This window comes from Acidipila rosea (assembly GCF_004339725.1).
Lineage (GTDB): Bacteria > Acidobacteriota > Terriglobia > Terriglobales > Acidobacteriaceae > Acidipila > Acidipila rosea.
Genome location: NZ_SMGK01000001.1, coordinates 804,177 through 919,519, shown reverse-complemented (window position 1 = coordinate 919,519; position 115,343 = coordinate 804,177). Strand labels below are relative to the sequence as shown.

At 61.0% G+C, this 115,343-nt stretch carries 86 protein-coding genes, 1 pseudogene and 1 riboswitch (1 of these 88 only partly in view); of the genes and pseudogenes, 47 read left to right on the top strand and 40 right to left on the bottom strand.

All coding sequences use genetic code 11. The features are described from left to right. The first annotated feature begins 397 nt into the window (after positions 1–397). Genes C7378_RS03820 through C7378_RS03810 form a run of 3 tightly spaced genes read left to right on the top strand, consistent with a single transcriptional unit; the run spans position 398 to position 3,470 of the window. Complete coding sequence (locus C7378_RS03820) at positions 398–676, top strand: hypothetical protein (protein ID WP_131991904.1); 279 nt, start codon at positions 398–400, stop codon at positions 674–676. Then, a complete protein-coding gene (locus C7378_RS03815; RefSeq protein ID WP_131991901.1) occupies positions 673–2,037 on the top strand; it encodes a KGGVGR-motif variant AAA ATPase in 1,365 nt (454 codons plus the stop codon). The genes C7378_RS03820 and C7378_RS03815 overlap by 4 nt, the downstream gene beginning before the upstream one ends. Continuing rightward, positions 2,034–3,470, top strand: a complete 1,437-nt coding sequence (locus C7378_RS03810; protein ID WP_131991898.1) for a hypothetical protein — start codon at positions 2,034–2,036, stop codon at positions 3,468–3,470. Before C7378_RS03815 ends, C7378_RS03810 begins: the two co-directional genes overlap by 4 nt. A 676-nt stretch (positions 3,471–4,146) precedes the next feature. On the opposite strand, the gene C7378_RS03805 is transcribed toward C7378_RS03810, so the two are convergent. Beyond that, on the bottom strand, positions 4,147–5,523 hold the full coding sequence (locus C7378_RS03805) for a VWA domain-containing protein (RefSeq protein WP_165876630.1): 1,377 nt from the start codon (positions 5,521–5,523) through the stop codon (positions 4,147–4,149). Between the two features lie 78 nt (positions 5,524–5,601). On the opposite strand from C7378_RS03805, the gene C7378_RS03800 reads away from it, so the two are divergent. Beyond that, positions 5,602–7,356 carry a SpoIVB peptidase S55 domain-containing protein gene (locus C7378_RS03800; protein ID WP_131991892.1) on the top strand — a complete coding sequence of 585 codons (1,755 nt, stop codon included), beginning with the start codon at positions 5,602–5,604 and terminating at the stop codon, positions 7,354–7,356. A gap of 55 nt (positions 7,357–7,411) precedes the next feature. Here C7378_RS03800 and murQ read toward each other — a convergent pair whose 3' ends face one another. Together murQ and C7378_RS03790 are read right to left on the bottom strand one after the other, a co-directional pair. Then, entirely contained in the window at positions 7,412–8,398 is a 987-nt protein-coding gene (gene murQ, locus C7378_RS03795; RefSeq protein WP_131991889.1) for an N-acetylmuramic acid 6-phosphate etherase, read from the bottom strand. Positions 8,399–8,518: 120 nt separating this feature from the next. Beyond that, positions 8,519–9,622: a serine hydrolase domain-containing protein gene (locus tag C7378_RS03790; RefSeq protein ID WP_131991886.1), complete on the bottom strand. Its 1,104-nt coding sequence runs from the start codon at positions 9,620–9,622 to the stop codon at positions 8,519–8,521. Positions 9,623–9,710: 88 nt separating this feature from the next. Here C7378_RS03790 and C7378_RS03785 point away from each other — a divergent pair, with 88 nt between their 5' ends. Beyond that, on the top strand, positions 9,711–10,649 hold the full coding sequence (locus C7378_RS03785; protein WP_243648047.1) for a serine hydrolase: 939 nt from the start codon (positions 9,711–9,713) through the stop codon (positions 10,647–10,649). 4 nt (positions 10,650–10,653) lie between these two features. Here C7378_RS03785 and C7378_RS03780 read toward each other — a convergent pair whose 3' ends face one another. Next, the gene (locus C7378_RS03780) at positions 10,654–12,555 is read right to left on the bottom strand and encodes a glycoside hydrolase family 127 protein (RefSeq protein ID WP_131991883.1); all 1,902 of its coding nucleotides are present in this window, start codon (positions 12,553–12,555) and stop codon (positions 10,654–10,656) included. A 173-nt stretch (positions 12,556–12,728) separates the two neighbouring features. Here C7378_RS03780 and C7378_RS03775 point away from each other — a divergent pair, with 173 nt between their 5' ends. Both C7378_RS03775 and C7378_RS03770 read left to right on the top strand, forming a co-directional pair. After that, positions 12,729–14,513, top strand: a complete 1,785-nt coding sequence (locus C7378_RS03775; protein WP_131991880.1) for a DUF885 domain-containing protein — start codon at positions 12,729–12,731, stop codon at positions 14,511–14,513. Positions 14,514–14,608: 95 nt separating this feature from the next. Then, positions 14,609–16,192 carry a rhamnogalacturonidase gene (locus C7378_RS03770; protein WP_243648046.1) on the top strand — a complete coding sequence of 528 codons (1,584 nt, stop codon included), beginning with the start codon at positions 14,609–14,611 and terminating at the stop codon, positions 16,190–16,192. A gap of 174 nt (positions 16,193–16,366) precedes the next feature. On the opposite strand, the gene C7378_RS03765 is transcribed toward C7378_RS03770, so the two are convergent. Then, complete coding sequence (locus C7378_RS03765) at positions 16,367–20,026, bottom strand: TonB-dependent receptor (protein ID WP_165876629.1); 3,660 nt, start codon at positions 20,024–20,026, stop codon at positions 16,367–16,369. A gap of 597 nt (positions 20,027–20,623) precedes the next feature. Between C7378_RS03765 and C7378_RS03760 the strand changes: the two genes are divergently transcribed. Next, the gene (locus C7378_RS03760) at positions 20,624–21,811 is read left to right on the top strand and encodes a tetratricopeptide repeat protein (RefSeq protein WP_131991871.1); all 1,188 of its coding nucleotides are present in this window, start codon (positions 20,624–20,626) and stop codon (positions 21,809–21,811) included. A 136-nt stretch (positions 21,812–21,947) separates the two neighbouring features. Here C7378_RS03760 and C7378_RS03755 read toward each other — a convergent pair whose 3' ends face one another. Then, complete coding sequence (locus C7378_RS03755) at positions 21,948–23,285, bottom strand: O-antigen ligase family protein (protein ID WP_131991868.1); 1,338 nt, start codon at positions 23,283–23,285, stop codon at positions 21,948–21,950. 460 nt (positions 23,286–23,745) lie between these two features. Here C7378_RS03755 and C7378_RS03750 point away from each other — a divergent pair, with 460 nt between their 5' ends. Continuing rightward, positions 23,746–24,798 carry a glycosyltransferase family 2 protein gene (locus tag C7378_RS03750; protein ID WP_131991865.1) on the top strand — a complete coding sequence of 351 codons (1,053 nt, stop codon included), beginning with the start codon at positions 23,746–23,748 and terminating at the stop codon, positions 24,796–24,798. A 49-nt stretch (positions 24,799–24,847) separates the two neighbouring features. Here C7378_RS03750 and C7378_RS03745 read toward each other — a convergent pair whose 3' ends face one another. Next, on the bottom strand, positions 24,848–25,813 hold the full coding sequence (locus C7378_RS03745; RefSeq protein WP_131991862.1) for a glycosyltransferase family 2 protein: 966 nt from the start codon (positions 25,811–25,813) through the stop codon (positions 24,848–24,850). Positions 25,814–25,861: 48 nt separating this feature from the next. Here C7378_RS03745 and C7378_RS03740 point away from each other — a divergent pair, with 48 nt between their 5' ends. Both C7378_RS03740 and C7378_RS03735 read left to right on the top strand, forming a co-directional pair. Continuing rightward, positions 25,862–27,433 (top strand): lipase maturation factor family protein, encoded by a 1,572-nt coding sequence (locus C7378_RS03740; protein ID WP_131991859.1) that lies wholly within the window; start codon positions 25,862–25,864, stop codon positions 27,431–27,433. Beyond that, entirely contained in the window at positions 27,426–28,850 is a 1,425-nt protein-coding gene (locus tag C7378_RS03735; protein ID WP_131991856.1) for a phytoene desaturase family protein, read from the top strand. The genes C7378_RS03740 and C7378_RS03735 overlap by 8 nt, the downstream gene beginning before the upstream one ends. A 9-nt stretch (positions 28,851–28,859) precedes the next feature. Here the strand turns inward: C7378_RS03735 and ligD are convergent, their stop codons facing one another. The 9 genes from ligD to C7378_RS03690 form a co-directional block, all read right to left on the bottom strand. Continuing rightward, positions 28,860–31,613, bottom strand: coding sequence for a DNA ligase D (gene ligD, locus C7378_RS03730; RefSeq protein WP_131991853.1), 2,754 nt, complete (start codon positions 31,611–31,613; stop codon positions 28,860–28,862). Between the two features lie 53 nt (positions 31,614–31,666). Next, positions 31,667–32,374: a mechanosensitive ion channel family protein gene (locus C7378_RS03725; RefSeq protein ID WP_131991850.1), complete on the bottom strand. Its 708-nt coding sequence runs from the start codon at positions 32,372–32,374 to the stop codon at positions 31,667–31,669. A gap of 27 nt (positions 32,375–32,401) precedes the next feature. Further along, positions 32,402–33,649 (bottom strand): hypothetical protein, encoded by a 1,248-nt coding sequence (locus tag C7378_RS03720; protein ID WP_131991847.1) that lies wholly within the window; start codon positions 33,647–33,649, stop codon positions 32,402–32,404. Positions 33,650–33,673: 24 nt separating this feature from the next. Next, entirely contained in the window at positions 33,674–36,952 is a 3,279-nt protein-coding gene (gene treS / locus C7378_RS03715) for a maltose alpha-D-glucosyltransferase (RefSeq protein ID WP_131991844.1), read from the bottom strand. Positions 36,953–36,969: 17 nt separating this feature from the next. Then, entirely contained in the window at positions 36,970–38,982 is a 2,013-nt protein-coding gene (locus C7378_RS03710; RefSeq protein WP_243648045.1) for an alpha-1,4-glucan--maltose-1-phosphate maltosyltransferase, read from the bottom strand. A 57-nt stretch (positions 38,983–39,039) separates the two neighbouring features. After that, positions 39,040–40,440 (bottom strand): mercuric reductase, encoded by a 1,401-nt coding sequence (locus tag C7378_RS03705; RefSeq protein ID WP_207901318.1) that lies wholly within the window; start codon positions 40,438–40,440, stop codon positions 39,040–39,042. A gap of 6 nt (positions 40,441–40,446) precedes the next feature. After that, the gene (locus C7378_RS03700) at positions 40,447–40,911 is read right to left on the bottom strand and encodes a DUF4126 family protein (RefSeq protein ID WP_131991838.1); all 465 of its coding nucleotides are present in this window, start codon (positions 40,909–40,911) and stop codon (positions 40,447–40,449) included. A 45-nt stretch (positions 40,912–40,956) separates the two neighbouring features. Beyond that, entirely contained in the window at positions 40,957–42,216 is a 1,260-nt protein-coding gene (locus tag C7378_RS03695) for an NRAMP family divalent metal transporter (protein WP_131991835.1), read from the bottom strand. 115 nt (positions 42,217–42,331) lie between these two features. Continuing rightward, entirely contained in the window at positions 42,332–43,591 is a 1,260-nt protein-coding gene (locus tag C7378_RS03690) for a magnesium transporter MgtE N-terminal domain-containing protein (protein WP_131991832.1), read from the bottom strand. A gap of 197 nt (positions 43,592–43,788) precedes the next feature. Here C7378_RS03690 and C7378_RS17920 point away from each other — a divergent pair. Both C7378_RS17920 and C7378_RS03680 read left to right on the top strand, forming a co-directional pair. After that, a pseudogene (locus C7378_RS17920) lies at positions 43,789–44,382 on the top strand (ABC transporter permease); the annotation flags it as partial. A 250-nt stretch (positions 44,383–44,632) separates the two neighbouring features. After that, entirely contained in the window at positions 44,633–46,279 is a 1,647-nt protein-coding gene (locus C7378_RS03680) for an FtsX-like permease family protein (protein WP_131991829.1), read from the top strand. A gap of 21 nt (positions 46,280–46,300) precedes the next feature. Here C7378_RS03680 and rlmN read toward each other — a convergent pair whose 3' ends face one another. Next, on the bottom strand, positions 46,301–47,440 hold the full coding sequence (rlmN, locus tag C7378_RS03675; RefSeq protein WP_131991826.1) for a dual-specificity RNA methyltransferase RlmN: 1,140 nt from the start codon (positions 47,438–47,440) through the stop codon (positions 46,301–46,303). A gap of 89 nt (positions 47,441–47,529) precedes the next feature. Here rlmN and C7378_RS03670 point away from each other — a divergent pair, with 89 nt between their 5' ends. Beyond that, positions 47,530–48,804, top strand: coding sequence for a M16 family metallopeptidase (locus C7378_RS03670; RefSeq protein ID WP_131991823.1), 1,275 nt, complete (start codon positions 47,530–47,532; stop codon positions 48,802–48,804). Positions 48,805–48,827: 23 nt separating this feature from the next. Here C7378_RS03670 and thiD read toward each other — a convergent pair whose 3' ends face one another. After that, complete coding sequence (thiD, locus tag C7378_RS03665; RefSeq protein WP_131991820.1) at positions 48,828–49,652, bottom strand: bifunctional hydroxymethylpyrimidine kinase/phosphomethylpyrimidine kinase; 825 nt, start codon at positions 49,650–49,652, stop codon at positions 48,828–48,830. Between the two features lie 135 nt (positions 49,653–49,787). On the opposite strand from thiD, the gene C7378_RS18035 reads away from it, so the two are divergent. Both C7378_RS18035 and pyrF read left to right on the top strand, forming a co-directional pair. After that, entirely contained in the window at positions 49,788–50,291 is a 504-nt protein-coding gene (locus C7378_RS18035; protein WP_131991817.1) for a septal ring lytic transglycosylase RlpA family protein, read from the top strand. Positions 50,292–50,299: 8 nt separating this feature from the next. Continuing rightward, positions 50,300–51,016, top strand: coding sequence for an orotidine-5'-phosphate decarboxylase (pyrF, locus tag C7378_RS03655; RefSeq protein ID WP_207901316.1), 717 nt, complete (start codon positions 50,300–50,302; stop codon positions 51,014–51,016). A 199-nt stretch (positions 51,017–51,215) separates the two neighbouring features. Here the strand turns inward: pyrF and C7378_RS03650 are convergent, their stop codons facing one another. Next, positions 51,216–51,395, bottom strand: a complete 180-nt coding sequence (locus tag C7378_RS03650; protein ID WP_131991811.1) for an Rcat domain-containing protein — start codon at positions 51,393–51,395, stop codon at positions 51,216–51,218. A 150-nt stretch (positions 51,396–51,545) separates the two neighbouring features. Next, complete coding sequence (locus C7378_RS03645) at positions 51,546–52,670, bottom strand: hypothetical protein (protein ID WP_131991808.1); 1,125 nt, start codon at positions 52,668–52,670, stop codon at positions 51,546–51,548. Positions 52,671–52,815: 145 nt separating this feature from the next. Between C7378_RS03645 and C7378_RS03640 the strand changes: the two genes are divergently transcribed. After that, positions 52,816–54,855: an alpha-L-arabinofuranosidase C-terminal domain-containing protein gene (locus C7378_RS03640; protein ID WP_131991805.1), complete on the top strand. Its 2,040-nt coding sequence runs from the start codon at positions 52,816–52,818 to the stop codon at positions 54,853–54,855. Positions 54,856–54,858: 3 nt separating this feature from the next. Here the strand turns inward: C7378_RS03640 and C7378_RS03635 are convergent, their stop codons facing one another. Then, the gene (locus C7378_RS03635) at positions 54,859–56,304 is read right to left on the bottom strand and encodes a carbohydrate porin (protein ID WP_131991802.1); all 1,446 of its coding nucleotides are present in this window, start codon (positions 56,302–56,304) and stop codon (positions 54,859–54,861) included. 222 nt (positions 56,305–56,526) lie between these two features. Between C7378_RS03635 and glpK the strand changes: the two genes are divergently transcribed. The 3 genes from glpK to C7378_RS03620 are packed head-to-tail and all read left to right on the top strand — an operon-like array spanning position 56,527 to position 60,421. Further along, positions 56,527–58,050 (top strand): glycerol kinase GlpK, encoded by a 1,524-nt coding sequence (gene glpK, locus C7378_RS03630; protein ID WP_131991799.1) that lies wholly within the window; start codon positions 56,527–56,529, stop codon positions 58,048–58,050. Next, positions 58,047–59,612, top strand: a complete 1,566-nt coding sequence (locus tag C7378_RS03625) for a glycerol-3-phosphate dehydrogenase/oxidase (protein ID WP_131991796.1) — start codon at positions 58,047–58,049, stop codon at positions 59,610–59,612. Before glpK ends, C7378_RS03625 begins: the two co-directional genes overlap by 4 nt. Beyond that, positions 59,609–60,421 carry an MIP/aquaporin family protein gene (locus C7378_RS03620; RefSeq protein WP_131991793.1) on the top strand — a complete coding sequence of 271 codons (813 nt, stop codon included), beginning with the start codon at positions 59,609–59,611 and terminating at the stop codon, positions 60,419–60,421. The genes C7378_RS03625 and C7378_RS03620 overlap by 4 nt, the downstream gene beginning before the upstream one ends. Positions 60,422–60,542: 121 nt before the next feature. On the opposite strand, the gene C7378_RS03615 is transcribed toward C7378_RS03620, so the two are convergent. Beyond that, positions 60,543–60,860, bottom strand: coding sequence for a hypothetical protein (locus C7378_RS03615; protein ID WP_131991790.1), 318 nt, complete (start codon positions 60,858–60,860; stop codon positions 60,543–60,545). A 322-nt stretch (positions 60,861–61,182) separates the two neighbouring features. On the opposite strand from C7378_RS03615, the gene C7378_RS03610 reads away from it, so the two are divergent. The 5 genes from C7378_RS03610 to hppD all read left to right on the top strand — a co-directional run bounded on the left by C7378_RS03610 (position 61,183) and on the right by hppD (position 68,834). After that, positions 61,183–62,244 carry a LacI family DNA-binding transcriptional regulator gene (locus tag C7378_RS03610; RefSeq protein WP_131991787.1) on the top strand — a complete coding sequence of 354 codons (1,062 nt, stop codon included), beginning with the start codon at positions 61,183–61,185 and terminating at the stop codon, positions 62,242–62,244. A 191-nt stretch (positions 62,245–62,435) separates the two neighbouring features. Continuing rightward, positions 62,436–63,455 carry an ROK family protein gene (locus C7378_RS03605; RefSeq protein WP_131991784.1) on the top strand — a complete coding sequence of 340 codons (1,020 nt, stop codon included), beginning with the start codon at positions 62,436–62,438 and terminating at the stop codon, positions 63,453–63,455. A 118-nt stretch (positions 63,456–63,573) separates the two neighbouring features. Then, positions 63,574–64,902: a sugar porter family MFS transporter gene (locus tag C7378_RS03600; protein ID WP_131991781.1), complete on the top strand. Its 1,329-nt coding sequence runs from the start codon at positions 63,574–63,576 to the stop codon at positions 64,900–64,902. A gap of 97 nt (positions 64,903–64,999) precedes the next feature. Next, on the top strand, positions 65,000–67,639 hold the full coding sequence (locus C7378_RS03595; RefSeq protein WP_165876626.1) for a response regulator: 2,640 nt from the start codon (positions 65,000–65,002) through the stop codon (positions 67,637–67,639). 70 nt (positions 67,640–67,709) lie between these two features. Further along, positions 67,710–68,834, top strand: a complete 1,125-nt coding sequence (gene hppD / locus C7378_RS03590) for a 4-hydroxyphenylpyruvate dioxygenase (protein ID WP_131991775.1) — start codon at positions 67,710–67,712, stop codon at positions 68,832–68,834. A 62-nt stretch (positions 68,835–68,896) separates the two neighbouring features. Here hppD and C7378_RS03585 read toward each other — a convergent pair whose 3' ends face one another. After that, entirely contained in the window at positions 68,897–69,724 is an 828-nt protein-coding gene (locus tag C7378_RS03585; protein ID WP_131991772.1) for a hypothetical protein, read from the bottom strand. A 101-nt stretch (positions 69,725–69,825) separates the two neighbouring features. Between C7378_RS03585 and yihA the strand changes: the two genes are divergently transcribed. The 3 genes from yihA to C7378_RS03570 all read left to right on the top strand — a co-directional run bounded on the left by yihA (position 69,826) and on the right by C7378_RS03570 (position 72,379). Further along, positions 69,826–70,422, top strand: a complete 597-nt coding sequence (gene yihA / locus C7378_RS03580) for a ribosome biogenesis GTP-binding protein YihA/YsxC (protein ID WP_131991769.1) — start codon at positions 69,826–69,828, stop codon at positions 70,420–70,422. Positions 70,423–70,526: 104 nt separating this feature from the next. After that, positions 70,527–71,006, top strand: coding sequence for a MarR family winged helix-turn-helix transcriptional regulator (locus C7378_RS03575; protein ID WP_243648044.1), 480 nt, complete (start codon positions 70,527–70,529; stop codon positions 71,004–71,006). Next, positions 71,003–72,379, top strand: a complete 1,377-nt coding sequence (locus C7378_RS03570; RefSeq protein ID WP_131991766.1) for a chloride channel protein — start codon at positions 71,003–71,005, stop codon at positions 72,377–72,379. The genes C7378_RS03575 and C7378_RS03570 overlap by 4 nt, the downstream gene beginning before the upstream one ends. Before the next feature lie 13 nt (positions 72,380–72,392). Here C7378_RS03570 and C7378_RS03565 read toward each other — a convergent pair whose 3' ends face one another. Then, positions 72,393–73,577 carry a VWA domain-containing protein gene (locus C7378_RS03565; RefSeq protein WP_243648043.1) on the bottom strand — a complete coding sequence of 395 codons (1,185 nt, stop codon included), beginning with the start codon at positions 73,575–73,577 and terminating at the stop codon, positions 72,393–72,395. 156 nt (positions 73,578–73,733) lie between these two features. Between C7378_RS03565 and C7378_RS03560 the strand changes: the two genes are divergently transcribed. Beyond that, positions 73,734–74,159: a BrxA/BrxB family bacilliredoxin gene (locus tag C7378_RS03560; RefSeq protein WP_131991763.1), complete on the top strand. Its 426-nt coding sequence runs from the start codon at positions 73,734–73,736 to the stop codon at positions 74,157–74,159. A gap of 63 nt (positions 74,160–74,222) precedes the next feature. Here C7378_RS03560 and C7378_RS03555 read toward each other — a convergent pair whose 3' ends face one another. Both C7378_RS03555 and C7378_RS03550 read right to left on the bottom strand, forming a co-directional pair. After that, complete coding sequence (locus C7378_RS03555) at positions 74,223–75,113, bottom strand: dihydrodipicolinate synthase family protein (RefSeq protein WP_165876625.1); 891 nt, start codon at positions 75,111–75,113, stop codon at positions 74,223–74,225. A 29-nt stretch (positions 75,114–75,142) separates the two neighbouring features. Further along, positions 75,143–76,288, bottom strand: a complete 1,146-nt coding sequence (locus C7378_RS03550) for a sialidase family protein (protein WP_243648042.1) — start codon at positions 76,286–76,288, stop codon at positions 75,143–75,145. A 77-nt stretch (positions 76,289–76,365) separates the two neighbouring features. On the opposite strand from C7378_RS03550, the gene C7378_RS03545 reads away from it, so the two are divergent. Next, a complete protein-coding gene (locus C7378_RS03545) occupies positions 76,366–77,619 on the top strand; it encodes an MFS transporter (RefSeq protein ID WP_131991757.1) in 1,254 nt (417 codons plus the stop codon). Between the two features lie 26 nt (positions 77,620–77,645). Continuing rightward, positions 77,646–78,485, top strand: coding sequence for a GntR family transcriptional regulator (locus C7378_RS03540; protein WP_243648041.1), 840 nt, complete (start codon positions 77,646–77,648; stop codon positions 78,483–78,485). 127 nt (positions 78,486–78,612) lie between these two features. On the opposite strand, the gene C7378_RS03535 is transcribed toward C7378_RS03540, so the two are convergent. The 6 genes from C7378_RS03535 to C7378_RS03510 form a co-directional block, all read right to left on the bottom strand. After that, entirely contained in the window at positions 78,613–78,888 is a 276-nt protein-coding gene (locus C7378_RS03535; protein ID WP_131991754.1) for a hypothetical protein, read from the bottom strand. Between the two features lie 182 nt (positions 78,889–79,070). After that, the gene (ku, locus tag C7378_RS03530; RefSeq protein ID WP_131991751.1) at positions 79,071–79,910 is read right to left on the bottom strand and encodes a non-homologous end joining protein Ku; all 840 of its coding nucleotides are present in this window, start codon (positions 79,908–79,910) and stop codon (positions 79,071–79,073) included. A gap of 39 nt (positions 79,911–79,949) precedes the next feature. Beyond that, complete coding sequence (gene larB / locus C7378_RS03525; protein ID WP_131991748.1) at positions 79,950–80,744, bottom strand: nickel pincer cofactor biosynthesis protein LarB; 795 nt, start codon at positions 80,742–80,744, stop codon at positions 79,950–79,952. Further along, complete coding sequence (gene larC, locus C7378_RS03520; protein ID WP_243648040.1) at positions 80,741–82,105, bottom strand: nickel pincer cofactor biosynthesis protein LarC; 1,365 nt, start codon at positions 82,103–82,105, stop codon at positions 80,741–80,743. Before larC ends, larB begins: the two co-directional genes overlap by 4 nt. A gap of 7 nt (positions 82,106–82,112) precedes the next feature. Further along, positions 82,113–82,949: an ATP-dependent sacrificial sulfur transferase LarE gene (larE, locus tag C7378_RS03515; RefSeq protein WP_131991745.1), complete on the bottom strand. Its 837-nt coding sequence runs from the start codon at positions 82,947–82,949 to the stop codon at positions 82,113–82,115. Between the two features lie 7 nt (positions 82,950–82,956). After that, on the bottom strand, positions 82,957–83,949 hold the full coding sequence (locus C7378_RS03510) for an aldo/keto reductase (RefSeq protein WP_131991742.1): 993 nt from the start codon (positions 83,947–83,949) through the stop codon (positions 82,957–82,959). A gap of 157 nt (positions 83,950–84,106) precedes the next feature. Between C7378_RS03510 and C7378_RS03505 the strand changes: the two genes are divergently transcribed. From C7378_RS03505 to C7378_RS03485, 5 genes are all read left to right on the top strand, one after another. After that, positions 84,107–85,318: a tetratricopeptide repeat protein gene (locus tag C7378_RS03505; protein ID WP_131991739.1), complete on the top strand. Its 1,212-nt coding sequence runs from the start codon at positions 84,107–84,109 to the stop codon at positions 85,316–85,318. Then, the gene (locus tag C7378_RS03500) at positions 85,315–87,057 is read left to right on the top strand and encodes a chloride channel protein (RefSeq protein ID WP_131991736.1); all 1,743 of its coding nucleotides are present in this window, start codon (positions 85,315–85,317) and stop codon (positions 87,055–87,057) included. Before C7378_RS03505 ends, C7378_RS03500 begins: the two co-directional genes overlap by 4 nt. Positions 87,058–87,263: 206 nt before the next feature. Next, the gene (locus tag C7378_RS03495) at positions 87,264–88,781 is read left to right on the top strand and encodes a DUF6798 domain-containing protein (RefSeq protein WP_131991733.1); all 1,518 of its coding nucleotides are present in this window, start codon (positions 87,264–87,266) and stop codon (positions 88,779–88,781) included. A 162-nt stretch (positions 88,782–88,943) separates the two neighbouring features. Continuing rightward, positions 88,944–90,674, top strand: coding sequence for a sensor histidine kinase (locus C7378_RS03490; RefSeq protein ID WP_243648039.1), 1,731 nt, complete (start codon positions 88,944–88,946; stop codon positions 90,672–90,674). Between the two features lie 7 nt (positions 90,675–90,681). Then, positions 90,682–91,809, top strand: coding sequence for a universal stress protein (locus C7378_RS03485; protein WP_131991727.1), 1,128 nt, complete (start codon positions 90,682–90,684; stop codon positions 91,807–91,809). A gap of 47 nt (positions 91,810–91,856) precedes the next feature. On the opposite strand, the gene C7378_RS03480 is transcribed toward C7378_RS03485, so the two are convergent. After that, the gene (locus tag C7378_RS03480) at positions 91,857–92,549 is read right to left on the bottom strand and encodes a DUF4396 domain-containing protein (protein ID WP_131991724.1); all 693 of its coding nucleotides are present in this window, start codon (positions 92,547–92,549) and stop codon (positions 91,857–91,859) included. Here C7378_RS03480 and C7378_RS03475 point away from each other — a divergent pair. The 5 genes from C7378_RS03475 (at position 92,542) to C7378_RS03455 (ending at position 101,810) form a co-directional block, all read left to right on the top strand. Beyond that, complete coding sequence (locus tag C7378_RS03475; protein WP_165876624.1) at positions 92,542–93,231, top strand: ferric reductase-like transmembrane domain-containing protein; 690 nt, start codon at positions 92,542–92,544, stop codon at positions 93,229–93,231. The genes C7378_RS03480 and C7378_RS03475 overlap by 8 nt on opposite strands. 101 nt (positions 93,232–93,332) lie before the next feature. Next, positions 93,333–95,159, top strand: coding sequence for an ABC transporter ATP-binding protein (locus tag C7378_RS03470; protein ID WP_243648038.1), 1,827 nt, complete (start codon positions 93,333–93,335; stop codon positions 95,157–95,159). A gap of 17 nt (positions 95,160–95,176) precedes the next feature. Then, on the top strand, positions 95,177–99,664 hold the full coding sequence (locus tag C7378_RS03465) for a glucoamylase family protein (protein WP_131991718.1): 4,488 nt from the start codon (positions 95,177–95,179) through the stop codon (positions 99,662–99,664). A 50-nt stretch (positions 99,665–99,714) separates the two neighbouring features. Further along, a complete protein-coding gene (ffh, locus tag C7378_RS03460; RefSeq protein WP_131991715.1) occupies positions 99,715–101,094 on the top strand; it encodes a signal recognition particle protein in 1,380 nt (459 codons plus the stop codon). A 71-nt stretch (positions 101,095–101,165) separates the two neighbouring features. After that, entirely contained in the window at positions 101,166–101,810 is a 645-nt protein-coding gene (locus C7378_RS03455; RefSeq protein WP_131991712.1) for a peroxiredoxin-like family protein, read from the top strand. 5 nt (positions 101,811–101,815) lie between these two features. On the opposite strand, the gene C7378_RS03450 is transcribed toward C7378_RS03455, so the two are convergent. The 3 genes from C7378_RS03450 to C7378_RS03440 form a co-directional block, all read right to left on the bottom strand. Beyond that, positions 101,816–102,835 carry a ribonucleotide-diphosphate reductase subunit beta gene (locus tag C7378_RS03450; RefSeq protein ID WP_131991709.1) on the bottom strand — a complete coding sequence of 340 codons (1,020 nt, stop codon included), beginning with the start codon at positions 102,833–102,835 and terminating at the stop codon, positions 101,816–101,818. Between the two features lie 21 nt (positions 102,836–102,856). Next, complete coding sequence (locus C7378_RS03445) at positions 102,857–105,241, bottom strand: ribonucleoside-diphosphate reductase subunit alpha (protein ID WP_131991706.1); 2,385 nt, start codon at positions 105,239–105,241, stop codon at positions 102,857–102,859. A gap of 86 nt (positions 105,242–105,327) precedes the next feature. Next, positions 105,328–105,535: riboswitch (cobalamin riboswitch) on the bottom strand. An 80-nt stretch (positions 105,536–105,615) separates the two neighbouring features. Continuing rightward, a complete protein-coding gene (locus tag C7378_RS03440) occupies positions 105,616–106,413 on the bottom strand; it encodes a TIGR00282 family metallophosphoesterase (RefSeq protein ID WP_131991703.1) in 798 nt (265 codons plus the stop codon). 102 nt (positions 106,414–106,515) lie between these two features. Here C7378_RS03440 and C7378_RS03435 point away from each other — a divergent pair, with 102 nt between their 5' ends. The 4 genes from C7378_RS03435 (at position 106,516) to C7378_RS03420 (ending at position 110,517) form a co-directional block, all read left to right on the top strand. Further along, complete coding sequence (locus tag C7378_RS03435) at positions 106,516–106,941, top strand: Rrf2 family transcriptional regulator (protein ID WP_131991701.1); 426 nt, start codon at positions 106,516–106,518, stop codon at positions 106,939–106,941. Between the two features lie 51 nt (positions 106,942–106,992). After that, a complete protein-coding gene (locus tag C7378_RS03430; protein ID WP_243648037.1) occupies positions 106,993–107,991 on the top strand; it encodes an SDR family oxidoreductase in 999 nt (332 codons plus the stop codon). After that, a complete protein-coding gene (locus tag C7378_RS03425) occupies positions 107,988–108,410 on the top strand; it encodes a vitamin K epoxide reductase family protein (RefSeq protein WP_131991698.1) in 423 nt (140 codons plus the stop codon). Before C7378_RS03430 ends, C7378_RS03425 begins: the two co-directional genes overlap by 4 nt. 73 nt (positions 108,411–108,483) lie before the next feature. Then, a complete protein-coding gene (locus C7378_RS03420) occupies positions 108,484–110,517 on the top strand; it encodes a spermidine synthase (protein ID WP_131991695.1) in 2,034 nt (677 codons plus the stop codon). Positions 110,518–110,743: 226 nt separating this feature from the next. Here the strand turns inward: C7378_RS03420 and C7378_RS03415 are convergent, their stop codons facing one another. The 3 genes from C7378_RS03415 to C7378_RS03405 all read right to left on the bottom strand — a co-directional run bounded on the left by C7378_RS03415 (position 110,744) and on the right by C7378_RS03405 (position 113,684). Next, positions 110,744–111,355 (bottom strand): TRADD-N-associated membrane domain-containing protein, encoded by a 612-nt coding sequence (locus C7378_RS03415; protein ID WP_131991692.1) that lies wholly within the window; start codon positions 111,353–111,355, stop codon positions 110,744–110,746. An 81-nt stretch (positions 111,356–111,436) separates the two neighbouring features. Continuing rightward, entirely contained in the window at positions 111,437–112,276 is an 840-nt protein-coding gene (locus tag C7378_RS03410; protein WP_131991689.1) for a hypothetical protein, read from the bottom strand. Positions 112,277–112,358: 82 nt separating this feature from the next. Then, on the bottom strand, positions 112,359–113,684 hold the full coding sequence (locus tag C7378_RS03405) for a tetratricopeptide repeat protein (RefSeq protein WP_131991686.1): 1,326 nt from the start codon (positions 113,682–113,684) through the stop codon (positions 112,359–112,361). Between the two features lie 232 nt (positions 113,685–113,916). On the opposite strand from C7378_RS03405, the gene C7378_RS03400 reads away from it, so the two are divergent. Further along, positions 113,917–114,633 carry an SDR family oxidoreductase gene (locus C7378_RS03400; RefSeq protein ID WP_131991683.1) on the top strand — a complete coding sequence of 239 codons (717 nt, stop codon included), beginning with the start codon at positions 113,917–113,919 and terminating at the stop codon, positions 114,631–114,633. Positions 114,634–114,848: 215 nt separating this feature from the next. On the opposite strand, the gene C7378_RS03395 is transcribed toward C7378_RS03400, so the two are convergent. Further along, the gene (locus C7378_RS03395) at positions 114,849–115,061 is read right to left on the bottom strand and encodes a hypothetical protein (protein WP_131991680.1); all 213 of its coding nucleotides are present in this window, start codon (positions 115,059–115,061) and stop codon (positions 114,849–114,851) included. A 101-nt stretch (positions 115,062–115,162) separates the two neighbouring features. On the opposite strand from C7378_RS03395, the gene C7378_RS03390 reads away from it, so the two are divergent. Then, positions 115,163–115,343, top strand: partial view of a cytochrome c biogenesis protein gene (locus tag C7378_RS03390; RefSeq protein ID WP_131991677.1) — the 5' end (the start) only. 524 nt of this gene lie beyond the right edge of the window; only the first 181 of its 705 coding nucleotides appear in the window; the start codon lies at positions 115,163–115,165; its stop codon lies beyond the right edge, outside the window.

Below are 115,343 nucleotides of genomic sequence, written 5' to 3'. Positions count from 1 at the left end.
GCACCCGGCTGCTTTTCTGATTCGGCCGGTTCGATGCTGAATTCTCAATGAGTGCATTGGCCTGATATCACCAACCGAAGACCATGCGGAGAGGGATCGGCGGATCCGGCTGACTTGAAAGGCTTCAATGGTTTCCGAATCAGCGTTCCTGACCCTTCGCAACGCAGAGGGACCTTGGTTCGTTCTTGCTTGCAAGCCCATATATGGCGTTTCGAGCTGCTACTCTAAATCTGGAAGGTTCACAACGGTCAACATGGCGTACTCCACAGATATGAGAGTAGCGGCGCACCGGCACTTCAAGTCGGCACAGGTTCTCTGCGCTGAGAAGGGCGCAGGTCTCCAACCTGGATGTCGGGCTGTAGCGGGTTATCTTTTCGGCCTTTCTGGAGAACTGGCGGTGAAGAAGATCATGAAGGACAGCGGTATGCCGCCATTACCTCCCGAGAGGCGTCGAGATGATCCGTACTTTGCCCATTTCCCAGCGCTAAAGAAGATGCTCTCCATTGCCAGTGGGCGGCGATCAGAAGAATTGCGGAGAATCGCTGAGAATTCTTCGCTTTTTCAGAACTGGGACACGAACATGCGCTACGCCCCCACAAAAGATATCCAGAAGAATGACATTGACGCGTGGGAAGCGTCTGCTAAGGCGTTGGTTGAGAGCATGGAGGCTGAATGAGCGCAGCGATCAGGATTACATTCGATGCGTCGCTGCAAATCTTCGCGTCCGCGATTGCGGCCCACTTGGGCGGTGAAGACCTGAAGCGTGGTCTGATCGTGCGGGACACCAGCGGACGGCTACGTTTCTTAAGCGATACAGTTGCTCCAACAGTGGACAAGCGCGACAAGCTTGAGAAGGACCTCAGCGATGCCTTAGGTCCCTATGCCCGAAGAGATGGAGTGGTGAGCTTCGGCGATGAAGCTGGCACAAGAACTTTATTGGATGATCCTGCTGTTCTTCCAATCACTATCGAATCCTTAGAGTTTCGGCTTCTGGACCGCCGGATCGTTGGATCAGCATGGCTCGATTCGCCGCGTGAAGAAACAGGCAGACCACCGCGTATTGTCTTTGGCAGCCTCAAAGGTGGCGTAGGAAGATCTACAGCCCTCGCTGTTACGGCCGCCGACCTTGCCCGCCGGGGTAAAAATGTGCTTATCGTCGATCTCGACCTTGAGGCTCCAGGTATAGGCGACATGCTGCTTCCTGAGGACCGGCTGCCGGACTTTGGTTCCGTGGATTATCTGGTCGAAAACGGTATAGTCGGAATTTCGGAGGAGTCTCTTCAAACATTCGTAGGTACTAGTCCGTTGACCAGCGCAAGTGGCGGACGTGTCAATGTGCTTCCTGCCTTTGGAAAACAAGCACTGTTATACCCCTACAACACGCTCGCGAAAATCTCTCGGGCGATTCTTGAGGACGTGGCACAGGATGGCTCCTCTACGTCCGTCACCGATCAGATCAACTCTATGATTTCTCGACTATCTCACAAAGAGTCATATGACGTGATCCTCATTGATACGCGGGCTGGACTGTCCGAGATCACCGCTCCTGCGATTCTCGGCCTTGGCGCAACGGTTCTTTTATTTGGAACTGCGCAAACTCAGACCATTCACGGCTATAGCGCTCTGTTCGCGGGTCTGAGACTCCTTGCCCAGCGCGATACGTACGCTGGAAAGCGAGCGGAGTGGCGCCTTCTTTTCAAGGCGGTCTATGCCAAAGCCGGGGGGGACAGACGCGTTGGAACTCGGCATCGTGAAGCTCTATATGATCTTTTTGCAGAGAATCTTTACGATGAAGATAGACCGGAACAAGTCAACTTGGATGCCATAAACTTCGACATCGATGATGAAAATTCTCCTCACTGGCCGCTTATCATCCCGTTTTCCCAGGATTTTGTCGACTTTGATCCAGTCCTCGAGCCTGATCAACTGACAAAGGACTTCTATGAGGCAGCCTACCGGCCCTTCCTCCAGGGGATAGATCGCATATTGGCGATCGAGACGCCCGCTTCTCGCGAGGCTGAAAGCCCGTCATTATGACTCTACCAATCGATCAGCGCTCTATTCGGCAGGCGCTCGGGGATCTTGAGATCGCACCCCAAGTCGCACCCAATGAAACGATCGACATTGATCGTGTCTATTTCCCAAATGGGCATCGCGGCGTGCTCGACACAAAGCGGCAACTCGTGGTTGGCAATCGCGGGATGGGAAAGAGTTTTTGGACTCACGCACTCTTCAACCCAAACGTGCTGAAACATGTTGCAGATGCTTACTCCTTCCCAACGTTATCTCGAACGAAAGTCGTTCTCGGCTTCAATGGATCTGCGAAGCTCAGTCCATCGACGCCATCTATTCATGAGATCCAGCAGGCCTTCGAAAGCGGTGAAAACCCTGAAGTCATTTGGCGAGCGGTTCTGCTTCGCGCGATCAAGTCAGTGCAAACGAGCACTGGAGAGGCGCATCTAGCCGAGGATATTCAACGCCTTAAACTCAACCCCCTCGCTTATGCTAAAGAATTGACAGACGCCGATGAGGCCAACGGTGATTCCTATGTCCTTATCCTTTTCGACGCACTCGATCGACTTTCACAGGATTGGCCCACAATTAGAGCCCTCACTAGGGGCTTGTTGATCACGATCTTGGGTCTGCAATCTTTCCGCTCCGTTCGTGCGAAAGTCTTTATGCGAGTGGATCAGTTTTCCGATAGCGAGTTGTTCCATTTCCCGGATAGTTCAAAGTTGCGGAACGATCACGTCAATCTTGGATGGGAGGCACATGAGCTATACGGCTTATTGCTTTTCGAAATTTCACGTCGAGAGGCTGCTGAACAGACCCTCAAAGATCTTGCAACTCAGTTAGGTGCGTCCTCCGCTCTGCCGATTGCCGGCAAGACTACCGTCGATCCAGGGCAACAGCAAGCGCTCATCTCAGGCATTGCGGGTGAGTTTATGGGAACGAACGCTAAACGTGGTCGCGTCTATTCCTGGGTTCCTTTGCATTTGAGTGATGCCAAGAACAACTGCTCGCCACGGACGTTTCTCACAGCTTGGAAAACGGCTGCTGAACATAATCCCGCTCCACAAACACAAGCCGTGGATCGCCTCGGCTTGAGCGAAGGTGTTCGCCGCGCCTCCAAGGTACGCATGACTGAACTGAGCGAGGATTTTCCTTGGATACCGCTTGCTCTGCGGCCTCTTCGCGGAGAGTTTGTCCCCATGGAACAGTCGCACCTCATCCAACTCTGGAAGCAAGACGAAGTAGTGAAGCAGATTCTCGATAAATCGCAGCAAGATAGATTTTTAGCTCCGATCGGGATGGACCTGAATGGAACGCCAGAAGCGTTACTCAAAACCATGACGAGTGTCGCCGTTATGGAAGAGCGGGCAAATGGGAAGATCAACGTGCCCGACATCTTCCGAGTTGATGCAGGTGTCTTGCGCAAGGGCGGCGTCGCCGTTCCTCGCAAAAACTGATGCGGTAAAAGGGAGTGAATGGCTTCCGCCGTGTTCGGACCCTTCCGGCTGACCCTGAGCTGGGTGGGAGTGGCTTTAGATTCTATGTAGTAAGCCAAATTGTTGATCGTTTAGAGGCAAATGCTCGAGGATGTGTGGCTGGTGAGGTCTAAACGCGCATCTCGTCACTCTTAACTCATCTTCGTATTTGGCAGATCGGTAATTCTTCGCTCGGCTTGCTCGGTGAGTGCATTATCGCCAATGCGCGTTTCAAGAGCGTTAGGGCGCTGGAAACGTGCATTGGCCTGGTGGGCACAACTGGCACTCATCGCCCGTTCCATTGAGCCTCGTTCGATCTACGACGCGCGCCTAAGCGACGAGCTAATCGAGTCAAGACAGAAAATGCGCGAACAGGAACCAAACGAAATCGGCATTCCTCAATAGCCGTTTGTGGGGAACGAGGCGCGAACGAGGGCGACTTCACTGGACGAATGGCATTTCCGATACTCGCTTCCCTCTCACGCACATCTCGAAGAGTCCGTTATCGCCGAGGCACATATTGAGCGTAGATTACTATTCGGAGGTTGGGTGATAGTTGGCACTGCTTATTCAGGTGGCGATGCTTTCTTCGACCAATGGCTAAAGATATTTCGTGGTAGGTGGGGACTACCCTTTTTCCTATCTCAACAAGCTATAGCTACTCTACTTCCTGTTTGGCTTTGTAGCCGTCGCGGGCAATTACGTCGTACTTGAGTGGTTTGTGTTTTTCGTCCTGCATGCGGAGGGGGTGGCCCTCCTGGTCTACCAGTTCTACGCGGATCTTGCGGTAGGTGCCGTCCTGGCGTGAGTTGGTGGGGCGGTAGCTGAGCACGTACTGGTTGCGGATGGACTCGTTGATCTGGTGGAAGATGTCCGGCATCTCGCCCTCAAAGCGGGGGAAGAAGGCCATGCCGCCGGTCATGCGGGCGAAGGTGGACATCTGGTTATCAGCCTGGAGGAAGTCGATCTCGTGGATGGGGCCCATGCGCCCGGCTCCGTCGGCGAGGATGCGCGCGGTCTGGCCGGTGCCGATGGAGAAGATGGTCACGTTGGGAGTGGCCTTGATCTTCTGCAGCACCTTGTCGAGGGTGATCTTGGAAAAAGTATCGCGGCCGGAGGAGATGAGCACCAGATACTTGCGGCCATCGATGCGGGTGAGCCGGTCAAGGGACTGGTAGAGCGCGTCGAAGAGATTGGTCTCCTGCCAGGAGGGGATCTGGAGCGAGTTGAGAGAGTCGTAGACGAGGCGCTTGTCCTGGGTGAAGTCGGTGAGGATCTGCGTGTGCATGTCATAGGTCATGACAGCCACGTAGTCGTCGGGCTTGAGCTGCTGGGCGAAGCTGTAGGCGGCCATCTGCATGTCATTGATGAACCACCAGCTGTTGGCCGCGAACTCCACCAGAAGGAGCGCGGTGATGGGCGCCTGGATGCGGTGGAAGCTGGTGATCTGCTGAGGGATGCCGTCTTCGTAGACGCGGAAGTTTTCCTGCTGCAGGTTGGGGACGAACTGGTGCGTCTTCTCAAGAATGACGCCTACGTCGACGTTGACGACGGGCACGTCAACACGCAGGGAGTAGTTCTGGAGGCCGGGAGGGTTCTTGACCTGGGGCTCGGAGGGCGGCGGCGGGGGCGGCGGAACGTTCTGCTGCTTTTGGGCCTTGCGGGGGATGGCGATGGCGCCATTGTCTCCGGTGGGGCCTCCGTCGGCGGGGCCGCTCTGGTCCTGAGGGTTGGGCGGCGGCGCGGTCTGCTGCTGCTGATCGGGCTTTTGAGCCGGCTTCTGGTCAGGTTTCTGGTCGGGTGGCGGGGCCTGCGGATAGGGCGCCGTCTGAGGATAAGGGGCGGTTTGCGGGTAAGGCGGCGCGGTCTGCGGGTCGGGCTTGGTTTGGGGCTGGGTTTGGGGATAGGGCGCGGTCTGCTGAGCGGCGGCCGAGATGGGCTGGAAGCTGAGAACGGCAGCGCAGGCGAACACGGCGGTGGTCCTGCGAAGGATGGCCGGGAGGGTAGAAACGTGATCGCCTGAAGCTGATTTCATAAATGAGATCATTTTCGGACGCCGGGATGCTTTGCCGCAAGCCCGGGTACGTCTACTCTTATAGACGTAGATGTCCGTATGAAAGCCATATCAAAAATCGCCGCCTGTTTTTCCCTTGCTGTAACGATTCCTGCCACAATGCCGGCGCAGACGCAAATGGCGGCTACGCCGCCGCCTTCGACGGCCGGAGTGTTTCCCGTGTCGGCGATCCATCGCGGGATGCATGGAGTGGCTTACACGGTTTTTGAAGGCACACAGCCGGAGCCGATGGATGTAGAGATCCTGGGGCTGCTGCACAATGCGCTGGGGCCGGGGCAGGACATGATCCTGGCGAGGCTGCATGGTGCGAAGCCGGAGTATACGGGCGTGGTGGCGGGGATGAGCGGCAGCCCGGTGTATATCGACGGGAAGCTGGCGGGCGCGCTGGCGTACCGCATCGGCGAGTTCAGCAAGGAGCCGATCGCGGGGATTACGCCAATCGAGCAGATGCTGCAGGTGCGGGACATGCAGAAGACCGTGCCGATGGAGATGGCGGCGACGAGCACGGGAGCGGAGACGGGGCCGATCCGGCCGATTGAGACGCCGCTGGTCTTTGACGGATTCAGCGCGGCGGCGGTGGAGCTGTGGAACAAGCACACGCCCGGGCTGGGGCTGACGGCGGTGGCAGGGTTGGGCGGAGGCGGCGGAAGCCAACACCAGCCGGAGCCGATCATTCCCGGCTCGGCGGTGAGCGCTCTGCTGGTGCGGGGCGACCTGGAGATTTCAGCAACGTGCACGGCGACCTATGTGGACGCGAAGAAGCTGCTCGCCTGCGGACACCCGATCACGCAGTTTGGGCCGGTTTCGCTGCCTATGACCAAGGCAGAGGTGCTGGCGACGCTTCCCTCCCCTTATAACGCCTTCAAAATCGTGAACACGACGGACACGGTTGGCTCGTTTACCGAAGATCGCCAGACGGCGATTGCGGGACGCTTTGGAGTGGCGGCGCGGATGATTCCGGTGACGCTGCACATCACGGGCGCAGGCACGCCGCGGGAGCTGCACCTGGAGGTGGTGGACCAGCCGCAGATTACACCGTCGGCGGTGATGGTTTCCGTCTTTCAAGGACTGATGGAGAGCAACAACTACACGGCGGAGACCAGCTACCGGGTGCGGAGCACGATCAGCATGGAAGGCTACCAGCCGGTGGCGCTGGACGAGATGGTGGCTCCGACGGAGCTGGGGCCGGCGAATATGATTGCCGCGCTGATGGTGGGGAGCGACTTCTCACGACTGTATGACAATGCCGCGCGGCGGACGCCGATCCGGAGCGTGGATGTGACCATCGAAGCGGTGCCGAAGCGGCTGACGGCGGAGCTTGAAAGCGCGGTGAGCACGACGACGACAATGCATGCGGGCGATACGGTGACGATTGAAGCGACGCTGCGGCCCTATCACGGGGAGGTGCGCAATGTGCGCATCCCGGTGAAGCTGCCGGCAACGCTGCCGGATGGGCCGGTGCGGCTGCTGATCAGCAATGGAGCGGCGCTGGACCGGCTGCTGCAGCCACCGCAGGCAGGAGGACAGCAGCTGGATGTTTCGCAGACGATTGCGCAGCTGAACAGCCAGCATCCGAACGACCGGCTGTATGTGACGCTGCTGGCGCCATCCGCGCAGGCTACGGTGGAGGGACGCACGCTGCCTACGTTGCCGATCTCCATGGCAAATGCACTGGAGCCGCTGAAGCAGAACCATAAGCTGACCCTGAGCGGCGAGTCGGCAGTGCCGCTGGCCTCAGTGGGCGTGGATGCGATGCTGTCAGGGGAACAGGTGCTGAACCTGATGGTGGAGTAGGGCTACTCGCTCCTGACCCCTGCGCAGGGGTCAGGAGCGAGCTTTCCAGGTCTGTCTATAGTTCCAGAGTGGTGTCTTCAATGGCGCGGCGGACATTGCCGTCAGACTTGGCGAGGCGGCGTACAGCCTCAGGCTTGTCGACGTTTGCCTTGAGCATGACCAGTGCGACAGGAACGCTGCGGCCAGCAGACTTGATGGTGCGGACAGCGGTCTCACGATCGACGTCGCAGGCACGCATGAGGATGCCGATGCCGCGCTCGATGAGCTTGGAGTTCTGCATGTGGACGTTGACCATCAGGTTTCCGTACACGTAACCGAGGCGCGTCATGGCGCCGGTGGTGATCATGTTGGTGATGGTCTTCTGTGCGGTTGCAGCCTTCATGCGGGTGGAGCCGGAGATGACCTCGGGACCGACCTCGGCCACGATGGCGATATCAGAGGCGGCGGAGAGCGCCGTGTTCGGATTGCAGGTGATGCAGGCGGTCTTGGCGCCGCGCGCGCGAGCATAGGCCACGGCGGAGACGACATAAGGGGTGCGGCCGCTGGCGGAGAGGCCTATGACCACATCCTTGCGGGTGGGGCGACGGCGCGCGATGTCGCGCTGGCCCAGCTCCTCAGAGTCTTCGTTGACCTCGACAGGCGAGGCGAGAGCCTTGGGGCCGCCAGCCATAATGTACTGAATCTGCTGCGGGGAGTTGGAGAAATAGGGTGGGCACTCGCAGGAGTCAAGAGCTGCGATGCGGCCGCTGGAGCCGGCGCCGATGTAGATGAGGCGTCCGCCATCACGCAGGCTGCGGGCCACGGCATCGATGACCTGAGCAATCTCAGGAAGTGCCTTCTTGACCGCGGTCGCCACCTTGGCGTCTTCATGGTTGATGATGCGTGCGATTTCGAGAGCGGACTTCGTGTCGAAACCTAAGGATGCTTCATTTCCGCTCTCCGTGAGGAGGTCATGAAGGTTTGTGAGTGGCTGCTGGACGGGGCCCGTGTGTCCATTTGTTGAGCGCTGGGCATCGGCTTGCGGAGGTGTCATGGTTGCCATTGTCTTTTTACTCGTCGCGCTGTCTACCACTAGCGATTGTATCGCTTCTGTCAATGGGGCGCATGGCCAATCTTAAGAGGAGTTCATTCACGACAACCCAGACTGTCCAGAAATGAAATGCTACGCGAGGAGCGCGGAGAGAACAGCGTCGTGGAAGCGCGGGCGAAGCTGCTGGATAGCCTTGTTTTCACGCGTGGGCCAGGTGCGATTGGTGAGCAGCACGACGGCAAGATCGCGGTCGCGATCGATCCAGAGGGACGTGCCGGTGTAGCCGAGATGCCCGATGGAGCGCTGACTGAAATGGCTGCCGGAAGAGGAAGGATCGGATGGCGTGTCCCAGCCGAGCGCGCGCGAAGAGCCGGAGGGCGCGGGCTGGCGAGTGGCGAAGTGATCGATGGTCGAGGGCTTGAAGAGCTGGCGGCCGTCAGGCAGCGCACCGTTGCTGAGGATGCAGCGGGCGAAGGTGAGTACATCCTGCACGTTGGAGAAAACTCCGGCGTGACCCGCGCAGCCGCCGAGGGCCCAGCAGTTTTCATCATGAACCTCGCCCTGGATGACTTTTTTACGGAAGACGCGATCGTCTTCTGTAGGCGGGATGAGCGGATGCAGCGCCTCAGTGGGACAGTAGCCGGTGGCGTCGAGGCCGAGGGGCGCGAAGAGCTGGCGGGCGCAGAGGCGCGAGAGAAAGTCGCCGGAAAGCACCTCGATGGCTTTGCCAAGGAGGATGAAGCCGATGTCAGAGTACTCGGCACGCTCGCCGGGCACCGCGGTGAGCGGGAGCTGCAGCGCATCGCGGAGCAGCTCATTGGGCGCATGAGCACGCTCGTAGAGCGGCGCGTAGCCGGGCAGGCCGGAAGAGTGCGCGAGCAGCATGCCGAGGGTCACATCCTTTTTGCCGGTGCCGCCACTGCCGATGACGAAGCCGGGGAGAATATCGCCGAGGCGCGTCTGCAGCTTGAGGATGCCGCGGTCGTAGAGAAGCATGGCGGCGGCGGTGGTGGCGAGCACCTTGGTTACGCTGGCGAGATCGAAGACAGTGTCAGGCTGAACGGGGCGCGAGTCGTCCTGATAGGTGAAGCGGCCGACGGCGCGCTGCAGCACCACCTCCCCACGGTGAAGGACTCCGCAGGCGGCGCCGGGAAAGACGCGCTCCCGAACGGAAGTCTCCAGCAATGCGATGGCGTCGCTGAAGCGGTCCTGTGAATTGGTGGTGATCTCCGTCATGCTCGCTCCTGAAGCAAAGTGTGCTTATATTAGCGAAACAAGTTCTTCAGGGCCAATGGTTCGCGTCCAGTGTGGAGATAATGTTTCGATGAGATTGAGATCGATGGTGGTTGCCTTGCTGCTCTGCACCGGCTGGGGCCGATGCGCGATGGGACAGAATGACGCGGCGCTCGAAGCACAGCTGCAAACGATGACGGCGGGATACCACGGCAAGGTCGCCCTCTTTGCCAAAGATCTCACGACGGGACAGACGGTGGCGCTCAACGCGGATACGCCGGTGCAGACGGCCTCGGTCATCAAGCTGACGGTGCTCTACGATGCGTTGCAGCAGGTGCGGGCGGGACGGGTGCACTTCGACGACAAGATCACACTCACGAAGCAGGACCAGGTGCAGGGGTCGGGAGTGCTGATGTTCTTCGACACTCCCCTGACGCTGACGCTCAAGGATGTGCTGACGATGATGGTGATCGTGAGCGACAACACGGCGACGAACCTTGCGATCGGCCACCTGGGGCTGAAGAATATCGACGATGAGATTGTGGCGCTGGGGCTGAAGAATACGTGGCTCTACAAGAAAGTCTTTGCACCGGCGGAGGGATCAATGCCGGCGGACCAGACGCAGTTCGGGCTGGGCAAGACGACGCCGCGGGAGATGGCGAGCGTGATGCAGCGGTATGTAGACTGCAACCTGAATCCGCCAGGGAGCACGGCGGCGAAGACGGCGGAGGATGAGCAGCTGTGCGGGGCAGCGCTGCACATGTTGAAGAATCAGTTCTATCGCGACAGCATTCCGCGCTACCTGGAGACGATCGACAGCTCAGAGAAAGACTCTGCAATCGCGAACAAGACGGGCGCGCTCGATGCGGTGCGCAACGATGTGGGCGTGGTGTATGCGAAGAGCGGGCCCATCGTGCTTTCGCTCTTCACCTACGACAACAAGGACCAGAGCTGGACCGTGGACAACGAAGGCGAGGTGCTGATGGCGCACCTCGCGAAGACCATTGTCGATAAGTGGGCGGCCAAGTAAACGGTCAGGCGTTCTCGACTTTCCAATAGACGCTGTAGCGCTCGTCCATGATGGTGTAGAGAGGAACGGCGCGGGTATTGTCGGCGCTGACGAATTCAAGGTGAGGCGAAGAGGTTCGCTTGAGCCACGGGGACCGGCCGGCGGCCCTCGCCGTGGGCGGCTCGTAGTCCTTCTGCCCCTTGGCGAAGGGACCTAAGTCTCCGTAGATCATTTCGCGGGTGAGGCCGTCTCGGCCCATCTGCGCGGCAAGCACGAGCGGACCATACATGGCAGCCTGCAAGGCGGGATTATCCGGCAGAGGCGCGGTGTGCAGGGACATGGGCATGGCGATCTCTACCTTGTCGCCATCGTGCCAGGTGCGGTCGAGCGTGAGATAGGTGCCGGGCTCGGCAGCGATGTGCTGGAGCTTGCCATTGATCTTAACCGTGGCGCCCTGGGTGGCCCAGTAAGGTACACGAATGTGCAGCGGGAATGCGGATGGGGAGGTAGTTCGCAAGGTGAGAGTAGTTCCCTCTTCAACAGGAAAGGCGGTCTGCTGCATGACGCGGAGATTCTTCTGCGGCCAGTTCAGTTCAGAAGGAATGAAGAGATTGACGTAGAGGGCGTGGTCGTCATGCCAGTAGATCGAATCGTTGAGCTTGGAGTACTCTTCGACGCCGGTGCCGGTGCAGCACCAGAAAGATTTATCGGGCGTGCCGAAGGTCTTCCAGTAGCCGGGCTTGAGGGAGACATAGTACATGAGCATGCCGCTGGGGTCCTGTGTGCCGAGGCGTACGTTGTAGAGCAGTCGCTCGTAGTAATCCATGACATGCGGATCGGCAGTCCAGCCGTAGATGTGACGGGAGAGCTTGAGCATGTTGTAGCTGCAGCAGCACTCCTCGGCAGACTTGCCTAACTCGGTAGAGAGCTTGCCGGGCGCCTGCCAGAACTCATGGTTGCTGGTGCCGCCGGTGGCGTAGGCGTGCTGCGAAGTGACTCGCTGCCAGAAGTAGGTGGCGATGGTGTGGTCGCGGTCCTCGGCGGTGAGTTCATAGCCGCGGGCTACGCCGATGATCTTGGGGATATTGGTGTTGGCGTGGTTGCCGGCGAGATCGTCCTGCTGCTGTGCGAGCGGGTCGAGGATCTTCTTGTGTTCAAAGCGGCGCGCGAGGGCGAGATATTTCGGGTTGCCGGTGAGCGCGTAGAGATTGAAGAGAGACTCGCACATGCCGCCCTGCTCGACCAGCTTGATGCGTTCGAACTGCTCATCGGTGAGAGGCGCGACCCAGCTGGCTGCCCAGTCGGACATCTTCTCCGCGGTGGCGAGGGCCTGCCGGTTGCCGCAGTGCACATACATATCGAGATGGCCGGCGAGGATCTTGTGGTAGGTGTAAAAGGGCGCCCAGACCTTCTGATAGTTGCGCAGGCGATCGTAAAAGTTTTCAGGATAGGCGCCGAGGTAGCCGTTGGCCTTCTGACACTTCGCGAGCTCGGCTACGAGTTCATTGCCCTTGGCGCGGATGGCTTCATCGCCGGCGCTGGCATACATGAGAGCGCAGGCAGAGAGATAATGGCCGCCGGCGAAGTGGCCGCGCAGCTCGCCATCGGGCGCCTCCCATCCGCCGAGCGGCGCTGCCGTGGAGGGCAGGCCTGCGGTGAGGCGAAACATGTGCAGCAGGCGGTCGTTGGGGAGCTGGTTGAGGTAGGCGAGGTTGATCTGTTGGGCGCGCAACATGAGTCCGTCGCGGAGGCGCACCTGCTGCATGGGAAAGGGCTGGACGCGCCAGGAAACCTTTTCACGACCACCCGCGATGTTGCTTGCGGGGCTGTCTACGACTGCATCCTGCGCGACGAGAAGCGGACGAGGAAGCAGGGCTACGGAGGCGGCGGCCAGCGAGGAAGAAAGGAAGTGACGGCGGTTGAGCATGGCTTTCTTTTTACTCCTGTCGGGGAGAGCGTGGCGAATGGCGGCCGCGCTGCAGATGTACGATCTTAAAACTTTGACGTAGACATTTTTAAAACTTTCCGTTGAACTTAGCTATTCCAATTTTTCCTGATTTTACTGCTCTTCGATGGGTTCGCGGAGCCGGATGGAGGAGCATGCTCGCAAGGAATTTATCCAAGGTGACCTGTGGCGGGGTTGTGCTGCTGTTCGCGAGTCTGCCGATGCAAGGGCAGACGCAGCAGACACGCAAGGCGAAGCTGGATGCGGCAATCAACGCGGAGTGGCAATACGAGCTGCGCACGTATCCCGAGATGGCGACGTATGTTGGGGATACGCGCTACAACGATCGGCTGAGCGACTACTCGCCCGAGGCTTACGCGAGAGAAGAACGGCATGCGGAGCACGCGCTGCAGCTCTTCAAAGCTCTCGACGTGACGGGATTGAGCGAGCAGGAGCAGCTGAACAAGGCGCTGATGGTGCGGCAGCTCAGCGAAGAGGTGGAAGAGGCGAGGTTCAAGGACTGGGAGATGCCGGTGAACCAGATGAACGGCGTCCACCTGGATTACGCAGCCCTTGCATCGCAGATGCCGTTCAGGACGGTGAAGGACTACGAGAACTACCTTGCGCGGCTGCAGCAGTTGCCGCGCGCCTTTGACCAGGTGACGGCGGACATGAGGCTGGGCATGCGGGACGGACTGATGCCGCCGAAGTACCTGCTGGAAAAGGTGGCGGCCGAGGCGCAGGAGATCGCGCAAAAGAAGGGCGTGGAAAGCCCCTTCGCAGCGCCGGTGGTGAAGTTCCCGGCAGGGATCTCCGCAACGGAGCAGGCGCGACTCAAGGGCGCGATCGTGAAGGCGGTGGAGGAAGATGCCGCGCCCGCGTATGCGAAATTTGCCGCCTTTGTACGCACGGAGTATGCGCCGCACGGGCGCACGGAATATGGCGTGTGGTCGCTGCCGGACGGGGCGGCGCGGTATCGCTTCGACGTACGGCAGATGACGACGACGGAGCTCGCCCCGGATGAGATCCACCGGATGGGACTGGCGCAGGTGACGGAGATCGAAGCGCAGATGGTGGCGCTGGCGCGGAGCCAGGGGTACAGCGATCTGAAGTCGTTCAACGAACACATCCGCAAGGACCCGGCGCTCTATGGGAAGTCCGGGGCGCAGGTGCTGGGGCTCTACCAACACTACGTGGATCAGATGAGCGGCAAACTGCCGCAGCTCTTTGGGCGGCTGCCGAAGAACAAGCTGGAAGTGGTGCCGATGGATGCGTTTCGCGCGCCGGATGCGGTGCCCGCGGACTACTCGCCGGGCGCGGGAAACAGGCCGGGGCGAGTCAATGTGAATGAGTATGATCCGACGCATCGGCTGCTGCTGAATGTGGAGGCGATTGCGTATCACGAGGGGATTCCGGGGCATCACCTGCAGTTCTCGATTGCGCAGGAGATACCGGGGCTGCCGCCGTTTCGGCGCTTCGGGAACTACAACGCCTACTCGGAGGGATGGGCGTTCTATGCGGAAAGACTGGGCAAGGAAGTGGGCTTCTACCAGGACCCCTACAGCGAATATGGGCGGCTCGAAAACGAGATGTGGCGCTCGGTGAGGCTGGTAGTGGACACGGGGGTGCACTACGATCACTGGTCCCGGGCGCAGATGATCCAGTTCTTCCGCGACCATACGGCGATGGATGAACAGAATATCGAGACAGAAGTCGACCGATACATTGCGTGGCCGGGGCAGGCGCTGGCCTACAAACTGGGACAGATGAAGATACTGGAGCTGCGGGAACGGGCACGGCAGCAACTGGGGGCGCGCTTTGACCTGCGAAGCTTCCATGACGCGGTGCTGGCGCAGGGGCCGCTGCCGCTCGATGTGCTGGAGAAGACGATCGACCAGTGGATCGCCGAGCAGAAGGCGGCGGGAGGAGCGACGAGGTAAGACCACTGCGCGACAAACAGCGCAAATTCCTTTAGAGTTCTCGGTGGAAAATTTTTCCTGGAGATGGCCACATGGGAACACCTCGCAGAGAGTTTATGAAGCTGGCCGGAATGGGCCTGACGGCTACGGCTGCTACGGGCGCCACCGGCGTTGCCTTTGCCAAAGCACCGGCGAGGGCCGCGAAGACTGCGGGCGGCATCTATGACGTGCGGGATTTCGGAGCGACGGGCGATGGTACGACCATTGACTCGCCGGCGATCAACAAGGCCATTGACGCGGCAGCAGCAGCAGGCGGCGGGACGGTGCGCTTCCCTGCCGGGACCTATGCGAGCTTCTCCTTGCGGCTGAAGAGCAAGGTGGCGCTCTACCTGGACCAGGGGGCGACGCTGCTGGCGGCAGAGGTGCCGACGAGCGGCACAGAGGGCTATGATGCGGCTGAGTCGAATGCGCCATGGGAAAACTACCAGGACTATGGGCACAACCACTGGCACAACAGCCTGATCTGGGGCGAGGGGCTGCATGATGTTTCGATCATGGGGCCGGGGCTGATCTGGGGCAAGGGGCTGAGCCGCGGATGGGCTACGGAGCAGCCGCTGGCGGAGACGCCGCGCAACGGCAACAAGTCAATTGCGCTGAAGAACTGCCGCAACGTGATCCTGCGGGATTTCTCGATACTGAAGGGCGGCCACTTCGGGATTCTGGCGACGGGCGTGGATAATCTAACGATCGACAACCTGAAGATCGATACCAACCGGGATGGCATGGACATTGACTGCTGCCGGAATGTGCGCGTCTCAAACTGCAGCGTGAACTCGCCGTGGGACGACGGCATCTGCCCGAAGAGCTCCTATGCGCTGGGGTATGCGCGGGCCACGGAAAACGTGACGATCACGAACTGCTATGTGACGGGGACGTATGAGCTGGGCACAATGCTGGATGGAACCTGGAAGAAGTTTGCGGCGGACGCGCGGGTGCCGCATACGGGACGAATCAAGTTCGGAACGGAGTCGAATGGCGGCTTCAAGAACATTACGGTTTCAAACTGCGTCTTCGACGGTTGCAACGGCATTGCGCTCGAGAGCGAAGATGGGGCGCTGCTGGAAGATGTGACCTTCATCGGAATCACGATGCGCGATGTGACGACGGCGCCGATCTTTCTGCGGCTGGGGACGCGGATGCGCGGGCCTGCGGGCGCGGCGGTGGGGACGCTGCAGCGTGTGGTGCTGAGCGATATCGTGAGCTACAACTGCGCGTCAAAGGATTGCGCGATCATCAGCGGAGTGCCGGGGCACGAGATTGCGAGCATCAAGCTGAACAACATCTACCTGCACCACCAGGGCGGCGGCACGGAAGAGATGGCGGCGCTGCACCCGCCGGAGAACGAGACGAAGTATCCGGACCCGGGGATGTTTGGAGCGATGCCGGCGCAGGGATTCTATGTTCGGCATGTGAAGGACATCGAGTTCACGAACGTCGAGATCGCGAATGAAAAGGCAGATGCGCGGCCGGGGTTTGTGCTGGAAGATGTGCAGGGCGCTGACTTCTTTCGCATCAAACTGCCGCGGAATGACACGGGCGCGGCATTTGTGCTGAAGGACGTGACGGATTTTCGCGTATCGGGCAGCAGAGGCATCAAGGATGCCGCGATCGAAAAGGCTAACGAGACGATCAGGCGCTAGATCGGAGCGCTAGATCGGGGCCTGCTGCTGTTCCTCTTCCTTCCCTGCGGCGCGTCCGCGCCAGAGCAAACACGTAAATCTTCCCACCAAAAAAGTGCCGCTTTGAGACGAGCTCAAAGCGGCATGGGAGGTTGTTGCTTTTTGTACTGCTATTTCCAGTGACTCATTGGCCAACTAGAAGCTGATACGTCCGGTGATCTGGACATTCCTTGGATTCGTTATCGTTCCTGTGGGAACGCCGAAGAGGAAGTCGTTGGGGTTGCCGTCAGGCGTGGAGAAGGCATGACGGTTCAAGGCGTTGAGAAGTTCGAACTTCAACTGGAACACAATATTCTGGTGAATCGGAGTGTTCTTGATGATACTGATGTCTTCGTTGAAGTAGCCGGGGATCCTGACCTGACTGATACGCGGGGTGTCGCCGAGCTTGTAAGCGCCGGTGCCACGGTAGGACGTCAGGTTGTGATCGATGAAGGCCGGCGTAGCCAGACCGTGGGTGTAGGCATACGCCCCGTTGTCAACAGCGCCGTTGAAGAGGCTGTTCACATTAGGATCGGTGCCATTGGCGATGTTGAAGGGGTTGAGTTTCTTCCAGCCCTGCCGGTAAACCGCGCTCTTGACGTGCGTATTCGGAACACTGTCATACCGGATTGCCTGCTGCCAACCGGGGATGCCGCTGGCGCAGCAGAAGGCCATCGGTTCGCCGGACTGGTAACGCTGGACTGCGCCGATTTCCCAGCCGCCCACAGCATACTTGCCGACGAAGCCGTGATTGAGGAAGGGCTTGCCTTCTCCAAAGGGCAGATCGTAGGTGTAACTGAGGACGAGCGTCTGGGGTATGTCCTGAACGCTGATGGACTTCTCCTGGTGCAGATTGTCAGGATTCTGTACCTGGGGACCGCCGGGGTTGGTGTTGGGGAGAGCGCTTTCCGCATCGGTGAGGGTCTTAGCCCAGGTGTAAGAGACCTGGAGGCTGAGGCCCTGCGAGAAGCGGCGCTGCAGGCTGGCGGTAAGCGCGTCGAAGGACGAGTGACCGGGATTCTGCAGGCAGCAGCCAGAGTCGATGAAGTCATACTGCGGGAAAGGACGGAGGGCCTGCTGGACCTGAACGCCATTGCCCCACAGGTTGAAGTAGCCGGGGAACGGAGTGGCTACGCCATCCGAGTTGCCCTGGAGCTGATCGGTGAGCTTGTTGCCCAGTGCGATGTCCTGCAGCGGGATGTTGTTGATGTTCTGCACATTGGCCTGCAGGTTCTGGGCACGGTTGCCAATGTAGCCGATGGTCATGATGAGGTCGCTGGCCAGTTGCTGCTGCACCTGCGCCGTCCAGTCATACACGGCGGCAGGGCGGCCTGCGCGACGCTCGATGTAAGAACCGGGCACATACGATCCGTTGTAGTAGCCGGGGTCGAGGTTGGGCGGCTGCGCAAAGGCAGGGTAGCCGCTGTCGATGGAGAAGGACGGGTCGAAGCCGTTCTTGGAGGGGAAGTTCGGATTCGCCTTGTAACCGGTGTTCATGGAGCCGCCGAAGTCGTCATACTGCAGCGGACCATAGAAGATGCCGGCGCCACCGCGGAATACGGTCTTGCCCTGAAGGCTGGACGGGGCATAGGCAAAGCCGACGCGAGGAGCTACGTCCTTGTACCAGGTGTCAGCCCATGCGGTGTTGCAGTGCTGGCAGGTGGTGCCGAAGACGAGGGCTCCGGGAACGCCGTACTCGGGATCGATTGCGGTGCGGCTGAAGTTGGAGGTGAAGTTGTTGGCCTCGTGCCGGGGCATATCAAGGCTGTAGTTGATACCCAGGTTGAGGGTCAGGTCCTTGGTGACCTTCCAGTCATCCTGAGCGAAGCCGGACCAGTACCAGGAGATCCAGCGGGACTGATGCGGGATGATGTTCTGGCTGCCGTTGGTGGCAAGGCCGAGAAGTTCGCTGGCCAGACCGTTACCGGTCTGCGAGGCAAGAGTCGGATCCGCAGCCGTCTGGCCGCCGCCGAAGTTGATTGACGGAGAGTTGTTGTTGATCGGCGAGTACTGCTGGTAGCGCAGGTCAAGACCGAACATGAAGCTGTGAGCGCCCTTTTCCCAGGCAACACTTTCATTCAACCGCAGGCCGTTGTCGATGTTGTCACCGTTGTTCGGCATGCCTTCCTGAGCAGTGAATCCATTGGTGACGACAGGAAAGTTGTTGCTGACAGCATTCGCGACGCCAAGCTTCTGGAACCAGTTGGTGCCGGTAAGCGCGGCCTGAGCGAAGTTGATGCTGTTGCTGCGGTTGCTGCCGAAGATGAAGTGATTGAGGACGTGAGGGGTGAGCGAGTAATCCCAGCCGACACGGAAGAAGTGGGTCTCGAAGTCCTGCTTCCAGGTGTTGGGATCGATGGGATCGGGAAGGATCGGCGTGCCGCTGATGCGGTTGTTGTCACGCGTATTGTAAGAACCCCAGATGGAGTTCCGGTCGCTCAGATGAGCGTCGATGCGGACCGTGTAGGTCGTGTTGGTGATGGGAATGGTGCTGTTGAAGTTGAAGTTGTTGAAGACCTGATCGTTGGTCGGCTTGGGGAAATAGTTCAGGATCGCCTGCGAGACGGGAGAAAATCCGCCGGGGATCTTGTTGCCGGGATAGGCCGTGCGGCAGGGTACGCCGTTGACGACACGGGTGCTCGAAGGATCGAAGATCTGGCCCTGGTAGACGGTGGAGCCATCGCAGGGATTGGTTCCAACCGGCTTGTTGGTCTGGAAAATGGCCGGGTTGGAGAAGTCGCCGCTCAGCTCCTGCGGAGTGGGGACAGTGGTGACGGTGGAGGCGCCGAGATGATAGGCGAGCTGCTCCCAGGCGAAGAAGAAGAAGAGCTTGTCACGGCCGTCATAGACCTTGGGAATCCAGACCGGACCACCGAAGCTCCCGCCGAAGTCATTCTTCTGGTCAACCGGGGTTGCATAGGTGGACCGGCAGGATGGGGTATTGTTAGCGCCGGTGCAGAACTCTGCGCGGTAGCCGTTGTTGAACCAGGTGTTGGCGTCGAGGTCCTGGTTGCGGAAGATGTCGTACGCGGTGCCGTGGAAGTTGTTAGTGCCGCTCTTAGTGACGAAGTTCTCGATGCCGCCGGTGGTGCGGTTGTACTCGGCGGTGGGCAGGGCGGTGGTGACTTTGAACTCCTGCAGGGCTTCAACGGAGGGTGCTTCTTCGTCGAAGGAGGAGCCGTTTTCACTGCGCTGCTGGCTGACGCCGTCGATGAGGACTTCATTGCCGAAGGTCTGGCCACCGGCGATCCTGGAGAAGAAGATGCCGTTGTTGCTGTTGGCCGTTCCGGGACCGGTCGCGCCGGGCAGCAGGAAGACGAAGGCCTCAGGCGAACGGAGCGCGCCTACGCCGCCGAGGGCGAGAGGCAGCTCGGTGATCTGCTTGTCGGAGATAACGCCGCCCATGTCAGAGGATTCCGTCTGCAGGGTAGGAGCGTCCGCATTGACGTTGACAGTGGTGGTTTCGCCGCCAGCCTGGAGAGTGACGTTCTGACCGGTGGTGCTCTGAATCTGAACGGTAACTCCCGTAAGCTGCGCTGTGCTGAAGCCGGGCGCGGTTACGGTGAGGTCATAGGAGCCGAGAGGCAGCTCAGGAAAGCGGTAGGAGCCTGCCGAGGTGGAGGTTGTCTTGTTGACAGAGCCGGTCTTCTCGTTCTTGACCTGAACGGAAGCGTTGGGAATGACTGCGCCGGAGCTGTCGGTAACAGTGCCGGTCATCGAGCCGTAAACGGACTGGGCTCGACTGGGACTGGTTATGAGGAGCAGAAACAGGCATGCCGACAACGCACGCCATCCCACTCTCCTGATTGCACTCATGTTGCCTCCTGAAGAAATACGTTGAAACAAGGAACCGCTCCATTCCGGGCTTCCGGATCTGGGTCCGGAAGCATTCCGTCTGCAGTTCCCAAGGACAATACCTGCAGCGGACCGCTTGTAAAGCAGAGCCATCGGTAAACGTATCACCAATGATTAACCCCTAGCAATGCCTTACGATATGAGAGCTATCCGCTGCGCGCAGTTAAAGCACTTTCAAGCAAGTAAACGTAACCTGAAGCCAGAGGGAAATCCATGAGCTACCCTGCGGCTCGAATTTGTGACAGACAGCATCTGGCTCATGTTTTTGCAAACGATTACAGACTTTTCCCGACCTAAAAAAGCTTGGGAGAATCACCCCGAAAGAGGCAGCTACAGCTGGACGGAGACGGGAAAAGCTTCCTCATTCCAGCGGGCTCATTCCAACGGGCTAATTCCAACGGCCTAATTGATATCAGCCGGAAAGCACAACTAGAAATCGACCGTTCGGCTCATTACTTTCGTAATAAGCCTGTCGGAGCTCAGCTGAGGAACGAAATCGCGGCACGGGGAGAAGCGGCGCATGCGGCCGGGACGGTCCGGCGTGTACAATCCGATGGCATGTTTACCCTAAAAACAGGAATATTGCTCAGCGGCGCGGCGCTGCTGGGCTGCTGCGGGACCGCGCTGGGCTACCAGGTGCAGGCGTCGCAGGCGCAGCTGCAATCGCTCTTTGCGCAGGCAGGAGCGGCGATGCAGAGCGGCCATCCGGAGCTGGCGGAGAAGTATCTGAAGCAGGCGACGGTGGTGGCTCCCGACCTGCCGCAGGCGTTCCTCGACCTGGGGATGACGCAGCTCAAAGAGGGGAAGCTGGCGGAGGCGAAGGCCTCGATCGAGAAGTCGCTGCAGATCGATCCGACGCTGGCGGGCGCTCACCTGTTCATGGGCATTGCGAACTACCAGACCAACCATATTCCGGAGGCGATTCACGACCTGGAACTGGAGGCGACGGCGAACCCGGACAACGCCGAGGCGGAGATGTGGCTGGGGATTGTGGAGCTGAAGTCCGGCCATCCGGAGAAGGCGACGGGGCCGCTGGATCGCGCGGCGGAGCTGGCTCCGAAGGATGTGAATGTGCTGGATTATCGTGGGCAGGCGCATATGCAGGTGGCGAAAGACAGCTATGCGCAGATGTATCACCTGGACCCTGGCTCGTGGCGAGTGCACCGGCTGAATGCGCAGATTGCGGCGCAGGCGGAGCAGCACAAGAACGCGATTGACGAGTACCTGGCGGCGATCAAGATCGCGCCGGGCGAGGCCGATCTCTACGAGGGGCTGGGCGAGGAATATCGCAAGACGGGAGCGGTGGACCTGGCGGAGAATGCGTTTGCCGAGCAACTGAAGCTGACGCCGGGCAATCCGGTGGCGATGTATGACCTGGGCAGCGTACGCGTGGATCGCGGCGAAGAGGAGAAGGGCGTGCCGCTGCTGGAGCAGGTGGTGAAGCTCTATGGAGCGCCGACGGTGGCCGATTACTACCTGGCGCGGGGACTGGCGTCGGAGGGTAAGAATGCCGAGGCGATTGCCGAGTTCAAGCGCGCGTGCGAGGTGCAGGGCGAGGTGCAGAGGCGTGCGTGGTATGAGCTGGCGCAGATCTACCGAAAGGCAGGTCAGACGGCAGAGGCGCACCAGGCGCTGCTGAAGTATCAGCAACTGCGGCAGGAAGCGGATAAGGCAAGCGCGAAACAGGTGGCGGACTGGCGCAAGCTGAATGAGGCGAATTCGCATGCCGGGGTGGCGCCGGAATAGGGCGTAGATCTAAGGCAGAGTGGAGCGCTTCCCTTCCCGGAAGATGCCTGGGGCGCGGCGGCTGAGAGGCCAGCGGCGCCGATCTGTCCGGCGTTGACGGGGAAGGTCTTGTCGATGCCGCCAATGAGGGCGAGCGCTAGCCTAACGAGCTGCGCCGCGCCGCTGCGGTCCCGTAGTAGACGGGAGAACGCGCGGCTCCGGGAAAGGCGAGGACATTCTCAGGGCGCTCGGGGGCGAGCAGTTCGATGTCGGCAAGGACTGCTACATAGAGCACCCAGAAGATGCCGTTGGAGGTGAGGAAGGTATTCTCGCCGATGTTGTAGACGGCGATGAGAAAGAGGAACAGGCCCATCCAAAGGGCGCTGCGGCTGTCGCGGCCGAGCAGGTGGGGGAGAACCTTCCTGCAGGCGCGAAGGTAGCTGAAGATGAAGAGCAGCAGGCCGAGGGCGCCGAGCTCCAGCCAGATTTCAAGAAAGCCGTTGTGCGCGTGGAAGAGGACGAAGTGGAGCGCGACGATGACGGAATACGACGCTGCCTGAAGGCCTTGCCAGAAGGCCGACAGACCATAGCCGAGCAAGGGATGGCGGAGGATCGCCCTCCAGACGTGATGCCAGATGGCGATGCGGCCTGAGAGGGTGGGATCGCGGCCCAGCAGCAGCGCGAGCTCGGGGAGAACGCACACGACAAGAAAGGCGCAGAGGACCAGAGCTACGGCGACTGCGGCGAAGACGAAGACCCGCTCCTGTTTCCTGAGCCGGGCGGCGATGAGGAACCCCAGCCAGAGCGCGAAGAGAGAGAGCTCAATGACCCAGGCGCCGCGCGAGCCGCTCATGAGGAGCACGCCTGTAAAAAGCAGCAGTGAGAAGGCACGGAGACCGCGGTGCGCGCGGATGGAGAAGACGACGACGGAGGCGAGCACCATGACGCGGCCACAGGCATTTTTCTGGGTGAAGACGCCCTGCCAGTCGTGGGTGTGGCCGGTGGAGGCGTCAAGGCCCACAGAGGGAAAGGCCAGCGCCGCAACCGCGCTGGCGATGGCCAGCAGTACGAAGGTGAACCACAGAATCTGCAGCTGGCGGCGCGGGACAAATCGGACGGCGAAGTAGAGGCCGAAGAGAGCTGCCAAGGCAAAGGGAATGGCCCGGCGCAGGGTGAGGAGCGGGTCCGCCGACCAGGCAACAGAGGAGAGCGCGGCGAGGATGATGGCGAGGTTCCACTGGAGGGCGCGGTTCCACAGCAGCATCTTGCGGGCGTTGAAGAGGAGCAGACCGAGGATGATGGCGTTGACGACGAGCTGCGAGAGGATGCCGGGGGCCATGAAGCCGGTGGCCGGGGCGTTCGTCATCCCGGAGGCCTGGTTGGGCGCGATGCCGGAGATGGAGCCGGCCACGGCAAAAAAGGCAAGGAGCAGGACACAGAGGACATCCTCCACCCCGAAGGCGCTGAGAATCTGATTGAGCCGGGAGCTCTTCATGGGCGCCCCACGTAGAAGCAGCCGTGTTGATTGGCCCAGACTGCGATGAGCTGGTCCATCGGCGGCCGGCGACGGCGCAGGACTGCTGCGAGATCAGCGAACGTGAGTTCGCCGCCCGGACACGCGCGGGTTCCCGCGATCTCAACGGCTTGCAACCCTGCGGGCAAAAAAATCCACCTCATTGCAGCCTTGGCGTTACTACTAAGGCAGCTCAAAAGAAATCAATCTGAGATATAGCTATCCAGTAATTGAGTTACCTTAACATTTGCATAGAGCAGGTTAAACGTTACTTTGGTTCGATAACTTAAAGTAGTTTTAACTTGACCGCGATAATTTTAAGCTGCAGTAATGTTTGCTAACTTAAACATTTAGTTAAGTTAGAAAATTTTCAGCCAGGGATGGAGCCAGGGGCGGAGGGTAACGTAATTGCGCCCTTGGCACGCGGCAGAGGGCGGGACTATTGCGACAAGCCAGATTCACTATCGGTCTTCCCGTTTACAACGCCCTGCCCTATCTGCAGGAGGCGGTGGGGAGCCTGCTGGGGCAGTCGTTCGGCGACTTCGAGATACTGGCGATCGTGGACGGAGCCACGGACGGCAGCCTCGACTACCTGCACTCGGTGCGGGATGAGCGGCTGCGCATCCTGACGCAGGCGAATGCGGGGGTGGCGGCGACGCTGAACCGCATGTTGAAGGAGACGCGGACCCCGTGGCTGGTGCGGCAGGATGCGGACGACCTGTCGTATCCGGACCGCCTGGCGAAGATGGACGAGGCGATCGCAGCCCATCCTAAAGCGGGCATGATCTATTCGCTGGCGGAGTACCAGGGCGGCAGCGTGGGGCTTTTCCGGTCGACGCGGGGCAGCAGCAGCGAGCGCAGGAAGCTGGTCGAGCGGGGCTATCTGCCGGCGATCTGCCACTCGACGGTGGCGCTGCGGGTGCAGGCGGTGAGGGCGCTGGGCGGCTATCGCACGGGGCTGCATGCGGAGGACCCAGACCTGTGGTGGCGGATGGTGCTGATGTATGAGACGCACCTCATTCCCGAGGTGCTGGTCGGCTTTCGGCAGAACGAGGGGAGCGTGAGCACGCGCCACTTCAAAATGCAGGAGCTGCACGGGATCTATGTCCAGTACCTGTTGTTGTCGCACCTGCACGGGTGGAGGGCCTCGTCGTGGGAGGAAGCGGCGCCAAGGCTGGCGGAGCTGCTGTCACCGCGTTGGCTGCGAGCCAAGGAGCATCTTCGCTGCTGCAATATGCGGCTGGGCGAAGGGCTGTGGGGCGCGGCTGCGGACAGGCTGGTGCGGTCGATGATCGCGTCGCCCAGCTACCTTGCCAGGCGGCTGCGCGATGAGTTTGCGCCCGGCAGCAGGATTGCGAACGGGCTGCCGCCAGGAATGTTTCTGGAGCGAAAGGAATGGCTATGGCCGCTACAGTTCGGGACGGCGCCGCAGCTGACGGCGCTGCAGACGGCAGACAGCGTTGTCTGCTTTCCGGGGTCCCGGTCGACCGGCTGACGAGAAGCCCAAGAACGGGCGACGAAGATATCGCCGGGTAACAGCTACTTCATTGATCTGATCGGGAAGCAGTTGTTTCTGCGGCAGAGAAAGCCTTCGCCTTCCGCGCAGTTTTGCGAGCGCGAATGAAAAAGGCTGTCGCCAGCACCATGACGCGCGGCGAGAACCATGCGTGGCGAAGGCACTCCCGGAGGAGAGCGCGCTGCCTTCTGCGGGAAGCGCCCACCTTGGCGGCGCGCGGCATGCACTCCGTGGCAAGGAAGGCGGCATAGGCGCGGCGGCCGAGGCGGCGGCGGCGCTCGCGGGCCCAATCAAGGGAAAACTCCCAGTCGGGGCTGGTGCTGACGCTGGTGCGCTGCTCCTGCATCTGCACGCGGGCGAGCGGCTGGGGCAACATTTCAATACCGACGCCGGGGAGAGTGACGAGACGGAGAATCAGGTCCCAGTCCTGATGGCGGCGGAGACCTCCCAGAAACGGGCAGGACAACATCAGCGTGCGGGGGAGCAGAAGCGTGGAAGTGTGGAGAAGACCGTCGCCATAGCGAAAGGATCGGCGCAGGAAGAGGTAGCGCGCAGGATCGCCGCGACGGTAAAGGCGGCGGGGCAGGATCTGCTCTCCGCTATCAAGAACGGCGATGAATCGCGAGCTGACCACCGGAAGTGGATAGCGGGAGGCGTGTGCGCGGCGCAACTGCTGCTCAATGCGATCGGGCATGGCTTGATCGTCGTCGTCGAGCAGAGCGATCCACTGACCGGAGGCGTACCGGATGCCGATGTTGCGGGCCTCTGCCCCGCCGACCGGCTGGGGCACGGGGACGATGTGAAGCGCGGGCGAGGAAATATCGTCGAGCAGGGCGAGCACAAGATCGTCCGGGCCATCCACAACGACAATGACCTCAACCTGAGGGTATGTCTGCGCGAGAGCACTTTGAACGGCGCGGATCAACTGGATTGGACGATCACGTGTTGGGATGACAAAACTCACCAGCGGGTTCGTCATATTTCTGAACAGCATACGCCAGCCTGCGGTCAGATTCCCGTTAATCTATGATGGCGGACGAAGGTGAATGGTAGCTCACAGTCGCGGCTGAACTGGATCTTTGGCACGCCACCGGGCGCACCCGGCAGACTTGCGCCCCGATGGCTGTTTCTGCGGGCGCTGGGGCTGATCTACTTCTCTGCCTTCTTCTCGCTGGTCTTTCAGATACGCGGCCTGATCGGGCCGAACGGCATCCTGCCGGCCGGTGAGTTCCTGGCGCACGTGGCCAACAGCGTAAGCGGGCTGGAGCGGTTCTGGTTTGCGCCGTCGCTGCTGTGGGTAGCGAGCTCAAACCATGCGCTGATGGCGCTGTGCTGGGTGGGAATGGCGGCATCCCTGCTCGTGGTGGCGAATGTGTGGCCTCGGCTGACGCTGGCGGTGTGCTTCGTCTGCTTTCTCTCGTTTGTGAGCACGGCTAGCGAGTTCTCAGGCTACCAGTCGGATGGGATGCTGCTGGAGGCTGGATTTCTGGCGCTGTTCCTTGCGCCGCGAGGCCTGCTGCCGGGGTGGGGCGCGGATGATCCGCCGTCGCGGGCAGCGCTCTTCCTGCTGCTGTGGGAGTGGTTCAGGATCTACTTCGAGTCAGGACTGGTGAAGCTGCTGAGCGGCGACGAACAGTGGCGACACCTGACGGCGATGGTGGACTACTACCAGAACGGGCCGCTGCCGACGTGGGTGGGATGGTATGCGGCGCACCTGCCGCACTGGTTCCATGTGGCGACGGCCTTTCTGACGCTCGCGCTCGAACTGGTGCTGGTCTTCATGATGTTTATGCCGAGGCCGGTGCGGCTGGCGTGCTTTGTGCTGGTGACGGCGTGGCAGGCGGGCGTGATTGTGACGGCAAACTACAAGTTTCTGAACTACCTGGTGTTGGCGCTGGGGTTTCTGCTGCTCGATGACCGCGCGGTTGAGCGGCTGACGCCGCAGCGCTTTCGCAGCAGGCTGGCAGAGAGTTCGCCGGCACCTCGCTCCACGCATGCTGCGGCGCTGCGCACTGCGATCGCGGCGGTGATGCTTACCTTCGTCGGCTATGTAACGACGGCGGAGCTGCTGCGACTTCCCTTCCGCGATCTGCCGCTGCCGACGGCGCCGATTACGGCGCTGGAGCCATTTCGGATTGCGAACCAGTATGGACTGTTTGCCGTGATGACGCGCGGGCGCTACGAGATCGAGTTTCAAGGCTCGAATGATGGAGTCAGGTGGACGGCGTACCCCTTCCGCTACAAGCCGCAGGCGCTGCATGAGAGGCCGCACATCTATGCGCCTTATCAACCACGCTTTGACTGGAACCTTTGGTTTGCCTCGCTGGGAGACTGGCGGCAGAATGCGATTGTGCCCATCACGGAAGAAAAGCTGTTGATGAATGACCGCGATGTGCTGGGGCTTTTCGCAGGCAACCCGTTTGCGCAGACGCCGCCGAAATATGTGCGGGCGGTGCTGTGGCAGTACTGGTTCACGAGCGCGGCCGAGAAGCGCGCCAACGGCGACTGGTGGCGCAGGCAACTGCTGGGGCTGTATGCACCAGAGGTGACGCGCACGGCAAATGGAACTTTCACGGTTACAAATTGGCCGGAGCCACTTCCCCCCCATGACTGAGCCTGTGCGCGCGAGTGTGATCGGCTCCGGCCCGAACGGGCTGGCGGCAGCGATTGTGCTGGCGCAGGCGGGCATGGAGGTGGATGTCTTCGAGGCAGAAGCGGTGCCGGGCGGCGCGGCACGGACGCTGCCGTTGACGCTGCCGGGCTTCCGGCACGACTTCGGTTCGGCGGTGCATCCGATGGGCGCGGGCTCGCCATTTTTTCGTTCGCTGCCACTGGCCGCGCATGGACTGGAATGGATCCAGCCGGATGCGCCGCTGGCGCACCCGCTCAACGATGGCAGCGCGGTGCTGCTGGAACGCGATCTCGATGAAGCTGCGGCGGTGCTGGGGCGCGATGGGCGCGCGTGGAACGGCATGATGCGTCCGCTGGTGGAGAACTGGGCGGACTTCGCCGGGGATACACTGGGGCCGCTGCTGCGGGCGCCGCGCCATCCTTTTCTGCTGGCGAAGTTCGGGATGCGAGCGGTGCAGCCGGCGCGCTTCCTGGCGAAACACACTTTCACGGAGGAGCGGACGCGCGCGCTGTTTGCAGGGATTGCGGCGCACTCCTTCATGAGCCTCGATGCGCCGCTCAGCGCGGCGGTGGGCATCATGCTGGGAGCGGCGGCGCATGCGGCAGGATGGCCGGTGCCGCGCGGAGGGGCGCAGTCGATTACGGACGCGCTGCTCTCACTGCTGACCAGCCTTGGCGGGCGCGTGCACACCTCAACGCGGGTGGGCTCGCTCGATGAGCTGCCGAAGAACTCCCTGGTGATGTGCGATGTGAGTCCGCGGGCGCTGCTGGCAATGGCGGGAGAACGGCTGAGGGGCGCATATCGAGCGGCGCTCGGCGACTTCAAGTACGGGCCGGGATCGTTCAAGGTGGACTACGCGTTGTCTGCGCCAGCGCCATGGCGAGCGCGCGAGTGTCTGCGCTCGGCGACGGTGCATCTTGGCGGCTCAATGGCGGAGATTGCTGCATCAGAAGAGGCCGCGGTGCGCGGGCAGGTGAGCGATGCGCCTTTTGTGCTGGTGGCGCAACCGACGCTCTTTGACGCGACGCGCGCGCCGGAAGGACGGCATATTCTGTGGGCCTACTGCCATGTGCCGAACGGCTCAACCGTGGACATGGCAGAGGCAATCGAGAGGCAGATCGAGCGCTTTGCGCCGGGCTTTCGCGAGTGCATCCTGGCGAAGCATGTTTCCTCTCCTTCGACGCTGGAGGCGATGGATGCAAACCTGGTGGGCGGGGACATCAGCGGCGGCGCGATGAACCTGCGCCAGATGGTGCTGCGGCCGACGGCGAGCGGCTACGCTACGCCCGATCCGCGCCTCTATCTATGCTCCTCTTCAACGCCGCCGGGTGCGGGCGTGCACGGCATGTGCGGGTATCATGCGGCCAAGCTGGCGCTGAAGCGGCTGGGGCGCGGATAGCGCGCCCAGCTATTTGCGCGTGGCCTGCGCGGCGATGACATCACGCATGATCTGCGGGTCGAGACGCTGCCGGACCTGGTTCATCTTTGCCCAGGGGTCGCGGCGGAGGCGCTGCTTCCACTCGGCGAAAGCGGAGACGCTGCAGGGGCGGTTGTTCCATGCTGCGAGCTCGCTCCAACTGAGAGGAATGGCGACCTGCGCGCCGGTGCGGGCGCGCGGCGACCAGGGAGCCACGGCGGTGGCTCCGCGATCGTTGCGAAGGTAGTCGATGTAGATGCGATCCTTGCGCGCGGACTTGGTCATCTTCGAGAGGAAGAGCTTCGGGTTTGCGTCTTCCATGGCGAGCGCGATGCCGCGTGCGAAGGCCTTGAGGTCTGCCCAGGTGTGCTCGGGCTGCATGGGCGCGACGACGTGCAGGCCTTTGCCTCCGGTTGATTTGACGAAGGTTTCGAGGCCGAGCTTCTTGAGCAGCTCACGAACATTTTTCGCGCTGGCGACGAGCGTCTTCCAGTCGATGGAGAGGTCGGGGTCGAAGTCGAAGATGAGGCGGTCGGGATGTTCCAGATCGTCGTTGCGCGAGCCCCAGGGATGGACCTCGAGAACGCCCATCTGCGCAAGCCCGGCGAGGCCCTCCGCAGTCGAGATGGTGATGTAGTCCTCGGGCTTGCCGGTCTTCTTGTCCGGCACGGCGATGCTGTCAACGCCGGCGGGCAGACCTGCGCCGACGTGCTTCTGAAAGAAGCAGGGTTTGGTGCTTCCCTCAGGACAGCGGACGATGCTGAGCGGACGGCCCGCAATGTGCGGGAGCATGTGTTCGGCGACGGCGAGGTAGTAGTCGGCGAGCTGCTGCTTGGTGAGGCCGGTTTCCTGATCGAGCACTTTGTCGGGGTGAGTGATGCGGAGGCCGGGGGCCGGATCACTCTTAGCGGAACTCCTGCTGCGGGCGTGGCTGACCGCATGTTTCGCCGGGCTGCTCTTTGCGGCGACGCTTTTGGCGGCTGTGCTCAGGACTGCGGCCGGCTTGTGCTTCGCGGCCTTGCGTTGGCGAGGGACGGGCGCTGCATCCTCGCGAGTGACCTCGCGGGGAGACTTGTCTTCGCGGAGGCCCTGGAAGGAAGCCTGGCGCACGATGCCCTCACTGGTCCAGGTGGCGAAGTGAACCTCGGCGACCATCTCGGGCTTGACCCAGATGCCGTCGCGCTTCGCATCCTTTGGAACAGCGGCGAAGGCGGGTTTGGGTTGGCGGAGGGCGTCGAGCTGTTTGCGAAGCGAGGCCCGGCTCTTCCGCGTCAAGCCTGTGCCGGTGCGTCCGGCGTAGCGGAGCTTGCCGTCTTCGTAGTAGCCGAGGAGCAGAGCGCCGATGCCGGAGCCTTTGTCAGAAGGCAGGGTGAAGCCGCCGATGACGAACTCCTGCTGACGGATGCACTTGAGCTTGCGCCAGTTCTGGCTGCGGGTGGAGCTGTAGGTGGAGGAGCCGAGCTTCGACACGATGCCTTCCGCGCCGAGTTTGCAGGCATTGTGAAAGGTCTCGCTGCCGTTGTCGGTGACGTGTTCGCTGTAGCGGATTACATCCTGCGAGGGCAGCTCGCTGAGCAGACCTTCAAGAATGGTCTTGCGCTCGATGAGCGGAAGAGCGCGTAGATTGTGTCCGTCGAGATGAAGCAGGTCAAAGGCGAAGTAGGTGAGGTGGTGCTTCGCGCCTTGTTCAAAGGCTGCCTGCAGATCGGCGAAGCTGGTGCCGCCGGAGGAATCGAGCACGACTACTTCCCCGTCGAGGAGCGCGGCCTGCACGGGCAGCTGAGCCGCAGTGGAGGCCAGGTCAGGCATGCGGTGGGTCCAGTCAAGACCGTTGCGGGTGAAGAGCGCGGCCTTGCCTGCCTGGACCTGGACCTGAATGCGATAGCCGTCAAGCTTTAACTCGTGGAGCCAGTCTGAGCCGGTGGGAGCCTCGGTGGATTGTATGGCGAGCTGCGGCTTGAGGAAGCCGGGAAACTTTTCGCGCGGAGCATGCTTGAGGGCGGCCTCACGGTCAGGCGCGGCTTCACTTCTCTGCTGAAGCAGTTTGCGCGTGAGGCGGGAGCGGTTCTGCGTGCGGGCTGCAGGCTTGGAGTTCCAGACATGATCCTCAGCAGCGGCGATCTGCTCAAGGCTGCGACCGGTGATGACGCTGTCAGGGGCTGCGTCGGTGATGGGCGGGTCGCTCTCGCTGCGCTCGAACTCATCGTGCTCCTTGATGAGCAGCCAGTTGGGCTTCGACTCGCGGGCAGCGTGGCCGCCCATGCGTATGAGGGTCCAGTTGCCTTTGAGCTTTTCACCGTGGAGCGCGAATTTGAGGCGGCCGGAGCGCAGGCCTTCCTCCGCATCGCCATGCGGCTCCCATGTGCCCTGGTCCCAGACCATGACTGTGCCGCCGCCATACTGGCCCTGCGGGATGGCGCCTTCAAAGCCGCCGTAGTCGATGGGATGATCCTCAACCTGAACGGCGAGGCGCTTGTCTCCGGTGTAGTAGCTGGGGCCCTTGGTGACGGCCCAGCTCTTGAGGACGCCGTGCCAGCCGAGGCGAAAGTCATAGTGCAGGCGGGTGGCTGCGTGCTTCTGAACGACAAAGGGCAGGGCGGCAGGCTGGGACTTTGCCTTTGTCGACGCGCCGCTGGGCTCGGCGGTCATGGAGAAGTCCCGCATGGCGTGATAGCGGCTGAGCTGCTCGTCAACGGCCTCTGCGGCCTCAGCGGGAGTAGTGCGCTTCTGCTTTCGGGCGGCCATGGGTACCTAGATTCATCCATGGAAGAGATGGCTGCCCAAGAGCGCAGAAGAGCTTAGAAGTGGTGGATCTTGCGCTCCTCCGTGGGCACCTCAACGGGACGGCTGGCCTCGCGCTCAAGCGAGCGAGTGACCAGCTCGCGCGAGCCCAGCCCGACGGAGAGCGAGAGCGCGAGCACGATGCCGCCGAAGAGGATTCCGAAGGCGAGATCGACGATCTGGCCGCCGATGGCGAGATGGTCAAGCACCATCGCCGCGGTGAGCACGAGCACCAGCCACTTGACTCCGAGGCTAAGCAGGCGCGCGTACTGCAGGTTCATGTTGACACCGCTGATGAGGACGGTGCGGGAGAGGAAGCGCGCGATGATGTTGCCGGCGAAGAGCAGGATGGCCGCGCCAACAACGCGGGGGACGTAGCCGAAGATGTAGGCCGAGATGCCCGCCTCCGCCGAGGCGGCCTCAAAGGCGGAGACACCGACCAGCACGCCAATGATGATGCCGCACCAGAAGACGGTGCGCACGACGAGGACGGTGGGGGTGCTGCCGGGCGACCACTCGGCAAGGGAGCTGCGCTCCTGGCTGAGGCGCTCGTCAAAGCGGATGGCGATGAGCAGGCGCCGGATGGCCATGGCGAAGACCCACGAAATGGCCGCAAAGATGATGAGCGCGAGCACAAAGGCGACGATGCCGGGAAGCAGGGTTACGATCTTGGTGATGACCCGCTCGATCGATTGCACCAGCGACTGCTGAATCTGTTGCCACATAATTCTTCTCCTTGCGGTGAGCGCCTGTTACGGGTTGAAGCGGTCCGGCCATCTCCAGCGCGAGACGAGATAAGGCTTGCCGCTCTCGTAAGCGCGGGCCAGCTGCTCGAGTCTCTGCTCCACGGCCATCGCGGGCATGGTTCCTACCTCCTGCGCGTAGGACGCGACCCACGCGAGATAAAGCGGGGTGAGCGCACCCAGCAAATGGACGCGGCTGAGCGTGCGCAAACGATGCGCGAGGGCGAAGTCGTAGATGATGCGCACCCAGAGCTCGTCGGGCATGCGGAACTGCGCGGCCGGGAGACGGGCGAGATGCTTGAGCTCAAGCATGGTCACCGGCGGAAGGACGAGTCCCCATACCTCCTGCAGGTTGCGCGAGGCGAGCATGAAGGAATCGATCATGGGACTCACGTCGATGGGGCCACCGTTTTCTTTGCCCACGGTGGGCGGGTCCCAGGACTGCAGCGGCTGCGAGCCGCGCACGCGCTGCCAGTGCGGAGCGAGCTGCTCCATCTGAAGAAAGGCAGAGCCGGCGAGCTGCGCGAGGACGGTGCTCAGATCGAGGCCATCGGTCTGCGCCTCATGCTGAAGGGCGAGGTGCGTCTGGCTGATCTGGCTGCCGGTGATCGCGGCGGTGGTTGCCGGGTAGAGCATCTGCTGCTGCGAGGACGCGGCGTGGGCCGATTCCTGCTGCGAAAGCAGACCGGCCATGCGCAAGGAGCAGCTGAACTCAAGCGGCAACGGGTAACGCACGCGCAGGCCGTAGAGAGCGCGGTTGAGCGGGGCGAGGATGGCGCTGTTGATGAGCCCCTCGAAACGCGCCGCGGGATAGACGGGCATGACGAGGTCGGACTGCTTCTCAAGGATGGGGAAGCTGAGACGCTCGATGGTGAGGACGTCGAGCCCGAGGAGGTCGCTGCCGAGCACGATGCTGACGCGCGCATTGACCTGGCGCGCGAGCGAGAGCAGCGCGCGGCTGGACTGCGAGGCGATGACCCAGGGGTTGGCAGAGGGGTCGGCTGCCGGCATCTGCAGGTCTACGAGATGGATGGGAATGCCGCGTGGATCGACGTTCTCGTCGAGGCCACCTGCGCCAAGGCAAGCGAAGACGATCTTCAGCCGGGTAACGCTGGAAACCATTTCCAGCCGTATCTGGTCGAGCTTCGCCTTCACCTCCGCCATGTTCGCGGGGCCCGCTACACCGATCAGAAGATCGGCGTTGTCGATCTTTTCTGCCTGAGCCTGCGGTTCTTCTACTATTTCTGCTTTGGCCATCGCCACTCTTTCCTGGAGTTAACCTTACAACGTCAGCGCAAGAATCCCACTCAGCGGAATTCTTACCCATGCAGGCCGGTTGTTCAATTCATAGACCAGCTCATAGAGTGCCTTGTCGAGCACATAGGCCTTGAGAAGATGCTGGAAGCCCTGCTCGTCCTGCGGAATGATGGAGGAGCCTGCCGCAGTTTCGCGATAGGCCCTGAGATATTCAGAGGCAACGGCCGTCTCCCAGTAGCGCGCCCAGGGTTCAAGCTGGTTGAAATGCTCCGGCCGGCGCGTGGTGTACTGGGTGAGCGCGCTGAAGGCTGCATAGCTGAAGGAACGGAGCATACCGGCGACATCCTTGAGCGGAGACTGCATGGCCCGGCGTTCGCGCAGAGGCCTTGCGGGTTCGCCCTCAAAGTCGAGGATGACGAAGTCGCCCTTGACGCGCAGCACCTGCCCCAGATGATAGTCGCCATGGACGCGGGTGCGGAGAGAGTCGACAGGCCCGGATGCAAGAGCTTCATAGCTGCTCAGAATGGCGCGGCGACGGCTGAGGGCAAGACCGGCGAGCTCGACCGTGCTGTCGGGCAGGAGGGAGAGGCTCTCCTTAAGCACATCGAAGCCGGCCTGCGCGTGGAGAGTGAGATCGTCGCGCAGCGCATCCAGGGCAGCCCGGTCCAGAGGCTGGGGCGCGAAGGCGGGATCGTGCGGAGAAGAGGCAAGGGCGAGATGCATCTCCGCAGTACGCCTGCCAAGCGTAGACGCAGCGTCAAGATAGATGCCTGCGTGCTCGCGAACCAGTTCGGCAGCGCGCAATGGATCGGGAGTGCCGAAACCGGACTCCGCGGCGCAGCTCTCGTAGTAACGGTCGAGTTCCTCGAGCGTCCATTGCCATCCGTCGCCTTCGTTGAGAACGAGGCCCTGCAGCATGGCGAAGGTCCAGGGCTGGCTGTCTCCAGCGGTGTACTCGAGCGAGCCGCCGAAGGGAGCGATGTTGCGGAAGCTGGTCGATTCAGTGAAGAAGCGGCCTATCTCCGTATCAGGATTCTGACCGGGCTGCTGGCGACGGAAGAGCTTGAGAATGAGCTGGTCGCCGAAGAGGATCGACGTGTTGCTCTGCTCGGCCGAGCCGCGGCGCGGCACAAGCGGCGACTCCCCACGGAGCGCTGCGAAGGCGCTGCTGGGGATGCCGCGCATCTTTCCATTTTTGAAGGAGACGTCAGAGGCGTCGGCGATCAGCGCGAGGAGAGCGTTGTTCGAGTCGCTGTCGAAGGTCGCGTCATAGAGCACGCCCTCGCCCTCGTCAGACATGACTGTGGCGAGGATGGCAACGGGCGATTCGGCGCGAAGCGTGGATGCCTGCTCACCGAAGGCCATTCGTAACAGCAGCAGATACATTTCCTCTTCGCCGATAGCGTAGGTGACTTTGAGCAGTAGAAACGCGGTCTTCGATTCATCGACTGTTCCCCAGTCGACGATGGTGGTTCCCTTGATCTGACGTGACTTTGCGCCGAACCAGCGCTGACGCGGCAGGAACTCGGGCAACATGGCGGAGGTAAGCCTATCGCCGGTGCCGCCCTCAAGCAACTGCTCCCATGCTGTTTCATTGGAGACGTAGATGCCTGAGTCTTCCCCGTCTTCGGAGTTGAAGCTGCGCTCCTCGACGCCAGGCTGCAGTTCGAGCCAGAGGAAGCCGTAGGGGCCGAGGGTGAGCGGGTACGACTGCTTCGTAATAGGCGGGAACTCGACGTAGCCGAGCATCTCGACGGGCACCATGCCTTCATAGCCGGAGAGATCGAGCTGCACTGGCTGCGCGAAACGCGAGAGATTGGCGACGCAGAGGACGCGCTCATTCTCCACTTCGCGGATGTAGGCTAGCACTTTGCGATTGGAGGGCCCAAGAAAGGTAAGGGTGCCACGGCCGAAGACGCGGAAGAGCTTGCGCAGCGCGATCATGTTGCGCATCCAGTTGAGCAGCGACGACTGGTCGCTCTGCTGCGCTTCTACATTGATGGCTTCATAACCATAGACGGGGTCCATGATGACGGGGCTGAAGAGCCTGGCGGGATTAGCGCGGGAGAAGCCTGCGTTGCGGTCGGCGCTCCACTGCATGGGCGTGCGCACGCCGTTGCGGTCGCCGAGATAGATGTTGTCGCCCATGCCGATTTCATCGCCGTAGTAGAGGATGGGCGTGCCAGGAAAGGAGAAAAGCAGGCTGTTGAGCAGTTCGATGCGGCGGCGGTTGTTATCGAGCAGTGGCGCGAGACGGCGGCGGATGCCGATGTTGACGCGCATGCGCGGGTCCGCGCTGTAGGCGAGATACATATAGTCGCGCTCTTCATCGGTGACCATTTCGAGAGTGAGCTCGTCGTGGTTGCGCAGGAAGATGCCCCACTGACAGTTGCCGGGAATGTCCGGCGTCTGCGCCATGATGTCGGTGATGGGGAGCCGATCCTCCTGGCGAATCGCCATGTAGATGCGCGGCATGAGGGGAAAGTGAAAGGCCATGTGGCATTCGTCGCCGTCGCCGAAGTAAGGGCGCACGTCGGTGGGCCATTGGTTGGCCTCGGCGAGAATCATGCGGCCTTCGTACTCCTCATCCATGGCGCTGCGCAGGCTCTTGATGATGTCGTGAGTCTCGGGCAGGTTTTCGCAGTTGGTGCCATCGCGCTCGACGAGATACGGAATCGCGTCCATGCGGAGGCCATCTACGCCCATGTCGAGCCAGTGGCGCATGACCTTGATTACCTCTTCAACGACCTGCGGGTTGTCGTAGTTGAGATCAGGCTGATGAGAGAAGAAGCGATGCCAGAAGTAGGCCTTGGCGACGGGGTCCCATGTCCAGTTGGACTTCTCAGTATCGGTAAAGATGATGCGGACGCCGTCATACTTGTCGTCGGTATCGCTCCAGACGTAGAAGTCACGCTCGGGCGAGCCGGGAGGGGCGTGGCGGGCGCGCTGGAACCAGGGATGCTCGTCCGATGTGTGGTTGATGACGAGCTCAACCATGACCTGCAGGCCGCGCTCGTGGGCCGCATCGAGGAAACGCTTGAAGTCTTCAACGGTGCCGTAGTTGGGATGCACCGTCATGTAGTCGGCGATGTCGTAGCCATCGTCCTTGAGGGGCGATGGGAAAAAGGGCAAAAGCCAGAGGCAGGTTACGCCGAGGTCCTGCAGATAATCGAGCCGGGTGAGAAGGCCGGGAAAATCGCCGATGCCGTCGTTGTTGCTGTCCGCGAAGGCGCGCACGTGCAGTTCATAGATGATGGCGTCCTTGTACCACAGCGGATCGTATATGCTTCCCGGCTTCTTCACCGTGCCCCCTTGCCTGCTTATAAGTAGTAGTCGAAATCTTTCTCAGTGCGCACGCGCCTGAGGATACGGAAGATGTGCGCCGGCAACTCGTCCGGGATGAGCTCTATGTAGTTGCTGGAGCCCTGCCAGAGGTAGCGCCTGTCGGCGAGCTGGTCATACACCTGAAAGGGTTCCCGATCGGTGAGGTTCAAGGATGCGAGATCGAGCGCAACCCAGCCGGCCTGGGTGTGAACCGGATCCAGATTGACTACGGTGAGGACGACGTTGCTTCCATCGGGGCTGGCCTTGGAGTAGCAGAGCAGACTCGGATTGTCAGTGGGATGGAAGGTGAGGCTCTCCATGAACTGCAGGGCTGGATTTGCCCGCCGGGCCTGATTGACCTGCGCAATGACGTCGCGCAGACTTTCAGGCGCATTCAGATCCCAGTGGCGGATTTCATACTTCTCAGAGTTGAGATATTCTTCGCCTCCCTGCTTCATGGGCAGGTTTTCCTGCATTTCATACGCCGGGCCGTAGATGCCGTAGTTGCTGCTGAGCGTAGCCGCGAGCACCAGCCGGGTGATGAACGCGGGGCGGCCGCCGATCTGCAGCGACTCCGGAAGAATATCCGGAGTGTTGGGCCAGAAATTGGGCCGGAAGTATTCACGGAGCGGCGTCTGCGTGAGCTCGGTGAGGTACTCGACTATCTCCTGGCCGGTATTTCTCCAGGTGAAGTAGGTGTAAGACTGCGAGAAGCCAAGCTTGGCGAGCCGCTGCATGACGCGCGGGCGTGTGAAGGCTTCGGCGAGAAAGAGCACGTCGGGGTGTTCACGCTTGATGGCGGTGATGGCCCACTCCCAGAAGGGGAAGGCCTTGGTGTGAGGATTATCGACGCGAAAGATTTTTACGCCCTGCTCGATCCAGAAGAGGAAGACACCCTTCAGGGCCTCCCAGAGGCCCTCCCAGTCAGGGCTTTCGAAGTCGAGGGGGTAGATGTCCTGATATTTCTTGGGCGGATTCTCGGCGTACTGGATGGAGCCGTCGGCGCGCTTGCGGAACCAGTCAGGATGCTCGGTGACCCAGGGGTGGTCGGGCGCGCACTGGAAGGCGATGTCGAGGGCAAGCTCGATACCGAGCTTCGCAGCCTTGGCGCGGAGTGCCTGAAAGTCCTTGAAAGTGCCGAGCGAGGAGTGAATGGCTGTGTGGCCGCCGTCAACGTTGCCGATGGCCCAGGGGCTGCCCTCCTCGCCGTGCTCGGCGGTGACGGAGTTGTTCTTACCCTTGCGGAAGCTGGTTCCGATGGGATGAATGGGCGGCATGTAGAGGACGTTGAAGCCCAGCTCGGCTACGTAATCCAGACGAGCGGCACAGTCGGCGAAGGTGCCATGCCTGCCGGGCACGTCCGATGCGGAGCGGGGAAACATCTCGTACCAGGAGGAAAAGCGAGCGCGCTCACGATCCACGATGACTTCAAGCTGGCGTTCGTAGCGGGTCTCCATCGCCTCATCGGGGTAGCGCTCGACGAGGGCGAGGATGGTGGGATCGAGGGCGAGCACTTTTGTATCTTCTTCGTCGGAGCGGGAGCGCAGCGCCTGAGCGGCCTCATTGAGGCGGACGGCGTCCTGGCGGGCGGCAAGGCGGGCGGAGTGCTCAAGCAGGAGGCCGCCGTTCTGCAGGTCCACGTGAACATCCTGGCCGGCCTCAAGGCGCTTGATGAGGTCGCTGCGCCAGGTGTCGAAATGATCTACAGCGCCGGCGATGGTGTAGATGTAGCGGCCCAGCCGCTCAAGTGGAAAGGACGCGCGCCAGCGGTCGTTGCCCAGAGGCTTCATCCTGACGGAGCGCCAGGCGGTTTCGCTGTGATGCCGGTAAAGCAGGCGGGCGGTGACGTGGTCATGGCCATCGCCGAAGACATCCGCCTCAACCGTGAGGGTGTCGCCCACGATGCGCTTGACCGCGAAGCGCCCGGCGTCAAGCTGCGGGGTTACTCCTTCAATGACAACTCTCTTCTTTCCGTCCTTCGGTTTGGAGACGATTTCCGGTTCGATCACAATCCCTCGCACATCTTGGAGATGCTGTTTTGCAGCAATATGTTTTGTTTGCCTAGGTTAGGCGGATTCGTCGGCCCATGCAAAGAAGATATTATTCAACGACTCGGCCCAGGTGGGGTGAGCGAAGATTGCATCGCGTAAGGCGGTGAAACCAAGGCCGCCCATCATTGCGATCTGGACCATGGCGGCCATTTCGCCGCCTTCAGAGCCGAGCATGGCTGCGCCCAGAATTTTTTCGGTTGTGGAGTCGACGAGGATTTTCATGACGCCGCGGATTTCGGCGATTTCGCGGGCACGGGCGACAGAGGTCATGGGCATCTTTGCGATGCGGAAGCTGTTGCCGGCCTCGCGGGCCTCGGCTTCCGTGAGGCCGATGCGGCCCAGCTGCGGGTCCATGTAAACGGTGTAAGGCACCATGCGGCCGGTGGTGGTGCGGCTGCCGCCATCGAGTAGGTTGGCCTTGACGATGCGGTAATCGTCGTAGGAGATGTGGGTGAAGGCGGGGCCTCCCTTTACGTCGCCGAGGGCGTAGACGCCGGGCGCGGAGGTTTCGAGGCGGTCGTTGACCTCGATGTAGCCGCGGCTGTCGGTGGCGACTCCTGCGGCGGTGAGGTTGAGCCGGTCAGTATTGGGGACGCGGCCGGTGGCGACGAGCAGGTGGCTGCCCTGAATGGTACGCGGGCCGGAGGGCGTCTTGACGTCAGCAGTGAGGCCGCCGGAGGTGGGCCGCACCCGGCTGGCCATGGAACTGAGCAGGATCTCGATGCCGTCCTGGGTGAGAATCTGCTGGACCTCTTCGGCGATGTCGGGATCTTCACGCTCAAGGAGCTGGCGGCCGGACTGAACGATGGTTACGCGGCTGCCGAAGCGGCGGAACATCTGGCCGAACTCGACGGCGATGTAGCCGCCGCCAAGGATGATGAGGTGTTCGGGCAGGCGGTCCAGCTCCATGATGGAGTTGTTGTCGAGGAAGGGCGTCTCATCGAGGCCGTTGAGGGGTGGAATGGCGCTGCGGCAGCCGGTGTTGATGAAAACATGCTCCGCGGAGATGACCTGCTGGCTGCCGTCGTTGAGCTCGACGCGCAGCTGACGGGGCGCAGCGAAGGAGCCGAGGCCCATGAGGACGGTGAGGTTCTCCATGGAGCTGAAGGCTTTCTCATGGTGCTCGCGGGAGCTGTCGACGATCTGCCGCTTGCGGGCGCGCACCTGCTCCATGTTGACGGCTGCCTCGCAGGCGGAGAAGCCATAATCCGCGCCACGGCGGGCGAGCCATGCGGCCCGGGCAGAGGCAACCATGGTCTTGGTGGGCGTGCAGCCCTCATTGATGCAGGTGCCGCCGAGGTGTTTGCTCTCAATGATGGCGGTGCGCCTGCCGGATTTGGCCAGGGCGGAAGCGAGCGGATTGCCCGCCTGCCCCGAGCCCAGAATGATCGCGTCGAAATGGTCAGTGGCTTTCACGCTCACTTAGAAGCGCGAAACGATCAGAAAGCCGCCACCGACTGCAATTACATCTTCAAGCAAGGCGGCGAGCAGCGCAGGGACGGAACCTGCAGAGAGCCGACGCCAGGTGTAGCCGAGAAATGCGCCCGTGACTCCACCGGCTGCACCGGCGAGGAGGCCGGTGGCCAGAGGCTGGCCGGCAGTGATGGTAAGCGCAGCACCGGAGGCTGCCCCGAAGATGATGCGGACGACGAGGGGGCCGATCTGGGTACGGCTGGGGATGGAGGGCAGCTTGTCGGCGATGAGCTCGCCGATGGCAAAGAGGGTGAAGACGATGAGGGAGATCTTGTTGTGAAGGAAGGCGAGCGGCGAGTGGTCAAGCTGCAGCCAGCCCAGTTGAGCACCCCAGCAGACGACCGCAGGGGCGGTCATCGATCGCAGTCCACAGATGAATCCAATGCCGAGCGCAAGCAGCAGTACAGGAACCATGGTTGTCTCCGTCACATATCAGTTAATGGTGAGCAGATGCGCGGCTCAGGCGCTGCGATGCAGGAAGTGTAGCTGCTGCACCATGAGAACCACGGAGAGGACGATGACGATGACGGCAACCGTCCAGGCAGCGATGTTGAACCAGAGGCTGTTGACATGGTCGCCCATGAGATCGCGGCGGTTGATGAGCAGCAGCATGAAGATGATGACCAGGGGCAGGAGCAGACCGTTGAGGACCTGGGAGAAGATCGAAAAGCTGACCAGAGGAAAGTTGGGGATGAGGACGACAGCGACTCCCCCGGCGATGAGAAGCGTGTAGAGCCAGTAGAAGACGGGCGCTTCATTAAAGCGCTTGTCTATGCCGGACTCGAGGCCGAGGCCCTCGCAGACCGTGTAGGCGGTGGACAGCGGGAGGATGGACGCCGCGAAGATCGAGGCATTGAAGAGCCCGAAGGCGAAGAGCAGAAAGGCGTACTGCCCGGCGAGGGGCTTCATGGCTTCGGCGGCATCGGCGGGCACGTCGATGGAGCCCATGCCGTGGACCCAGAGGGTGGCCGCGCAGGCGACGATGATGAACCAGGCGACTACGTCGGTGGTGATGGAGCCGATGATGACGTCAAGGCGGGAGGCGGCGTAGTTCTTGACGTTGATTCCCTTCTCAACGATGGAGGACTGCAGGTAGAACTGCATCCACGGGGCAATGGTGGTGCCGATGGTGCCGATGACGAGGAAGAGGTAATCCTGATCGCGCCAGACTTTGCGCGGCGGCAGCTTGACGGTAGCAACGATGGCCGTGTGCCAGCTGGGCTGGGAGAGCACGCCGGCAATGATGTAGGCAATGTAAAAGACCGAGGCGGCGAGGAAGATCTTTTCGACGCTCTTGTAGTCGCCCTTGACGGCGAGAAGCCAGACGAGGATGCCGCAGATCGGGACGGAAATATATTTGGTGAGATGAAAAAGTTCGAGGCTGCCTGCGATGCCGGCAAATTCGCCAACGACGTTGCCGAAGTTCACGATGACGAGCAGCACCATCATGATGAAGGTCAGGCGCAGACCGAACTCTTCACGGATGAGATCGCTGAGGCCTTTGCCGGTGACGACCCCCATGCGCGCGCACATCTCCTGAACAAGGATGAGCGCGAGGGTGATGGGGATCATGGTCCAGAGCAGCGAGTAGCCGAACTTCGCGCCCGCCTGAGAGTAGGTGAGGATGCCGTTGGGGTCGTTATCGACGTTGGCGGTGATGAAGCCTGGCCCGAGCACAGCGAGAGTGAGCAGTATCCGGGTTCTCCAGCGTTTCAGCATTTATCAGGATCTCAGAGGCTTGGCTTGGTTTTTGTTGGTTTGAGAGCGAGGCTCCAGATTGGAACATACCAGAGTTGCAGGGGCAGAATCTAACCGGCGGAAAAATCAATTTCTATTATCGGCCCTGACGCAGAAATGCGATGACGTGGTCGGCCTCAACAGCGCCCAGCAGACGACCGTCCCGGTCGAGCACGGGCAGGGCGCGGAGATTGTATTTGTCGAAGAGCTCGGCGACTTCCTGCTGACGCTCCTCGGCACGGCAGGAGATGAAGCGAGGCTCGGCGAGCACCTCCATACGGGACTCGGGCAGCGCGAGCACGACCCGCGCCAGGGGGACGACGGCCTTGAGCACGCGGCGCTCATCGACGAGGTAAATTTCTGTGACGGTCTCGGGATCACCGTCAAAGCTGCGCAGGGCCTGGACGGCTTCGGCGACAGTGGCGGCGACCGGGACGATGACGACATCGGTGGTCATGCGCCCGGCGGCGGTGTCTTCGCGGAACTCAAGCAGCTCCTCGACCTCCTGCCGCTCCTCGGGGTTCATCTCTTCGAGAATCGCTTCGGAGCGGGCGTCGGAGAGATCGGCGAGCAGGTCGGCGGCCGCCTCGGGATGCATCTCTTCCATGATGCCGGCGGCGGTCTCCGAGTCGAGCGATTCGACGAGCGCCTTCTGCAGCTTCGGGTCAACCTCTTCGAGGGTCTCGGCGGCGACCTCCTCATCAAGGGTGGTGAAGATGGCCTCACGCTCGGCGGGGGCCAGATCTTCAAGAATGTCGGCGAGATCGGAGGGATGCATCAGCGCGAGGCGCGCGTGTTCGATCTTGAGCTTGACGCGGCGGGCCGGGTCAACCTCGATCATGTCTACAAACTCCCAGGGGATGACCCGGGCGGAGATGTGGGAGGCGACCTGATCAAGCGTTTTGCGAGGCATGGTGCCCTGGAGCAGGCGGCGCACGGCTCCGCGGAGGCCCACCTCCACTTCACGAACGCGCAGGTCGGCCAGAGTGTCGCGGGCGAACCATTGCAGATCGACATCATTGACGCGCACGACTTTGCGGCCATGGACGTCGATGATCTGGCGGTCGAGCAGGTCCTGGGCGAGGAAGATGAAGTTTTCATCGCCACGGATGGGTTCGAGTGCGGACTCGCTGCGGAGTTCGAGCGCGCCGCTGGGAGTGATGATGACCTCAGTCGCCTTGACGAGGCGGCGGCCGCTTTCGCGGCTCTTGATGACGAGGCCTGCGACCAGTCCCGCGTCGGCGCCGGTGCCGACAGCAACGTCTTTGACCTTGCCGCAGAGGCGGCCGTCAGGGTGAACGACGGGGGTGCCCAGCAGGGAGGTGAGGCTCGTGTTGGAGGTCTGCCGCTCGTGCATCACTGTCGCAGTCTACCGGCAATGCGCGAGAGAAGCTATTGGATCGTGCGTCCATTCGTGGACAGTGGGTGTCCGTTTCCGGACACTCTGTTGTTGCACCGGGAATCAGCTGCCGCGTGGAATGAGGAACTTGGAGGAAGATTGAATCGGCAGCCTGCGTGCGATGAAGGTAAAGAGCAGGACGGAGGCCAACCGCAATGACCACATTCTTTCGGGATCTGCAATATGGGCTGCGCCAGCTGCGCAAGTCGCCGGGCTTTACGCTGGTGTGCGTGCTGACCATTGCGCTGGGGATCGGCGCAAATACCGCAGTTTTCAGCGTGATGAATGCGGTGTTGCTGCGGATGTTGCCAGTGGCCCACCCGGAGCAGGTGGTTTACCTGAACACGGCAGGGCTTCCGTATCGAGCGACCAGCAGCGGAAACTTCTCGACTTCCTTCAGCTTCAATGTCTATGACACGCTTCGCCGTGATCATCCCGGGTTGAGCGAGGTGATTGCCTATGTACCGCTGAGCTTCGGCAACACCATCGGGGTGCGGTACGGGGCTTCGCCGGAGGTCGCAGAGGGCGACATGGTAAGCGGAAATTTCTTCTCAGGGCTGGGAGTTCCAATGGCAAGAGGCCGCGGCTTTACACGCCGGGATGAGGAAGCGCACACCCAGAGCGCGGTGCTCAGCTATGACTACTGGAGGCGACGGTTTTTGCGTGACCCGGAGATAGTGGGCCGGACGATCCATATCAAGGGGGTTCCCTTCACCATTGTCGGTATCGCAGGCGAAGGCTTTGAAGGTGTCGAGGAGGGCAGCACGACAGATCTGTGGATTCCGCTGCAAACGGGTCGTGAGTTCAACGCGTGGGGAGTTCTACCGGAACCTGATGGCAAGAACTACCTGAACCGGCCGGAGTGGTGGTGCCTGCGTCTGATGGCGCGGCTCGCGCCCGGGCACCACGAGGCAGCAGGCCCTTGCCAGGCTGCAACCGCTGTTTCAGCAGGCTGCCTACCTGGGAATAGGTGCGCCGGGACCTGGCGAAAAGCCTCCTGTGCTGAGCCTGCGCGAGGCGAAGAATTTTCCGGGTGCGGAGCAGCAGTTCGGCGAACCGCTCCACATAATGATGGGGATGGTGGCGCTGGTGCTGTTGATCGCGCTGAGCAACGTGGCCATGTTGCTGATGGCGCGCAATACGGCTCGGGCGCGGGAGTTCTCGCTGCGGATCTCTGTCGGCGCGGGACGCGAAAGGCTGTTTCGCCAGCTGCTGACCGAGGGGCTGCTGCTGACTGTCGCCGGGGGCCTGCTGGCGTGGTCGCTGGCGTTCGCGGCGACCCATGTGCTGGCGGCCTGGTCACAGATAGAGACGAGCCTGGCTCCGGACAAAACGGTGCTGCTGTTTACGGGCGCGTTGCTGACGCTCACGGCGATTGTGTTTGGAGTGGCTCCGCTGCGAACCGCCACGGCAAGCGGACCCGGACTGGTGCTAAAGACCTCCAATGCTACGGCGGGTACAGGAAAAGGCGCTGTGCGTTTTGGAAGGATGATCATAGCGGCGCAGATCGCCCTGTGCGTGACGCTGCTGGTCGGCGCCGGGCTGCTGGTGCGAACGCTACGCAACCTGGAAGACACCCCGCTGGGTCTTGAGGCCGATAACCTGCTCCTCTTCGGCATTAACCCGGAACAGGCGCATTCGGCGGCGGAAAGCATTGCCTTCTACCAGGAACTGTTGCGCAGACTGCGAACATTGCCGGGGGTGGCGGACGCCTCAGCGGTGAGGTTCCGGCCCGGCTCCGGATGGTCGAATAACTTTGCGCTCCTGGTGGATGGCAAGGTTCCCCCTAACGCTATCGACGGCAGAGGTGAGATTCGCAACAATGTTGCGGCTTCTAATTTCTTCCACACACTAGGGGTTCCCGTGGTGGCGGGGCGTGACTTCAGCGATGCGGACCTGGGGAGTGCCCCCAAAGTGGCGATCATCAATGAGACCTTTGCGAAGCGCTATCTTCCGGGCGAAGATCCCATTGGGCACCGCGTCGGTGGAAAGGACGCCCAAAACCAGCTGACGATCGTGGGCGTGGTCAAGGACCACAAATATACGACAATCCAGGAACAACCTGTACCGATGGAGTGGGACGATGCGTTGCAGCGAGACACATTGGGAGCCATGAATATCGCCCTGCGCACTTATGGCGACCCGCTTGCCATGCTGCCCGCGGTCCGGAAAGTGGTCCAACAGATTGACCCAAACCTGCCGCTGGAGCAGCCGATGACCCAGCGCGCGCAGTTTGAGACGACGATTGCCGGACCGATGCTGTTTGCGAGGCTTGCAGGCTGCTTCGGGCTGCTGGCGGCGCTGCTGGTGGCGACCGGCCTCTATGGGACGCTGGCGTTTCGGGTGGCCAACCGCACGGTCGAGATCGGCGTACGCATGGCGTTGGGAGCGCGGCGGGAGGAGATTGTCAAAATGGTGGTGCAGGACAGCCTGCTGGTGGCCGCTGCAGGGGTAGCGGCCGGACTGCCCATTGCAGCGCTGCTGGCGCATGCGCTCGCCTCAGAGCTCTATGGGGTAAAGCCTTGGGACGGGATGACGTATGCGGCAGCGATTGCGGGAGTGGCCCTGGTGGCATTGGCCGCCAGTCTCGTGCCGGCGCAGCGGGCGGCAGGCGTGGACCCGATGCATGCGCTGCGCTCGGAGTGAAAGATGGTTGCTGTCGCTGGGCTACTCGACGGTTCGCTTGAGCTGGCCGCAGGCGGCGTAGATGTCGCGGCCGCGGGGACGACGCAGGAAGGCGGGGACATCCCGGGCGATGAGGCGCTGCTGGAAGGCTTCGACGTCGCGGGGCTCGGGCATGGTGTAGGGGACGCCGGGGCCGGGATTCCAGACGATGAGGTTGACCTTGGCGGCGAGGCCGGCGCGACGGACCAGACGGACGACTTCGTCGGCATGCTCGGGGCGATCATTGACGCCGCCGAGCAGCACATATTCAAAGGTGACGCGCTCGCCGCGACGGAGCGGAACGGTCTTGACGGCGTCGACGACCTGCTCGATGGGCCACTTGCGAGTGATGGGCATGATCGCCTCGCGAACAGTGTCGTTTGAGGCGTTGAGGGAGATGGCCAGCTTGGGGCGCACGGTCTCGGCTGCAAACCGGAGGATGCCGGGAACGATTCCGGAGGTTGAGACGGTCATCCGCGACTCGGGAAGACCGACCTGCTGCACCAGCAGGCGGACCGCCGCCATGAACTCATCGTAGTTGAGAAAGGGCTCGCCCATGCCCATGAAGACGAGGTTGATCCGCTGACGATCGACCTGGACCTGGTGGCGCTTGAGGACGGCGACGACCTGCCCGGCGATTTCACCAGCGGTGAGGTTGCGCTGGAGGCCGAGCCGGGCGGTGAGGCAGAACTGGCAGTTGACGGCGCAGCCAATCTGGCTGGATACGCAGATGGTGGCGCGGCGGTATCCCGGGGCGGCAATCTCTTCTTCGCCGGCTTCGGTGCCGTCGCCTGCTTCTCCATCGTCCCCCTCGGGCATCCAGACAGTCTCTACGGTCTGGCCGTCTGCCCCGGCGATGAGGTAGCGTTCGGTGCCGTCGACGGAGCGGAAGGTTTCGACGATCCGGGGCAGGCCAACGCGGTAGCCGCCCTCGACCAGCTGCTTACGAAGGGCTGCGGGAAGGGTTGAGATGTCGTCGAGCTGGCTGGCCCAGCCGCGATAAAGAGCGTCGGAAAGTTGACGTCCGCGGTAAGCCGGTTGGCCCAGTTTGAGCATCAGAGAGCTAAGTGCCTCATTATCAAGGCCGAAAAGCAGCTGCTCCCTGGCAGGCTCTGACGCGTCTAAAATAGTGGGTAGTTGCATTGCTTTCAACACCGGCTTCCAATATTTCAGGATATCTCATCCCTTCACCCGGAAGCCCAGGCCTCGCGATACCTCGAAACAGGAATGGAATGGATAACGAACGCAATATAAGGCGGACAGTCCTGCCGAATGGACTGACGATTCTCACGGAAAAGATGGACCATCTGCGCTCGGTCGCGATGGGAATGTGGATACGCGCGGGCTCGCGGCACGAGTCTGCGGAGATGAACGGCATCTCGCACTTCGTCGAGCACATGGTGTTCAAGGGGACGACTTCCCGCTCGGCGCAGCGCATCGCCCGCGAAGTAGACGCCATTGGAGGCAACCTCGATGCCTTTACCGGGAAGGAAACTGTCTGCTTCAACATTAAGGTTTTGGACGAACATGCTCCAGTAGCACTTGAAGTTTTGTCTGACCTGGTGCTGAACCCGGTCTTCGCCGCGGATGAGATCGTTCGCGAGCGCGGAGTGATTCTCGAAGAGATCAAGATAGACGAGGACAACCCCGATTACCTGGTGCACGAGATCTTTACCCAGAATTTCTGGAAGGGGCACGCACTGGGCAAACCGATCCTGGGAACGCGGGAGACGGTGAAGAGGTTTGAGCGGGAGAACCTGACGGACTACTACGGAGAGCGCTTCCTGGGCGGGAACATGATCTTCTCGGCCGCAGGCAATATTGACCACGATAGCTTTGTCGCACAGGTGACGCGGCGGTTTGAGGGTCTGCCTTCGGGTGAGAGCCTGACCGTGGATGCGCCACCGAAGACGGCGGCTCGCATCATCCTGAAGAACAAGAACTCGCTCGAACAGGTACAGCTGTGCCTCGGGGTGCCTTCCCCACCGATCCAGGACTCATCGCGCTATGTGACGCTGGTGCTGAATACGATTCTCGGAGGAGGCATGAGTTCGCGGCTCTTCCAGACAATCCGCGAGGAGCGCGGGCTGGCGTATTCGATCTACAGCGACCTGAATCCCTACCGCGACACGGGCTCGCTGTGCGTCTACGCAGGCACCTCGTCGGACAAGGCGCTGCAGATGATCGAGCTGGTGATGGAGCAGTTCAAGCGGCTGAAGAACGAGACGCTGCCGGCAGACGAGCTGCGCCGGGCGAAGGACCAGCTGCGGGGCAACCTGCTGCTGTCGCTCGAAAGCTCAACCTCACGCATGTCGAACCTGGCGCGCCAGCAGATGTACTTCCAGTACTTCTTCGGGATGCAGGAGATTCTCGACAAGGTAGAGGAAGTGACGGCCGACCAGGTGATGGCGATGGCCAACAAGCTCTTCCAGCAGGAAGCTGTGGCGGTGACGCTGCTGGGACGGCTGGACGGGCTGAAGCTGGAGCGCGAACACCTGGCCTGCTAACCTTGGCCTGCTAACAGTACCTGTTAAGGCTTCATCCAGAAGTGATTCATAGGGCCATGGCCGCGACCGATCTGAGGCGCGGCCCGCAGGGCTCCAATAACGTAATTCTTTGCGGCGGCAGCGGCCTCTAACGGCGCGTCTCCCAGCAGCAGGCGGGAGAGCAGCGCACTCGAATAGGCGCAGCCGGTGCCATGCGTGGCCCGGGTGTGGACGCGCTCACCGGGCAGCCAATGCTCCTCTCCAGAAGCCAGACGCAGGAAGTCGTGCGGCGGCTCAAGATGCCCACCGGTCACAATGATGTTGAGGCGGCGGTTGCCCAGCCGGGCAGCGTGCGCGGCCAGCTTGCCTGCCACCTCCGGCACAGACTCCCGGGAGGCATACTCCACGCCTGCAAGGATGGCCAGCTCTTCAATGTTGGGAGTGATCCAGCCGAGGTGCTTGAGCAGGGTGTCGCGCATGGCGGTGACTCCTGCGGGGTCAAGCAACGGGCGCCCAGAACTCGAACGGATGACCGGATCGAGAACGACGTGGTCCCGCGGCGGTCCTTTCATGAGGAAGGCGACCGTCTCCCTGACATTGGCTGCATTGGCCAGCATGCCGATCTTGACGCCAGCGAAGGTGACGTCTTCGCTGAGCCAGTCGAGGGTCTCGCGCATGATCTCCGCCGAGGATGGCTCGACACGCCTGACGCCGCGCGTGGACTGGACGGTGAGGCCGGTGATGCAGGCCATGCCGTAGACACCGTGCGCGGCGAAGACCTTGAGATCGGCGGCGATGCCTGCCCCGGCCGAGGGGTCAAAACCGGCGATTGCGAGCGCAATTTTCGTTGCTGCAGTTGTCGCAGACATGAAGGAAATGCTACAACGTGTTGCGCCCGAGGGCGGCGCGGCCTAGCACAGCTGCGCCGGCAAGGCAACCCCAAAAGGGGATTAAGTATCTGATTAAAACTGACTTAGCTAAGTTAAAATATTGACAGGAGGAAGATGAGCTACCGTCACCGTATCAAGCGATTCTCGACGTATGCCAGCCTGATGGCTGCGGCAGCCGTTCTCTTCACGGCGAATGAAACCTCACGGCTGGTGCTGAAACCCGCGGCGCAGAACACGCAGACCGCAGCGGCGCAACAGCCGACTCACCACTGGTACCAGGTTGGCCGCGCGTCATGGTATGGCAAGTTTTTCCAGGGGCAACCGACGGCCAGCGGGGAGAGCTACGACTTTCACCAGCTGACCTGCGCGCACCGGACGCTGCCGCTTGGCTCACTGGTCCGGGTTACGAATCTGCGGAACCACAAATCAGTGGTGGTGCGCGTGAACGACCGGGGACCGGTTCCTGAAACCCGGGTGGTCGATCTATCGTTCGCGGCGGCGCATTTTCTCGGCTTCACCGGACGAGGCACCGCGAAGGTGAAACTGGAGCTGCTCCAGAGCGGCCCGGAAGTGGCCCACCTGCAATATCCCCAAACCAGTCCCCAGACTGGCCAATGAGCCCGGCCATGACTGCGCCCCGCGACCGCCTGATTGCCGCGCTGGATTTTCCTGATGCTCAAGCAGCACTTGAAGAAGTGCTGCGGCTGGAAGGGCTCATCCAGTGGTTTAAGGTTGGGCTGGAACTTTATCTTTCGGCAGGAGCTTCCCTGGTGGAGAAGCTGAAGGATCAGGGATACAGCGTTTTTCTCGATCTAAAATTCCATGACATTCCGAATACGGTTGCGGCGGCGGTTCGATCCGTCTCGAAACTGGAGCCGGAGATGCTGACACTGCACGCGAGCGGTGGCCCGGCGATGATGAGGGCAGCGGCTGAAGCGGCGGCTTCCCTGCCTCGCACCCCACGGCTGCTGGCCGTGACGGTGCTGACCAGTATGGACCAGGCGCAGCTGACGTCGGTCGGGGTTGCCGATGCCCCTGCCGGGCAGGCGTTGAAGCTTGCGAGACTGGCGGCTGAGTGCGGCATCGGGGGCCTGGTCTGCAGCCCGGAAGAGGCGCAAGAGATGAAGCATGCGCTGCCCTCCAGCTGCATCGTGACACCTGGAATTCGGCCAGCGGAGGCTGCGGTCGGGGACCAGAAGCGCATTGCCACTCCCGCGGCAGCGATCCATGCCGGGGCAGACTACCTGGTGGTGGGGCGGCCGATCTTCCGTGCGAACGATCCGGCGCGGGCGGCGCAGGCAATTCTTGAAGAGATAGCCGGAGCTATGGGCTCGACCAAGTAGGGGTTGTCGCGTGATTTTCTCCGGCAAGCTGCGGCTAAGTTGAGCTGCCGCACCGGATGCCGGAAATGCGGACAGTTCCGCCTTCGTTGCCGCCTGTCGGCGGCAACTTCAGTTCGGAAGAGAAAGCTATTCCCGTTAAAGGGCAGGTTGGGCGAAAAGCTAAACCTGCGATAAAAACCAGCGATAAGTTAATTGATTTCTACAGCTTCTCGTAGAAATCGCATGCCGAGCATGAGATGTAAACGCCGCCGGGGACGCCGCGCTCGCGGTCCTTGACACGCTTGACGATGCGGGTGGGCTTGCTGCACTTGGGACAGTCGGTGCTCTTCGACGTGTCCATTACCTTCTTACGGTCAGCTGTTTTGGCGATCTTGGCCATGGAAAAAGTGTCTCCTCACGAATCTTGCCGCGCGCGCCACTCAGTGGCGGCGCCCGGTAAAAGCAGGCGTCCAGACTTCGGTTCCTTTTCGTGCAGGGACGATACAGAAGAACGTCGGACTCGCTCTTAGTAGAGTACAACAAAATGCGTCTAGGGCTGCGACGGCGTTGAGGGCTGCCTGGGCAACTGGACGGGCTGCATGGAGGGGCGGTTCTTATCGCTGTCCTGCGGCAGATTCTCGCCGGGGTTGCGCAGGGTGGGCGGCGCAGCGGGGGCCTTGTCCTGCTCGTCGGACGGGGTGGCGTTCCGATCGCCGAGGGCGACGATGCGCTCCTTCGGATCGGGCTGGGTGGACCAGTAGTCGCCCATTTCATTTTCTACGTGGACGACGAGGGTCTGCCCGGTGCGGGCGTATTCGACACGGATGACCCGGTTGCCGTTGATGCGGACGAAGGTCACGTCCTGGGGCGGCTCGCCATAGATCCACTCCTCGAAGGGCATCTGGCCATCCATCTCGCGCACCTTTTCCCGCGGCTGACCGAGAGCGTAGATAACCATATCGGTGCTCATGCCGACGAGGACGTGGTGCTCGAGGATGGTCTTTCTGAGGGACGGCGGAAGGGTGTCGGTGTAGGCGTGTAGGGGCGACTCGACCTTGAAGCCGATCAGCGGAGCGAGCAGGTCTTTGACCTGATCCGGCTTCATGTCAGGGATGTACCCGGGAAAGACGAGAGTGATCCGCGAGCCGGAGGGCTCGAAGGCATCGTCCTGCACGACGGGGGTGGTGTAGTAGGGATCGGTGCCGATGGAGAGGTGGCGCAGGAAGCGGTGGCGGAAGTCGGGGCCTCCGTTGATTTCAAAGTCGATGCTGTTCCCGTGGAACTTGATATCCGAGATCTGGACGCGGTCGCCGGGCTTGCAGGAGATGCCCTTCGTGGCCAGCTCCGTAGCGTAGGCTTGGCCGCCGGGCTGCATGTTGCCGTTGGCGCGGAGGGTGAGGCCGTGATGGCCGAGCGGGAGGGGCCGCATCGCAAATCCGTGCTCCGCATCGAGCGCGCGGAGGATGGCCTGCCGGGATTTCGTGGTCAGGGGCTCGCTGCTGAGGGGGACATTCGTGGGGTGGAAGTCGAGGAAATGGCCGTCGATCTTCTCCTTGGTGACGGTGAAGACCTGAGAGCGGGCGAGGGGCGGTGGGAACACAGAAAGAACGAGAGCCAGCCCGAGCCAGACACCCGGAGCCGACCGAAGAGCGCCGCTTGCAGTGAGCCTTTGCATTGGGCCCTCCAGTGGAGAGGACAACAGCATGACTCCGTTTGCGGAAATTTGCAAGGGGCCGGATGAGGTATAGCCGGAGTGACTGGAAATCTGTTTTGATTCGGCTGATCGGAATAAAGCAGGACTCCAAACAAGGAAGAGAAGAATGACGACCCTTAGACTTTTTGCGGGAGCGGTGTGCGCTGCCTGCCTGACGGCTGCGGCATGCGCGCAGATCAACGTCACCCAACCCGTGCCGGAGAAGGCGACGATCACTGTCGATGCAGCGAAGGTGGCGAACTACAGGATTCCGCGGACGATCTTCGGGACGTTTCTGGAGCCGATCGGCAACTCGACCTACAACGGGCTGTGGGCAGAGATCCTGGTGAATCCGAGCCTGGAAGAGAACCTGTGGGACACCAACCACATTGAGGGCATGGTGCGGGACGAGCCGGGACTGGCGGAAGCGTCGCGGCTGGGGCTGCCGCTGCCCTGGGAGCCGGTGAACGCCGGGCAGGGCAATCGCTATGAGCCGCACTGGGGCGACGCGGCCAACAGCTGGCGTTCGCTGGAGGTGATCGGAGTGCCGGGGCAGACGACGGGCATCCGGCAGCGAGTGTACCTGCCAGTGCAGCGGGTGCTGACCTACAAGGGCAGCCTCTACGCCAAGCATGTCGAGGGGCCGACAGGCCTGACGATCCAGATTCGGAGGCACAATTCAGACGAGGTGCTGGCGACGGCGCATGTGGACGCGAGCGCGGCGGACTGGACGAAGTACAGTTATGAGCTGAGCGTGCCGGCGGGCAAGCTGGCGCGGCTGGAGCCGGCCGACTTTGCGGTGATTGTGGATGGCGATGAGCGCGTGGACCTGGATGAGCTGTCGCTGAACCCCTCGGACGCGATCGATGGAATGGACCCGGATGTGATCCGCATGGCGAAGGAGATGCACACGCCGCTGCTGCGCTTCGGCGGCAACTTCACCTCGGGCTACCACTGGAAGGATGGCGTCGGACCGCTCGACAAGCGGGTGAGCATGCTGAATATTGCGTGGGGGATTCCTGAGTACAACACCTTTGGCACGGATGAATTTCTGGAGTTCTGCAAGCTGATCGGGGCCGAGCCGCAGATCGCGCTGAACCTGGGCAGCGGAACGCCGCAGGAGGCCGCTGCATGGGTCCGCTATGTAGATGAGCACTGGGACAACAAGAAAGGCGGGCTGCACTGGGAGCTGGGCAATGAGCTATGGGGCAGCTGGAACCTGGGCTGGCCGACGCTGGAGCAACTGCCGGGACGCACGCGGGCTTTCAGCGAAGCAGTACGCGCGGTGGACCCGACGGCGAAACTGATTGCAACGGGGGCGGACCCGGACCACTACGAGCAGTGGAATGCAGCACAATTGACGAACCCGGCGGGGACCTTCAACTATCTCTCGACGCACTTTGTAGTGACCGTAGACCAGACGCAACAGCGGCGGCCCAGCCCGGACTTCGTGTCAGCGGCTACCTTTGCGCTGCCGGTGGAGCTGGGGCGCAAACTGCAGGCGATGCAGCAGCAGATCAACCAGCATCCCGCATTTGCCGACAAGGCGCACGTGGCATTTACGGAGTGGCTCTACGTTTCGCACGGCCCGGTGACGCCTAACTTCACAAACATGGGCGGGGCGATCGGCGCGGCAGGCTTTCTGAATATGCTGATGCGGAACGCGCAGGTAGTTCCGGTATCGGACATGACGGGGATTATGGAGTTTGGCGGCATATGGAAGAAGCGGAGCCAGGTCTACGCGACGCCCGCCTACTATGCCTTCAGAATGTTCGCGGGCGCAGACGCGACGAAGCCGGTGGGGGTGACAGTTGATGGCGGCTCCTACTCAGTGAGCAAAGGAGTGACGCGGCTGTCGGAGATCGCCGATGTGCCCTACCTGGACGTGGTGGCCGCGCTGGACGACAGCGGAAAGAAGCTGACACTGTTTGTGGTCAACAAGCACCTGACCCGCGATATCGAGACGGAGATCAACCTGCAGGGCTTTGCTGCGGGCGCCGTAGCGAAAGTGGAGACGCTGGCCTCGGGCAGCCTCTATGACGTGAACGACGCGGCGGAGCCGGAGCACGTAGTTCCGACGGAGGGCTCGGCGAAGGTGAGCGGGCACAGCGTGCGCTATGCGTTTCCGCATGAAAGCGTGACGGTGATGACCCTGACGGCGAAATAGCCGTCAGAAAGTGACCTTTGTCCGGAAACCTATCACCAGCCCGCTGCTACCCCGCTGCGGGCTGGCTCCAAGCCTTGCATAGTACTGCAGGTCAGGCTGCAGGATGAGCCACGGAGTTATCTGGCCGAGGTAGCTCAACTCGACGACATGCTCGGCGGTGAGCGGACCGCGGCCAGAGGCTATGCTGGCTCGGCTGAAGTGGCTGCCGATGGTGCTGCGTGTGTAGCCCAGCGCGAGGACGTCTTTGCTGCGCTTATACGTCGGGCCAAGGAAGCGGGCTCCGGTGGTGAGCTGGGTGTTCACCTTGTTCACGTCGCCCGCTGCCCAGTCGTAAGAGAAATGCAGATCGAGGCCACGGGTCGCATCGACGCCGTTGGCGCCTACTCGATAGATTGCCTGATTAGCCATCAAGTAAAGCACGTAGTTGCCCGGGGTTGTTATATGAGTGAGTGGGTCGGTGAAGTTATGCGGGTTGTAGCTTGAACCGAACTTGTAAGTCGCCGGATAGAGTCCGCTCTTCTTAACCCATGGTTCAGGGCCGAGGGTCTTGGTCGACTCTGGCGGCGCGGGTGCATCGTGGATGTAGCCAACCTCAGAGTTCAACATGGGCCCGGCGAACTTCGGCGTGAATCCAGTCGGGTTGTCACGATAGGGATGATGATCCTGCGACTCCACCATCGCCTTGACATACCAGTGCCTGACGGGAAGGGCTCGCAGCTCAAAGGCCGGCGTTGCAGCGGGGTCAAAGGATTCGTAGGTATCGAGGTTGAGGTTGCCGAAGGCGTAGTCCTGCGGCAGGGACAGATACGAAGCGCCGTACTCCTGGACACCGTAGAAATCCATGCCTGCGAACTGGCCGATACGCAGAAACAGTCTGTGCCTCAGCAGTGAGTGATCGAACCATAACGAGTCAAGGCGAGTGGTGTGTTCGCTGACAAGACCGGAAGGATTGTCGATGCTGTGAAGATATTGCGTGCCTAAATCTACGCCGTATTGATTTACGGCGGTGGCATGAAAGGTGAGACCGTTCCAGTTGCGGAGCTTGCCGAAGTCCACATCGACGGTCGCACGAAAGCGACCCCACGTGCTCATCACCTGGTCGTAGCCGCCGGCGGGATTGCCCAGCGAGTCAGCGACGTAGTAGAGGTCGAAGAGAATGCCCCGCTGGGCGAGGCGAGTGCGCGCACCACCCCAGTCCCCGGCGAGATAGGCGCGGGGGCTGGGGGTGTAGTGCTGACGGGATGCGGGGCCGTGGGACTGGGCGGACGCTGGTGGCTGCTGCGCGGAAAGATGGGCGGCGATGATGGCGGCCTGCGGCGATGGCGCGTCTGGCAGTGATGACGCGGCGGGGGCGAATCCCGAAGCGAACGCCTGTGTAACGGAACTCAAAGCTGCGACGATGAGCGCTCGCACAACTATGCCGGAGGCTTTCCTGATGGGGAGATCCATAGTCCTGCCGTGTGTTTTCTCCGCGGCCTGTTCCGGCAGGAGCTCGTGCCTGTTCCTACACGCGAACCGATCAGGCCTTCTTTTTTTCAAGATGCTTCAAAGGCCGATCAACGTTGTTCAAACGCAAGGCCGAAGTTGTACTATGCTCGGGCATACAGAAAGCAGAACAGGACCGGAGGATAGTGGAATCCGCTTCCACCAGCGAAGCATCCCAGCAAAGGTATGTCTTACATTCTTTCTCTCGATCAGGGCACGACCAGTTCACGCGCCATTCTCTTTGATGACCAAGGCAAAATCACTGCGCAGTCGCAGCACGAGTTCAAGCAGATCTATCCCAAGGCGGGATGGGTGGAGCATGATCCATCAGACATTCTGACCTCGCAGCTCAGCTCCGCAGTGGAGGTGATGGGGCGGGCCGGGGTGCGGCCGCGCGATGTGGCGGCGCTCGGGATCACGAACCAGCGTGAGACAACGCTGGTGTGGGATCGTGAGAGCGGCAAGCCGGTGTACAACGCGATTGTCTGGCAGGACCGGCGCACAGCAGCTGCGTGCAAGCGGCTGACCGACGATGGCGCGGAGCAGATGGTGCGCGAGAAGACGGGGCTGCTGATCGATCCTTATTTTTCGGCGACCAAGATTGCATGGATCCTCGACAACGTGACGGGCGCACGAGAGAGAGCCGAGGCCGGCAAGCTGGCCTTTGGGACCGTGGACAGCTGGCTGGTGTGGAACCTGACCAGCGGCCACAAGCACGTATGCGACTACACGAATGCGTCGCGCACGATGCTGTTGAACATTGTCGAAGGCAAATGGGATGCGGAACTGCTGAAGCTGCTGCGCATCCCTGAAAGCATGATGCCGGAGGTGGTCTGGTCGAGCGAGAGGATTGCCGACGTGACTACAACGCTGGGGCTGGGCGCGGTGTCGATTGCAGGCATTGCGGGGGATCAGCAGGCGGCGCTCTTTGGGCAGCTCTGCCTGAATGCAGGCGATGCGAAGAACACTTACGGCACTGGCTGCTTCCTGCTGCAGCATATCGGCGATAAGTTTGTCTGCTCAAAGAACCGGCTGGTGACGACGCTGGCGTGCAGCCTGGAGAAGAAGCTGGAGTATGCGCTGGAGGGCAGCATCTTCATCGGGGGCGCGGTGGTGCAGTGGCTGCGCGATAACCTGAAGCTGGTGCGTTCCTCTGACGAGATCGAGCAGCTTGCGCAATCCGTTCCAGACAATGGTGGAGTGGTGCTCGTGCCTGCCTTTGTAGGGCTGGGTGCGCCGCACTGGGACCCCTACGCAAGCGGCCTGATCATCGGCATCAATCGGGATACGCAAGCGGGGCACATTGCCCGCGCGGCGCTTGAGAGCATTACGTTCCAGGTGGCCGATGTGGTGGATGCGATGAATGCCGACTCGCGCAATCCTTTCAAGGAACTGCGCGTGGACGGCGGCGCGGCAGTGAACGATCTGATGATGCAGTTCCAGTCGGACCTGCTTCGGATTCCCGTGGTGCGACCGGCGATTACCGAAACGACGGCCATCGGCGCGGCCTACCTGGCAGGGCTTGCTGTGGGCTTCTGGCAGAACCCGCAGGAGATCTGGTCGAAGCGCGGCGAAGATACGCGCTTCGAACCGCAGAACAACGCAGCCGAGATGCAGAAAGCGCGGACGCGCTGGCAGGATGCAGTCAAGCGCTCCATGCACTGGAACAAAGAAACCGAACGAGAAGAAGGGCAGGAACAGAACGGATGAATCGCAGTGAGATGCTGAATCGGATTGCAGAGCGGACAACGCCGTGGGACATGGTGATCATCGGCGGTGGAGCTACGGGCGTCGGCATTGCCGTGGACGCGGCCTCGCGCGGCTTTGATGTGGTGCTGCTGGAGCGCGAAGACTTTGGCTCGGCCACCTCGAGCCGCAGCACGAAGCTGGTGCATGGCGGCGTGCGGTACCTGGAACAGGGCAATATTTCGCTGGTGATGGAGGCCCTGAAGGAGCGCGGCATCCTGCGCCAGAACGCGCCGCACCTGGTTCACGATCTCGCCTTCGTGGTGCCGAACTATTCGTGGTGGGAGGCGCCCTTCTACGGTATCGGCATGAAGGTCTACGACCTGCTCGCGGGCAAGTACGGCTTTGGCAAATCACGACTACTGTCAAAGGAAGAGACGCTGGAGCGGCTGCCGACGATCGAAACCGAAGGGCTGCGTGGCGGGGTGGTGTACTACGACGGCCAGTTTGACGACACGCGGCTGCTGGTGGACCTGGCGGCTACGGCGGCTGACCACGGAGCGTTGCTGCTGAACTATGCTCCGGCGCTCGAACTTGTTAAAGACTCCGAGGGCTTTATCAGCGGAGTGATCGCGCGAGACAGCGAGAGCGGCAAGAGCTTTACCCTGCCGGCGCAGGTGGTCATCAATGCTGCAGGCATCTTCGCAGACGAGATTCGCCGGATGGACGAACCGGCAGCACCGACGATGATTGCGCCGAGCCAGGGGATTCACCTGGTCTTCGACCGCAGCTTCCTGCATGGGGAGACGGCCATCATGGTGCCGCACACGAGCGACGGACGAGTGATGTTCGCGATTCCGTGGCATGAACACACCGTGGTGGGCACCACGGATACGCCTATCGACGGCCCCTCGTATAATCCGCCGCCGCTGGAGGAGGAGATCCAGTTCATCCTCGACACGGCGTCGCAGTACCTGAGCCGCAAGCCGACGCGCAAGGATGTGTTGAGCGTCTATGTCGGCATTCGTCCGCTGGTGAAGGCGGACAGCACGGCTGGCAAGACTTCAGCGCTCTCCCGCGATCACACGATCCATATCGACAACTCAGGGCTGCTGACGATTGTAGGAGGAAAGTGGACGACCTATCGCCACATGGCGGAGGACTGCGTCGACCACGCGATTACGCTGGGCAAGCTGCGCGATGAGCCTTGCCGCACGCGGAACCTGCCGATTCACGGCTATCGCGAAGAGGTGGAGAGCCTGGGCAGCCTGTGGGTGTATGGGTCCGAGGCGGAGAAGATTCGGGAGCTTGCGGCCACGGACCCGGCGCTGGCGAAGCAGCTTCATCCGGCGCTGCCGTATATCGGCGCCGAAGTGATCTGGGGAGTGCGCCATGAAATGGCGCGGACACTCGACGACATGCTCTCACGGCGCACGCGGGCGCTGTTTCTGAATGCGCAGGCGGCGATCGACATGGCGCCTGCAACGGCGCGGCTGATGGCGCGCGAGCTGGGGGAGAGCGAAGAGTGGATCACGCAGCAGGTCGCGGCCTTCACAAAACTTGCAGGGGGGTACAGGATCGCGTGAAAAACAGATTGTTCGGCGAGCTGCTGGCGGAGGCCGTTGCAGTCTTCCTCATCATTGCGTTTGGCGATTCGGTGGCCGGCATGTACACGCTCTACTCGCCCAGCCCTTACCAGCAGGCCTACTGGGGCGTGTGTATTGCCTGGGGCCTTGCGGTGACGATGGCGATCTACGTAACTGGGTCGATCTCCGGCACGCATGCGAATCCGGCTGTCACGATTGCGCTGGCGCTCTACCGGAAATTTTCATGGGCCAAGGTGCTGCCCTACATGATCGCCCAGACGGTAGGCGCCTTTGCCGGAGCGGCCGTGGTGCTCTGGCTTTATGCGCCGGTGATTGACCACTTCAACGCGGTGAGCCACCTGACCCGCGCGGGCGGAGGCGCTGCCGGGGTCTTCTTCACGCATCCGGGGCTAGCGGTGACGCCCATGCACGCCTTCGGGGATGAGATCATCCTGACCGCGCTGCTGATCTTCGGAATCTTTGCAATCACCGAGCAGTACAACGAGATGGCTCCCAGTGCGAACTCCGGCGCGGTGATCATCGGTTTGCTGGTGGCGCTGATCGGAGCGTCGATGGGCTACCTGGAAGCGTTCGCGATTAACCCGGCGCGTGACCTGGGGCCGAGACTCTTCTGCTTCCTGGCTGGGTGGGGCAGCTCTGCCCTTCCCTCTCCGGAAAACTACTGGTGGGTGCCGGTGGCCGGGCCGCTGCTGGGCGGGGTTGCCGGCGGCGCAGCGTACCAGTTTCTGATCCGGCCCTACCTGCCGGCGAGGATGCGAGCGCTGGATAAAGCGGAAGTTGCATCGTGAGGCGCGGGAGATGAAGCAAATTTAATCCAGCGTTCTGATGTACGATCTGGAAAACTAAAAAGCGGGCGGCCTGTGCTCTGGAACAGAAGACAGGCCGCCCGCTTTTGCTGGTTAGACGGGTTTACTTTGCGGCTTTGATGGAGGTGACGTTGATGGTGTCGCCGTCAGCAGTGCCCATGACCTTAACGTCTTTGCCGGCATAGGCCATCATCTTGTCCTTGTTGCCCTTCAGCGTGTAGACCTTGCCGTTGGAAACGAGCGCGAGGTCAGAGCCGCCCATGGCGCACTTCTTCACGCACTTGGCTGCATCTGCGCTGGCAGTGGAGTGCTTGGCTCCGCACATACTGTCGGATACAACACCGGTGTAGGACATATCGGCCGCGAACAGCGCGGGGGAGGCCATCAACAGGATGGCCAGGGTGGTTGTCAGCTTCTTCATGGTAAGTTGCTCCTTCAATTTGTAATACGCAGGTCCAGCAAAACTGGATTGGCTTCCAGGAAGACGCCTTTGCAGGGTCGCTCCCAAACCAATCAGAATCATACCCCCAGCAGGATTGCTGGAAAAGCCCTCCCTGTAAACAGACGATAAAACGAGGCTGACTTATTTTGATGCCATAAGAAGCGGACGAGTATGGCATCAGCCGCGCAAATTCCTGTTAGAAATGGAACCAATCTGGCGGAACAATCGTCAAAGACATAGACTGGTTTGCAATCTGCTGTTCATACGAAATCCTTTTTTTTGAGGCAAAAAACTCATTACAGTGAAGAGAGCGAACGACTCACCTCCCACACTCGCAGACGTAGCCCACAAGGCGGGCGTCGGCACCACTACAGTCTCGCGCGTGATCAACGGCGGCGAGCGTGTAAGCCAGAAAACTCTTGACCGGGTGCAGGCGGTCATCGCGCAGCTTGGCTACATGCCCAACCAGGCGGCCCGCATCCTCAAGGGCGAGCGGGCCAAGACCATCGGGATGGTCATCCCCAGCATCGCCGACTCCTTTTTCTCAAGCTGCGCCGAGGCTGCGCAGGAGATTGCACGATCGCACGATTCCCTGCTGATCGTGACGGTGACGAATAACGACCCGCACATCGAACTTGAAAACCTGAATGTGCTGATGCGGCATCGCACGGACGGTCTACTGATCGCACCGGCCAACTACCAGAGTGAGACTCTGGCCGCGTTCCTGGGCCGCAGCCATGTTCCGGCGGTGAGCTTCGATCGCCCGGTGGAAAAAGGGACGATTGCCAGCGTCCTCACGGACAACTATCGCGGCGCGCTGGAGGCTACCCATCACCTGGTGGAGCACGGATACAAGCGCATCCTGTGCCTGGGAGGCGAGACCACCCTCTACACCATCCGGGAACGGCTGCGAGGGTTTCGCGAGGCAATGCAGCAGGCGAAGCAGACTCACGGCGCAACAGCCCTGATCGATATGTCGGTAAAGGATTACCGCTCGGCTGAGTATGCCGTGCAGAGCCACCTGTCAGGCCCCACACCGCCGGACGCCATTTTCACGGTAAAGAACAGCACCACCATATTTGCTTTCGAGAGCCTGCAAAAGCTGCGCATCTCCGTGCCGAAGACAGTGGCGCTGCTGGGGTTCGATGATTTCGAACTGGCATCGACGCTGCGGCCCTCGATCAGCGTGGTGCAGCAGCCGATCGAAGACCTGGGGCGGATTGCGGCGGAGCTGCTCTTCGCACAGTTATTGATGACGGAAAAAGGGCGGCCGGCCCCCAGCCGCAAACGCCCTGAGCATGTGAAGCTGGAGACGCGTCTAGTGTTACGAAATTCCTGCGGTTGTACTCCGGGCACAGCCTAAAGCTGCGCCCGGGATGGAATCGTTTCCACTTCGTCCCTTTTCCTGTATAGTTTCGGAAGTTTCCAAAGTTTCCGTCTGCCGGCGAAGGATCTAAATGCTATCGATACCATACAATCGTCTGGCCGTCCCTGGTTGCAAATTTCTGGCTGCCTGCCCTGATGCGCAGGCACTGCTTCGGTGAAAAGATACCTATGACCCCTTTCAGTATCGGAGTAGACCTCGGCGGCACGAATCTACGTATTGCCGCGTATTCACAAGATCTGGGCCTGCTTGAAACCATCCTGCTGCCGACGCGTCTCGCTGCCGGACGCAATGCAGTGGTGGACGATATGTGCGATGCCATCCTCCGCCTGCTGAAGACACACGGCGCGGGCCGCGAACTGATGGGCATCGGCATTGGAACGCCGGGGCCACTGGAGCTGCCGGAGGGAAAGCTGCATAGCCCGCCGAACCTGCCCGGATGGGACGGCTTCGAGTTGCGCAGGAGGATCGAAGGCATTCTCGGCCAGCAGGTGACTCTCGAAAGCGACGCCAACCTGGCTGCGCTTGCAGAGTGCATGCTGGGACGCGGGCGCTCGCTGGGCATCGACTCGCTCTGCATGCTGACGCTGGGGACCGGGATTGGCAATGGGATCATCCTGGGCGGGCGGGTCTGGCATGGCACGACCGGCATGGCGGGCGAAGCCGGCCACATGACCATCTGGCCGGAAGGGCCGGCGTGTGGCTGCGGCAGCAACGGCTGCCTGGAGATGTATGCGTCGGCGACGGCGGTGAACCGGCTGGCGCGCGAAGCGATCGTTGCCGATGCCAAGGGGATTGCGGCGTTGGCCGATATGCCCGGAGGAATCACTGCGCGAGAGCTGGCGAAGCTCGCCGAGAGCGGCGACCAGGATGCGAAGGGCGTCTTCGACCTGGCGGGAAGAGCGCTCGGCATTGGGCTGGCGGGGCTGGTGAATACGCTGAACCTGCCGCTGTATGTCGTGGGCGGCGGACTGGCGAATGCGTGGGATCTGCTCTCGCCATCGCTCTTCGCGGAGGTGCACCGGCGCAGCTATGTTTACAGGCTGACACAGCCGGGAGGCGCGGCTGCCAACGGCACGCGTATTATGCCAGCGGAACTCGGCGCGGACTCAGGACTGCTCGGTGCGTGCATTCTGCCATTTACGCTGGCGGATCGCTCGCCGATCCGCAGTACTGCTGTCAACGTCTGAGCGGGCCATCCGTAGCACTCCGGAAACGATGCGCACGAAGGAAGCCGAAGGGTCCTGGACGCGCCTTGCAACTTAGCTGTTGTCTCAACAAGATGTACAGGCTCCCGGAATTCAAACGATGAAACTGAACCGTTACCTTTTCAAGAGCACGATTGTAGGAGCGCTGGGCGGGCTGCTCTTCGGCTTCGACACGGCGGTCATCGCCGGCACGACCCACCAACTCACCCAGATCTTTCATCTCACGCCGGGGGCGCTTGGCTTCACCGTCTCCATAGCGCTGTGGGGTACTGTCATCGGAGCCATGTCGGCAGGAGCCATCGGCCAGAAGATCGGCGGGCGTGAGGCTCTGCGCATCATGGCGGTGCTCTATGTCATCTCCGCCATCGGCTCTGCGTTTTCGTGGAACTGGACTGCGCTGGTCGTCTTCCGCTTCATCGGCGGCCTGGGCATTGGCGGGTCGTCGGTGCTGGGCCCGGTGTATATCGCGGAGCTGGCGCCGGCCAAGTGGCGCGGGAGACTGGTGGGACTCTTCCAGATCAATATCGTCGTCGGCATCCTGCTCGCCTATGCATCCAACTTCATCATCTCGCAGATGCACCTGGGCCTGAGCGAATGGCGCTGGGAGCTGGGCATCGCAGGACTGCCGGCCGTGCTGTTCCTGGTGATGCTGTTCGGTATCCCGCGCAGCTCGCGCTGGCTGGTCACGCAGAACCGCATCGATGAGGCGCGCGAAGTGCTGCAACTGATGGGCACACCCAACTCCGAAGAAGAGTTGCGCGAGATTGTCGACTCGATTCACCTCGAACGCTCTGCCCGCTCGGAGCCGCTCTTCCGGTGGAAATACAGGCTGCCCATCTTTCTGGCAGTGACTATCGGGATGTTCAATCAGCTCTCGGGCATCAATGCGATCCTCTACTACCTGAACGATATTTTCCGCGCAGGAGGCTTCAGCGCAGTGTCAGGCAATCTGCAGGCGGTGCTGGTGGGCGCGATGAACCTGGTCGCCACCCTGCTCGCAATGACGGTGATCGACAAGCTGGGACGCAAGACGCTGCTGCTGACGGGCGCTATCGGAACGGCGGTATCCCTGGCCGGAGTCGCAGCTATCTTCTTTATGCAGCGGGACCAGAAGTATCTCGTGTGGCTGCTGGTGGCCTACATTTTCTTCTTTGCCATCTCGCAGGGCTCGGTGATCTGGGTTTATATCAGTGAAGTCTTCCCGACGCGGGTTCGATCCAAGGGACAGAGTGTAGGAAGCTCGGCGCACTGGATCATGAATGCGCTGATCTCCGGCACCTTTCCTCTGCTTGCGAAGCGCTCCGCCGGGTCACCCTTTGTCTTCTTCTCCGTAATGATGGTTCTACAGTTTTTCGTCGTACTTTTCATCTACCCGGAAACGAAGGGCATTACGCTTGAAGACATGCAACATCGGTTAGGCATCGAATAAGTAAAGGTATTGATCGGAGTGCATCGAAGATGGTGGCACTAGCTCGTTTTTCGATACACAAATGGCGAGCGTTTTCGGTACACTCAAACCTTTACTTATGCCCCGAACTCTTCGAATCCTGCATATAGAGGACAGCGCGCTCGACGCTGAACTTGTAGAAGCTGCAATAAGAGCGGCCGGCATTTCAGCCTCAATCGATAAGGCCGGCACAAGGGCATGCCTGGTCGAGAAGCTGATGAACCATCAGTACGATCTCGCCCTCTCCGATAATTCCATGCCCGACCTTTCCGGGGTAGATGCGCTGCAGATCTGCCGGGACCTGCAGCCGGAGATGGACTTCATCTTCGCCAGCGGCACGCTGACCGAAGAAGCATCGCAGGCAGGCCTCAGCTCGGGAGCCTTCTACCATGTCGCCAAGGAGCAGCTTGGCAGTCTTGGCCCGGTTATTCGCAATCTGATGCGTATGCGCGAAGAGCGCCAGCAGAGCAACAATCTGATGAGGGCGCTGCGAGCCACTGAAAACAAGCTGGACATTGCGCTGGAGGCAGCCAGACTGGGCCTGTGGTCGCTGGACATCAAGACACTCAAACTGGAGTGCAGTGCTCAATGCAAGCGGAATAACGGCAGGCTGCCGACGGACCCCTTCACCTTTGAAGAGCTGGCGGCAGCGGTTCACGCTGATGACCAGCCGGCGTTCAGATCAGCAGTCGAAGCTTCGATCAAGGAGCTGAGCGATTTCAAGGTAGAACACAGGAGCTACTGGCCGGACGGGAGCCTGCACTGGATTGCAGCCAGCGGGCGAGTGGTGATGGATGCCGAGGGCAGGCCTTCCCACCTGACGGGCGTGAGCATCGATATCACCGAACAGAAACGCGCAGAGGAGGAGGTGCGCCAGGCGGAGGCGTTGCAGCGCGACATTCTCAACGATCTTCCCTGTGCTGTAGCGCTATTCTCTTCAGACCAGCACTATCTCTATACCAACCCGGCCTACCAAAGCATGTTTGAAGGACGCTCCACGCAGGTGGGCATAACGCTGGCGGAGGTGGTGGGCAGCGAAGCTCACAAAAAGCTGAGTCCTCGGATCGAGAAAGTCCTTGCCGGCGAGCCGATCGACTTCGAGGACTGGATTACCTACGCATCCGGGGAACGCAGGTTTGTAAAAGTATCCCTAGTTCCGCTTCTCAAGAAAAATTCAGGCCACTCCGGCTTCCTCGCGATGATTACAGACGCGACCCGAGAGCGGCTGACTGAGGAAGCGCTGAGGATCAACGAGGAGCGCTTCAGAGGCTTCTTTCTGGAAGCGGGAGTGGCTATGGTGATCACGACTGCAAGCGGAGAGTTCCGCAATGCAAACGATGCTTACTGCGCGCTGACCGGGTACTCCCGCGAGGAACTCCTGAATAGAAATTTCGCCGATCTGACCCACCCGGATGATCTGGCAAAGAATAAAGTGCTCTACGAGGAGACGGTGACAGGCGCAAGACCCGGCTTCGTCATCGAAAAACGGTATCTCCGCAAGGACGGCGAAACGATCTGGGTGGTTGTGCATGGATCGCCGCTGCGGGGCACCTCCGGAGCCGAGACCGAAATCATCGGAATATGCGAAGACATTACGGCTCGCCACAATGCCGAGGAAGCGCTGCGCAACAGCGAGTTTCTTTACCGTGCGACCTTTGAGCATACGTCGGTCGGCATCTGCCATGTCGATAGCGATGGACACTTCCTGCGAGTGAATGACAGGATGTGCGAGATCACCGGCTACGATCGCGAGGAACTTCTGAGGAAGACATTTCCCGAAATCACGCACCCGCAGGATGCGGGCTACGATCTACTCAGTTATCGAGAACTGGTCGCCGGTAGAATTCCGCGCTACTCCTACGAGAAGCGCTACATCCACAAGCAGGGACATTCCGTCTGGGTATATCTCACCGTCTCTTTTCTTCGCGACGGCGACGGAAAGCCGCTCCACTCCATCTCCATTATCGAAGACATCACTGCCCGCAAACATGCCGAGGAGGCGCTTCGGCATTCGGAAAAGCTGGCTGTGGTGGGAAGGCTGGCGTCGAGCATTGCGCACGAGATCAACAATCCGCTGGAGTCGGTGACGAACCTGCTCTACCTGCTGAACCTGCAGCCGAGCCTCTCCGCCGAGTCCCGCACCTATCTGAAACAGGCGGAGGAGGAACTGGCGCGTGTCTCGGCCATCGCTTCGCAGACACTCAGCTTTCATCGCCAGCCTGCACAGGCCGCCTCGGCTGAGATCAACGTGCTGCTGGACTCCGTATTGACGCTCTACCAGGGGCGCTTCGCCTCCGCCGGCATCGAGCTGCAGCGGCGCTATCGCACGACTCCCCCGCTGTTGTGCCGGGCCAACGAGCTGCGCCAGCTATTTGCGAACCTGATTGGAAATGCTTTTGATGCGACCCGGAAGGGTGGGCGCATTCTCGTCAGACTGCGCCCTTATCATGACAGAACTGCGCAGAGAACAGGGGTGCTCGTCACGATTGCCGACACGGGACATGGCATGTCTCCGCAGGTGCAACGGCACATCTTCGAACCCTTCTTCTCTACTAAGGAGGCGCATGGAACCGGGCTGGGGCTTTCGATCAGCCGTGACATTGTGGAGAAGCACAATGGCCGCATCCGCGTACGCTCCTCTGAGGGTCCGGAACGGAGCGGTACGGTTATCTCAGTTTTTCTCCCTGAGCCAGTCTCCCCTAAGCCTCACTCGATCTAGTCAATCGTTCCTCTGCGGGTATATGGTGAAAAGTCGCTTTCCAGCGTCAAGCAAAACCGGGAGTTGAACCATGTCTACGATGCTGCATCCTGAAATTCACACTGCCAAGGATTTTCTTCCCCTCAACGGTACCGACTTTGTCGAGTTTTATGTAGGAAATGCGCGACAGGCAGCCTACTTTTACCGCGTTGCGTTCGGCATGTCGCTGGTCGCCTATGCAGGCCCTGAAACAGGCGCCCGCGATCGAGCCTCCTACGTGGTGCAGCAGGGGAAAGTCCGCTTTGTACTGACGACCCCGCTGCGACCCGATGGCGAAATTGCAGACCATGTTCATCGGCACGGAGATGGCGTGCGCGATGTTGCCCTGTGGGTAGACGACGCGCGCCTCGCCTGGAAGGAAACGACGAAGCGCGGTGCGCGGAGCGTGCGCGAGCCGTTCGAGGTGAGAGACGAACACGGCACGGTACGGCTGGCCTCCATCGCAACGTACGGCGAGACGATCCATACCTTTGTCGAGCGGACGAACTACAAGGGCCCGTTCCTGCCGGGCTTCCGCGCGGTGGCGCAGGACCCGCTGGCGCGGCCCACAGGACTGCTGCACATCGATCACATGGTGGGCAATGTGGGCTGGAACGAGATGAATCGCTGGGTCGATTTCTATGCGGACGTGATGGGCTTCTCGCTCTATCAACACTTCGACGATAAGGACATCTCCACGGAGTATTCCGCCCTGATGTCGAAGGTGATGGCCAACGGCAACGGGCGGGTCAAGTTTCCGATCAACGAGCCGGCGGAGGGCCGCAGAAAGTCGCAGATCGAGGAGTATCTGGAGTACTACCACGGCCCGGGCATCCAGCACATTGCACTGGCTACGAATGACATTGTCGCCACAGTCTCAAAGCTGGAACAGCAGGGCATCGAGTTTCTCAAGGTGCCCCACAGCTACTATTCCGAGCTGGAAGCGCGCGTGGGCAAGATCGACGAGCCAGTCGATGAACTGGAGAAGCTGGGCATCCTGGTGGATCGCGATGACGAGGGCTACATGCTGCAGATCTTTACGCGGCCGGTAGAGGATCGCCCCACGCTTTTCTACGAAATCATCCAGCGCAAGGGCAGCCGCAGCTTCGGCAAAGGCAATTTCAAGGCGCTCTTCGAAGCAATTGAGCGGGAGCAGGCCTCGCGCGGCAACCTGTAAGAACCGGAAGGAAGGCCCCTCAAAGTGTGGCGCTTTGAGGGGCCTTTGGCGTTGGCGCGAGTTTACTTTGCGAGCTTTGCCTGCCCAACCTGGGTGGCGTCCGTGGTGTAGAGATGGCAGTCGCCAGTCGTCTCCTTGAAGCGGAAGTAGGGATGGAAGAAGAGCGCGGCGCGGGCATCGCCTGAACCCTCCGTGAGATCGGTGAGCCAGACACCATCGGGCTGCGGATGATCGTGGATGTGCATCCAAAAGCCCTTGTGAAGATTGCCTACGAGGCCGCCGGCTATCTTGATGTCACGAACCGATCTGATATTGAAGTCGATAAGCTCGCCGGTTTTTTCATCGACGGACATGGTTCCCTGCATCGCCTGTGCGAAGCGCTGATTCATGTTCTTCGCATCGAACTTCGGATTGGGTACGATGTCGTAGAGCAGGACGCTGCGACCATCCTGCATTTGACGGCGGCCATTCGTGAGCTGCATGGCCTCCATCGCATCTTCAATCTGCTGATTCTGATGGTCGGTCTCTTTGGTCGCCTTTGCCTGGTCACTGTACTTGACCGTCTGCTTCATGACGCGCTCGTCTTCCTTTTTGAGTTCGGAGGGCGAGAGGTCCTTGCCGTTTTTTGAGAGGGTGCGTTCGATCTCAACGCCGTTGACGTAGAACTGCTCCATGGTCCGGCTGTCGGTGTGCTTCACGTTGCCCTTGCTGTCAGTCTGGACTGTCTCGTCGGTTACGCGGCACTCATAGCGCTCCTGCTCGGCCGCCATCTTCTTTTCATTGGCGAGGGCGCGCTGCATGAGCTGGTGCGCATCGGGCAGCGGAGCGTTCTGCTGCGGCAGATCGGAGGGCTGCAAGAGAAGGATGGCAGCAAAGGCAACAGCGAGCATAAAGGTATCTCCAGCCAGAATTTTCAGCTTATCTACTGCTACGGAAGACGCAGCGAAAGCGTTCCCGTGAGCAGGCAATTTATACTTAAGGTAATCCCACCATGCGCGTTTATCCGAAATTCATTCTCTCGGCAACCGATGCCGCCCACTTCCCTGCTCCCTCTGCGCCGGAGATTGCCTTTCTTGGCCGCTCCAACGTGGGCAAATCGAGCCTGATCAATGCCCTGCTGGGGTCGAAGCAGGCGCATGTCTCCTCCACCCCCGGCCGGACCCGCGCAATTAACTTTTTCTCCATCACCGACAAGCCGGAGCGGCAGCAGGCGCAGATGATCTTCGCCGACCTGCCCGGCTATGGCTATGCGAAAATTTCAAAATCCATCTCCGCGGAGTGGCCCAAGTTTATCAACCCGTATCTCGCCGAGCGGCCTACGCTGGCGCTCTGCATCTGCCTGGTCGACAGCACGATTCCGCCGCAACCAAGCGATATTCAACTGATTGAATATCTGCAGAGCCGCGAGCGGTCCCTGCTGGTGATCGGAACCAAGGCGGATCGGCTCTCGGGCAACGAGCGCGTCAAAGCGATGAACCTGCTCCGCAAGGGGCTGAATGTCGATGGGCTGCTCTTCTGCTCCGCAAAGACGGGAGCCGGGATGAGCGAGCTATGGCAGACGATCCAGAGCGCAGCCAGCGAAAAGTAGGCCCCTGAGGCGATTCTGAACCGCCTCAACCACACGAGAGCCTGCTGCGGCGATATATATCGCATTACGATGCAATATATATCGCTCTGCGATATACTTTCCTCATGAAGCAAAAGGCCGCCATGAAGCAGGAAGACTCCTCAATGGACGAGGTGCTTCGCGATCTTGCATCGTTTCGCTACACGCTGCGGAAGTTTCTCCGCTTCAGCGAAAAGGCGGCGCGGCAGTGCGGCGTCACTCCGCAGCAGCACCAGCTGATGCTGGGCGTTGCGGGACACACGGGGCGCGGCTCGGCCACGATCTCAGAGCTGGCGGAGTTCCTGCAGGAGCGGCACAACTCGGTTGCCGGGCTTGTGGAGCGGGCGGTGCAGAACGGGCTGGTGCATCGAGAGCAGTCCGACCTTGACCGGCGGTTTGTGGATGTCTCCCTGACGAGTCGCGGCGCAAAGATACTGGCGAAGCTCGCGAAGCTGCACGAACAGGAGGTCGGGCGAGTGCGTGCCGGATTCCTGGAAGCCGCACACCCGGAGAAGAAGCAGTCGGCAGCAGCGAAACGCCTCGCTAAAAGAAAGCAAAACGCATGAAGCAGACCAAGGCACTCGACACAGCTCCCCAGCAGCGCCGCGCGACCAGGCACCAGATGCTGCGCCGCTACCTGCCCCACGTTCATGAAGACCTGGCAGCGACCTATTCACGCGATCTGCATAAATGGCTTTTTATTGCGCCGATCATCGGCGTCACGACCGGCCTGGTCATTACTGCGATTGCTGTGATCATTCTCGGCAGGCTGTGGCCTGCTGTGCTGGGCTACTACCTGCACCACCACTGGGCAATCGTTCCCGGACTGGTGGCAGCCTTCGCGATTACCGGGCTTATCATGCAGTACTTCACACCGGACCCGGACGAGCACTCAACCGAAGAGGTGATCCGCTCCTACCACGAGCATGAGGGCAACATCGACATGCGCCCGTTCTTCCCCAAGCTGCTGGCCGCAATTACGACGGTTGGCTTCGGAGGCAGCGCGGCGCTCGAAGGGCCCAGTATCTACGGGGGCGCGGCGATAGGTTCATGGTTGTGGACGAAGCTGCGAAGGTTCAAGCTGGACGAGCGCGATCGCCGCATCATGCTGATCTGCGGCGCGGCTGCGGGCATGTCGGCCGTCTTTCGCGCGCCACTTACGGGCATCGTCTTTGCACTGGAGATGCCTTACAAGGACGACCTGGCGCACGAAGCGCTGATGCCTTCGCTGATTGCCTCGGTGATTTCGTATGTGACGATGGCTTCCTTCCTCGGCGGCCAGCCGCTCTTCAACTTCGCGAGCGCGGCTTCGTTCACGCATCGGGATCTTTTCTGGTGTGCGCTGCTGGGCCTGATTGTCGGGCTCATCGCGATGGTCTTCGTCATCACGTTCCGGCGGGTGCGCGTCTACTTCGTCAGGCTGGCAATGCCGCACTGGTGCAAGCTGGCTCTCGGCGGACTGCTGACCGGGCTATGCGGCGTTGGCTTCCTGTGGATCTTCGGAGGCACCCTGGTGCCTATTGGTCCCAACTATGAAGCGGTCGGAGCTATCCTCAACCAGCACCACAGTTCCCTTGAGCTGATCTCCTTCAGCGGGTTCAAGCTGGCTGCGACCGTGGCCACGCTCGGCGTGGGCGGAGTGAGCGCGATGTTCGTGCCGCTCTTCCTGACAGGAGGAGCGATCGGCACTGCGTTCGCGCAGTCCGTGGTGCACTCGCGCGCAGTGGAACTCTACGCGGCGGTGGGGATGGCGTCGTTTATCTCGGCAGGTTACAAGACGCCACTGGCCGCTGTGGTGTTTGTGGCCGAGGCGACAGGCGGACACGCCTTCATCATTCCTGCGCTGATCGGCGCGGCAGTGGCCTATGCCGTCTCAGGAGACGCCTCAGCATCCGGGGACCAGCGGCTGCACGAAAATAGAAAAGGCGAGGCCGCGTAGGCTGCCTCGCGGCTTAGTGGCCGAAGTAAAAGCCGGAGCGCGCCTGGACGGAGACGCCCTTCTTTTTAACGATGACGTTCAGGCGGTGCAGGCCCGGGACGGAGGACTTGTCCGGCGTGTAGCCGAGGACGTACTCGCTTCTCAGGTCGTCTGCCAGCGAGGCGTAGATGTCTGACACTTTCTGCTTCTTCGCCTCGAACATGAAGCCGCCCGTCTCATGACACATCTGTTCAAGAATCTTTTTGCCATCGACAGACGGGGGCGGGATGGGACGCTGGCCGCCGCTGCCGCTGGGAGATTGGCCACCTTGCCCCGGATAGCCTCCACCCGGGTAACCGCCGCCCGGGTAACCACCGATTCCAGGCATACCTCCTCCGAGGCCGATACGACGCCCCATGCCCGGATTGCCATTGTTATTGTTATGGTTGTTGCCGTGGGTGCGCGGCTCTTTGCCCTCGAAGTAGATGGCATAAATGGCCACATTGGCGCGCTGCGCGGCCTCGATAGCAGTGTAGAGATTTTCCTTGCTGCCCCGGTCGACACCGTCGGTGAGCAGGACGATTGCCTTCGGGCCCTGCTGCTTGCCCATCAGGTCGCTTGAGGCTAGAAAGACCGCGTCGTAGAAGGTCTTGTCCTGGGTATGCGCCGCCTGCGAGCCACCGCTGGAACTGGCCGGGGTGAGCGTGGGAGCCGCAAGCTGGTCAAGCGCCTTGTGCAGAAATGGCTTCGATGCGGTCGTGTCCTGCAGCAGGTCTACTTCGTTGTCGAACTGGACCACGAAGGCCTTGTCGCCGGAGACGTTCAACATCTGATCGAGGAATTGTTGGCTGGCGGTGCGCTCCTCTGTGAGTGAATCCTCGACGCTCCTGCTGGTGTCGATGACCAGCCCCACAGTGCTGGGGAGGTTTGCGTCATGGGCGAAATAGTTGATGGTCTCTGCCTTGTCTCCATCCATGAGCGAGAAGTCGTCCTTGGTCAGGTCCGTGATGGGCTTGCCGTGCTTGTCTCTCACGACGACGGGCACCAGCACCGCATTGGCGTCCACATTAAAGGTGGGCGTAGCCGGGGTCTGGGCCGGGGATGTTGCGGAGAGTGCAGCGAGAAGGAATCCGGCGAGGAGGCCCGATGCGGTTTTTGCCAGGGCGGCCGAAGAGAGTTTGCGGGATTGGGCGGCTATCATGTGGGGTGTCAGGCTCACTTCTGAATAGACGCAGGAGTGCGGAAAGCGGCTGCGGGAGTGGAGGAACTAATCTCCTTCAAAGTAATGTAGTCCTGCAGGAATCCGCTGGCACAAGCTTTAGCGCATCCGTAGAATAGAGATACCGGCAAAAAACCGGCTGGAGGAACCAGGCAAATGTACCCAGAGATCATGATCATCCCCATGCGCGAAGAGCTTTCCCGTGCAGGAATCAAAGAAGCCCGTACCGCGGAGGAAGTGGACGCAGCACTGGCGAAGCCCGGCACGACGATGGTAGTCGTCAACTCCATCTGCGGCTGCGCGGCAGGCAAGATGCGCCCCGGCGTTCGCATGGCGCTGCAGAATGCCGTGCTGCCAGATCAGTCCATCACTGTCTTCGCCGGTCAGGACCGCGAAGCGACCGAGCGCGCCCGTTCGTACTTCGACGGCAACCCGCCCTCATCGCCGGCTATCGCAATTCTGCGTGACGGCAAGCTTGTTTACCTGATGCAGCGGGCGCTGATCGAGACGAATACGGCTCCGGCTATTGCCCAGGAACTGGCGCGGGCGTTTAACGAGTATTGCGCCAAAACCACCGCATAAAAAGTCCTTGCGAGAGAGCGACATAAGGCAACACGCTATGTCGCTCTCCGCGGATTCTCTTCCTCAGGCTTTATCCGTTCTCGACAGAGCGGAACTCCAGGCTGAAAACCAGTTGCGCAGTGCCGCCACCTCTGCCCGGCGTTCGGGCGAGAGCGGAAGCGGAAACTCGCCGTCGGTGATGCCACGCGCTTCGCTGATAACCTTGAGCCCCCACGGGATCGGCAATGTGCCAATGCGGGCGAGAAACTCGTCCAGCAGCGCTCGCGAGTGCTCGAATTGAGAGCTTGCCACCGGATGATGGAAGAAGCTGGATATCAGCTCCGGCAGCGCACAGGCTACCCCCGAAACCACCCCATCGCATAGGCTATCCTGCATGGCTGCGGCCAGGACGGCATCGTTGCCGATCAGCCGCACGCGGTCAGGCTGCTGCTCGGTGACGGAGCGCATGATGTCCAGCAGGCCGCTGCTGTCTTTGACGCCGGCAATCTGCTCGTGACGCCGCATCAGCTCGATGACCGTCGATGGTTCCAGGCCGGTGGTGAATTGGGGCAGGTTGTAGAGGAGGATGGGCGGCTCCAGCTTCTCCACCACAGCCGAGGCAAAAGCCAGCAGGTCGTCCTGCCGGTAGCGGAAGAAATAAGGCATGGGCAGAAGCAGGGCCGACGCCCCGGCCTGCGAAGCAAGGCGGCCCAGCCGGACCGTGGTGCGGAGGCTTGCGCTGCCGATGCCGCAGAGGATCTGAAGCTGGGGAAACTGCTCCCGCGCACTCTGCAGCAAGGCTGCCAGCTCCGTCTCGGTCACGTCGGGAAATTCGCCCGTCGCGCCGTTGATGGCGATCCCTTTAATGCCATGGGCGACGAGGAAGGCGAGCTGACGCTCAAAGGAGGCGCAGTCGAGAGCGCCCTGCCGCCGGGGCGTAAGGACTGCAGCATAAGCGCCACTGAAGTGCTTCACGATGGCATCTCTCCTGCCTGCTGAACCACTCAGCGGGGGATCTGTGAAAGCGGATAGACAACGTAGCGAATCCGCTTGCGGTTGTAGGTGTAGGTGATGTGGAGATTGCCGTCGCTGCCCTGGATCAATGCAGGATAGGAAAACTCCCCGGGGCTGCTCTCGAGGACTGCGAAGTTGTGAAAGTGCTCGCCATCCGTGCTTACAGCGAGGTTCAGAGGCGTCCTTCCTGTGGACGTGTCGTTGTAGATCAGGACAATGCGGCCGTCGCGCAGACGGACCAGGTCGATGCCGGAGTTAGGGTTTGGCAGGTCAAGCGGACGTGCCGCCGACCAGGTGCGACCCAGATCCTTCGAATCGGCAACACAGATTCTGCCAATCTGCGAGCTTGATCGCGCGTAAAGCCTGAGATGGCTGCCGCCCAGTGAAACGATGACGGGCTGAATGATGCCGACCGGCTCCAGTTCTTTCTCACCGGGCGGAGGAGCAACCTGCGGAGCCGCCTGCAGCTGCGGCAATGTGACCGGTCCGATCCTTGTCCAGGTGAGTCCGTTATCGACGCTCCGCTCCACCCAGGCAGCCCACGAGGAGTACGATTCGACGGACGTTCCACTGACAATGACGCCACTGGGCAGCACGAGAGGCTTGGCGCGGATGGGGCCATAGATGCCCGCGGGCAGGTGCTGAATGGGGGACCAGGTGCGGCCTTCGTCGTCGCTGTAACGACGCGCGGCTGTCCACCAGGTGAAGCGGGGGCCGAACTTGTAATAAAGCCACAGGCGGCCGTTCTTCGCGTGAAACAGTACGGGGTTCCAGGTTGGAACATTCGCCTCCCTCGCGAGTTCGACCGGCGCCGACCAACCTGAAGCCGTCCTGCGGCTCGACCAGATGGCTACGTCGGGCTGGCCCTCGGCGGTTCCACCAAACCAGGCTGCGAGGTAGTCGCCGTTCTTCAGCTCGACCAGAGTCGAGGCATGGGCAGAGGGAAACGGGGCCGAGGTGTAGATGAACTCCCGCATCTGAGCACGGGCCAAGGCGGGCGCAAGGCAGAAGACCAGGAGGAGTGCAGCCGTTGCTGCAAGTCTGGCTGCTGCGGAAGGCTGCCGGGTCACCTGAGTCTGCCCTGTTTTCTTTTCATAGGCTGGATGATAAACATGTTGTGTTCTCTCTGTCGACATTTCATACACCATCCACGGACTCGAATCTGCATCTCCTGCGATCCCTCGCAGCAGGGCATGCGTGTAAAAAGGTAAAGATGCAAGGATCGAGGATAGGCTACAAGTGGCTGGTCGTGGCGACGCTGTGGTTTATCTGCTTCCTGAACTATGCAGATCGCTCGGCGATTTTCTCGCTGTTCCCCCTGCTCAAGACTTCGCTCCACCTGAGCGACCTGGAACTGGGGATTGTCGGCTCGTCATTCATGTGGATGTATGCGCTGTTTGGGCCGGTGGCGGGATGGCTGGGAGACCGCTGGTCGCGCCGATGGCTGATCATGGGCGGGCTGCTGCTGTGGATCGTGCTGGTGTTTGCGACCAGCCTGGCGCATAGCTACATGCAGTTGGCGGTGCTGCGAGGACTGAGCGGGCTGGGCGAAGCATTCTACTTTCCGGCGGCCATGTCGCTCATCAGCAGCTGGCACGGGCCCGAGACGCGGTCGCGGGCGATGTCGATCCATCAATCGGCTGTGTACCTGGGAAGCATCGGCGGCGGGTCGCTGGCAGGAATCATGGGGCAGCATCTGGGGTGGCGAAGCAGCTTCCTGTTCTTCGGAGGACTGGGTGTAGCCGTGGCGGTGGGCGTGGCATTCGTCTTCTTCAGCGAGGATGGCGCGTATGCTGGCGGCGCGCTGCCCGAGCCAGTTGTCGCCGCGGGCGATACAGGCCTGCTGCGCACGGCGGGGATGCTGCTTGGCGATGCTCGTGTCGTCCGGCTGATCGTGGTGTTTATCGGAGCCAACTTCGTCGCGATGGCGTTCATGACCTGGCTGCCGACCCTGCTGCATACGAAGTTTCACATGACTGTCGGGATGGCCGGAGTGACTGGAACGCTCTACCTGCAACTGGCGTCGGTGCTCGGCGTGATCACGGGAGGAATGCTGGCCGATAAACTCGTCCATCGCCATGCGGGAGGGCGCATGCTGACGCAGGCGCTCGGCATGGTGGCGGGAGTCGGGTTTCTCTTCCTGACGGGGCGGGCGGCTTCCGTATCGCTGCTGATTGCGGCGATGATCGGCTTTGGCTACTGCAAGGGAGTGTATGACTCGAACATCTTCGCCTCACTTTACGATGTGGTTCCCACACAGCTGCGTGCATCGGCAGCGGGGCTGATGAATTCGCTGGGGTGGCTGGGTGGCGGCTTCGCGCCGATTGCGGTGGCGCTCGGCTCTGCGCGCTACGGGATGAGCGCGAGCCTCAGCGCTACGTCGCTGATCTACCTGATGCTCAGCATGCTGCTCTTCTACAACGCCCGCACCGTACGCACGCGATCCGCGCAGGCGCCTGCAGCGTAAGGCAGCACAGCAGACGGGACCGGGGCTTGCTGCATGCGCGAAAGGTCTTCGTGTATCTTCGTGCTATGCCGCGCGGACGCCCGCAATCGAGGAAGAGCTCCAGGCCGGAAGCCGGCGCCAAGCGTCCGCCATTGACGATGCGCGAGCGGGCCTACCAGCATATTCAGGCGCACATCAGCAGCGGACGACTGAAGGCAGGGTCGGCGATCTCAGAGTTGCTGCTTGCCAAGGAACTCAACAGCAGCCGGACGCCAATCCGCGAGGCGATCGGCCAGCTGGTGGCTGAAGGACTGCTGGAACAGTTGCCCACGGGCACGACTCTCGTCGTTCAACTGCAGCGTCAGGACATGATCGAGCTCTACGAGTTGCGCGAGGCACTGGAGATCTACGTCATTGAAAAAGTGGCGACGACCAGACTGCATGCGGCGGACCGGGAACGGCTGCAGAAATTTATCGACGAGGTGATGGTGCTCCGGAAAGAACTGGAGACCTCTGGCAACAGCGCCTTGAACGATGAGCAGATGAACCGGTTTCTGGCCAGCGATTTCGCGTTTCACTCCATGCTGATGAGCATGGCGCATAACAGTCGCATCCAGAAGGTGCTGAACGAAATGCGCCTGCTGGTCAGGATCTTCTCGATTCACCGGCGAGGTCACGAGGCGCCACTGCTGGCCAAGATTCACGCACAGCACCAACAGGTGCTGGATGCTGTGGTGCAGCAAAACCCTGAAGCCGCGAAACGAGTGCTGTCAGAACACATCCGCACCAGCCTGCAGGAGCGGCTGGAGGATTTTGACCATTGGCGCCGGGAGCAGTCCTTCCGCGACAGCCTGCCCAGCTTCCTTGAAGAGTCCAGCCGCCTTTAGCAGCCGGGACCCGCTGAACGAAACGATCCAGATGAAGAGAGTCTACGTTGTGATGAAAGACGGAGTCGCCTGTAAGAACCAGGCAGAGAACGGCGCGAGGTAGGCCAACCGCTGCTCGGCGCGTGGCTTACCGCGTGTGAGTGATGTGGCGGCCCTTGGCCTTGCCCTTGCGAGTGGACTTCTCGAAGGTCATAACCTCAATGTGATGATCGCTGGGAAACGCTGCCTCAGATTCGCCCCGGCCGCGCGATGCGAAGGCAAACGACAGGCTCATGAGCCACGCTGGACGACACCAGGCTGGGACATCAGGAAAGTTCTCTGTATCGATCGCCTGCCAGAGAAACCCTCCGGCTACGAACCCCACAAACAAGACCACGGCAGCAACAAGCAAATCTTTCAACATACGGGTTAACTCAGCCTTTCGAGTCTTCTATCGAAGCCTTGCCGCTCCATCGGGGCTGGCAAGCCTAACCATCAACAGTCGTGCGATTATGAATGGCTCCGTACAGACTTGGCGAGTCACAACTTGAACATATTTAGTTATAGGAAAAATCGGAGCAAAGGTAACCTTTTTGCTGGTTACCTCTAGCTGGCGCGCTTGCGCCGCGCGGTCGCGGCGGCTTTCTGGGGTGTCTTTCGGGGGGTGGCGTTTTCGTCACGTTTCTCGATGCTTTTCTTGAGGGCATCCATCAGGTTAATCACCGGCGCCAGATGCCTCTTAGGCGGCTCGCCTGCCGGGATTGGCTTGCCAGCTCCCTTGCTCTCGACGAGTTGTTCGACGCGGCTCTGATACTCGTCTTTGAACTTGTCGGGATCGAAGGCAGAGGTCAGCTGCTTCATGAACTGCTCGGCCAGCTGGACCTCCTGAGGGCTGAGCTTCATCTCTTCCTGCTTTCCATACTCAGCTATCTCACGAACCTCCTCAGGGTAGTAGAGCGTATGCAGGATAAGCCCCTCCTCATACGGGCGAATCATCACGACCTGTTCGCGCTGGTGCAGAGTGATGCGTGCGATGGCGCCGAGGTTGAGCCGCTCCATGCCCTGCATGATGAGCGCGTAAGCGCGGCGGCCGGGCTCCTCGGCAACGCTGAAGTAGGAGGTCTGGTAGTAAATGGGATCGACGTCGCTGAGTTTGACGAACTGCACAATCTCCATGACGGTCGAGGAATCGGCCTCAAGCGCCTTGAGCTCTTCGTTGGTGACGAGCACATTCGTATCCTTGTCAACGGGATAGCCCTTGGCCAGCTCGTCGCGTTCTACGACACGCTCGCAGGTAGGGCAGAAGAGTTGCTGTCGAACCCGCGTGCCACAGACCTCGTGGATCTGGTGGAAGCTGACATGCTGCTCGCGCGCAGCCGTGAAGAGGCGGATCGGCACGGAGATCAGACCGAACGAGATGTAACCCTTCCAGACGGTAGAGGCCATAGCAGCAGTTAGGATGTTCGCGGCGAGGGAAAAGGTTAGCTACAGCTCCTGCAGGGACGCCTCCTGGAGCCGCACTGTCTGCCTTGTCGCGGAGCGCATCATCATCGCCACGACGTAAGCTGCGCCGAAGCCGTTGTCGATATTGACGACCGTGACGTTGGGAGAGCAGGAGTTGAGCATGCCAAGAAGCGCTGCGAGACCGCCGAAGGCTGCCCCGTATCCCACGCTGGTGGGAACCGCAATGACCGGCGCTGCTACGAGTCCGCCCACTACGCTCGGCAGCGCTCCCTCCATGCCGGCGCAAACAATGACAGCGCAGGCGCGGCCCAGCACGTCACCCTGCGCGAGGAGACGGTGCAGGCCCGCTACACCCACGTCATAAACACGCTCGACCTCGACGCCGAGATATTCGGCGGTGACGGCTGCTTCTTCAGCAACGGGCAGGTCGCTGGTGCCGGCGCAGATGACGGCCAGAGGGCCGAAGGTGGCGGCGAGGGCGTTCTGGCGCAGGCCGATGATTCGGGCCTGCTCGTGGTAACTCGCGTGGGGGATAAGCTGTCTCACCGCCTCCCACGCTGCGTGATCGGCCCGCGTGGCGAGCACATCACTGCCTGCCGCGGCCATACGATAGAAGATCTCGCCGACCTGTTGCGGCGTTTTGCCGGCGGCGTAGATCACCTCGGGCAAGCCGAGCCGCAGGGAGCGGTGGTGGTCAATCTTGGCAAAGCCTGCATCTTCAAAAGGCAGCCTGGCAAGATGGGACAAGGCTTCCTCGGGTGCTACGCCGCCGTTTTGCACTCTGAGGAGTAGTTCAAGGATCGTTTCACGAGTCATGCTTCCGCCTTTGTTTCAGCAAATGCTGCCAGGGCGCTCTGCATTACCTGCTTGAGCGCGACGTGATGTTGTGCCGCCGCCTGCGCGCAATCTTCATACTCGGGCATTGCGTTCCAGACCTCATCGGCGCTTATGCCGAGTTTGATGCGGATGGGTCCGTACGGCGTCTCGACTGCAACGAAGCTGCGCTCAAGCACGGCGCGCTCTTCTTCGCGTGAGCGCACGCCGAGTGTAGTCGTCTCGCGGAGCAGCAACGCCTGCATGGCGGCAGCATCCTGGGGCCTGGATAAAATCGTGAGCAGGCTGCCCATGCGGCCCTTCTTCATCAGGACCGGCGCACACATGACATCGAGCGCGCCCTGCTTCATTGCGAGCTCCATGGTATGCGCGACGAGCTGCGAGGTTGTGTCATCGAGCGCACACTCGATCACGGTGACCCGATCCGTCTTAAAAGGCGTGCGTGAAGCCGCTGCCGCCTCGCCGATGCTCAGCCGCAGAACGTTGGGAAAGCGATCTGGATTGCGGTTGCCCGCTCCGTAGCCAATGCTGCTGACGGTGATCGTGCCGGGGTCGCCGAAACTGCAGCCAAGCGCGCGCAGCATAGCCGCACCGGTGGGCGTCACCATTTCCACGGCGGGACCGGCCGCGTAGATGGGAACTCCTTTCAACAGCTCTGCGGTGGCCGGTGCGGGAACGGGAAACTTGCCGTGCGCGCACTCGACAAAGCCGCTGCCGGTATTCACTGGCGAGCAGACCCAGCGATCAATGCCGAGCGAGAGCAGCCCTGCCGCGCCGCAGACGATATCGACGATGGTGTCGACTGCGCCTACTTCGTGAAAGTGGACGGTCTCAACAGGAGTGTTGTGGATTCGCGCCTCGGCATGCGCAAGCAGCTCAAAGGCGCGCAGAGCAAGACTGCGCGCATCCTCGGGCAGAGCTACGTGCAAGAGCAGCTCTCGGATTTCGCGCCAGCTGCGACCGTGGGTATGGGCATGGTCGTGATCGTGTTTGTGATCGTGACTATGCGTGTGATCGTGGGCATGGGGCTCGTGCTTATGCTCCACGGGATGCGAGTGCTCATGAGAATGGCTATGCTCGTGCGAATGATCGTGTGAGTGCGAATGCTCATGAGAATGGCCGGCGGCCGCGAGCTCAGCAGGCTTGCCATCGACGAGCACATCTACCTTGGTGGCCTGGATGCCGCTGCGGCTCACGGAGGTGAAGCGCAACTCCGCTCCGATGCCTAACGCCGCAACAGTCTCTTCCAGCAGCTTGCGTGAGACGCCTGCGTCAACCAGCGCGCCCAACCACATGTCTCCGCTGATGCCAGCGAAGCACTCAATGTATCCAACTCTCATCATCAGGTATTTACTTTCTCAAGGCTGCCGTCAGCGACTCGACAGGAAGAATCTCGTTCATGGAACCGGAGCGGTAGCCATCACAGTCAACAGCGGAATATGCGAAGCCAGCGGATCGCACGGCCTGGCCGATCTGCTTGAGCGTGGCAGGATTGAGTGCAGCGGCCAGCTCCTCCTGCGCGATCTCTACACGGGCAACCGTGCCGTGATGGCGCACGCGGAAGCGGACCAGGCCCAGCGCACGCAGGGCATCCTCGGCATCCTCCACCATGCGCAAGGCCTCCGGCGTAACGCGGCGGCCGTACTCGATGCGGGACGAGAGACAGGCCGAGGCGGGCTTGTCCCAGATGCGCAGACCGGCCTCGCGCGCGAGGGCACGGATGTCCTCTTTGGTCAGGCCTGCATCGGCCAGAGGCGCGACGACCCGATGTTCCGATGCAGCGCGCTGGCCGGGGCGGAACTCCTGCTTGTCGTTCACATTCAGGCCATAAGCAACGGCAGCGAAACCGAGGCGCTGGCGCTCGGCCTCGAGTACGGTGAAGAGCTCATCCTTGCAGTGAAAGCAGCGGTCTGCGCCATTGGCCGCATAGTCCTCGCGTTCGAGCTCATCCGTCTCGATGGTCTTGAGAGGAATGGCGCGCTCATGGGCAAAAGCAATGGCATCGCCGTACTGGCTGCGCGCAAGACTTGCGGAATCGGCAATGACGGCGAGGGCCCGGTCGCCCAGCACCTGATGGGCGACGAAGGCGAGGTAAGCGGAGTCGATGCCGCCGGAGTAGGCGATCAACAAGCCATCGAACTCGCCGAGACGCTGCCTGAGCTTAAGATGCTTCTCGCTTAAATCCATAAAACCCTCAGCCCAGCCACTGCGGATTCTTGTAAGTGCCATCGAAGTTGTGCGATGTCTTGTAGAGCTCGAACTGACCGCCTTTGGCCACTGTTTCAGTCTTCGCGAGCAGAGCGCTGACCTGCTCCTGATTCATAGGATGGAAATTCTTAGCCGTGTCGATGGCCTGGTTCAGAATCTTCATCGAATCGCAGCCGGTGATGACGACACTGGTCGGCAGGTTCATGGCGTACTGCAGACACTCGACCGGGGTGACGACGTTGCTCTTCAGGATGATGCCGTCGCCCATCGGTTTCATGCCGAGAATGCCCATGTTGAGCTTCTGAGCCACGGGAATGACGAGCTTCTGGAAGCTGTCGAAATGAGCGTCCATGACGTTGAGCGGCATTTGCACCGTATCAAATGTGAAGCCGTGCTTCGTGGCAGTTTCAATCATGTGAAGGTGGATCTCAGGACTCTTGTGCCCGGTGAAGCCGATGAAGCGCACCTTACCCTGCTCGCGCGCCTTGCGGAGATATTCGAGGGAGCCGCCGGGAGCGAAGACGCGCTCCGGGTCGGTCATGCGGATCACTTCGTGGATCTGGATAAGGTCAATGTGGTCGGTCTTCAACCGCTTGAGGGACTGCTCCAGCTGCTGCTGCGCCAGCTGCGCGGTTCGCCCGTCCAGCTTGGTCATCAGGAAGGCCTTCTGCCGATAGCCGCCCTGCAGAGCAACGCCCATGCGCTCTTCGCTTACGCCGTCGTTGTAGTCCCAGCAGTTGTCGAGGAAGTTGATGCCGGAGTCGAGCGCCGTGTGAACGATGCGCGTGGCCTCCTCTGCGGGTACAGTGTTGCGTCCGATGTGGTGGCCGCCGATACCGACCATGGAGACGCTTGCGCCGGTGCGGCCCAGAGTACGGTAGGGGATGCCATTGTGAGTGCCTGCCGCGTCAGCACGGTTGTGGACTGCGGTCGCCATCGCTGCCAGAGCAGCCGATTTCAGAAAGTCGCGTCTCTCCATGTGAAGTACTCCCGTGAACGTTATGCTACTCCCGCGGGCGCTATCTTTGCCGGGAAGTTCCGGTCGCAATGACCATACATAATCGACTCGGATGCATCTTTGTACAATTACGACAGTTTCAGCACTGTTCTGAAGGATAAGGATAAAGTATTCCCTGATGGCAGCACTTCACTTTGGAACAACGCTCAGCACGGAAGAGCGAGCGGAGAAGCAGCGCCTGATTGTCCGCGATGCGATCGCGCTTCTCAGCCTCTTCGCTATCACTGCAGTCCTTTTCACCCTTACCCTGCTGCTCTTTCGGTCGTTTTCTCAGCACCGGCAGAAACTGGGCGAGAGGTGGCGGATGCGGGGCGAGACGGCGTTGAACTCCGGCCACCCGGAGAACGCTATTGAGGCACTGCGCTCGGCGCTCGCCTATGCGCCGAGCAACCGCGGACTGCAGATTGAACTGGCCGAGGCGCTGGCAGCGAGCGGGCGCACGCAGGAGGCGCTGGCCTACTTCAACACGCTGCTCGAGTCAGAACCGGGCAACGGCATGATCAACCTGCAGTTGGCGAGGCTGGCCGCGCGGCAAGGAAGCACGAATGTCGCGCTTGAACATTATGAATCGGCCATGGACGGCACCTGGCAGGGAGACGGCTATGTTCGCAGGCGCGAGGTGCGCCTGGAGATGGCTCGCTACCTGATCGGACTGAAGCGCTATGATGAGGCGCGGTCGCAGCTGCTGGTGGCCGCGGGCAACGCCCCCGACGACGTAGCGGTGAAGCTGCAGATTGCTGATCTGCTGGAGCAGGCGCAATATCCCGCAGATGCCCTTGTCCTCTACCGCGGCATGCTCACCCGCCACCATGTGCGCCTCGCGGCGCTGCAGGGCGCGGCGAGGACGGCCTTCGAGCTTGGGCGCTTCATCGAGGCTAGAAGCTACCTGGAGCGGGCCATCACCAACCCTGACTTTGCCAAAGAGGCGGAATCTTCCCGGGACGCCAATCGCGAGATGCTGGCCGACTGTACACGCATCCTGGAACTCTACCCGTTGCCCAGCCTGCGAGTGAAAGAGCGCGCTACCCGCATCTCCTACAATGCAAAGACAGCTTTTGCGCGGTTGACGAGCTGTCTGGCACAAAACAACACGTCGGCTCCGTTGCAAGGGCTGGCGACGCAATGGCAGCAGACGCCGGCAACATCTACGATCAACGCGCTGGAGCGCGACCCACAGCTTGAACAAACCATGATGCAGCTCGTCTACGAAACCGAAAAAGTCACCAGCCAGTCTTGCGGCGCGCCCACAGGCGATGACGCACTGTTGTTGAAGATTGCGCAGGCCCCCGACCTGGTCGCGGCAGGGCCGGGAATGCTGGGGCCCCAATGAGCACGCCCGGAGTGCAGCCGCTCGAGTCGTCGCCATCCCCCAAGCCGCCTACCACGCTGGACCTGCACAAGATTGCGCCGACACGCGATGAGCGTCTTTTTCTCGTACTGGCGATCTTCATCGGGGTGCTGTCGGGCCTGCTGGTCGTTTCTTTCCGGGTAGCGATCGAGTGGATCAAGATTCTCACTCTCGGGTCAGCGCCACACCCGGGCCAGTACCGGCTTCTTTTTGTACCGGCCATCGCGGGAATTGTTGTAGCCGCGCTGGTGCAACTATTTTTCCCGGGAGCACGCGGCAGCGGGGTCAACCAGACCAAGGCTGCGCTCTATATCTACAACGGGTACATCTCGTTCAAGACAGTGATCGGGAAGTTCATCACTTCGTCCCTGGCGATCGGTTGCGGGCACTCCCTGGGGCCTGAGGACCCGTCGCTGCAGATTGGCGCCGGGGTCGCCTCAATAGTGGCCCGGCGGCTTAACCTCTCGCGCCAGCGCATGCGGCTGTTTGCCCCGATCGGCGCGGCTGCGGGCCTGGCGGCGGCGTTTAACGCTCCGATCTCGGCGATCCTGTTCGTTATTGAAGAAGTCATTGGCCAGTGGAGCGCGGCCGTGCTGGGCTCGATTGTGCTCTCCGCAATCTCAAGCGTGGTGGTGGCGCGATGGTTCTGGGGATCGGAGCCGATGTTCCGCATCCCGTCGGTGACGCTGCGTGACCCTCGGGAACTGATTGCCTACGCGGCGCTGGGTGTCGTCGGCGGCCTCTTCGCCCTTGTCTTCTCAAAGGCGCTCGGCTATCTGCGGCCGCGGCTGCGTACCCTGCCGCGCTGGACCCTCTATTGCCAGCCCGGAATTGCCGGGCTGATCGTGGGGGTAATCGGCTTTCTCGGGTTGCCGCAGGTGATGGGTCCGGGTTATGAGGTGATCGACCAGGCGATGCACGGGCAGTTCGCGTGGAAGCTGCTGCTGGCGCTCGCTGTCTTCAAGCTGCTGGCGACGACCATTTCGTTCTCAAGCGGGACCCCCGGTGGCATGTTCGCGCCGACTCTCTTTGTCGGGGCCATGCTGGGAGCGTCGATCGGCTCGTTTGAGAAGCTATTCTTTCCGCACTTCACCGGATCGGTCGGCTCTTATGCTCTGGTGGGCATGGGCGTGCTCTTTGCCGCATTTCTGCGCGCGCCGCTGACCTCTGTCTTCATGGTGCTTGAGGTGAGCGGAAATTACTCGATTGTCCTGCCGGTGATTCTGGCGAACACGATCGCCTACCTGCTGGCTCGCAGCCTGCAGCCGGTACCGATCTTCGAAGTCTTCACGCATCAGGACGGCCTCGATCTGCCCTCCATGGAGGAGCAGCGAGAAGAGATCATTGTCCATATTGAAGACGCTCTCCAGCCTGTGGATGTGCCGATTGTCCGCGGCAATCAGTCGATCGAAGATGTGGCGGCGCTGCTGGGAGAGTCGTCTTCCAGAGAGTTCCTGGTGCGGCTGTGGGACGGATCATGGTTTGCAATGACGGTGGAGGAACTGACCTCCGCCCGGGCAACGCTGGCCGGAAATACGCCCATGGAAAAGGCTGTGAAGTCGGACAGGACACCGGCACTGTTCCCCGATATGCCGCTCGACAGCGTGTTGCCCTATTTTCCGCGGTGGCCCCTGCTGCCAATTCAAAACAGGGCCAGCAGGGGTACGCTTGAAGGAGTGATCCGGCTGGAAGACGCGCTTACCTGTTATCGCAAACACTAATGCCTTGAAGTGGACGAGGCCGCTCTGCCGGAAGCGTCCACTTCCAAGCCTTCCCTTCCATGCCTTCTGCAGGCAAATTGCTCCTATGACAGAATTTTCATCTGTCCGCTAGACTAGGCGTAAAATTCACGTTCATACTTCCCATTGACCAAGGGCTGCGTCTATCAGTCAAGTAATCAATAAATTTATGTAATGGAGCACTTTTTTTGGCTTCCTGGACCGCGCCGGTCGAAAACGCAATTCTGACCCTGGAGCGACCTGCCGTCAGCGCACGCGACGCGGTTGCAACAGTTACCCTGCTGAGCCCGGTGGCTCTGCTCATCCACGGATATCACCCTTATGCCGATGATGCGGCCATCTATGTCGCGGGCATCAAGAAGATGGTGCATCCGGGGATGTACGGCAGTGACTCTGTCTTTATCACCACGCACACCAAGTTGTCGGTGTTTGCCCATCTCTTCGCGGGCGTGGTGCGATATCTTCACCTGCCGCTCGAGCCGCTGCTGTTCGCGGCATATATGGCTTCCTTGTTTGTGTTTCTGCTGGCGTGCTACACCCTGTCAACGAGGCTGTTTCAGAGTTCGCTGGGCCGATGGGGCGCGACTCTGGCGGCCTGCACCTGCATGACGATGCCGGTGGCCGGCACAGCGCTGTCGCTGATGGACCCCTACCTGACGGCGCGCTCCTTTTCGACCCCCTTTTCCGTCTTTGCCCTCGTAGCTGTGATCGACAGGTCGTGGAAGCGGACAGTGCTATGGCTGGCGCTGACGGCGGCGATGCACCCGCTGATGGCGATCTATGCGGGCGCCTTCCTGCTGACCTTCCACTGGATCGACACCGGCCGCCTGCGGACGCTGGCGGGCGCCTGTCTCGCGGCGTTTGTGGCCTCGGGCGCCATCTTTGTCCTCACTCTGCACGCGAGCTATCCCGACGGCTATCGCGAGGCGGCGCTGAGCCGCAGCTACTTCTTCCTTTCGCAGTGGCAGTGGTTTGAGATTTCTGGCCTGGTGCTGCCGCTGGTGCTGATGGGGTTTGCCCTGCGCCTTGCCTCGAAGCCGATCCGGGACCTTTGCCTGGCGTGCATTGTGGTGGGCGGCGTGACGGTGGCGATCTGCACCTGCTTTGTCCACACGAATGGAAGCCTACTGCTGGCCCGGGTGCAACTGCTTCGCAACTACCAGATGATCTACCTGGCGGGGCTGCTGATGCTGGGTGGCTACCTGGCCTACGTTGCCGGGGAGCGCAACCGGTGGAGCATGGCCGTCCTCTTCACCGGGCTCGCGGTGCTGATGTTTGCGGTCCAGATGCGAACCTATCCTGCGTCGCGGCACGTGGAGTGGCCCGGAGCACACCCGCAGAACCGGTGGAAACAGGCCTTCCTGTGGATCCGCACCAATACCCCGAAAGACGCTTTTTTCGCCATCGATCCGGATTACACGGCATCGAGCGATGAAGACACCCAGGGATTCCGCGCGATTGCAGAGCGCGGGGTGCTTGCGGATCACCTGAAAGATGGCGGGGTGGCGGCAATCTTCCCTGCCCTTGCCCCTCAATGGAAGGCGCAGCGGGAGCTGGAATCAGGCATCGACCACTGGACGGACGCAGAACGCATTGCCCGGCTGAGGCCGGCGGGCGTCACGTGGGTGCTGCTGGCTGCGAATACTCCTACCGGGCTTCACTGCCCGTATCGCAACTCCCGCGCGCAGGTCTGCGAGCTCAAATAGCCCCGGCAAGGGGAAATCGGAGCGCAAACTTGCATCCTCGCGGCATGCACTCTAACCTCAGGGTACTGGCAGCAAGCCACGACCTGACCCATGAGTCTTTATCAAAGATTAGCGCTCGGCTGCCTGCTTGTTATCGCATTGGTAACAGGACTCGGCCTACTTGTGCGCACATCCTTCGTGCAGTTGCGAGCCCTGGATGAGCGACAGCAGCGGGCGGATACGGCACTTGGATCGCTGGGCGCGGCGCAGGCCTCAGTGGCCCGCGAGGAGGTGCTCGCCGACCGGCTCGTAGCCGCCCCGTCGCGCTCGGGAATGCACGCGCTGGCCCTGCAAAGCGCTATCTCGCAACAGCGGCTAGACGAAGCGCGGGCAGTCCTCGGGTCGCTCCGCTCCGCACCATCAATCGACGCGGTCAGCCGGCAGCATGCAGAGCTGACGCTGCGCATGACAGGGATGCCGCTCGAAGCGCTGCAGAAGGAACTGGAGCAGATCGATCGCACGGTGGCGCATGCGCTGCGCGATGTGGCCAACCTGCGCTCCACAGAGAACGCGCAGATCGAGGCCTCCCGTGAGTCGCTGCGCGCGCGGCTGATCGCTGCCTCAGGAGCAAGCATCGTTACGGCAATCGCCATCTGCGCGGTGATGCTGCTGTTTGTGATCCTGCCGCTGCGCGGGGTGGCGATGGCTGCGCGGCGCATTGGGCAAGGCGATCTGCAACATCGGGTGGAGTGGCGCTCGGGAGACCACCTGGGAATCATCGCCTCTGAGATCAACCGCATGGCGGTGCGCCTGCGCGACCTGCGCGAAACCGAGTCCGGACGACGCCAGATGGAGCAGCAGCTGAGCGATGCAGTGCTGCAGTCGATCTTCGAGCCGATCATCGTGACCGACGCGAAAGGGCGGGTGCTGAAGCTGAACCAGGCGTCAACACAGCTGCTGGGAGAGGCCGCCACGGATCGCATGGCGCTGGCCAACACGCCGGGCGGCGAAAAGATCCTGGAGGCGGTGCGCGGCGCAGTCTCCATGCAACGCGCGCTCGCAGGCGAAGGCGAAGCCGCGCTGCTGCCCATGCGCATCGGCGATGCCGAGCGCAGCTACCGGCTGCGCACGACTCCCATGCGCGACGGCGATGGCAAGCTGCTCGGCGCGGTAACGGTGCTGGAAGACGTGACGGAGCTGCGCGATATTGACCGCTTCAAAACGCGATTTCTTTCGGTCGCCTCGCAGAAGCTGCGCGACCCACTCCAGCGGCTCCACCTGGCCATCTATGCGCTGGCGCGAGGTCACGCCGGCGAACTGCGCCCACTGCAGATGGACATCCTTGGCGGCGCGCAGCAGGAGACCGAGAATCTTGAAACCCTGATGTCGGACCTGATCGAAGTGGCAGAACTTGAGACAGGCCGACGCGACCTGAAGATTGAGCGGCTGCGCCCCCTGGATATCCTGGAGCGGGCAGCCCAGCGGGTGGACGATGAAGCAGCAACCCGCAAGATCGAGATCGAGATCAAGGCCTTTGCCGATCTATCGCTGGTGAGCGCCGATCGACGCGCGCTGCAGAGTGTCTTCGACAATCTGCTCGGCAATGCGCTTCGCTATACACCGCCGGGCGGGCAGATCAGGCTGGAGGCGATCGAGGCACAGGACCGCATCCAGTTCCAGGTGCGCGATACGGGTCGGGGCATCGAGGCCGAACGGCTGCCCTCGATCTTTGGCCGGTTTACAGGCGGCCCCGGAGATGGCACAGGGCTGGGACTCGCACTGGTGCGCAGGCTGGTCGAGTCGCTGGGCGGACAGGTCGCCGTCGAAAGCCGCCTGGGCCAGGGCACCACTTTCAGTTTCACACTGCCAATCGCCAGCGTCACTGCATCGCGGCGCCCAGTAGAAATAGGTTGATGGATACATGGCTGAGCTGACCAACCCGGTCGCGGCGCAACCCGAGCGCGCCCGATTACGTGTTTATCTCGGAGCTGCTCCAGGGGTCGGCAAGACCTACCGGATGCTCGAACAGGCGCATGCGCTGAAGGCGCAGGGCCTCGACATCGTGATTGGACTGGTTGAGCCGCATGGGCGCATGGACACCAAAGCGCTCATTGACGGACTGGAAGTCATTCCGGAAAAAGAGGTTAGCTATCGCTCCGTGGTGCTGCGCGAGATGGACATCGACGCAGTGCTGGCGCGGCATCCGCACACCGTGGTGGTGGATGAACTGGCCCACACGAACGTGCCGGGCTCCCGCCATCGCAAGCGCTATGAAGATGTGCTTGAGCTGCTGGATGCGGGCATCAACGTGATGACAGCGGTCAACATTCAGCATCTTGAGACGCTGAATGATGCCGTCTCCCGCGCGGCAAGCACGCAGATCCGTGAGACAGTTCCCGATGCCCTGATCCGGCGCGCCGATGAGGTCGTGAATGTCGACATCACGGTGGATGAGCTACGCACGAGGCTGCGCGCCGGCAAGATCTACGCACCTGAAAAGATAGAGCAGGCGCTGGCCAACTTCTTCCGCAAGGGCAATCTGAACATGCTGCGGGAACTTGCGCTGCGCACCACGGCAGAGCAGGTGGGCACAGCTGCCGCCGAGTATCGCCGCGTGCAGGGACTCGAGCAGGCGCCGGTGCCGGAAAAAGTGATGGTCTGCCTTTCATCGCGCCCGGGAACGGAGCGCCTGATCCGCACCGGCGCCCGCATTGCGGGCCGGCTCGCTACCAACTGGTACGCCGTCTATGTGGAGCCGCCGGGGAACGCGAACGGCCATAGCGACGCCGAAACCTATCAACGACTGGAAGAATACAGGCGGATGGCGCGGGAGCTTGGCGCGAAGGTAGTCGTGCTCAAAGGCAAGAATGTTTCCGATGAGCTGATCCGCTTTGCGAAGCAGGAGAGCATTTCGCATGTGGTCTTCGGCCAGTCCGCGCGTTCTCGATTCGATATCCTGCTGCGCGGGTCCATTCTGAATCGCTTTCTCGCGGAGATGCGGGAGACAACGGTGCAGGTGGTGCCGCTCGCCCGGGCGAAACGGGACTGAACCCGTTCCGCCACGAGGCTGCGCTTGCACGAATGCGGCGCTGCCGCTCATCCCATTGCCTCTTTGACTCCTATGCTGACCAGCCAGACATTCATCGGATAGGCAGTGGCAAAGCCCAACACCATCGCAATCTGCATCATGAACCAGAAGGCCGGCTCATTGGGCGTGAGGTGGGGCGAGGGAAAGAAGACGAAGAAGGTCAGAGCCATCCAGGCATACATGCCCACTTGAAATGCGACGATGGACAACGTATCCGCCTTGACGGCCGCAAAGAGTGCCTCGCCGCTGCTGAGCTTCTTCATCGGCTTGATGGAGAAATACTGGAAGACAATTCCGAGCAGCCATGCGGCAGCAAAATCTACCGCGTAGCTGGCCCAGAGGCTCAGGCCAAACAAGGTCAGACCGAGGGCGAAAGATCCTGACTCGGCGAAGATGTCGGCAATGGTGCAGCCGGCCCCGCAGTGCGAGGTCGAGATCGCATATTGATGCCACTGCGGTTTTCGTTTGCCGGTATCGGAGTTATGCAGCATCGCGCTGTTATGCTGCATCGCATCGCGGGCCATTCGGCGACCGTAGCGAAAGTAACCCCACAGGGCAAATACACTGAGGTAAAGCGCGGTTGCAGGCCAGACGATGTTCATGATCCACATGTGCTGTGGATGACGCAGTTCATCGAGGATAATGACAAGCGCGCACAAAAAAGCAATCGCCAGGGAGATCCAGGAGATAGTAATGAGCATCAGTACGCCTCTCACTAAGAGAGATGCAAAAAAAGAGCGCCTCCGGCTCAGGCTGCTTCGGCACCATCTTCCAATCGCCATCGTCTCTTTGCTGGCCGGGGCGGGGCTCTACGGCTCACTGCCCGGGCATGACTGGATTTCCAAGGTGAGCATGTCGAGCGCGTATGTATCGCTCGCGCTGATCGGGCTCACGCTGGCCGTCGGGCCGTGGCGGACGATCATGAAGCAGAAGATGCCGGTTTCGCAGGATCTTCGCCGCGACCTCGGCATATGGGCGGGAATCACGGGGCTGCTGCACACAGTAGTGGGAATCAATGTGCATCTGCGTGGACGGCCGTGGCTGTACTTCATCTATGAGCATCCGGAGCGCCATGCCTTTCCGCTGCGTCACGATCAGTTTGGATTTGCCAATGAATCGGGCCTTATTGCAAGCCTGCTGCTGGCGATGCTGCTGGCCACCTCCAACGACTGGAGCCTGCGTCGGCTGGGAACGCCGGGCTGGAAGAAGCTGCAGCGATGGAGCTATGGGATGTTTGCGCTGGTGGTGCTGCACGGTATTCTTTTTCAGTTGGTTGAGAAACAGAGGCTGCCGCTGGTTCTGACGTTTGCGATACTGGCCGGTTGCACTCTCGTGCTCCAGGGCGCAGGATATCTGCGACGCAGGAGAAGTTTCCGGGGCTAAACAACATCCCACAAAGGACTTGCATCGCACCACCAGCATAAGCGGGACAGCTTGCACAATAAACTAAAGTGCCGCAGTGCGGCCAGCACCACCTCCACGGAATGACAGAGACAGAGACCAAGAAGAAGACAAACAACGCCTGGGGCGAGCGCATCAGCGCCCTGAGGAACATGCCGCCTGTCCTGAAGATCCTGTGGAACTCAGGCAAGGCGGTCGTTACCTGGGGCATGATTCTGCGCGTGCTGGTTGCTTTTGGCCCGGTGGCTGGAGCGAAGGTCGCTGCCTGGATCATCCAGAGCATCCAGGAGGTCTACAACCACCAGCCGCTTCGACCGCATTTCTGGTGGATGGTGGGGCTGGAAGCGGCGATTGCCATAACCACCGGCATTCTGCTGCGGCTGATCGACTACTTCGACTCGCTGATCTCGGATCGCTACACGCACTATGTGAGCATTCGCGTGATGCGGCAGGCTGCGCAGCTGGACCTGACCACCTACGAAAACCCTGAGTTCTATGATCGACTGGAACGGGCGAGGGTGCAGGCGACCGACCGGCTGGCGATGATTCAGGCGATGGGCCGGCTCTTCCAGCAGGTCGTCACCACGATTATCTTTACCGCGGTACTGCTTCGCTACTCACCGCTGCTGGTGCTGTTGCTGCTGGTTGGGGTGCTTCCCTCGTTTCTGGGTGAGACCCACTTCGCCTTCCTGGGCTACGCAAAGAACTTCCGTCAGACACCGGCCAAGCGCCTGATGGACTACCTGCGCCAGGTGGGCGGCAGCAAGGAAGCCGCCAAGGAGCTGAAGCTTTTCAACCTCAGCGAATATCTGACGGAGCGCTTCTCGAAGCTCTCCAAGGAGATTTACGACGAGAACGTTGCGCTCTCCTCGCGCAAGGTCTTCTGGGGCGGGCTGCTGTCGATCATCGGCACCGGCGGCTACTATGGCTCGTACGCCTTTGTGATCTGGCGCGCGATCCATGGCGCGTATGACATCGGCACCTTCTACTTCATTACCAACTCGATCATGCAGGCCAGCTCCTATCTGCAGCAGGTCTTCTCGACTGCTTCAGGAATTGCCGATCAGGCGCTCTTTCTCACCGACCTGATCGCTTTCTTTGACATGAAGCCGACCGTGCAATCGAAGCCGAATGCGCTGCCCGCGCCGCGTCCCATCAAGCGTGGCTTCGAGTTCCGCAATGTGTCTTTCGCCTACCCCGGCACAGAGCGCCGCATTCTCAAGAACTTCAACTTCACCCTGTCGCCAGGGGAACGGATTGCGCTGATCGGCGAAAACGGGCAGGGCAAGACTACGGTGGTCAAGCTCATCACGCGCCTGTATGACCCGACGGAAGGACAGATTCTGCTCGACGGTGTTGACCTGAGGGAGTATTCTCTCGACGATCTTCACCAGGAAATGGGCGTGATCTTTCAGGATTTTATGCGCTATGAAATGACGGCCCGCGAGAATATTGCCGTGGGACGCGTTGAGATTCCTCATACAGAGGACGAAATCATCACGGCGGCGGAGAAGAGCCTGGCTGCCGAGGTGGTGAAAAAACTGCACGGTGGCTATGACCAGATGCTGGGACGCCGCTTTGAAACGGGAGTTGACCTCTCGGGAGGCGAGTGGCAGCGCATTGCGCTGGCCCGCGCTTATCTTCGTGACGCGCAACTGCTCATACTCGACGAACCGACAGCAGCGCTGGATGCGAAGAGCGAGCTGGAGGTCTTTGAACGTTTTGCCGAGCTCACTACCGGCAAGATGGCGCTGCTGATTTCGCATCGCTTCTCAACGGTGCGCATGGCAGACCGTATTGTCGTGCTGGCCGGTGGCCAGCTTGTCGAGGAGGGTGACCACAAGCAACTGATGGCACTCAATGGCCGCTATGCGGAGATGTTTGAAATGCAGGCCGCAAGCTATCGCTGATTTTATTTTTGGAGCACATGACAGATTCCGCAACCATCCCCCAACTTCCCGCACCAGAACTCGAGCTGCGCGCCCACGCACGGGCCACGGCACTGCAGTGGCATGTCGCCCATCGTCCACAGGGATCTTCGCCCTTCCTGGCGCGCACGCAGGCTGCGCGTGCCGCTGTAGACAAGCTCTACAGTGACCTCGACGCCATTCCATTCGACCCTTCCAAGGGACCCGATCCGCTGCTTGAGATACGCGAGAACCCTCGCCTGCTGCGATCGGTCGTGATCGGAATCATGGCTTCGCGCAAGAATATGTTGAAGCTGCCGCGGGTGGTCGACCCGACGCAGGGCGACCAGCCAAGAGCCGTCGCCTTGAGCGCAGCTTATTGTGAGGCGGCCCATTCTGTTTGGGATTATCGCGCGATTCGCATGTATGTCGATGAGGTACAGAAGGTCGATCCGCTCGAGCTGGAAGAGCTGTGGGCGCTGCCTCTCTACTTCAAGTTTTCTCTGCTGGAACTGATTCTCGCGCAGGCGCGCGCGCGGCTCGACTCGCCCGGCGCGGCCGAAACAGGGCCGCCCGGCCTGCTGTCTGCGCGCATCAAGAGCCTCCGTGACATCGGCCACACTGACTGGCTCTCTCTCGCCGAGCCACTGATTATCTTCGACACTTATCTCCAGCAGGATCCGGCGAACACCTATTCGAAGATGGATTTCGATAGCCGCGAAGGCTACCGCAAGAAGATAGCTGAGACAGCGCTGCACTCCGAACGCACCGAAGAAGAGGTTGCTGCTGAAGTGTTGAAGCTGGCCCAGCAGGGGCAGCAGAATCAGATCACCGACCCGCGCGTCTACCTGAAGCGCGCCCATGTCGGCTACTACATCGTCGACAAGGGATTCGATCAGCTTGCGCGCCAGGTAGGCTATCATCCGCGCCTGATCGATCGTATCCGCATGACGTTCAGTCACAACGCGGACGACTTCTTCATCGGCGGCATTGAGATTCTGAGCGTGCTGTTCATCGCCATCATTCTGCTGCCGCTGGTGCCGAACTATCCCATCTTCGGCGGACTCACCTGGGCATTCTTCCTGCTGCTGCTACCGGCGACCCAGGGCGCAGTGGATTTGATCAACAACACGGTCACTTCGATCTTCAAAGCGCGTGCACTGCCCAAGCTCGACTTCAGCAAGGGCATTCCGCGTGAGTTCACGACGCTGGTAGCCGTTCCCACTCTGCTGATGAATGAAAAGCAGGTGCGCGAGCTGGTGCGTGAACTCGAGATGCGCTATCTGTCGAATCCTGATCCGAACCTGCATTTTGCCCTGCTGACGGACCTGCCCGACTCCGTCACGCGCCCGCGCGAAAACGATACCGATCCGATGGTCGATCTCGCTCTTGAACTCATCAACGGACTCAACGCGGAGTACTCTTCCTCGAAGGCCGGCTGCTTTTTCCTGCTGCATCGCCGCCGCATCTTCAATGCGCGGCAGGGCGTGTGGATGGGCTGGGAGCGCAAACGCGGCAAACTGCTCGATCTGAATAAGTATCTGGAGGGGATCTTTGATGCCTTTCCTGTAAAGGCGGGCGACCTGGAGGTTCTCCACTCCGTTCGCTACATCATCACGCTCGACTCCGATACGCAGCTGCCTCGCGGAACGGCGCAGAATATGGTCGGGACGATGGCGCATCCGCTCAACCGCGCCATCATCGACCCGGAGCGCCGCATTGTTACCGAGGGTTATGGAATCCTGCAGCCGCGCGTCGGGGTGAGCGTGCAATCTGCATCGCGGTCGCGGCTTGCGTCGATTTATTCAGGACAGACGGGCTTCGACATTTACACGCGCGCGATCTCAGATGTCTATCAGGATCTGTATGGCGAGGGCATCTTTACCGGCAAGGGCATCTACGAAGTTTCCACGCTGCACGCAGTGCTCGATCGCCGTTTCCCGCGCAACTCCCTGCTGAGCCACGATTTGATCGAGGGCGCCTATTCGCGCGCCGGACTCGTCACCGACATCGAGGTGATTGACGATTATCCCTCTCACTACAGCGCCTATACACGTCGCAAACATCGCTGGGTGCGCGGCGACTGGCAGATTGCCCAGTGGCTGCTTTCGCGTGTGCCCGATGAATCAGGGCGCTACGTGCGCAATCCGATTTCGACGATTTCCCGATGGAAGATCTTCGATAATCTTCGCCGGTCGCTGGTCAATCCTCTCACGTTTACGCTGCTGATTGCCGGATGGCTCGGGCTCCCCGGCGGCGCGCTCTACTGGACGGCGGTCACGCTGCTGCTCATGTTTATTCCCACGCTGGTGCAACTGGTATTCAGCATGGGACACGCCTTCACTACAGAGCAGGAGGGTGCGGTTGGCGAGGCGTTCAGCGGCTTCCTGCAATCGGTCTTCGTCACGCTGCTGAACCTGGTCTTTCTGCCTCACGAGACGCTGCTCTCTCTCGACGCCATCATTCGCTCGCTGGTTCGCAGGTTCATCACCGGGCAGCGCCTGCTGGAGTGGGAGACGGCCGCTGAAGCCGAATCGAACAAGGCGCGCCGCACTCCGGTCGACCGCTATCTGGCCGCATCTCCCGCAGTCGCGCTGCTGATAGCCGCGCTCATCTTTGCCTTCAACACGGAGGCCATCCTGGTGGCCGCGCCTGTGCTGCTGCTCTGGGGATTTGCGAGCGCGATTACGGTGTGGCTGAACAATCCCCCCCGCGAGCAGAAACAGCGCCTCAGCAGAGAGGAAGATCGCTTCCTGCGCCAGCATGCACTGCGGATATGGCGCTACTTCTATGAATTCGGCGGCGAACGGCACAACTTCCTTATCCCGGATAACGTCGAGGAAGAGGGCCTCTTTGAGGCAGCCCGCGTCTCGCCAACCAATCTCGGATTGCTGCTCAATGCGCGGCAGGCCGCCTGCGAATTTGGCTTTATCACGGTGCCGGAGTTTGCGCATCTTTCGCAGGCAAGCCTTACTACGTTTGGCAGGCTGCAGATGTATCGCGGCCACCTGCTGAACTGGTACAACACGCAGACACTTGAGCCGCTGATGCCTGCTACCGTCTCCTCGGTCGATAGCGGAAATCTGGCAGCATCGCTCTACACCTTGCGGACGGGAGCGGCCTCGCTGCTGCGTAAGCCCCTGCTCGATCACCAATCGTTCGAAGGTCTGACGGAAGTGTGGGAGATGCTGAAGCAGCAACAGGGCGCGCCTGCGGAACTAAGCCGCATGCAACTGCCGAAAGCGACCGCTTCACTCGAAGACTGGCTCACCTGGGTGATGAATGCCGAGCTCTCAGCAACCTTCGCTGCAGTGACCCAATCTGCTTCGCTGCAGGGGGAGGCAGCATGGTGGACAAGTGAGCTTCGCACGCGCATCGATGCAATTCTCACGCTGGTCCGCAACTACCTGCCGTGGATGCTGCCGGAGTTTGCACCACTGCGCGCCATGGCCCAGCTGGCCCTGAAGGACGCGACGCTTCCTTCGCTCGAAGACACACCCGCGTTCATCAACCAGCTCGAACAGCGGCTGGCGAGAACCTGGGCGACACTCAATTCGTCGCCTGAGGGAAGCTCGAAGGATATTGTTCTGGGTGAGCAGCTGCGCGGCGCTCTGATCACCGCTCGGGAGCAGGTGGAAAAGCTTGCCTCGCAGATTCACGCTGTTTCCGATGAGGCATTTCGCCTGGCGACAGAGATGGATTTCGCCTTCCTGGTGCTCGAAGGGCGACAGATGCTCTCGATCGGCTATGAACTCGGCCCCCAGAAGCTGCACGACGCCGCCTACGACATGATTTCTTCCGAGGCGCGCATTGCTGCGTTCATCGCCATTGCCAAGGGCGAGATGCCCCAGGCCGGCTGGTTCAAGATGGGCCGCACGCATACGATCGCATTCGGCATACCCGTGCTGCTCTCCTGGACGGCGACCATGTTCGAGTACCTGATGCCTTCGTTGTGGATGCGCAGCTACCCGGATACGCTGATGTCGCGAACCCTTACGGGCGTTGTGCAGATCCAGCGGGCATTCGCACGACAGTACAAAATTCCGTGGGGCATCTCCGAGTCCGGATATGCGCAGAAGGACGATGCCGGCCACTATCACTACCAGGCGTTTGGAATTCCGCAGATTGCGCTCAAATGGGATGCTGTTGCCGGGCCCGTCATTTCGCCTTATTCGACCTTCCTGGCGCTCGGCGTCGATTCGGTGGAGGCACTCAAGAACCTGCGCCGGATGGCATCGGCAGGATGGATCGGCGCCTACGGCTTCTATGAGGCGATCGACTATTCGCAATCGACACAGCAGCCGGGCCTTGTCAGGGAGTGGATGGCGCACCACCAGGGCATGGCGCTGATGGCGATTCTGAACCTGCTCAACAACGATGTGGTGAAGGATTGGTTTGAGGCGAATTCCCATCTGCAGGCGACTTCCCTGCTGCTCCACGAGAAGCCGATGCGCGAGGCGGCGATCCGGGCGGACTATAACCAGTTCACCGCAAAGAAGACGGCCTGACTGTTTTGGCCGGGGCTCCGGGGAATGCGCTGATAAACTAATAATTACCCATGTTCGAGAATCTTTCAGATAAGCTGCAGCGCGCCTTCAAGAGTCTTCGCGGTCAAGGCACGATCACAGAAGAGAATATCGGCGAGGCGCTGCGCGAGATCCGCGTTGCGCTGCTTGAGGCCGACGTTAACCTCAATGTGGTCAAGGACCTGATTGACCACATCCGCGCCCGGGCTGTGGGGCAGGAAGTGATGACTGCACTTTCGCCCACCGAGCAGGTCATCAAGATCGTTCGCGATGAACTGATTGCGTTGCTTGGCAAGGACACGGCTCGCTTCAAGTTTGCCTCTCAGCCCCCGACGGTCATCCTGATGGCCGGCCTGCAGGGCTCCGGTAAGACGACAACCTCCGGCAAGCTGGCAGCATGGCTGCAAAAGGGCGGCCACCGTCCGATGCTGGTCTCGGTGGACGTCTATCGGCCCGCGGCCCGCGAGCAGCTGAAGATTGTCGCCAAGTCCATCAAGGCCAACCTCTACGAGGGCGATCTGAAGGGCGAGACCGCAGGCACTGCACTGGTGGAGCGGCTTGCCAAAGAGGCGCGGCGCGAGGCGATTATCACCGGCTGCGATACGCTCATCGTGGACACGGCAGGTCGGCTGCACATCGATGAAGATCTGATGGACGAGATGCAGCGGCTCAAAGCGCTGCTCAACCCGCAGGAGATTCTCTTCATCGCGGACGCAATGACCGGCCAGGACGCGGTGCGCTCCGCCGATGAGTTCCACAAGCGCTTTTCGCTCACAGGGATTGTGCTGACGAAGATGGACGGCGATGCGCGCGGCGGTGCGGCACTCTCGATCCGCCATGTGACGGGCCAGCCAGTGAAGTTTATCGGCATGGGCGAAAAGCCCGATGCCTTTGAGCCTTTTCATCCCGACCGCATTGTGAGCCGTATTCTCGGCATGGGCGACATCATGACGCTCATCGAAAAGGCCGAGGAGAAGCTGGACCGCAAGAAGTCAGAAGACTTCGCCAAAAAAGCATTGAGCGGCGACGGCTTTTCGCTGGAGGACTTCCGCGATCAGCTTCGCCAGATCAAGAAGCTCGGCTCACTGCAGAGCATCATGAAGATGCTTCCTTCGGTCGGCCCCTTCCAGGGGATTCAGCAGATGGCCGACCAGGTGGACGAGTCGCAGTTCACACGCGTCGAGGCAATTATCAACTCGATGACGAAGAAAGAACGGGCTAACCACGAGATCATCTCCGGCTCACGGCGCAAGCGCATCGCGAATGGTTCAGGCACCAGCGTGCAGGAGGTTAACCAGCTCCTGCGTCAGTACGCGCAGATGCGCAAGATGTTCAAGAGCGCAGGCAAGGGCGGTATGCTGCAGCGTAAACTGATGGGTTCCCTCGGCGGCATGAAGGGCATGGGGCGCTAGGCAGGGATATCGGAAGACGGGGCAGGAGCCGGATATGAAGTCCGGACGCCCTTGATGGAAATGGAAGCAGTATGTTGATTCTTCAAGACCAACTCGACCAGATCACGACGAATACGCGGGAGCTTGTGCAGCCGGAGCGGCTGGAGACGAGCGATCGCGCCATCGCCGAACTTTTTGCGACTGGAATCGAAGATCAGATCCTGCCTGTTGGGGCCAAGGCGCCGGAGTTCAGCCTGCCCGATATTTCAGGAAGGCTGGTTCGGTCGAGCGACCTGCTCTCACTGGGTCCGCTGATTGTAAATTTCTTCCGCGGACGCTGGTGCGCCTATTGCATCACTGAACTGGAAGCATGGCGGGAGATGTACGCCACGGTGCGCGAGAGGAGCGCACTGGTCATCGGCGTCGCACCGCAGCTTGTTCGCCAGAACGACTTCACTGCAGGCCAACACTCGCTTCCCTTTCCGCTGCTTTCCGACAAAGGATGCTCCGTCGCTGAGCAGTTCGGGCTTGTCTACACGGTGCCGGAGTATTACCGGCAGTACATGCGCAGCGTGCTCGTGAATGTACCGTTTGTGAACGGCGATGAGAGCTGGAGGCTGCCGCTGCCCGCCACCTACCTGATCGCGCAGGACAGCACCGTGCTCTTCGCTGAGGCGCATGCGGACTTCAGGGTACGGCCTGAGCCCGGAGAAGTGCTGGCCGCACTTCCCCGGTAGGCTCGCTAGAAGTCTTCGTGGAAGGCTACTTCGCCCGCAACCGCAACCTGATAAGCGGAGACGCGGCGCTCGAAGAAATTCGTCAGCTCCTGTACATCCTGCAGTTCCATAAAGCCGAAGGGATTCTTTGAGTTGAAGACCGGCTTCATGCCGAGGCGTGCCAGGCGGGAATCCGCGACATATTCGAGATACTGCCGCATCTCGCGAATCGAAAGGCCGGCTACACCGCCCGAGAGCAGATCCTGCGCAAACTGGGTTTCGCAGTCGACTGCTTCGGTCAGCATCTCTACCACCTGCCGCTCCATCTCCGCGTCGAAGAGGTTCGGATGCTGGTTGCGGACGGTGTTCACCACTTCAAAGGCAAACTCGAGGTGCGCGCTCTCATCGCGAAAGACCCAGTTGGTGCCCGCAGCGAGGCCGTGCAGCAGCCCGCGTGAGCGCAGGAAGTACACATAGGCGAAGGCGGCAAAGAAGAAGAGCCCCTCGATAGCGCCCGCAAAGCAGATCAGGTTGAGCAGGAACTGACGCTGGTGCTCCGGCGTGCGCAACTCGTCGAGTTGCTGGATCGAGTCCATCCACTTCATGCAGAACTGCGCCTTCTTGGCAATGGAGGGGATATTCTCGACGGCTGAAAAAGCCGCCGCGCGTGCGTCGGGATCAGGCACGTAGTTGTCGAGCAGCGTCAGATAGAACTGCACATGGACGGCCTCTTCAAAGAGCTGGCGAGAGAGGTAGAGTCTCGCCTCAGGCGAGTTGATGTGCTTGTAGAGATTGAGGACGAGGTTGTTCGACACGATGGAGTCGCCCGTGGCAAAAAAAGCGACGAGGCGCTGAATGAGGTGGACCTCGGCAGGCGTGAGGCGCGAGCGCAGGTCAGCCAGATCGGTCGAGAAATCTACTTCCTCGACCGTCCATGTGTTCTTGATCCCATCCTTGAACATCTCGTAGAACACCGGGTACTTCATGGGCCGGAGCGTGAGCGAAAGGCCCGGATCGAGGATGGAAACTGGGGTCTGAACAGACATAAATTTTCTCCGAAAAACTCTCTACTGGCAGGCTTCACAGGAGCCTGGGTTTTCAAGCGAACAGGCGATTGCATCCGCGACCGGTACGGCGGCTTTCTGCACGGTGGTCTTGGCGATGCGGGTTGCAGGCCGCGAGCGCAGGTAATACGTCGTCTTCAGTCTGCGCTTCCATGCATACATGTACATGGAGCTGAGGCGACCGATGTTGGGCGACTCGGCGAAGAGATTCAACGACTGGCTCTGGTCGATCCAGACGGAGCGGTCTGCGCCCATGTCGATGATGGAGCGCATGGGAATCTCCCAGACGGTGCGATAGATGGCGCGCAAATCCTCAGGAAGCTCGTCAATGCCCTGCACAGACCCCTCGGCGAGCTTGATGCGATTGCGCACCTCCTCTTTCCAGAGGCCGCGCTCCTTCAGCTCTGTGACCAGATAACGGTTGACCTGAAGGAACTCACCCGAGAGGGTTTCGCGCTTGAAGAGATTCGACACCTGCGGCTCAATGCACTCGTAGCACCCGGCAATCGACGCAATAGTTGCGGTAGGAGCGATCGCGATCAGCAGCGAATTGCGCAGACCGTGCTTAGCGATGCGCTGCTTCAAGGCGTCCCACCGGGCCGGATCTTCGGGCGTTACGCCCCAGAGGTCGAACTGCAGCTTGCCCTGGGCTGCCCGCGTCTCCTGAAAGGCGGGATGCGGGCCGTTCTTCTCAGCGATTTCGCAGGAGGCCGACAGTGCTTCGTAGTAAATCTCCTCCTGGATTTTCGCGGAGAGCACTCGCGCTTCAGGCGAGTCGAAGGGCATCCGCAGCTGGAAGAAGACATCCTGCAGACCCATCAGCCCGAGGCCAACCGGCCGCCAGCGGTGGTTCGCATCCGATGCCTGGGTGACGGGATAGTAGTTGATGTCAATGACGCGGTCGAGCATGGGCACGGCCTCGCGCACGGTTGCGCGCAGCTTCTCGAAGTCGAAGCCCTGGGGAGTGACATGGCGGGCGAGATTCACCGATCCGAGGTTGCAGACCGCCGTCTCCGCCGATGAGGTCACCTCGGTGATCTCTGTGCAGAGGTTGGAGAGATGGACGACATTACCGGGCTGCCCGGTCTGATTGCACTTGGTGTTGGTAGCGTCCTTGAAGGTCATCCAGCCATTACCCGTTTCGGCCAGAGTGCGCATCATGCGCGCATAGAGATCGCGAGCCTTAATCTGCCGCTTGAAGATGCCCTGCGCTTCAGCCTGCTCGTAGGCGCGGTCGAACTCTTCGCCGAAGAGGTCGGTGAGATGAGGCACATCCTTCGGATCAAAGAGCGACCAGGCAGCATCCGCTTCCACGCGGCGCATGAAGAGGTCAGGAATCCAGTTTGCGAGGTTCAGGTTATAGGTGCGGCGGGCCTGATCGCCAGTGTTGTCCTTCATCTCAAGGAACTGCTCGATGTCATCGTGCCAGCTCTCGAGATAAACGCAGCAGGCGCCCTTGCGCTTGCCTCCCTGGTTCACAGCGGCGACTGAGGCATCGAGGGTGCGCAGCCACGGCACAATGCCATTCGAGAGGCCGTTCGTGGCCCTGATCAGCGAACCTTCAGAGCGCACGCGATGAAAGGCCAGGCCGATGCCGCCTGAGAACTTCGACAGCAGGGCTACCTGCTTGTAGGTGTCGTAGATCGAGTCCAGCGAATCCTTGGGGGAGTCGATGAGGTAGCAGGAAGACATCTGCGCATGCCTGGTGCCGGAGTTGAAGAGGGTCGGCGAGCTCGGCAGGTAGCTTAGCTCGGCCATGAGCCGGTAGAAGCTGATGGCGTCGCCGATGCTCTGGGCCAGTCCGCAGGCTACGCGCAGGAAGAAGTACTGCGGCGTCTCGACAACCTTGCGGGTGATGGGATGACGCAGCAGGTAGCGGTCATAGACGGTACGCAGGCCGAAGTACTCAAAGCGGTCGGAGAAGCTGTCGTCCACCGCCATGTTCAGCTTGCGGGCATTCGCGCGGACAAAGGCAGCGGTCGTCGCATTGATCAGCCCCTCACGCTCACCCGAGTCGATCGACTGCGAAAACGAATAAAGATTCTGACCGGCAACTTCCTTGAGGATCGTGGCGTGCAGCAGCCGCGCGGCGAGGCGCGAGTACTCCGGCTCCTCTGAGATCAGCGACGCCGCCGTCTGGATGGAGATGGAGTCAAGTTCGTTGGTGGTCGCGCCATCGTAGAGGCCGCCGATGGTGCGGCTGGCGACACGAATCGCATCGACATGGGGCAGGCCCGCGGAGCAGCGCTGCACGGCGCGAACAATCTTGTTTACATCCACCGGTTCAAGCGACCCGTTGCGCTTCCGCACATGCATTTGTGGGGCTGTTTCTGGCGGAGGAGGAAAATTCTCGACTACGTCGGCAAGCGTGGTCTGGAGAGCGGACATCGAGCGACCTTTCGGCCTCTCGCAGGCAGGGCGGGAAATGACCGCAAAAAAAATCGGCCACTGCCCAACCTCTCCCTCGGAGGCGCGGGTGGAGTTCCTTCATGGCAGGTCTTCGGGCTTGCAGGCTACCTATTGGCTCCAGCTTCCCAATCCTCAGGGGACCAGTGCTGTAAGTGGAGCGTTCGTTCCTGCTCACCGCTGCGGGGCAGCTCCGGATTTTCCACCGGATTCCCTCTTAACCCCGACCCCGAAGTTGAACTTCGCAGGCCGGGAACCGTGAAGTATTACTACCTTAGGCTGGATTCGCGTGAAAGGTCAACACAAGGGATTGTGGTAAATGTGGAAAAGCAGCACCAAAGTTTGGCCGGCCGCGGTCACTCGCCCAGCAGCATTCTCTGGGTGGAGATGGCCCGTCCGGTGGCGCCGTCACATTCGATGAGAGTTGCGGCCATCCGTGGGTCGCCCTTCGCCGCTTCGAACTTCGCTGGCATGCCGGTGAGAAAACGCTGCAGCACGTGTTCGCGCTCGACGCCGATGACGCTCTCATATGGGCCGCTCATGCCTACGTCCGTCTGGTATGCGGTTCCGTTGGGGAGCACGCGGTCGTCGGCGGTCGGGATGTGAGTATGGGTGCCGAGGACGGCGGTGACGCGACCGTCAAGATACCAGCCCATGGCCACCTTTTCTGAAGTCGCCTCGGCGTGGAAGTCGACCAGGATGACCTTTGCGGTGATCTTTTTCAGCAGCTCGTCCATGGTGCGGAAGGGATCGTCATTGGACGCCATGAAAACGCGGCCCTGCAGGTTGACGATGGCGTACTCCTGCCCGCTGGGCAGCACTCCCTGGTAGAAGCCATGGCCAGGCGTTCCGGCAACGTAGTTGGCCGGCCGGATGATGCGGCGCGGCCGCTCGTTGCTCTCTGGCGGAACAGACTGCATGTAGTCGATGATCTCGCGCTTATCCCAGACGTGATTGCCGGTGGTCAGCACCTGCGCGCCGAGGTCGAAGAGTTCTTCGGCGATCGCCGGGGTCACGCCGAACCCGCCGGCGGAGTTTTCCGCATTGATGACCACGAGATCGACGCTGCGCTGCTCGATGACATGGTGCAGATGCTCGCGGACAATGCGGCGGCCCGCGCTGCCGAAGACGTCTCCTACAAAAAGAATATGCAAATCAAAAGCTCCAGAATGGCCTTGTGCCGAATCTTCGATGCTAGCACGGCTCCGACCTCACTTCCTGCGCCGGGTGGAGTGGGTCCTGTGGTAGCGTGACTTATGGCTGCCAATACCCGTTTCGTGACCGCCATCCACGCGCTGGTGATTCTTGCGCTTGAGCCCGGTTCCCTCGCCACCTCAGACGACGTCGCCGATGCGCTGAAGACAAACCCGGTGGTGATAAGGCGAGTCTTCTCCCATCTTCGGCAGGCCGGCCTGATCGAGAGCCACAAAGGGCCGAACGGCGGTTCACGGCTGGCGCGACCTCCCAAGGAGATCACGCTTGCGGCCATCTATCGCGCCGTTGAGAGTGAGCCACTCCTGACCGCGACGCTGTCTTCTTCGGGCACCGGAAACAAGGCCGGGAACAAGCTGGCGGGGACGCTCGAAGAGGTTTTTCGCCGCACGCAGCGCGCGGTCGAAAAAGAACTGGAAGAAACGACGCTGAACGATCTGGCCAAGCGGATGGCCAGGAAAGCGAAATAGCCGGGCATCTCGATTCGCTGCGCTTCCCGTCCTACAGATGGGAGATATATTTTGCTAAAACCAGATTCTGTAGTGATGGTCACCGGAGCTTCCGGCGGCCTGGGGCGAGCTATTGCTCACGCCTTTGCCAGCAAGGGCTGCCGTATTGGACTCATCGCACGCAACCCGGAGGCGCTCGAAGCCACGAAGCGGGAGGTTGAACACCTCGGAGGTCAGGCTCTCGTGCTGCCCCTGGACGTGACCGACGCGCAGGCAATCGACGACGCCGCAACGAAGCTGGAAGAAACCTTCGGGCCAATCGATGTATGGGTCAACGACGCGATGACCTCCGTCTTCTCCCCCGTCAAGGAGATGAAGGCCGAGGAATACAAGCGGGTCACCGAAGTCTGCTATCTCGGTTATGTGTACGGCACCATGTCGGCGCTGCGCCGCATGCAGCCTCGCGACCGTGGAACAATTATCCAGATCGGCTCGGCGCTTGCGGTGCGGAGCATCCCACTGCAGTCCGCCTATTGCGCCTCGAAGCATGCCATCATCGGATTCACTGACTCGCTTCGCTGCGAACTGCACCACGACAAAAGCAACGTCAAGCTGACCGTTGTGCAGATGCCGGCGATGAACACAATGCAGTTCACGTGGGTCAAGAGCCGCCTGCCCAACAAACCGCAGCCGGTGCCCCCGATCTTCGAGCCTGAGGTGGCGGCGAAGGTTGTGCTGCACGCGGCTGAGGCGGCTTATCCCCGGCGCGAGTACTGGGTGGGAACGCCAACGGTCGAGGCTATCGTGGGACAGAAATTTATCCCGGGATTGCTCGACATTTATCTCGGCAAGACGGGATACAAGGCGCAGCAGCGTTCCACGCCCGACTCCGCCACACGCCCCAACAACCTGTGGGAGTTTGTGCCGGGTACGCACAGCGCGCGCGGCCCCTTCGACGACCGCTCGTGCTCGTGGAGTCCGCAGGTGGAAGCCAACATCAACCGCAAGTGGCTCGCGCTGGGAGCCGCCGCGCTGGCTGTCGGCTTTCTGGGCATAAGGAAGTTGGCATGAGGCGCGAGAGCAACACCAACGCCGCCATCGCCTGCTGCGGGGCAGCCCTTGCGTGCCTGGTGCCGGTGGCTCTGCATCAGACCGGTGTCCTCGGCCATTTGCCTGACCCACCGGGCGCGCTCTTTGATTCCGACAAGATAACCGGCTCCAAGGACGCGCATCCTTTGGGTATCCCCGACGGGCTGCTGGGTCTGGCGAGCTTTGGAACCACGATGGCGCTGCTGATTGCCACCCGCACGAGGAAGAAGCGTCCCCTGCTGCGCGCTGGCCTCAAAGCGAAGCTGGCCATCGACGCCAGCATGGCCAGCACAAACAGCGTCAAACAGGTGGTCAAGTTCCGGCGTCTCTGCTCGTGGTGCACAGGCACCGCGCTGGCTACGGCAGGGATGGTCTACTTTGCGCGGCGCGGCGCGAGGTAGCGGCCTGCTCGGGGAGCGCATCAGCCCGATGCATGCTCTCTCCAGAACCTGCTAGGCTGTCTGCGTCTCCGTCATGGCACTGCTTACCGCCTTCTATGGCCTGATTGTTTTTCTCGCCGCCTTTCTGCTTTTCCTGGCCGAGCCGATGGCGGCCAGGCAGCTTCTGCCTGTGCTGGGCGGTTCTGCTGCGGTGTGGACGACATGCCTCGTTTTCTTCCAGGCGGCCCTGCTGGCCGGGTATGCTTACGCGGACTGGCTGGCTCGGCTCAAGGCGCAGAAGCAGGCGGTCCTTCACATTGTGCTGCTGGGGCTGGCGCTTGCGCTGCTGGGTGTGCACGTCCACCCGAATCCGGCGGCGGCCACATGGTATCCGGAGCTGACCGTTTTTTGGCTGCTATCGGCGATTGTAGGGGTGCCGTTTTTTGCGCTTGCGAGCACCAGCCCCCTACTGCAGGCGTGGTATTCGCGCATGCTGCGGCGCGAACCCCCGTATCGCCTCTTCGCACTCTCGAATGCAGGCTCGCTGTTGGCGCTGGCTGCCTACCCTGCCGTAATTGAGCCGTATTCGACGCTGCAGTCACAGACCCGCGCCTGGTCTACCTCCTTCTTCTTCTTTGCTGCGCTCTGCGGCGGGCTCGCGTGGGCGCTGCGGAACTACCCCGAAACGTCCGAGCCAATGCTGGCCCACAAGGCGGTTCCGCTCAGGCTCAGAGCCCTGTGGCTGCTGCTGCCGGCATGCAGTTCCCTGCTGCTGTGCGCCATCACTAACCACATGAGCCAGAACGTCGCAGCCATACCCCTGCTGTGGGTGCTGCCCCTCATCGCCTATCTGCTGAGCTACATGGTTGCCTTCTACGGGCCAAACGCCTACCCGCGATGGATGGTTCTGCGGCTGACCATGTTTTCTCTGGGCGTGGCGGGCTACCTGCTCTATGACAGCCGGCGACATTTGCCGGTGCAGATCGCCGTGCCTGTCTTCTGTGTTCTGCTGTTTCTGCTGTGCTGGTTCTGCCACGGCGAGCTCTATCGACTGCGGCCGGATGCACGCACGCTCACCTCCTTTTACCTGCATATTGCGGCCGGCTCGGCGCTTGGCGCGTGCTTTGCGGGCGTTGTTGCCCCGGTTATCTTTCGCGCGAACTATGAGCTCATCTGGGGACTGGTGCTGACCGCGCTGCTGGCGCTCGCCGTGACTTGGCCGAGCGGCTGGCTGGTACGCGCGGCGTGTGCTGCCGCCGTGTGCGCGCTGGTCTGGGTAGGCGTCGAGGAGGCCAGGGCCTGGCGGCAGGATACGCTCGTGCAGCTGCGCAGCTTCTATGGCACGCTACGCGTTACCCAGACGCACTGGCCGCCCGATGCAGATACTGTCCGCACGCTTTACCACGGAACCATCCAGCATGGAGCGCAGTTCTATGGCGGTGGCCTGAGAATGCAGCCCACCAGCTATTACGGCGCGAACTCCGGAGCGGGACTGGCGATGCGCCTCTGCTGCTCCGGGCAGGCGAAGCGCGTGGGCGTGGTCGGACTCGGAACGGGCACGCTGGCAGCGTATGGGCGGCCGGGTGACGTCATCCGCTTCTATGAGCTCGACCCCCTGGTACTGCGACTGGCGCGGAATCTCTTCACCTATCTGCGAGAAACACCTGCACAGACGGATGTCATCCTCGGTGACGCGCGGGCCTCGCTGGCACGCGAAACTCCCCAGCAATATGACGTACTGGTTCTCGATGCCTTCTCAGGCGATGCTGTGCCGGTGCATCTGCTCACCGCGGAGGCGATCCGGCTCTACCGGCGGCATCTGAAGCCGGACGGCATACTGGCTTTCAATGTCTCCAGCCAATATCTTGACCTGGCTCCGGTGCTTGCGCGCGAGGCACAGCAGGCGGGGATGAAGGCGATCCTGGTTCACTCCTCGGCAGATGAAAAACACGGGCTGTTCGTGGCCGACTGGGTGCTGCTGACGACGAATACCCGGTTTCTGAGCGAGCCTGAAGTCGCGGCCAGGGCTCAGCCGGTTGAGCTGAACCCCCGGGTGAGTCTGTGGACCGACCAGGAATCCAGCCTGCTGCCCATTCTGAAATGGCAGCCGCCGTTTCTTACCCACTAGCAACTGGGCGCTTCACTACGCGGACCGCCGAAGTTTCCAAGGTAATCCCGCCTGTGGGATTTTCCTGTTGCGCTTCTGTGGTTCGGCGCTAAGATGGCTCATCCTGCGGACGGGCAATCGACTTCCGCAATGTGTAGAGGAACCTTCATGCTGATCTATGTGATCGTCTTTGTTGCCGTGATGCTGCTCCTGCTTTCGATTCGGAGCCAGATACAGAAGGGCTGAATCAGTGGCTCTGCGGGGCAAACGGCGTCTCATCCTGCCAGCGCGGGTCGCCGAGCAGCTCGCGGGCCAGCTGGGCGCGGATCTGACTGTAGAGAGGATCCGTCGCGGGAATGGTTTCCACTATATCCATGGCCATCCCAACGGTGTTGATCCTGGCCAGAATGCGGCTGAAGCCCTGCGCCTGGTCCATGGTGGAACGATAGACCACCATGAAGCTCGCCCCGATGAACTGAGTGAGCACGCCTGCCGAAGTAGAAAGAATGGTCGTCATCGTGGGCTGCTGGGGGTGGGTGTAGGCCAGTACAATTCCGGCGAGAATGATGCCGAGTCCGGCGAACATGACCACCACGGAGAGAATGAAGATCAGCCGCACCTGCTGCAGGTTGCGCGAGAAGTACTGCTCGAGAGTTGTGTTGGCAAGATCCCAGGCAAGGCGCGCATCGGCAGGCTTGAGGACGATTCGCGCCTGAAGCTGCTGACGCTGCTGGACGAAATGCTGCTGCTCCTGGCGGTTGTGCTGGAGCTGCACCAGGATCAGATACACACCCCCGGCCAGAAAGACTACCGCGAGCAGCGAAGCCAGAATCTCAACCAGCATGGTTCCTGAGGGCATTTGCGACCCTTCCCTTCCGATTTGGAAGAGGATACGCCACTCGACTGCGCACATCCACAACGATTTGCGGAAAGGGCGGTTTTACTGCGCTGCCGGGGACCCCTTCGGGTGCATCACCTCGGCCTTCGGCTCAGGAGGCTCGGGCATTTGCACGACGGTCGGAGCAGGCGGGCTGTTGACGTAGGGCGGAGACGCCGCCTGCCTGTCACAACGCGCCTTTCGCAGCCTGCCTTCCTTGTCCAGATCGAGCGTCCAGGAGTCGTAATGCTGCCTGGCAGTACGCGCGGCAAACCTGATCTGGGTAAGACGGCCAGTCTCTGAAACATCGGCCGCCGGACCCGCCACGGTCATCATGCGCGGCGAAGATTTGCCCTTGAGCAGCAGGCTCATGGGACCGCCCACCATCTCGGCATAGCAAGCTCCGTAGGCCAGCCAGTTGCGCTTCATGTTCGTGGGCAGCTCGGCAGCCGGGACTACGCGGTTGTAGATCGCATAGTTGTGGCGCGATCGCGCTGCAGAGTGAAAGGGCGTCGCGCTGCGGTAGTAGACGGGGATGATCTCGACTCGTCCCTGCTGGCGCGGAACCAGCGCGGTGAAGAGCGACTCGGCGCCATTCGGTTCCGGCCGCACGAAGTGCATCATCATGTAATCCGGCATAACGGGGCAAAAGGCCTCACTGGCCGTCCAGCTCCCCGATGAGAGGTCATAGCTGAAGAAGCGAGCGCGCTCGAGCAGCTCGGCTTTTCTGCTCTCGAGCAGGGCGGCGTCGGCCGCGCTCATGCCCGATTCCTGCACGGCCGGGAGTGAATAGTATTGGGCGGCGCCATCCTCGGGCCCGGCAGCAATCTGCCCCCACGCAACAACTCCCGCCAGACACACTACCCCTGCCAACACACTCGCCAGATATTTTGAACGACCCATCCTGCCTCCGGGCTTGTGTCTCTAAGGATAAAGCAAAGCGGGGCAGCCGATGGCTGCCCCGCTCAAACCAACCTCCCTCTGCTTACCGAGCAGCGGAGTGATGGTGGGTGGGGTGATGCACCGGAGCCTTGTGCTCCGCGGTCTTGGGCGCGCCATCCTTGAGGATGATCATCGCCGGGTTCTGCGTGTAGGAGTCGAAGGTCGCAATGTAGGTGACCTGGGTTCCCGGAGCAGGAGGAGTCTTCAAAGGAGTCTTCATGTTGATGGTGAAGTCTGCCTTCTGGGACTGCTTCGCATCATCCGAAACAGCGAGCTGTACGGAGTCTGCAGTAGCGGAGATGACTGTTCCCGGAACTTCAGCGGTCACACCCTTCAGAACATCCCAGACCTTGCCTGCATCTTCGGGGGTTCCGTTGGCAAGGATGAATTCCTTATCGGCCAGCGCGAGCGACTTCAGATCAGGCGTGCTTGTAACTGCCTGGTGGGCGAGATCCTGAGGTGACGGCGGCGGAGGCGCCGGAACCGGCTTGTAGCTGTCCGGCGGAAAGAGGTTGTCGTGGGCCAGCTGCTTGATCTGGTCGTACCCGTCCATTCCTCCGTGATACTTCTTGTACCAGTACTCGGCTGCCTGCTCGATCTGTGTCTGATACTGCCCCGGAGGTGCATACTGCGCAGCGCGGGTCAGGAACCAGATGCCGTTGACCAGATCCTTGGGATCCTGCTGTACGTAAGCGTTGCCCAGATAATAGGTGTCGACAAGTCCGGGTCCCTTGGTTGTCTCCGCAGGATCCTTATAAGACTTGAGCTCGGCCGTGTACGCTTCAATCGCGCCCTTATAGTCCTTCTTGGCGATATCGTCGGCGCCGATGGTGCTCTCGAAGATCGGGGTTGCGGTCGACTTCAGCTTTTCAAAGTCCGCATCCGACATGCCGGCAGGCTTCTGAGCGGTCAAGCCCTGCTGTGCCCTGGCTGCTGCATCATCCAACTGCTGCTGATTGCCTTGCGCCTGAGCCTTTTCGAGATAGACGACAAAGGTGAGGGCGCGCAGGTTGTTGGGATCGACCTGAAGCAGGCGCTTGGCGGCATCGAGCGTCTTGGCGTTGTCGCCCGCCTGGGAGTAGGAAGCGACGAGCTGTTCGAGCATCTGCTGCTTAACTACGCTGTTCGGGTACTGCTGCAGAAACTGCTCGATCGCCGACGCTTTGGCTGCCGGAGAGGACTGTCCCATCGCGTTGGTGTAAGCGTTGTATTCGGCAGGATCTTTAATCGTAATCTGACTTGGCTGCGATCCCTGACCCGCGGCGTTGTTGGGAGGGGTTTGTGCAGGGGCTTGAGCCATGGCCATATACGAGGAGGCCAATGTGCTTGTGGCAAATGCCAGCATGGATGCTACTACGACCTTCTTCATTCAACGCTCCTAAGGAATGTCCTGAATCAAAACAATTTGCCGCGAAAAGGACTGATGCGCCGTGGAAACGATTCCTACCCTGCATCCTTCACTGCGCGTTGCAGGGATTATAGAAACCAGTATGCCTCCATGACAAGTAAGACCCCGCGGGCAGTCATTTCGATCGCTCGAGGCATGGGATGCAGGGTAACATCCCGATGTTGACTGCAAGGGGAGTAGCATCATAAGAATCATGACAATAGAGCTTGCAGATCAGGTTGCGGTGGTTACCGGCGCAGGGCGCGGCATCGGCGAGGCCATCAGCAGACGGCTGGCCTCGATGGGCGCGAGGGTTATCCTGGTGGCGCGCGACCCGCAGCGACTCCAAGAGGTTGCGGCAGCGATCAAGGCTGACGGGCAACTGGCTGAGGCAATCCCCACCGACCTCACCGACGAGCCAGCCATTGCTGCACTTGCCGGTCAGGTGAAGGAGCGCTGGGGACGATGCGACGTACTGGTCAACAATGCCGGCATCGGAGAGATCGGCCAGCCGCTGCATGAAATGAAGCCGGAGGCCTGGGATCGGCTGATGGCGACCAATCTTCGCGCTCCTTATTTGATGATCCGCGCGCTGGCGCCCACCATGATCGCCGCGGGGCGAGGACACATCGTCAACATCTCCTCGCTTGCGGGAAAAAATCCGCTGCCGAACGGTGCCGCTTATTCCGCCTCAAAATGGGGCCTCAATGGTCTGACATATTCAGTAGCCGAAGAGCTGCGACCCCATGGGATTCGCGTCTCGGTGATCGCGCCGGGGTCCGTCAATACAGGATTTGGCGGGGGAGGCGGCAAAAACGCTGAGAAGAAGATTCAGCCGGAGGATGTTGCGGCCATCGTCGCGATGCTGGTCACCCAGGCTCCGCAGTCTTTTGTGAGCGAAGTGCTGCTGAGGCCCACGCAGAAGCCCTGACGCACCAAGGCGTTGCAGCTCCAAGCTGTCTGCGCCCTCGACGCGGACAGCTTACCCACCTTTATCCAGTTAACGGATGCGAGGCCAGAGAGACGAAACCGGGCACGCGCAACTTAACTGATGTTGTCGAGCCACCTGACAGGCAGGTACACCTATCCAGCGGGACAATCGGCAGCAGGAAGCTATCGAATCAATTTTGTTTTGGGTACTGCGACTTACCAACGGCCACTATGGCTGTAGTGCAGCAAGTGGGCGGCGGAGAAGGCCACAAACCACAACGCTACGATCACTGAGCCAATCGTCATGACCCACTTGCGAGCCATCAACTCGTCGGGGGCAGCTACGCGCCTGCGGCGGGTGCCGTAGCGATGTCCAAGAACGCCAATACCTAAAAGAATTACGCCAATAATAAGGGTGAGTGTCGCCATGGGCAGACAATTTACTCCTATAAATGCACAACTGGGAAGGGCTAATTTCAGGCGTGCGGCGTTACACTGATGGGTCAAGACTTACGTGAAGGAATAATGAGATGAAGGTGTTTCGCTGGCTTTGGTTTGTAGTAACTGCCGCCGTGCTGGCCAATGGCTTTCGCGTGGCGATGTTTGTGGTGCCGGCGGATAGTCAGCAGGGCGACATTTTCCGCATCTTCTTCTACCATTTCCCCTCCTGGTGCGGCATGGCGCTCTTCTTCGCCATCAACCTCGGGGCAT

Coding starts and splice junctions, on each gene's coding strand:
- C7378_RS03465 (WP_131991718.1), top strand. CDS start 95,177: ATGACAGATTCCGCAACCATCCCCCAACTTCCCGCACCAGAACTCGAG.
- C7378_RS03765 (WP_165876629.1), bottom strand. CDS start 20,026: ATGAGTGCAATCAGGAGAGTGGGATGGCGTGCGTTGTCGGCATGCCTG.
- larE (WP_131991745.1), bottom strand. CDS start 82,949: ATGGATTTAAGCGAGAAGCATCTTAAGCTCAGGCAGCGTCTCGGCGAG.
- C7378_RS03455 (WP_131991712.1), top strand. CDS start 101,166: ATGTTGATTCTTCAAGACCAACTCGACCAGATCACGACGAATACGCGG.
- C7378_RS03545 (WP_131991757.1), top strand. CDS start 76,366: ATGCAAGGATCGAGGATAGGCTACAAGTGGCTGGTCGTGGCGACGCTG.
- C7378_RS03780 (WP_131991883.1), bottom strand. CDS start 12,555: ATGCTCAACCGCCGTCACTTCCTTTCTTCCTCGCTGGCCGCCGCCTCC.
- C7378_RS03560 (WP_131991763.1), top strand. CDS start 73,734: ATGTACCCAGAGATCATGATCATCCCCATGCGCGAAGAGCTTTCCCGT.
- C7378_RS03425 (WP_131991698.1), top strand. CDS start 107,988: ATGAGGCGCGAGAGCAACACCAACGCCGCCATCGCCTGCTGCGGGGCA.
- glpK (WP_131991799.1), top strand. CDS start 56,527: ATGTCTTACATTCTTTCTCTCGATCAGGGCACGACCAGTTCACGCGCC.
- ligD (WP_131991853.1), bottom strand. CDS start 31,613: ATGGCCGCCCGAAAGCAGAAGCGCACTACTCCCGCTGAGGCCGCAGAG.
- murQ (WP_131991889.1), bottom strand. CDS start 8,398: ATGGCAACCATGACACCTCCGCAAGCCGATGCCCAGCGCTCAACAAAT.
- yihA (WP_131991769.1), top strand. CDS start 69,826: ATGCGCGTTTATCCGAAATTCATTCTCTCGGCAACCGATGCCGCCCAC.
- C7378_RS03435 (WP_131991701.1), top strand. CDS start 106,516: ATGGCTGCCAATACCCGTTTCGTGACCGCCATCCACGCGCTGGTGATT.
- ku (WP_131991751.1), bottom strand. CDS start 79,910: ATGGCCTCTACCGTCTGGAAGGGTTACATCTCGTTCGGTCTGATCTCC.
- C7378_RS03690 (WP_131991832.1), bottom strand. CDS start 43,591: ATGCACGAGCGGCAGACCTCCAACACGAGCCTCACCTCCCTGCTGGGC.
- C7378_RS03575 (WP_243648044.1), top strand. CDS start 70,527: ATGAAGCAAAAGGCCGCCATGAAGCAGGAAGACTCCTCAATGGACGAG.
- C7378_RS03785 (WP_243648047.1), top strand. CDS start 9,711: ATGAGATTGAGATCGATGGTGGTTGCCTTGCTGCTCTGCACCGGCTGG.
- C7378_RS03800 (WP_131991892.1), top strand. CDS start 5,602: ATGAAAGCCATATCAAAAATCGCCGCCTGTTTTTCCCTTGCTGTAACG.
- C7378_RS18035 (WP_131991817.1), top strand. CDS start 49,788: ATGAGCTACCGTCACCGTATCAAGCGATTCTCGACGTATGCCAGCCTG.
- C7378_RS03475 (WP_165876624.1), top strand. CDS start 92,542: ATGAGCATCAGTACGCCTCTCACTAAGAGAGATGCAAAAAAAGAGCGC.
- C7378_RS03500 (WP_131991736.1), top strand. CDS start 85,315: ATGAGCACGCCCGGAGTGCAGCCGCTCGAGTCGTCGCCATCCCCCAAG.
- C7378_RS03670 (WP_131991823.1), top strand. CDS start 47,530: ATGGATAACGAACGCAATATAAGGCGGACAGTCCTGCCGAATGGACTG.
- larB (WP_131991748.1), bottom strand. CDS start 80,744: ATGACTCGTGAAACGATCCTTGAACTACTCCTCAGAGTGCAAAACGGC.
- C7378_RS03755 (WP_131991868.1), bottom strand. CDS start 23,285: ATGAAGAGCTCCCGGCTCAATCAGATTCTCAGCGCCTTCGGGGTGGAG.
- ffh (WP_131991715.1), top strand. CDS start 99,715: ATGTTCGAGAATCTTTCAGATAAGCTGCAGCGCGCCTTCAAGAGTCTT.
- C7378_RS03735 (WP_131991856.1), top strand. CDS start 27,426: ATGACTGAGCCTGTGCGCGCGAGTGTGATCGGCTCCGGCCCGAACGGG.
- C7378_RS03790 (WP_131991886.1), bottom strand. CDS start 9,622: ATGACGGAGATCACCACCAATTCACAGGACCGCTTCAGCGACGCCATC.
- C7378_RS03510 (WP_131991742.1), bottom strand. CDS start 83,949: ATGGAGAGACGCGACTTTCTGAAATCGGCTGCTCTGGCAGCGATGGCG.
- C7378_RS03615 (WP_131991790.1), bottom strand. CDS start 60,860: ATGAAGAAGCTGACAACCACCCTGGCCATCCTGTTGATGGCCTCCCCC.
- C7378_RS03600 (WP_131991781.1), top strand. CDS start 63,574: ATGAAACTGAACCGTTACCTTTTCAAGAGCACGATTGTAGGAGCGCTG.
- C7378_RS03745 (WP_131991862.1), bottom strand. CDS start 25,813: ATGCTGTTCAGAAATATGACGAACCCGCTGGTGAGTTTTGTCATCCCA.
- C7378_RS03415 (WP_131991692.1), bottom strand. CDS start 111,355: ATGCCCTCAGGAACCATGCTGGTTGAGATTCTGGCTTCGCTGCTCGCG.
- thiD (WP_131991820.1), bottom strand. CDS start 49,652: ATGTCTGCGACAACTGCAGCAACGAAAATTGCGCTCGCAATCGCCGGT.
- C7378_RS03700 (WP_131991838.1), bottom strand. CDS start 40,911: ATGGTTCCTGTACTGCTGCTTGCGCTCGGCATTGGATTCATCTGTGGA.
- C7378_RS03810 (WP_131991898.1), top strand. CDS start 2,034: ATGACTCTACCAATCGATCAGCGCTCTATTCGGCAGGCGCTCGGGGAT.
- C7378_RS03550 (WP_243648042.1), bottom strand. CDS start 76,288: ATGTCGACAGAGAGAACACAACATGTTTATCATCCAGCCTATGAAAAG.
- C7378_RS03605 (WP_131991784.1), top strand. CDS start 62,436: ATGACCCCTTTCAGTATCGGAGTAGACCTCGGCGGCACGAATCTACGT.
- C7378_RS03645 (WP_131991808.1), bottom strand. CDS start 52,670: ATGCAAAGGCTCACTGCAAGCGGCGCTCTTCGGTCGGCTCCGGGTGTC.
- C7378_RS03695 (WP_131991835.1), bottom strand. CDS start 42,216: ATGCTGAAACGCTGGAGAACCCGGATACTGCTCACTCTCGCTGTGCTC.
- C7378_RS03400 (WP_131991683.1), top strand. CDS start 113,917: ATGACAATAGAGCTTGCAGATCAGGTTGCGGTGGTTACCGGCGCAGGG.
- C7378_RS03650 (WP_131991811.1), bottom strand. CDS start 51,395: ATGGCCAAGATCGCCAAAACAGCTGACCGTAAGAAGGTAATGGACACG.
- C7378_RS03395 (WP_131991680.1), bottom strand. CDS start 115,061: ATGGCGACACTCACCCTTATTATTGGCGTAATTCTTTTAGGTATTGGC.
- C7378_RS03445 (WP_131991706.1), bottom strand. CDS start 105,241: ATGTCCGCTCTCCAGACCACGCTTGCCGACGTAGTCGAGAATTTTCCT.
- C7378_RS03405 (WP_131991686.1), bottom strand. CDS start 113,684: ATGAAGAAGGTCGTAGTAGCATCCATGCTGGCATTTGCCACAAGCACA.
- C7378_RS03805 (WP_165876630.1), bottom strand. CDS start 5,523: ATGAAATCAGCTTCAGGCGATCACGTTTCTACCCTCCCGGCCATCCTT.
- larC (WP_243648040.1), bottom strand. CDS start 82,105: ATGATGAGAGTTGGATACATTGAGTGCTTCGCTGGCATCAGCGGAGAC.
- hppD (WP_131991775.1), top strand. CDS start 67,710: ATGTCTACGATGCTGCATCCTGAAATTCACACTGCCAAGGATTTTCTT.
- C7378_RS03410 (WP_131991689.1), bottom strand. CDS start 112,276: ATGGGTCGTTCAAAATATCTGGCGAGTGTGTTGGCAGGGGTAGTGTGT.
- C7378_RS03485 (WP_131991727.1), top strand. CDS start 90,682: ATGGCTGAGCTGACCAACCCGGTCGCGGCGCAACCCGAGCGCGCCCGA.
- C7378_RS03420 (WP_131991695.1), top strand. CDS start 108,484: ATGGCACTGCTTACCGCCTTCTATGGCCTGATTGTTTTTCTCGCCGCC.
- C7378_RS03635 (WP_131991802.1), bottom strand. CDS start 56,304: ATGGATCTCCCCATCAGGAAAGCCTCCGGCATAGTTGTGCGAGCGCTC.
- C7378_RS03770 (WP_243648046.1), top strand. CDS start 14,609: ATGAAGCTGGCCGGAATGGGCCTGACGGCTACGGCTGCTACGGGCGCC.
- C7378_RS03595 (WP_165876626.1), top strand. CDS start 65,000: ATGCCCCGAACTCTTCGAATCCTGCATATAGAGGACAGCGCGCTCGAC.
- C7378_RS03625 (WP_131991796.1), top strand. CDS start 58,047: ATGAATCGCAGTGAGATGCTGAATCGGATTGCAGAGCGGACAACGCCG.
- rlmN (WP_131991826.1), bottom strand. CDS start 47,440: ATGCAACTACCCACTATTTTAGACGCGTCAGAGCCTGCCAGGGAGCAG.
- C7378_RS03640 (WP_131991805.1), top strand. CDS start 52,816: ATGACGACCCTTAGACTTTTTGCGGGAGCGGTGTGCGCTGCCTGCCTG.
- C7378_RS03480 (WP_131991724.1), bottom strand. CDS start 92,549: ATGCTCATTACTATCTCCTGGATCTCCCTGGCGATTGCTTTTTTGTGC.
- C7378_RS03470 (WP_243648038.1), top strand. CDS start 93,333: ATGACAGAGACAGAGACCAAGAAGAAGACAAACAACGCCTGGGGCGAG.
- C7378_RS03720 (WP_131991847.1), bottom strand. CDS start 33,649: ATGGCCAAAGCAGAAATAGTAGAAGAACCGCAGGCTCAGGCAGAAAAG.
- C7378_RS03535 (WP_131991754.1), bottom strand. CDS start 78,888: ATGTTGAAAGATTTGCTTGTTGCTGCCGTGGTCTTGTTTGTGGGGTTC.
- C7378_RS03815 (WP_131991901.1), top strand. CDS start 673: ATGAGCGCAGCGATCAGGATTACATTCGATGCGTCGCTGCAAATCTTC.
- C7378_RS03760 (WP_131991871.1), top strand. CDS start 20,624: ATGTTTACCCTAAAAACAGGAATATTGCTCAGCGGCGCGGCGCTGCTG.
- C7378_RS03725 (WP_131991850.1), bottom strand. CDS start 32,374: ATGTGGCAACAGATTCAGCAGTCGCTGGTGCAATCGATCGAGCGGGTC.
- C7378_RS03450 (WP_131991709.1), bottom strand. CDS start 102,835: ATGTCTGTTCAGACCCCAGTTTCCATCCTCGATCCGGGCCTTTCGCTC.
- pyrF (WP_207901316.1), top strand. CDS start 50,300: ATGACTGCGCCCCGCGACCGCCTGATTGCCGCGCTGGATTTTCCTGAT.
- C7378_RS03570 (WP_131991766.1), top strand. CDS start 71,003: ATGAAGCAGACCAAGGCACTCGACACAGCTCCCCAGCAGCGCCGCGCG.
- C7378_RS03775 (WP_131991880.1), top strand. CDS start 12,729: ATGCTCGCAAGGAATTTATCCAAGGTGACCTGTGGCGGGGTTGTGCTG.
- C7378_RS03585 (WP_131991772.1), bottom strand. CDS start 69,724: ATGCTCGCTGTTGCCTTTGCTGCCATCCTTCTCTTGCAGCCCTCCGAT.
- C7378_RS03505 (WP_131991739.1), top strand. CDS start 84,107: ATGGCAGCACTTCACTTTGGAACAACGCTCAGCACGGAAGAGCGAGCG.